Source organism: Halostagnicola bangensis, assembly GCF_054653435.1.
In genome coordinates, this window is the sequence record NZ_BAAIGG010000004.1 from 288,358 (window position 1) to 403,700 (window position 115,343).

The 115,343-nt window shown below is 59.3% G+C and carries 89 protein-coding genes and 3 pseudogenes; 46 read left to right on the forward strand and 46 right to left on the reverse strand.

Annotation, left to right across the window (positions count from 1 at the left end):
* Window positions 1-96: 96 nt before the first annotated feature.
* The 3 genes from ACYQ14_RS21110 to ACYQ14_RS21120 all read right to left on the reverse strand — a co-directional run bounded on the left by ACYQ14_RS21110 (window position 97) and on the right by ACYQ14_RS21120 (window position 3,034).
* Window positions 97-1,152 carry a sensor histidine kinase gene (locus tag ACYQ14_RS21110; RefSeq protein WP_459891190.1) on the reverse strand — a complete coding sequence of 352 codons (1,056 nt, stop codon included), beginning with the start codon at window positions 1,150-1,152 and terminating at the stop codon, window positions 97-99.
* 77 nt (window positions 1,153-1,229) lie between these two features.
* Window positions 1,230-1,796: a response regulator gene (locus ACYQ14_RS21115; protein WP_459891192.1), complete on the reverse strand. Its 567-nt coding sequence runs from the start codon at window positions 1,794-1,796 to the stop codon at window positions 1,230-1,232.
* A 122-nt stretch (window positions 1,797-1,918) separates the two neighbouring features.
* Window positions 1,919-3,034 carry a DUF7504 family protein gene (locus ACYQ14_RS21120; RefSeq protein WP_459891194.1) on the reverse strand — a complete coding sequence of 372 codons (1,116 nt, stop codon included), beginning with the start codon at window positions 3,032-3,034 and terminating at the stop codon, window positions 1,919-1,921.
* A gap of 475 nt (window positions 3,035-3,509) precedes the next feature.
* Here ACYQ14_RS21120 and ACYQ14_RS21125 point away from each other — a divergent pair, with 475 nt between their 5' ends.
* From ACYQ14_RS21125 to ACYQ14_RS21150, 6 genes and pseudogenes are all read left to right on the forward strand, one after another.
* The gene (locus ACYQ14_RS21125; RefSeq protein ID WP_459891196.1) at window positions 3,510-4,640 is read left to right on the forward strand and encodes a DUF5305 domain-containing protein; all 1,131 of its coding nucleotides are present in this window, start codon (window positions 3,510-3,512) and stop codon (window positions 4,638-4,640) included.
* 48 nt (window positions 4,641-4,688) lie between these two features.
* Window positions 4,689-6,266, forward strand: coding sequence for a signal peptidase I (locus tag ACYQ14_RS21130; protein ID WP_459891198.1), 1,578 nt, complete (start codon window positions 4,689-4,691; stop codon window positions 6,264-6,266).
* Between the two features lie 2 nt (window positions 6,267-6,268).
* On the forward strand, window positions 6,269-6,835 hold the full coding sequence (locus ACYQ14_RS21135) for a winged helix-turn-helix domain-containing protein (protein ID WP_459891200.1): 567 nt from the start codon (window positions 6,269-6,271) through the stop codon (window positions 6,833-6,835).
* A gap of 778 nt (window positions 6,836-7,613) precedes the next feature.
* A pseudogene (locus ACYQ14_RS21140) lies at window positions 7,614-7,718 on the forward strand (DsrE/DsrF/DrsH-like family protein); the annotation flags it as partial.
* A gap of 135 nt (window positions 7,719-7,853) precedes the next feature.
* Window positions 7,854-8,414: a class I SAM-dependent methyltransferase gene (locus tag ACYQ14_RS21145; RefSeq protein WP_459891202.1), complete on the forward strand. Its 561-nt coding sequence runs from the start codon at window positions 7,854-7,856 to the stop codon at window positions 8,412-8,414.
* 193 nt (window positions 8,415-8,607) lie between these two features.
* Window positions 8,608-8,889: a DUF7967 family protein gene (locus ACYQ14_RS21150; RefSeq protein WP_459891204.1), complete on the forward strand. Its 282-nt coding sequence runs from the start codon at window positions 8,608-8,610 to the stop codon at window positions 8,887-8,889.
* A gap of 31 nt (window positions 8,890-8,920) precedes the next feature.
* Here the strand turns inward: ACYQ14_RS21150 and ACYQ14_RS21155 are convergent, their stop codons facing one another.
* The 3 genes from ACYQ14_RS21155 to ACYQ14_RS21165 form a co-directional block, all read right to left on the reverse strand.
* On the reverse strand, window positions 8,921-9,325 hold the full coding sequence (locus tag ACYQ14_RS21155) for a helix-turn-helix domain-containing protein (RefSeq protein WP_459891206.1): 405 nt from the start codon (window positions 9,323-9,325) through the stop codon (window positions 8,921-8,923).
* Window positions 9,326-9,648: 323 nt separating this feature from the next.
* Window positions 9,649-10,077, reverse strand: coding sequence for a TRAM domain-containing protein (locus ACYQ14_RS21160; protein ID WP_459891208.1), 429 nt, complete (start codon window positions 10,075-10,077; stop codon window positions 9,649-9,651).
* Between the two features lie 176 nt (window positions 10,078-10,253).
* Window positions 10,254-10,499, reverse strand: a complete 246-nt coding sequence (locus ACYQ14_RS21165) for a PRC-barrel domain-containing protein (RefSeq protein ID WP_283837849.1) — start codon at window positions 10,497-10,499, stop codon at window positions 10,254-10,256.
* Between the two features lie 333 nt (window positions 10,500-10,832).
* On the opposite strand from ACYQ14_RS21165, the gene ACYQ14_RS21170 reads away from it, so the two are divergent.
* Both ACYQ14_RS21170 and ACYQ14_RS21175 read left to right on the forward strand, forming a co-directional pair.
* Complete coding sequence (locus ACYQ14_RS21170) at window positions 10,833-12,914, forward strand: cation:proton antiporter domain-containing protein (protein WP_459891211.1); 2,082 nt, start codon at window positions 10,833-10,835, stop codon at window positions 12,912-12,914.
* 1,162 nt (window positions 12,915-14,076) lie between these two features.
* Entirely contained in the window at window positions 14,077-15,381 is a 1,305-nt protein-coding gene (locus ACYQ14_RS21175; RefSeq protein WP_459891213.1) for a class-III pyridoxal-phosphate-dependent aminotransferase, read from the forward strand.
* Window positions 15,382-16,009: 628 nt separating this feature from the next.
* Here ACYQ14_RS21175 and ACYQ14_RS21180 read toward each other — a convergent pair.
* Window positions 16,010-17,392 (reverse strand): FAD-binding oxidoreductase, encoded by a 1,383-nt coding sequence (locus ACYQ14_RS21180; RefSeq protein ID WP_459891215.1) that lies wholly within the window; start codon window positions 17,390-17,392, stop codon window positions 16,010-16,012.
* A 262-nt stretch (window positions 17,393-17,654) separates the two neighbouring features.
* Here ACYQ14_RS21180 and ACYQ14_RS21185 point away from each other — a divergent pair, with 262 nt between their 5' ends.
* Window positions 17,655-19,064 carry a GntP family permease gene (locus tag ACYQ14_RS21185; RefSeq protein ID WP_459891217.1) on the forward strand — a complete coding sequence of 470 codons (1,410 nt, stop codon included), beginning with the start codon at window positions 17,655-17,657 and terminating at the stop codon, window positions 19,062-19,064.
* 204 nt (window positions 19,065-19,268) lie between these two features.
* On the opposite strand, the gene ACYQ14_RS21190 is transcribed toward ACYQ14_RS21185, so the two are convergent.
* Both ACYQ14_RS21190 and ACYQ14_RS21195 read right to left on the reverse strand, forming a co-directional pair.
* A complete protein-coding gene (locus tag ACYQ14_RS21190) occupies window positions 19,269-21,521 on the reverse strand; it encodes an LUD domain-containing protein (protein WP_459891219.1) in 2,253 nt (750 codons plus the stop codon).
* Window position 21,522: 1 nt separating this feature from the next.
* Window positions 21,523-22,032 carry an LUD domain-containing protein gene (locus ACYQ14_RS21195; RefSeq protein ID WP_459891221.1) on the reverse strand — a complete coding sequence of 170 codons (510 nt, stop codon included), beginning with the start codon at window positions 22,030-22,032 and terminating at the stop codon, window positions 21,523-21,525.
* A gap of 171 nt (window positions 22,033-22,203) precedes the next feature.
* On the opposite strand from ACYQ14_RS21195, the gene ACYQ14_RS21200 reads away from it, so the two are divergent.
* The 3 genes from ACYQ14_RS21200 to lpdA all read left to right on the forward strand — a co-directional run bounded on the left by ACYQ14_RS21200 (window position 22,204) and on the right by lpdA (window position 26,807).
* Window positions 22,204-22,962: an IclR family transcriptional regulator gene (locus tag ACYQ14_RS21200; RefSeq protein WP_459891223.1), complete on the forward strand. Its 759-nt coding sequence runs from the start codon at window positions 22,204-22,206 to the stop codon at window positions 22,960-22,962.
* An 867-nt stretch (window positions 22,963-23,829) separates the two neighbouring features.
* The gene (locus ACYQ14_RS21205; RefSeq protein ID WP_459891225.1) at window positions 23,830-25,383 is read left to right on the forward strand and encodes a dihydrolipoamide acetyltransferase family protein; all 1,554 of its coding nucleotides are present in this window, start codon (window positions 23,830-23,832) and stop codon (window positions 25,381-25,383) included.
* A complete protein-coding gene (lpdA, locus tag ACYQ14_RS21210) occupies window positions 25,383-26,807 on the forward strand; it encodes a dihydrolipoyl dehydrogenase (protein WP_459883764.1) in 1,425 nt (474 codons plus the stop codon). Before ACYQ14_RS21205 ends, lpdA begins: the two co-directional genes overlap by 1 nt.
* A gap of 52 nt (window positions 26,808-26,859) precedes the next feature.
* Here the strand turns inward: lpdA and ACYQ14_RS21215 are convergent, their stop codons facing one another.
* Together ACYQ14_RS21215 and ACYQ14_RS21220 are read right to left on the reverse strand one after the other, a co-directional pair.
* Window positions 26,860-27,828, reverse strand: a complete 969-nt coding sequence (locus ACYQ14_RS21215) for an alpha-ketoacid dehydrogenase subunit beta (protein ID WP_459891227.1) — start codon at window positions 27,826-27,828, stop codon at window positions 26,860-26,862.
* 13 nt (window positions 27,829-27,841) lie between these two features.
* Window positions 27,842-28,999 carry a thiamine pyrophosphate-dependent dehydrogenase E1 component subunit alpha gene (locus tag ACYQ14_RS21220; RefSeq protein ID WP_459891229.1) on the reverse strand — a complete coding sequence of 386 codons (1,158 nt, stop codon included), beginning with the start codon at window positions 28,997-28,999 and terminating at the stop codon, window positions 27,842-27,844.
* A 344-nt stretch (window positions 29,000-29,343) separates the two neighbouring features.
* Here ACYQ14_RS21220 and ACYQ14_RS21225 point away from each other — a divergent pair, with 344 nt between their 5' ends.
* From ACYQ14_RS21225 to ACYQ14_RS21250, 6 genes are all read left to right on the forward strand, one after another.
* Window positions 29,344-30,336 (forward strand): Bug family tripartite tricarboxylate transporter substrate binding protein, encoded by a 993-nt coding sequence (locus tag ACYQ14_RS21225; protein WP_459891231.1) that lies wholly within the window; start codon window positions 29,344-29,346, stop codon window positions 30,334-30,336.
* A 50-nt stretch (window positions 30,337-30,386) separates the two neighbouring features.
* Complete coding sequence (locus ACYQ14_RS21230) at window positions 30,387-30,968, forward strand: hypothetical protein (RefSeq protein WP_459891233.1); 582 nt, start codon at window positions 30,387-30,389, stop codon at window positions 30,966-30,968.
* A gap of 3 nt (window positions 30,969-30,971) precedes the next feature.
* On the forward strand, window positions 30,972-32,468 hold the full coding sequence (locus tag ACYQ14_RS21235; protein ID WP_459891235.1) for a tripartite tricarboxylate transporter permease: 1,497 nt from the start codon (window positions 30,972-30,974) through the stop codon (window positions 32,466-32,468).
* Window positions 32,469-32,610: 142 nt separating this feature from the next.
* A complete protein-coding gene (locus ACYQ14_RS21240) occupies window positions 32,611-33,702 on the forward strand; it encodes a mandelate racemase/muconate lactonizing enzyme family protein (RefSeq protein ID WP_459891237.1) in 1,092 nt (363 codons plus the stop codon).
* Window positions 33,703-33,805: 103 nt separating this feature from the next.
* On the forward strand, window positions 33,806-34,234 hold the full coding sequence (locus ACYQ14_RS21245; RefSeq protein WP_283839074.1) for a universal stress protein: 429 nt from the start codon (window positions 33,806-33,808) through the stop codon (window positions 34,232-34,234).
* Window positions 34,235-34,364: 130 nt separating this feature from the next.
* Window positions 34,365-35,687, forward strand: coding sequence for a methyl-accepting chemotaxis protein (locus tag ACYQ14_RS21250; protein ID WP_459891239.1), 1,323 nt, complete (start codon window positions 34,365-34,367; stop codon window positions 35,685-35,687).
* 457 nt (window positions 35,688-36,144) lie between these two features.
* Here ACYQ14_RS21250 and ACYQ14_RS21255 read toward each other — a convergent pair whose 3' ends face one another.
* Window positions 36,145-37,305 (reverse strand): acyl-CoA dehydrogenase family protein, encoded by a 1,161-nt coding sequence (locus tag ACYQ14_RS21255; protein ID WP_459891241.1) that lies wholly within the window; start codon window positions 37,303-37,305, stop codon window positions 36,145-36,147.
* 129 nt (window positions 37,306-37,434) lie between these two features.
* A complete protein-coding gene (locus ACYQ14_RS21260) occupies window positions 37,435-38,886 on the reverse strand; it encodes an aldehyde dehydrogenase family protein (RefSeq protein ID WP_459891243.1) in 1,452 nt (483 codons plus the stop codon).
* A 170-nt stretch (window positions 38,887-39,056) separates the two neighbouring features.
* Between ACYQ14_RS21260 and ACYQ14_RS21265 the strand changes: the two genes are divergently transcribed.
* The 4 genes from ACYQ14_RS21265 to ACYQ14_RS21280 all read left to right on the forward strand — a co-directional run bounded on the left by ACYQ14_RS21265 (window position 39,057) and on the right by ACYQ14_RS21280 (window position 43,418).
* Complete coding sequence (locus ACYQ14_RS21265) at window positions 39,057-40,235, forward strand: thiolase domain-containing protein (protein WP_459891245.1); 1,179 nt, start codon at window positions 39,057-39,059, stop codon at window positions 40,233-40,235.
* Window positions 40,232-41,638, forward strand: coding sequence for a zinc ribbon domain-containing protein (locus ACYQ14_RS21270; protein ID WP_459891247.1), 1,407 nt, complete (start codon window positions 40,232-40,234; stop codon window positions 41,636-41,638). The genes ACYQ14_RS21265 and ACYQ14_RS21270 overlap by 4 nt, the downstream gene beginning before the upstream one ends.
* 90 nt (window positions 41,639-41,728) lie before the next feature.
* Window positions 41,729-42,619, forward strand: a complete 891-nt coding sequence (locus ACYQ14_RS21275) for a 3-hydroxyacyl-CoA dehydrogenase family protein (RefSeq protein WP_459891249.1) — start codon at window positions 41,729-41,731, stop codon at window positions 42,617-42,619.
* Window positions 42,612-43,418 (forward strand): enoyl-CoA hydratase/isomerase family protein, encoded by an 807-nt coding sequence (locus ACYQ14_RS21280; protein WP_459891251.1) that lies wholly within the window; start codon window positions 42,612-42,614, stop codon window positions 43,416-43,418. The genes ACYQ14_RS21275 and ACYQ14_RS21280 overlap by 8 nt, the downstream gene beginning before the upstream one ends.
* A 49-nt stretch (window positions 43,419-43,467) precedes the next feature.
* Here the strand turns inward: ACYQ14_RS21280 and ACYQ14_RS21285 are convergent, their stop codons facing one another.
* Window positions 43,468-44,475, reverse strand: a complete 1,008-nt coding sequence (locus tag ACYQ14_RS21285) for an ABC transporter substrate-binding protein (protein ID WP_459891253.1) — start codon at window positions 44,473-44,475, stop codon at window positions 43,468-43,470.
* 358 nt (window positions 44,476-44,833) lie between these two features.
* Here ACYQ14_RS21285 and ACYQ14_RS21290 point away from each other — a divergent pair, with 358 nt between their 5' ends.
* Entirely contained in the window at window positions 44,834-46,426 is a 1,593-nt protein-coding gene (locus ACYQ14_RS21290) for a long-chain-fatty-acid--CoA ligase (RefSeq protein WP_459891255.1), read from the forward strand.
* Window positions 46,427-46,615: 189 nt separating this feature from the next.
* On the opposite strand, the gene fdhF is transcribed toward ACYQ14_RS21290, so the two are convergent.
* The 10 genes from fdhF to ACYQ14_RS21340 all read right to left on the reverse strand — a co-directional run bounded on the left by fdhF (window position 46,616) and on the right by ACYQ14_RS21340 (window position 58,601).
* The gene (gene fdhF, locus ACYQ14_RS21295) at window positions 46,616-49,822 is read right to left on the reverse strand and encodes a formate dehydrogenase subunit alpha (RefSeq protein WP_459891257.1); all 3,207 of its coding nucleotides are present in this window, start codon (window positions 49,820-49,822) and stop codon (window positions 46,616-46,618) included.
* The gene (locus ACYQ14_RS21300) at window positions 49,819-51,375 is read right to left on the reverse strand and encodes an NADH-ubiquinone oxidoreductase-F iron-sulfur binding region domain-containing protein (protein WP_459891259.1); all 1,557 of its coding nucleotides are present in this window, start codon (window positions 51,373-51,375) and stop codon (window positions 49,819-49,821) included. Before ACYQ14_RS21300 ends, fdhF begins: the two co-directional genes overlap by 4 nt.
* A 96-nt stretch (window positions 51,376-51,471) precedes the next feature.
* Window positions 51,472-52,248, reverse strand: a complete 777-nt coding sequence (locus ACYQ14_RS21305) for an enoyl-CoA hydratase/isomerase family protein (RefSeq protein WP_459891261.1) — start codon at window positions 52,246-52,248, stop codon at window positions 51,472-51,474.
* 115 nt (window positions 52,249-52,363) lie between these two features.
* A complete protein-coding gene (locus ACYQ14_RS21310) occupies window positions 52,364-52,837 on the reverse strand; it encodes a VOC family protein (RefSeq protein WP_459891263.1) in 474 nt (157 codons plus the stop codon).
* Window positions 52,838-52,891: 54 nt separating this feature from the next.
* The gene (locus ACYQ14_RS21315; protein WP_459891265.1) at window positions 52,892-53,701 is read right to left on the reverse strand and encodes an enoyl-CoA hydratase/isomerase family protein; all 810 of its coding nucleotides are present in this window, start codon (window positions 53,699-53,701) and stop codon (window positions 52,892-52,894) included.
* A gap of 25 nt (window positions 53,702-53,726) precedes the next feature.
* Complete coding sequence (locus tag ACYQ14_RS21320; protein WP_459891267.1) at window positions 53,727-54,485, reverse strand: ABC transporter ATP-binding protein; 759 nt, start codon at window positions 54,483-54,485, stop codon at window positions 53,727-53,729.
* Window positions 54,478-55,278: an ABC transporter ATP-binding protein gene (locus tag ACYQ14_RS21325; RefSeq protein WP_459891269.1), complete on the reverse strand. Its 801-nt coding sequence runs from the start codon at window positions 55,276-55,278 to the stop codon at window positions 54,478-54,480. Before ACYQ14_RS21325 ends, ACYQ14_RS21320 begins: the two co-directional genes overlap by 8 nt.
* A 2-nt stretch (window positions 55,279-55,280) precedes the next feature.
* On the reverse strand, window positions 55,281-56,360 hold the full coding sequence (locus ACYQ14_RS21330) for a branched-chain amino acid ABC transporter permease (RefSeq protein WP_459891271.1): 1,080 nt from the start codon (window positions 56,358-56,360) through the stop codon (window positions 55,281-55,283).
* Window positions 56,361-57,230 (reverse strand): branched-chain amino acid ABC transporter permease, encoded by an 870-nt coding sequence (locus tag ACYQ14_RS21335; protein ID WP_459891273.1) that lies wholly within the window; start codon window positions 57,228-57,230, stop codon window positions 56,361-56,363.
* Between the two features lie 117 nt (window positions 57,231-57,347).
* On the reverse strand, window positions 57,348-58,601 hold the full coding sequence (locus ACYQ14_RS21340) for an ABC transporter substrate-binding protein (protein WP_459891275.1): 1,254 nt from the start codon (window positions 58,599-58,601) through the stop codon (window positions 57,348-57,350).
* A gap of 136 nt (window positions 58,602-58,737) precedes the next feature.
* Here ACYQ14_RS21340 and ACYQ14_RS21345 point away from each other — a divergent pair, with 136 nt between their 5' ends.
* The 3 genes from ACYQ14_RS21345 to ACYQ14_RS21355 all read left to right on the forward strand — a co-directional run bounded on the left by ACYQ14_RS21345 (window position 58,738) and on the right by ACYQ14_RS21355 (window position 62,202).
* Window positions 58,738-59,631, forward strand: coding sequence for a CoA transferase subunit A (locus ACYQ14_RS21345; RefSeq protein ID WP_459891277.1), 894 nt, complete (start codon window positions 58,738-58,740; stop codon window positions 59,629-59,631).
* Complete coding sequence (locus ACYQ14_RS21350; RefSeq protein WP_459891278.1) at window positions 59,621-60,394, forward strand: CoA-transferase subunit beta; 774 nt, start codon at window positions 59,621-59,623, stop codon at window positions 60,392-60,394. The genes ACYQ14_RS21345 and ACYQ14_RS21350 overlap by 11 nt, the downstream gene beginning before the upstream one ends.
* A 173-nt stretch (window positions 60,395-60,567) precedes the next feature.
* Complete coding sequence (locus ACYQ14_RS21355; RefSeq protein ID WP_459891280.1) at window positions 60,568-62,202, forward strand: acetate--CoA ligase; 1,635 nt, start codon at window positions 60,568-60,570, stop codon at window positions 62,200-62,202.
* Window positions 62,203-62,866: 664 nt separating this feature from the next.
* Here the strand turns inward: ACYQ14_RS21355 and ACYQ14_RS21360 are convergent.
* Window positions 62,867-63,151, reverse strand: a complete 285-nt coding sequence (locus ACYQ14_RS21360; protein WP_459891283.1) for a 2Fe-2S iron-sulfur cluster-binding protein — start codon at window positions 63,149-63,151, stop codon at window positions 62,867-62,869.
* Between the two features lie 2 nt (window positions 63,152-63,153).
* Window positions 63,154-63,651 (reverse strand): GNAT family N-acetyltransferase, encoded by a 498-nt coding sequence (locus tag ACYQ14_RS21365; RefSeq protein ID WP_459891285.1) that lies wholly within the window; start codon window positions 63,649-63,651, stop codon window positions 63,154-63,156.
* Window positions 63,652-63,915: 264 nt separating this feature from the next.
* Here ACYQ14_RS21365 and ACYQ14_RS21370 point away from each other — a divergent pair, with 264 nt between their 5' ends.
* The 6 genes from ACYQ14_RS21370 (at window position 63,916) to ACYQ14_RS21395 (ending at window position 67,352) form a co-directional block, all read left to right on the forward strand.
* Window positions 63,916-64,836 (forward strand): 1,2-phenylacetyl-CoA epoxidase subunit PaaC, encoded by a 921-nt coding sequence (locus ACYQ14_RS21370; RefSeq protein WP_459891287.1) that lies wholly within the window; start codon window positions 63,916-63,918, stop codon window positions 64,834-64,836.
* Window positions 64,837-64,838: 2 nt separating this feature from the next.
* Window positions 64,839-65,234 (forward strand): metal-sulfur cluster assembly factor, encoded by a 396-nt coding sequence (locus ACYQ14_RS21375; RefSeq protein WP_459891289.1) that lies wholly within the window; start codon window positions 64,839-64,841, stop codon window positions 65,232-65,234.
* A gap of 2 nt (window positions 65,235-65,236) precedes the next feature.
* Window positions 65,237-65,446, forward strand: coding sequence for a phenylacetic acid degradation PaaB family protein (locus ACYQ14_RS21380; RefSeq protein WP_283837252.1), 210 nt, complete (start codon window positions 65,237-65,239; stop codon window positions 65,444-65,446).
* Entirely contained in the window at window positions 65,439-66,203 is a 765-nt protein-coding gene (locus ACYQ14_RS21385) for a Phenylacetic acid catabolic protein (RefSeq protein ID WP_459891292.1), read from the forward strand. Before ACYQ14_RS21380 ends, ACYQ14_RS21385 begins: the two co-directional genes overlap by 8 nt.
* Before the next feature lie 5 nt (window positions 66,204-66,208).
* Window positions 66,209-66,385 (forward strand): PaaD-like zinc ribbon domain-containing protein, encoded by a 177-nt coding sequence (locus tag ACYQ14_RS21390; RefSeq protein WP_283837249.1) that lies wholly within the window; start codon window positions 66,209-66,211, stop codon window positions 66,383-66,385.
* Window positions 66,386-66,509: 124 nt separating this feature from the next.
* Window positions 66,510-67,352 carry an enoyl-CoA hydratase/isomerase family protein gene (locus ACYQ14_RS21395; protein ID WP_283837247.1) on the forward strand — a complete coding sequence of 281 codons (843 nt, stop codon included), beginning with the start codon at window positions 66,510-66,512 and terminating at the stop codon, window positions 67,350-67,352.
* A 125-nt stretch (window positions 67,353-67,477) separates the two neighbouring features.
* Here ACYQ14_RS21395 and ACYQ14_RS21400 read toward each other — a convergent pair whose 3' ends face one another.
* The 11 genes from ACYQ14_RS21400 to ACYQ14_RS21450 form a co-directional block, all read right to left on the reverse strand.
* Window positions 67,478-68,431: an MBL fold metallo-hydrolase gene (locus ACYQ14_RS21400; protein ID WP_459891294.1), complete on the reverse strand. Its 954-nt coding sequence runs from the start codon at window positions 68,429-68,431 to the stop codon at window positions 67,478-67,480.
* A complete protein-coding gene (locus ACYQ14_RS21405; RefSeq protein ID WP_459891296.1) occupies window positions 68,428-69,849 on the reverse strand; it encodes a UbiD family decarboxylase in 1,422 nt (473 codons plus the stop codon). Before ACYQ14_RS21405 ends, ACYQ14_RS21400 begins: the two co-directional genes overlap by 4 nt.
* Window positions 69,846-71,366 (reverse strand): UbiD family decarboxylase, encoded by a 1,521-nt coding sequence (locus tag ACYQ14_RS21410; protein WP_459891298.1) that lies wholly within the window; start codon window positions 71,364-71,366, stop codon window positions 69,846-69,848. Before ACYQ14_RS21410 ends, ACYQ14_RS21405 begins: the two co-directional genes overlap by 4 nt.
* On the reverse strand, window positions 71,363-71,698 hold the full coding sequence (locus ACYQ14_RS21415; RefSeq protein ID WP_283837241.1) for a hypothetical protein: 336 nt from the start codon (window positions 71,696-71,698) through the stop codon (window positions 71,363-71,365). Before ACYQ14_RS21415 ends, ACYQ14_RS21410 begins: the two co-directional genes overlap by 4 nt.
* Before the next feature lie 288 nt (window positions 71,699-71,986).
* A complete protein-coding gene (locus ACYQ14_RS21420) occupies window positions 71,987-72,748 on the reverse strand; it encodes an enoyl-CoA hydratase/isomerase family protein (RefSeq protein ID WP_459891300.1) in 762 nt (253 codons plus the stop codon).
* A 1,143-nt stretch (window positions 72,749-73,891) separates the two neighbouring features.
* Window positions 73,892-77,077: a glycoside hydrolase family 2 TIM barrel-domain containing protein gene (locus ACYQ14_RS21425; protein WP_459891302.1), complete on the reverse strand. Its 3,186-nt coding sequence runs from the start codon at window positions 77,075-77,077 to the stop codon at window positions 73,892-73,894.
* Window positions 77,078-77,194: 117 nt separating this feature from the next.
* Window positions 77,195-80,173: a glycoside hydrolase family 2 protein gene (locus ACYQ14_RS21430; RefSeq protein WP_459891305.1), complete on the reverse strand. Its 2,979-nt coding sequence runs from the start codon at window positions 80,171-80,173 to the stop codon at window positions 77,195-77,197.
* 165 nt (window positions 80,174-80,338) lie between these two features.
* Entirely contained in the window at window positions 80,339-81,469 is a 1,131-nt protein-coding gene (locus ACYQ14_RS21435; RefSeq protein WP_459891307.1) for an ABC transporter ATP-binding protein, read from the reverse strand.
* Between the two features lie 11 nt (window positions 81,470-81,480).
* Window positions 81,481-82,317 (reverse strand): carbohydrate ABC transporter permease, encoded by an 837-nt coding sequence (locus ACYQ14_RS21440; RefSeq protein ID WP_283837227.1) that lies wholly within the window; start codon window positions 82,315-82,317, stop codon window positions 81,481-81,483.
* A complete protein-coding gene (locus ACYQ14_RS21445) occupies window positions 82,317-82,943 on the reverse strand; it encodes a carbohydrate ABC transporter permease (RefSeq protein ID WP_459891310.1) in 627 nt (208 codons plus the stop codon). The genes ACYQ14_RS21440 and ACYQ14_RS21445 overlap by 1 nt, the downstream gene beginning before the upstream one ends.
* A 680-nt stretch (window positions 82,944-83,623) precedes the next feature.
* Entirely contained in the window at window positions 83,624-84,856 is a 1,233-nt protein-coding gene (locus tag ACYQ14_RS21450) for an extracellular solute-binding protein (protein ID WP_459891312.1), read from the reverse strand.
* A 373-nt stretch (window positions 84,857-85,229) separates the two neighbouring features.
* Between ACYQ14_RS21450 and ACYQ14_RS21455 the strand changes: the two are divergent.
* Both ACYQ14_RS21455 and ACYQ14_RS21460 read left to right on the forward strand, forming a co-directional pair.
* Window positions 85,230-85,930 (forward strand): annotated as a pseudogene (locus tag ACYQ14_RS21455) (enolase C-terminal domain-like protein).
* A 211-nt stretch (window positions 85,931-86,141) separates the two neighbouring features.
* A complete protein-coding gene (locus ACYQ14_RS21460) occupies window positions 86,142-86,912 on the forward strand; it encodes an IclR family transcriptional regulator (protein ID WP_459891314.1) in 771 nt (256 codons plus the stop codon).
* A 380-nt stretch (window positions 86,913-87,292) separates the two neighbouring features.
* Here ACYQ14_RS21460 and ACYQ14_RS21465 read toward each other — a convergent pair.
* Window positions 87,293-87,940 (reverse strand): annotated as a pseudogene (locus ACYQ14_RS21465) (IS6 family transposase).
* Window positions 87,941-88,069: 129 nt separating this feature from the next.
* The gene (locus ACYQ14_RS21470) at window positions 88,070-88,885 is read right to left on the reverse strand and encodes a BtpA/SgcQ family protein (protein WP_459891316.1); all 816 of its coding nucleotides are present in this window, start codon (window positions 88,883-88,885) and stop codon (window positions 88,070-88,072) included.
* Window positions 88,886-88,982: 97 nt separating this feature from the next.
* On the opposite strand from ACYQ14_RS21470, the gene ACYQ14_RS21475 reads away from it, so the two are divergent.
* Window positions 88,983-90,092, forward strand: coding sequence for an NADH:flavin oxidoreductase/NADH oxidase (locus tag ACYQ14_RS21475; RefSeq protein WP_459891318.1), 1,110 nt, complete (start codon window positions 88,983-88,985; stop codon window positions 90,090-90,092).
* A gap of 800 nt (window positions 90,093-90,892) precedes the next feature.
* On the opposite strand, the gene ACYQ14_RS21480 is transcribed toward ACYQ14_RS21475, so the two are convergent.
* From ACYQ14_RS21480 to dgoD, 3 genes are all read right to left on the reverse strand, one after another.
* Window positions 90,893-91,357 carry a universal stress protein gene (locus tag ACYQ14_RS21480; RefSeq protein WP_459891320.1) on the reverse strand — a complete coding sequence of 155 codons (465 nt, stop codon included), beginning with the start codon at window positions 91,355-91,357 and terminating at the stop codon, window positions 90,893-90,895.
* A 126-nt stretch (window positions 91,358-91,483) separates the two neighbouring features.
* On the reverse strand, window positions 91,484-91,849 hold the full coding sequence (locus ACYQ14_RS21485; protein ID WP_459891322.1) for a hypothetical protein: 366 nt from the start codon (window positions 91,847-91,849) through the stop codon (window positions 91,484-91,486).
* A 154-nt stretch (window positions 91,850-92,003) separates the two neighbouring features.
* On the reverse strand, window positions 92,004-93,155 hold the full coding sequence (gene dgoD / locus ACYQ14_RS21490; protein WP_459891323.1) for a galactonate dehydratase: 1,152 nt from the start codon (window positions 93,153-93,155) through the stop codon (window positions 92,004-92,006).
* 256 nt (window positions 93,156-93,411) lie between these two features.
* On the opposite strand from dgoD, the gene ACYQ14_RS21495 reads away from it, so the two are divergent.
* Window positions 93,412-94,455 (forward strand): mannonate dehydratase, encoded by a 1,044-nt coding sequence (locus ACYQ14_RS21495; protein ID WP_459891325.1) that lies wholly within the window; start codon window positions 93,412-93,414, stop codon window positions 94,453-94,455.
* A 171-nt stretch (window positions 94,456-94,626) separates the two neighbouring features.
* Here ACYQ14_RS21495 and ACYQ14_RS21500 read toward each other — a convergent pair whose 3' ends face one another.
* Window positions 94,627-96,885, reverse strand: coding sequence for an RICIN domain-containing protein (locus ACYQ14_RS21500; protein WP_459891327.1), 2,259 nt, complete (start codon window positions 96,883-96,885; stop codon window positions 94,627-94,629).
* A gap of 729 nt (window positions 96,886-97,614) precedes the next feature.
* Here ACYQ14_RS21500 and ACYQ14_RS21505 point away from each other — a divergent pair.
* The 5 genes from ACYQ14_RS21505 to ACYQ14_RS21525 all read left to right on the forward strand — a co-directional run bounded on the left by ACYQ14_RS21505 (window position 97,615) and on the right by ACYQ14_RS21525 (window position 105,196).
* The gene (locus ACYQ14_RS21505) at window positions 97,615-100,545 is read left to right on the forward strand and encodes a glycosyl hydrolase 115 family protein (protein WP_459891329.1); all 2,931 of its coding nucleotides are present in this window, start codon (window positions 97,615-97,617) and stop codon (window positions 100,543-100,545) included.
* 73 nt (window positions 100,546-100,618) lie between these two features.
* Complete coding sequence (locus ACYQ14_RS21510) at window positions 100,619-101,479, forward strand: aldo/keto reductase (protein ID WP_459891331.1); 861 nt, start codon at window positions 100,619-100,621, stop codon at window positions 101,477-101,479.
* A 53-nt stretch (window positions 101,480-101,532) separates the two neighbouring features.
* Window positions 101,533-102,552: an NAD-dependent epimerase/dehydratase family protein gene (locus tag ACYQ14_RS21515; protein WP_459891333.1), complete on the forward strand. Its 1,020-nt coding sequence runs from the start codon at window positions 101,533-101,535 to the stop codon at window positions 102,550-102,552.
* Window positions 102,553-102,640: 88 nt separating this feature from the next.
* Window positions 102,641-103,780 carry a mandelate racemase/muconate lactonizing enzyme family protein gene (locus tag ACYQ14_RS21520; RefSeq protein ID WP_459891335.1) on the forward strand — a complete coding sequence of 380 codons (1,140 nt, stop codon included), beginning with the start codon at window positions 102,641-102,643 and terminating at the stop codon, window positions 103,778-103,780.
* A 219-nt stretch (window positions 103,781-103,999) separates the two neighbouring features.
* Window positions 104,000-105,196, forward strand: a complete 1,197-nt coding sequence (locus ACYQ14_RS21525) for an oligogalacturonate lyase family protein (protein WP_459891337.1) — start codon at window positions 104,000-104,002, stop codon at window positions 105,194-105,196.
* Window positions 105,197-105,208: 12 nt separating this feature from the next.
* On the opposite strand, the gene ACYQ14_RS21530 is transcribed toward ACYQ14_RS21525, so the two are convergent.
* Window positions 105,209-105,412, reverse strand: coding sequence for a hypothetical protein (locus ACYQ14_RS21530; RefSeq protein WP_459891339.1), 204 nt, complete (start codon window positions 105,410-105,412; stop codon window positions 105,209-105,211).
* Window positions 105,413-105,554: 142 nt separating this feature from the next.
* Here ACYQ14_RS21530 and ACYQ14_RS21535 point away from each other — a divergent pair, with 142 nt between their 5' ends.
* The 5 genes from ACYQ14_RS21535 to ACYQ14_RS21555 all read left to right on the forward strand — a co-directional run bounded on the left by ACYQ14_RS21535 (window position 105,555) and on the right by ACYQ14_RS21555 (window position 112,490).
* Window positions 105,555-107,411 (forward strand): ABC transporter substrate-binding protein, encoded by a 1,857-nt coding sequence (locus ACYQ14_RS21535; RefSeq protein WP_459891342.1) that lies wholly within the window; start codon window positions 105,555-105,557, stop codon window positions 107,409-107,411.
* 69 nt (window positions 107,412-107,480) lie between these two features.
* On the forward strand, window positions 107,481-108,476 hold the full coding sequence (locus tag ACYQ14_RS21540) for an ABC transporter permease (RefSeq protein WP_459891344.1): 996 nt from the start codon (window positions 107,481-107,483) through the stop codon (window positions 108,474-108,476).
* On the forward strand, window positions 108,463-109,581 hold the full coding sequence (locus ACYQ14_RS21545) for an ABC transporter permease (RefSeq protein ID WP_459891346.1): 1,119 nt from the start codon (window positions 108,463-108,465) through the stop codon (window positions 109,579-109,581). The genes ACYQ14_RS21540 and ACYQ14_RS21545 overlap by 14 nt, the downstream gene beginning before the upstream one ends.
* Window positions 109,582-109,663: 82 nt before the next feature.
* Window positions 109,664-111,871, forward strand: coding sequence for an ABC transporter ATP-binding protein (locus ACYQ14_RS21550; RefSeq protein WP_459891348.1), 2,208 nt, complete (start codon window positions 109,664-109,666; stop codon window positions 111,869-111,871).
* Between the two features lie 184 nt (window positions 111,872-112,055).
* Entirely contained in the window at window positions 112,056-112,490 is a 435-nt protein-coding gene (locus tag ACYQ14_RS21555) for a peptidase associated/transthyretin-like domain-containing protein (RefSeq protein WP_459891350.1), read from the forward strand.
* A 125-nt stretch (window positions 112,491-112,615) separates the two neighbouring features.
* Here ACYQ14_RS21555 and ACYQ14_RS21560 read toward each other — a convergent pair whose 3' ends face one another.
* Both ACYQ14_RS21560 and ACYQ14_RS21565 read right to left on the reverse strand, forming a co-directional pair.
* Window positions 112,616-114,055 carry a family 4 glycosyl hydrolase gene (locus ACYQ14_RS21560; RefSeq protein ID WP_459891352.1) on the reverse strand — a complete coding sequence of 480 codons (1,440 nt, stop codon included), beginning with the start codon at window positions 114,053-114,055 and terminating at the stop codon, window positions 112,616-112,618.
* A gap of 119 nt (window positions 114,056-114,174) precedes the next feature.
* On the reverse strand, window positions 114,175-115,209 hold the full coding sequence (locus ACYQ14_RS21565; RefSeq protein ID WP_459891469.1) for a zinc-dependent alcohol dehydrogenase: 1,035 nt from the start codon (window positions 115,207-115,209) through the stop codon (window positions 114,175-114,177).
* Window positions 115,210-115,343 lie beyond the last annotated feature (134 nt).

The following is a 115,343-nucleotide window of genomic DNA, read 5'->3' on the forward strand; positions in this document are numbered from 1 at the left end:
AACCCTGTATTATTGCCATCCTCGCGGTCAACGGTGATCTTCCGAATAGGCATCCTCCCATTGGCCCGTCCACGCTCAGCACGGGTGACCATCCGCTCAGGTCCGAAACTCGAATCGAACGCCGCCGGCCGAACTGTCGGTGATGGTTATCTCCCACTCGTGAGCGGTCGCGACGCCTTCAACGATCGAGAGGCCAAGGCCCGTTCCATCTGAACTGGTCGTATACCCGTGTTCGAACACGCTCTGGTGTCTCTGTTCGGGAATACCGTCGCCGTCGTCTTCAACATAGAACCCGTCCGCATCGTCTAACATCCCGATCGTTACCGTAATGTCGGCTCCGCCGTGCTTGACGGCATTGGTGAAAAGGTTCTCGAGAAGCGAGTTCAATCGGTTTCTATCCGCTCTGGTCGACCCGAGCCCGTCCGCGAACGAAAGCTCAGCAGAATCGGTATCGACCCACTGCCACGACTCGGTTGCCACCTGCTCCAGGGATAAACTCTCTTTCTCACCCACGGTGGCTCCCTGCTGGGCGAGCTTGAGCGTATTCTGTATCAGCCGTTCCATTCGATCGAGCGATTCGGCGATTTCGCTTATCTCCTCGCGCCGGAGATTTTCTTCGAGGATATTCGTATACCCTTTCGCAACGTTGAGAGGGCTCTGGAGGTCGTGAGAAAGGACCCTCGCAAAGTTCTCGAGCTGTTCGTTTTGCCGTTCTAATTGCAGTTCTTGTTGCTTGTTTTCGGAGATATCTCGAAACACGCCGGTAAAGAGCAATTTCCCCTCAAACTCGTGTTCTTTGAGGCTGATCGCCACTGGCACTTCGTGGCCTGCTTTGTGCAACGCCGGTAACTCGACGCCGTTCCAGTCTATGCTCTTGTCCCCGCATTCGATGTACGCCTCGAGTCTCCGTTTATGGACGTCTCGAAGTCGCTCCGGGATAATTTCCAGTTTCGAACTCCCTACCAACTCTTCCGGTCTGTACCCGAGAATGTCTTCGATCGCGGCGTTTGCAAAGACGATTTCACTCTCTCTGTCTATTGTCAATAAACCTTCAGATGTGTTTGCTACCAGCGTTTGACAAAAAAGCCCTTCTCTCGCGGACAGCTGAGGATCGATCGCATACCGCTTAGACTGTCTCTCCTCAGAAGTCATCGACTCATAAGTTGGATTAAATCATTATGAACGCTTTGGTCGAGTATTCGTTATTCCCGTGACGATTTCCGAAAACATCAAAAATTAGTCTTTTCATCCAGGTCCGCAAAGTCGAGATCGTCGGCGATCGTTTCGATGGTCGTATCGGCTCGGTGTTTTGCCTGAGTATACTGATCGAGGAGTTCGGTGTACTCTTCGCTTGAAGCGAGTTCGGTCTCCGTCTTTGCGGCCTCGAGTGCGGCCTTTTTCGACGCGAGCTGAAAGTACTCCTGGACGGCTTCCTCGTACGTCGGGAGCGAAACGAGATCGCTGACGAGCGAAAGAAGAGCGCCGCGTTCGATCGGCTTGACGAGGTAGTCGTCAAACTCCATCTCGACGATGTCGAAGTCAGGGTCGACAGCGGTGACCATCGCGATGGGGAAATCGAATCCACGACCGCGGATCGCTTCGAGGACCTCGTCCCCGGACAGACCGGGCATACGCCGATCGAGGATGGCCATGTCGACGTGTTCGTCGACGAGTTCTAATGCGTCCTCTCCGTCGTATGCGACGCGGACATCGTACTCGGGTTCTAACCACGTTGCGAACAGATCACCTAACATACGTTCATCTTCGACGATGAGAACTGTGGGTGACGTCTCCATTATTGGTTGTCTCTATTCAAGCGATCCTATAAATAGTACCGGCAAATCGTCCCCCGTCGAGGCCGTTCAGGTGTGTCCGTATGTCGTCTACTTGTTCTGTTCGCGCGGTATGCCTCGAGCGGCTATCGCGTCTCACTTTCGACCCTCGTACGCTCTGTAGCCACTGCGAGTATATTATCAAAAATCGGTTTGAGCGAGTTAACGTCCTGGGGTTCTTCTGCGGTGTGATCGATATGGAAGTACGATGTAACGGATGCCGACTGTAACTTTGCAAGCAGTATATGGAGAAACTGGAACACCTGCTTGGTACTCTTGTACTGCAGTAATATATTCAACGTGTCGAAACAGAGAATCGTATCCTCTGGGTGTGAGTCCCACTCTTCGACGATTCCCGTTGTAACGATTCCGAGGCGAGTGAGGTCGGTCGGGCTGTTGATTTGAACGATTTCAATCTCGTTTTCGAGGCGACTCGGCGCGGACTGGTTGTAACCGACCGAAATAAGCGTTGTCCGGTTGGCCCGCTGAGCGATTTCTGCAAGGGCGTTTTCGTCTATTCGCCTGTATCTAACGAGCGCTACGTTGATCTCTCCCGAACGCTCGTTTTCGAGTACGTCGACGGCGGATGCGCGCTTTCGTTTGACGTCCGATTTACACTGGATGAGTGTACTGGTCGCGCGTGCAGGATCGTAACTTATCGGGTTCTGACCGCTTTCGGACGTGTTCTGTCCGCCAGCGGCTCCTCGCTGGCTGGTAGTCTCCTGTCGCGATTCGGTTTCTATGCGTTCCGTCTCGTCCGTTTTACCGGGCTCGACGATATCGATGCTCGTCGACTTCGTTTCTCCTTCCTTTGCAACCCGCGTTGGGGTAACCGACGCCGACTGTCGGATGCGTCGGAGGAGTACTCCGTTCTCTGCAGTTGACTTCGAGATATAGTCGTCAGCCCCCGCCTTGATTGCGTCGTTAATTGTTTTGTCCGCTTCATCCTCCGTGAACAAGAAAAAGGGTGCCATAGAATCCCGTTTTTTGACTTCTTCTAAAAACTCGAGGTTACGATCTTCGGCGGTAGATAAGTCACTCAGGATACAGTCGATATCGTTCGTCGCGATCACCCCAACCCCTTCCGATACGCTCGCTGCGGTAGTTACAGCGAGTTCGCCATGATCTGCGAGGAAATCGGCCCACGTTCGTAACGATTCCGGCTCATCGTTCACGTAGAGCACCCGAGTCTGATTTGGCATTGCAGATTCCTATCACCGAGTTTGTATTGAATCGCCTTTAACCTACATATCTCCGTACGACGCGTCTCGTCCGATGATTTCGGGGATAACGGATCGTATTTTATACTCTTCGACGCTGTGTACGCTCGCTATTCCGCTGCCGGACGGCGGTTTAAAACCGGATAACGCTTTGCAGACAATCAACGTGTGGGTTACTAGCAACCCCAAGTAGCGTTCGCCCAGTAGAATTAAGATAACTCCGCCGGATTGTCACTACACGTTTTGCATGAACGGAACCTCTCAAATCACTGTTTCAATATGATCGTCTCGTTCCCTTTCTGCTCTGATCGGAACACGACCCACCGTGCCGTTGTATCCCGTGGGAACCGCATACGACTAGCTGTCGATTTGGAGAATTATAAATAAGTCGAGCTATGAGTACTGTTCAAGCTGAAGCACGTTCACAATTCGAGGGCGTTTTCCGGAGGCCATTACAATGAATAGAGAGGACTGGTCTATTCGGGTTCGGGCATTTTTGAGCGAACGGTTCGTTCTCGTTCTCGTCTTCTTACTCGTTCTTACTGCACTCTTTGGAGTCTGGACCTATCAAGTGAACGCCGTACCGGAGTTCGAGCAGGAGGATCGGGTTGTCGAACAGTGGGGAGAGTCGACGGCGTACAATCACAGCGTGCTCGTGACCGACGATACCGCCGTCTGGTCTTCGGGAGAGCGATTGAGTAACCGGCCGATCTACTACACGGCCGTCTCTACGGAACTGAACGGGGCGTACTCGTACGAGTATACGGCGACAGACGGGGATGTCACGGTAACGTCAGAAACGTATCTCCTCGTTCGAGGCGTCGATGACGGTGGTGGCGAAACCGTCTTCTGGGAGTTCTCTGAACCGCTCGAGGAATCGACGACTGAATCGCTCGATCCCGGCGACGAGCACACGATCGAGTTTGCCGTCGATATCGAGGATGTCCAGGAAGACGTCCTCGAGGTCGAAGAAGATCTGGGAGCGAGCGAGGGCGCTGTCGATATTCGCGTCGTCTCCGCGACCGAAGTCGAGGGAGAGATCGAAGGCGAGCAGGTGAGGACGACCTACGATAGTGAAATGCCCGTCGAGATCAGTTCGTCGACGTTCAGCGTCGGAGATATCGATACCGTCGACGAACAGGAACAAACAACCGAACAAACGGAGATACCCGTCGAGGCCTCAGCTCTCGAGTCACTCGGTTCGATCATCGCGTTCGGAACGGCGCTCGCTTTGAGTATCGCGTTGGTCGTCGGACGCAACGCGAACTACATCGAGATCACCGAGGAAGAAAAGCAACGCCTGCAGTTCGAACGGAATCGAGAGCGCTTCGACGAGTGGATAACGACCGGCACGTTCCCCTCCGAACGGGAGTACGAATCGACGATTCTCGTCGACGATCTCACGGGACTGATCGACGTCGCAATCGACACGAACAAGCGAGTTATCGAGGATCAACAACTCGGCGTGAGTACGGTGCTCGACGAAGAGTATAGCTATATTTTCGTCCATCCAGGCTCGCCAGCTCGAGATTGGCTACTCAGTTACGCCGATGAAACGATCGACGAATTCGAGGGCCATGACTTCTGAGTTACACCCGTTTGGCTCGCGAATCCGTGCGCCCGGTATCTTAGGAACATGAGTTCTCCGATTCAGTGGGGTAAATACGCGCTCGTCTTCGTCCTCGTCCTTTTTATCGGACTGACACTCGTCGGCCAACTCATCGGCCAACCGATGCTCGTGTTCGTCGAAACGGGGAGCATGGAGCCGACTCTCGATCCCGGAGATGGATACGTCGCGGTTCCAGCGATGTTCGCTGGCGAGGTATCGGAGGGTGATGTCATCCTTTTCGAGGCCGAAGAACTCGGCGACGGCGGGGAGTTGACGACGCACCGAGTGGATAGGGTCACGGATGAGGGGTATATCACGAAGGGGGACGCGAACCCGTTTACCGATCAGGAAGACGAGGAGCCACCGGTACAGGAGGGACAGATCCAAGCTGTTGGGCTCACCGCGAGCGGGGATCTCGTCGTCGTCCCCGGGCTGGGATCCGTCGTCGAAACGACCTCCGGCGTAATGGATACCACGCAGGATCGGCTGTTCTCGTCCCTTGGGCTCGAGCCCCCGGGGACGACCGGCTTTGCAGTCGGTGTTCTGGCTCTCAGCGGGCTGTTGTTCCTCGTTAGTTCGGCCACCGAGATGCTCGGTCGAGGGAGTTCAGATGGTCGTTCACGCGGGAGTTCGGCCCGAACGGGGGGTATCATAATCCTCGTGTTAATGTTGATCATACTGATCCCGATCAATCTCTCCATGTTGCTCCCTTCCGGTGTTTATCAGTACGAGATCGTCAGTTCGAGCGGTCCTGATGACGACGAACAGACGATCGAAGCAGGGACTTCAGCGGAAGTCTCGTATCCGATAACTAACGGCGGACAGATTCCGGTGTTCGTGATCGTCGAACCGGCAAGCGAGGGCGCTCACGTCGATCAAAACGAGTATTACGTGCCGAGGCAATCCGTAGAGAACGCATCTGTGACGATGGATGCTCCCGAGGAGACCGGGATGCACTACCGGTTCGTCGAAGAGACCAGATATCTGGTTTTCCTTCCTCCTTCGTTGATCGGAGCGTTGCACGCGATTCATCCGGTCGTCGCACTGTTCGCGATTAACGCGCCGATCGCCCTCGTGCTGGCGCTTATCGGAATCAGTACGCTGGGGACAGGGCGAATGCGTCTCAGATCTCGTTCACGGAATCTCACTCTTAGCCAGGAAATCCACCGGAAACTATCGTTTCCCTCGCTCTTTACTCGTCGGCCCGATAGACCCGCTCCGCCACCGCTGTGGAAATCCGGAACGTCGACGTCGGCTCACACTCCCGAAGACGATGTCGAAACCGACGCTGCTGGGACCACACCAACGCCGGAACGAACGAACGAATTCGATGAGGCATCACTTTCTCGATACGGGTGGATCGAAGGCGTGGTCCAGACGCCGCCGAACGAAATCGGACTCGACGGCACCGAGTGGACACCGTCCCTTCTCCGAACGTTTCTCGAGACGGCCTATGACGAACAGTACACGCGAACCGAATGCAGAAGGTTGATGGGGGAGTTACACACAGCAACACCACGAACGTACCAAATCGATACGGATTCGACGGGGAGGCGAGGTACCCAGTCTGGATCGACCGATGGGTGGGGTGCGGACGAGCCGTAACTATGATTCGAGCGAGTCACGACGAGACGGTGGAAACTGCCGGACACGAACAGCAAAACGAGCTTTTCGATGCGCTCGGGAGCCACCGAAGTCGATACGCGCTGTACGCGTGTCTCCAGACCGACGGCGAACTCACCCTCTCGGTGATCGCGGATCAGGTCGCCGCGTGGGAGTACGATAAACCGATCGCTGAGGTTACGTCGACCGAACACAAGCGGGTGTATACGTCACTCCAACAGCACCACCTCTCGAAACTCGAGCGATCAGGACTGATCACTATCGACGACAAGTCGATTGATTGTACCGAGAAAGCGCAACAGCTCGACCTGTACATCGAACTGGTCCCGGAATCCGACGTTCCCTGGAGCCTCTATTATCTGGGATTGAGTACGATCGGAGGGTTCATCCTCGGGTTGAAGGCGATCGGGTTTCTCCCCGATCCGATTTCACCGCAGGTGCTTACCGGGATACTATTGCTCGCGTTTTTTTGCTCGTCGCTCGTCCACTACCGGCACTCGAACCGCGTCACCTTTGGCCCCTCGGATCGACCGCTCGAAATCGCGGACTGATACGGACTGCCCTCAGGCATTCCAGTGCAACCGCGACCGTCCTGGGGATGTGCCCGTACATTGTCACAGCGGACCGTACGAAGTGACCGCAGTCGCTTCGCTCGTCTCTCCCCGTAGCTCTTGACTTATCGTTGGGAGTACAGAAATCGCCACGCTTCCAGACGGTACCGTGTAGACGAAGCATCTGTATCACCGATAGGAATATCACACACCTATTCATGTAACGGATAGCAAATGGAACGTAATTGTGGCGATGCCAATCAAGTCACTTGACGCCCTCCACACGACTGAAGTCGTGGGCTTTCTCCTGTACTTCGTGTAAACCAGTTAATCGGGAACGGTACAGAACCACCCTCGAGGGCTTCGGAGAGACGCGACCAGCTGTTCATCCCACCCTCGAGTCGAGGTGTGTTACTTGCTCCTGCGTCGACGCGCTCGTTCAGTTCGTCCGGCGTTGTCGACTTGACCTCGACGGCTGGTGTCGGGAAGTCCGTTTGTCCGTGTCCTTCCGCGCTCAGTGTCGGTCACTTCCACTTCTAATTTGTATGGTATGTTGGGAGTCATACAATATAGCCGTTCCTGCAAACCAAACAACTCTCTAAAAGCCTATAGGACCTTTGAGAAACAAAGTATGGCTCGGCATGCTGTTGTAGTCCTCCATATAGTGTCTAATAACCGATATGCTTTTATATATGGTCTTTATATTGTACGATATTTCCAATATAATACTGCAATATCGACCACGAGTTCGGAACACCAGATCACCGAGACGCCCGAGGTAAAACGACAGGCCTGTCGGACGACGATTGAGCTGATGGACTACGACGAAAACGACTTTCACGACGGCGCTACGACCGGTCTCGGTGCGGCGACCGCGTTATAGCATATGGCCGAATTCGATATCCAACCCCCGCCTGACTGACGCCCCGTGGGAAACTCCCGTCGGCGCAGAAACTACGACTTCGATTGGGGATCGGTAAGGTGGTTCTTTTTACTGCGGAGGTACGATTATTCTCGGATGGGGTATCACACGTTCGATCCATCGCGTGCGGATAAATTGGAACGGGCCGGTCACCGGTTTCGGTTCTGTTCGGCGGAAGAACTCCGCTGGGCGCTCGAGGTAACGGCCGACGACACCGTCGCTGACCTCGGGAGCGGAACCGGATTCTATACGGACGAGGTCGCTCCGTTCGTCGAGGCGGTGTACGCGGTTGACGTGCAACCGGAAATGCACGAGTACTATCGAGAGAAGGGGGTTCCCGAGGATGTCGCTCTCGTCACGTCGGGAATCGAAAGCATGCCGTTCGACGACGGCGGTCTCGACGCCGCGTTTTCGACGATGACCTACCACGAATTCGCGAGCACGGATGCACTGTTGGAAATTCGTCGCGTGCTCCGATCCGGTGGCCGACTCGTCATCGTCGATTGGGAGGCGTCCGGTCTCGGCGACAGTGGACCGCCGCTCGAAGAGCGGTACACGGCCAACGAGATAGCGAGTCAACTTCGCACCGATGGATTCGACGTCGAACACGTTGCCGTTCGGTCGGAAACCGTCCTCCTGCGGGCGACTGTTCCATAGCGTCTCCGTAAACGCCAGGTGTCGGAAAAGTGTGGTGTTCCGAAACGTCCCCCAAACGGGTCGTTCTCTCGGTTTCGAACCGTGCGGCGGACAACTTCGCCGATAACGTCGAGTATGGGCATCTCGGTCACTCTCAGTGACTATTGTGCACTTCTGGAGCAACATTATGTGGCTCACGCCCGTAGCGATGTGCATGAACGACGAAACGGACGGCGTCCGTGTTTGGTTAGTCGAACGAACGTACTCGGACGACGAACAAAATCTGATAATTCTGGTCTATGCGACGGTGAACGGAGACCGATACTTCCGGAAAGAACGCGCGCTCACGAGTTCAACGGATACACGAACGACGACAGCGGCGGTGACGGTCGAACCGACGAACCTCGGATCCGTCGATGATCCGGAATTACGGGAACAGTACGCCACGGAAGCGACTCGGATGGCCGACGAACACGATCCGTCCGACGCCATCTAGGCGGGTCATCCGGAACGTATCGTCGCTTCGTTTAGACTTCTGCCGTCGATGGCTCGCCGTCGACGTGTTCGTACTTGTCCTCGAACTCCTGGATGAGCTGACCCATTTTCGCGTACCAGTCGTTCAACATTCGTTGCATGTTGTTTGCTATCTGGGTCGGATCGGTCGGGTAGTAGACGTGATAGTAGCCACCCTGATCGTAGTTGATCTGTTCTTTCTGGATGAAGCCACTCTGGAGCAGCCGCTGAATCGATCGGTACGCAGTCGAACGCTCTCGGTCGACTTGCTCGGCGACTTCGTCGATCGTGAGGCGCTCGTCGTTTTCGACCAGGGCGCGGTAGCACTCTTTGTCGAGTTGTTTGAGGCCGTGAATGCACTCGAGCAGTCCCTCACACTGCATATCTTGCTGCAGTTGTTCTGCCATTGAGGATGCCATCTTTCTGGTTCCGAAAAGGAGATCGATCGGTATAAGGATTTTGTGTGTATTGTACAAACCTACTGATCCGGTCTTGAAGGCTGACAGTGGTGACGAAACCGACGCCATCAATTGTCGCCGTCGGGTGTTGAGTGGGTATCTGATTCACTCGTTGCACCGGCTTGACCTCTCCGACCGATCGATTCGCAGCCGAGAATTGACGAAGAGCTATCATCGCTATTTTAGGCATAAACGAAACCGCCCAGAAAGTACCACCACCTGACCGCTCTCTCAAATTATGTTTATAGTAGTTTTCGTCGGAGTCTCGAGTTCGTTCTTTTCCGTTATTCGTAGTAATCTTTTCGCTCGAGAACCTCTCCGAAGGCGACGGTCTCCGTTACGTCGGCGATTTCGATGGTGACCCGTTCACCCTTCTCCGCGTCGGGGACGATAACGACGTACCCGCGTTCTATCCGCGCAATGCCGTCGCCTTGCTCGCCGATATCTTCGATATCGACTGTTCTATTTTCACCCTCTTCGACCGGCGGTTCGGGACCGCCACGATCCGATTTCCGCGACGTGTTCGTTTCGGGCTCCGGGTCGGATCGGGTTTCGCTGGCTGATTCCGAAGCGAGCAGCGCGACGCGATACACTCCACCCTCTTCGAGGTCACCAACCGCGACTTCGTTCTCCGGAATTTCGATACGGTAGGACCCTCGTTGCTCCGTCACCTCTGCACTGAATACACACAGTAATTCGTCTGGTATTTCCATGAATATCGTTCCTTGCCAAAGAGACGTGTAGACAACCCCTTCAGTCCTCCGGTGCCGTTTCCTCTGTCTCCCCTCGAGTATCTTCTTCCTACCAACTGGCCGTCGTGTGAATAGGGCGCCTCTTCGAGTCTCATCCGCCGATTGATAGCCCGTTGTGTACGGTCGGTTGCGGTTCGTTAGCGACGGATCACGATCTGGTCGTTGAGGGTGGAAATTTGATTGATTGGAATTCGAAGTCGACCGTTCTCATCGGTTTCGAAGTCAACCGATTGCGTCGAGAGCCCCTCGTTCGGGTCGATGACGAGGTCGCCCAGTTTGGCCGACTCGAGTCCCATAGTAATGTTATAGAGCGTTCCAAAGTCGGTTCCGTCGATCCCAACGATAGATTTATCTATGAGATTTTTGGCAAGTATCTCGTCCATGTTACTTCATTTTCTCTTAGAGTATATTAAATGTAATGGAAACTCTAACTGTCATATCAAAAATGCTGATGGTTTTTTCTTGTGTTGGCTCGATAGGACACCACTGGTTTGGGCTGGTAGCTGCTCGAGCAAAGCCCTCCTCTGGGGTAGATCGGTACTCGATATTCGCTCCCACCCCAAAATGCGCCCAACGGACTCGTTACCACCCGTTGTCGGTGTCCCCTACCGACGGGCGAGAGAAACTCTCGTCTTGCACACTGATTGTACAGTTTGACCGACCATTCCTTAGTCTCCTCATACTTTCAGACGCCGCCGGGAGTAGTTGCTGTGGTGATGGTGAAAACGGTGGTTTCGCCGCTGGCAGTGGGTCCAACACTAGCACCACCGTTCGACGACCCTGTCTTGATTTTCGGGCTTTCGATGGTAATCTTTCTGACCGCCCCGCTCGTTCTCAAACGCTACCGACTGCCGGGAATCATCGGAATTATCCTGACCGGTGCGGCGATCGGTCCGAACGGGCTCTACGTCCTCGAGCGCGATGCCACCATCGAACTGCTCGGCGAAGTCGGACTGCTCTACCTGATGTTCATCGCCGGACTCGAGATAAACTTCGCCCAGTTCGTCAGGTACAAGGATCGCAGTATCGTCTTCGGCCTGTTATCTTTTCTTATTCCGCAGGCGATCGGAACCGTCGTCGGCATTTACGTCCTGGATTTGACCGTCCTCTCGGCATCGCTGTTCGCGGCCATCTTTTCCTCACACACGTTGCTCGCTTATCCGATTATCAGCCGATTAGGAATCGCGAAAAACGAGGCGGTTACGGCGACGATCGGCGGTACTATCCTGACGGATACGCTCGCGTTGCTCGTCCTCGCCGTCGTGGTTGCATCCGCTGACGGTGCCCTCGACGCCGCGTTCTGGCTCCAACTGGTGATTGGGTTATCCGTGTTCTTTGTGGGCGTCTGGATCGCTGTGCCCCGTCTCGCACGATGGTTCTTTCGAATTCATACCGAGGAGAGCTACTTCGAGTTCCTGTTCGTGATGGCGGTCCTGTTCGGCTCTGCGTTCCTCGCGGAGCTCGTCGGCGTCGAACACATCATCGGTGCGTTCCTCGCGGGTCTAGCACTCAATCGATTGATCCCCGAAACTGGTCCGCTAATGAACCGGATCGAGTTCACCGGGAACGCGCTGTTTATTCCCTTTTTCCTCCTTTCGGTCGGGATGCTCGTCGACGCACGCGTCGTTTTCGAGGGTGTGGACACGCTACTCATCGCAGGGTCGTTGCTCGTGATGGTCGTCCTGACGAAATACGCCGCGGCGTGGGTGACCGGACGAGTGTACGGCTACGATCGGAACGAGGTCCTCGGGATGTTCGGGCTCTCGGTCGGACAGGCGGCCGCCGCCCTCGCGATCGTTCAGATCGGCTTCGACGCGGGTATCCCTGGTTTCGATCAGAATATGATCAACGCGGTCGTGTTGATGATACTCGTGGTGAGTTTGCTCAGCCCCGCCGTCGTCGAACAATCGGGAGCGGCGCTCGTCCGTGGGAGCGATCGACAAGAGTACGACCCGAGTGACACGCCACAACGCATTCTCGTCCCGGTAACGGAGACATCGAGACACACGGAGTCGCTTCTCGATTTGGCGTTTGCGATCCGCGACGAGCGCTCAGGGCAACCGATCCACATTCTCTCGGTCGTCCGGCCGGATCAGTATGTACCGACGACGGGGAAAGTCGCGGAGTCCGAGGCCCTCCTCGAGGAAGTAACGGAGTACGCCTCGAGCGCGGCGGTTCCGACCGAGGACCACACGCGGGTCAATCACAACATCGCTTCCGGTATCGCTCGGTCCGCGCTCGAGAACCGGATAACGACGTTCGTTATCGGGTGGGACGGTGCTCGTTCGCGGACACAGCGGGTGTTCGGTCGGATCATCGATCAGGTGCTGAGTCGGACCAATCAGTTGACGCTCGTCGGGCACGTTCCGAACCCCCTCAACACGACCCAGCGAATTGTTCTCGTATTGCCGTCGGGTATCGAACACAACGATGGATTCGCACGTGCCCTCCACACCGTGGGACTCATCGCCGCGGATACGGGAGCGCCGATTCGCGGACTCGTCGTGAACGGCGAGGTCGAACCGTTTGAACGGTTATTCGAGCAGGCGAATTCCGAAGCGTCCGGCGACTTCCGTCCGGTGGACGGGTGGGGCGAATTGCGCGCTACGCTCCGAGACGAAACACGAACTGATGACCTCGTCGTCTGTCTGAGTTCCCGGCGTAACGATATCGGCTGGCACCCCGAACTGCAGACGCTTCCGAAGCAGATTTCGACGATTACGGACGGGAATTTCGTCGTCGTCTACCCGGGGCGCAAGGAACGAACGGACGAACGGCAGTTCCTTCGGTTCTCTTGAGCCGATGTGAATGCCATCGAGGACTGTTCTTCGAACCTGGATTTACTTGAGCACCGGTTCGAGTAAACTCCGTTCGATATCGGAAGTTCACCTCTCACAGTCAGCACCGACGCCGGGTATGGAACTCTCGAGGACCCCATCCCGTTCTGAATGGTAGGGGATGATATCTATTGAGAGGTCACTGTTAAATCGAGAGAAACCGCCAGAGGGAGGCGGGTATCTTCGCGACCAAATCTTAGTAGAGGCTCTGAATGATTGCTCACCTATCCAGAAACAGGCGCACGAGCGAAAATCTATTATAGATGCGATATGAGCTACAAGGCAGTCGCTAGTCACACTTAACCTAACCCGGTACTACCTTGCGATTCTTGCTGGATTTGACAGTGCCGAACGGGAGGGCGTACTCGAGCGCTGAACAGAGGCGGAACCTCTCTCAGGCGGTGCAACTATACTGTCGTTGGTCGGTGATCAATCCGGGTAGGATTCTCAGAATCTATTAAAAGTAATAACTCGTCTATTGGTATGGTTCTCTCGAATATATAGATGTGAGAATATAATATCTCAATTGAAATGTAATACGATTCTCGTGGTCACCATTTATTCTCGACACTCCGTAACAAACTCTGTATAGTTGACCGTGATTAAGTACCGTTAATCCACTTATTGTGCTCCTCAAACGGTGATTCGGCTGTTCGAAGACGCTGGTCCATTGAAATAGCGATCGATAGGGCGATCGGTAGACTTCCGTCTTCCGTTGCGGGCGGGTATGCGTCGCTTACATGGACGAGGATTTCGGCATTTACCCGCTTTATACGGCCTAGATCGTACGAGCCCGACAACTCATAGCGGATGTACACCTTGGACGATGCATTCAGCTCTCTTCACATTACAAATGTATTAGATACCGATCATAATCTTTCAGAATCAGACCATATATAGATATATCTCAGAAAAAGCTTCTAATAGAAATCATCGGTATGTATCTAGACCATCCGTTTGTAGCCCGTTGTGAAAGCACACGATATTACACGAGTATGTGTGTAAAATATTTGCATCGAGCGCGGACGATCGTTTTGAGTTCCGACGGTATTCATCGGCTACATCACGACGCGAGTGCCGACCCCGCACAACCTTTATCAATCGATCGAAACGATATGTTACCATGCAACGTCAAACGGCCACACCAACTGTTAGCCGGTTTCCGGGCCCGAAAACGCAGGAGTGGGTCGATTTTCACCGGAACTCGGCCGCGACGAGTACATACGTCTACGAATTCGTCTGGGACATCACCGCGGACGCTGCCGGGCCGTTCTGTACCGACCCCGACGGGAACGTATTACTCGACTTCACGAGCCACGTCGGGGCCGCTCCCCTCGGCTACAACAATCCGAAACTGATGGACGACATTCGGGAGTTCGACCTCGTCGATCCGCTGAAGATAGCCGGACAGGACTTCTACGTGAGTACCGGCGGAACGCCCGCGGACACCGACCTCCCCGGGCCGTCTCATCTCATGGACACGCTAACGAACATCTGCGATCAGTACGGTCTCGATACCGTTTTCCTCTCGAATTCCGGCGCGGAAGCGGTCGAGAACGCGATCAAAATCTGTTACGACAACTGTCCCGCGCCCAAGTACGGACTCACGTTCGACGGTGCGTTTCACGGACGCACTCTCGGCGCGCTCTCTCTCAACCGATCGAAATCGGTACACCGGAGGAAGTTCCCCGAACTGAGCGGCATCCACGACGTTCCGCGCTCGATCGAGGGCCTCGAGCGACTCGAGCAGAAACTCGACCCCGATGTCGGTCACATTCCCTCGGATCAGGTCGCCTTTCTCATCCTCGAGCCGATACAGGGCGAGGGCGGATATCGGATACCCACCCCCGAGTTCCTGAGCCGCGTGAACGAGATCTGCTCGAAACACGAGATCCCGATCATCGCCGACGAGATCCAGTCGGGGATCGGTCGAACCGGTTCGATGTGGGCGTCCGATCAGTACGACCTCGAACCGGACGTCATCACCAGTGCGAAGGCCCTCCGTGTCGGGGCGACGATCTCGAGATCGGAGCTGTTCCCGGACGAGAAGGCTCGCCTCTCCTCGACGTGGGGTGCGGGAGATATTCTCGCTTCGATTCAGGGAGCGCTGACGATCGCCGCTATTCAGGAACATGATCTCTTAGCGCATGCACGACGGGCAGGCGAACGACTGCTCGCTCGACTCGAGGATCTCCAGGATCGGTACCCCGAGGTCGTCGATTCCCGCGGACTCGGTCTCATGATGGCCCTCGAGTTCGACACGACGGACCGTCGGGAAGCCGTAATCGAATCCGCGGTCGAACGCGGCTTGTTGACGCTCGGGTGCGGTCACAAGACGCTTCGCTTGTTGCCGCCGCTCGATGTCCGTGATCGTGAACTCGACATCGCGATCTCGCTTCTCGAGGACGCGATCGAGGACGCCGCGTAGGACCCGATTTCACGCCGCCGTTTCGGCGACAGTTACCGACTGAGTGGCGTTACCACCGCGCTGTTCGCGAATCGTCGCTCCCCGACCGCGAGATGAATCGATCAGGCCTCTGGGATCCGGACGACCGGTCTCGAAGTTGATCACGAGTCGACGAACACACCAACTTGAGGGAGAGGCCGCTCGCGGACGCCGCCGTCGCTCGAGAGGGGTTGGACTCTCCGGTCTGTCATCCCCCTGACCGTGTGGGGAGTCCGTTCGGCCTTCTCAGAAGATATCGCTCGTCGAGATAGCATGTCGTTTTCGGTGAACGTATACTCCGATTTCACTCTCGAGAACGGATGAAAATGGCATTCGATGATGCCCGTCGTCGGCGATAGCCGAGTCGATCACGATCGATCGTTACAGCTCCGAGATACGCGCGAAATTCCCGCTGAGTGGCTAATTCAACCCGAACTGAGGAGAGATTCTCCGGGATGTATTCGGAAACCGTATACGGGTCGCCATCGACTCGGCCCGCTACCGCTCGAGCAACGCCCCTTCGCTATCGAATGGCCGACCGGCACCTTCGCCTATCGCCGGGTTCGACAGCGTTCGTAGCCTCGGACGCTCTCGGCGCTCAGATAGCGCGTTATTTCGGGGGAAAGATTTTCCCCGGATTCAAGATTCCGTTGGGATCGAATGCCGCTTTCACTTGCCGCATAGTGTCGACCGTTCCGTCGTTGTACTCTACCGGAAGATACCGCTGCTTTCCGAGACCAACCCCGTGTTCGCCCGTTGCCGTCCCGCCGAGTTCGATGGCGTGACGGACGATACGCTCGTCGACGCGCTCCCCGAGGGCTCGGTGTTCCTCGTCCTCGACGCGTACCATGACCGTGTAGTGGATGTTCCCATCACCCGCGTGACCGAAACAGGGAATCTCGAGATCGTGTTCCGTTTCAATGGTCGAAATATACGCCATTAAATCCGCGTACTTGCTGATCGGAACCGTAACGTCGCCCGATGTGAGCATCTCTAACTTCGGATCGTACTCTTTGAGTGCGGACGCCATCTCCTCTCGGATCTCCCATAGTTCGTTCATCTCGGGCCCAGTCGCTCCGATATCGACATCCGTGATGTCGTACTCCTCGAGGATCGCGCGGCAGAAATCGACTTCCGCCTCGATGTCGTGATTCGCATGAAACTCGACGAACGCCATCGGGGCATGTGGAAATTCAGCGCCGAGGTATCGACACGCCATCCCGGCGCTGCGTTCGTCGATGAGTTCTATCTTTGCGACATCCACGCCCGAACGAACAATGTCGGAAATCGCCGCGGAGGCTTCCGTCCGATTCTCGAAGCGTACTCGGCCGCCCCAGATCTGCTCGGGAATGCCGGCGAGCTCGAGCGTCGCCTCGGTGACCACGGCGAGGGTGCCTTCGCTGCCGACGAGGAGATCCATCAGGTTGTACCCGCTCGAGGTTTTCGATGCCCTGCTTCCTGTTTCGATCACCGTTCCGTCGGGACGCACGGCCTCGAGGCGCAGGACCCAATCGTGTACCTCGCCGTATTTGACCGTCTGCATCCCGCTCGCGTCGTTGGCGATCATCCCGCCGATGGTCGAAATTTTCCCGGAGGAGGGAAGCGGGGGGAAGAACAACCCGTCTCGCTCGACCGCCTCGTTGATAGCCGACCCGAAGACCCCGGGTTGAACGTCGATCTGAAAGTCGTCCGCTCTGACGTCGACGATTTCGTCCATCTTCGTCATATTGAGGCTGATGCCGCCAGCGACCGGGACGGCGTGCCCTTCCAAACTCGTCCCGGCGGCATAGGGTGTGACGCTAATCCCCCGTTGGTTTGCTCCTTGCAATACTGCGGCGACTTCCGCCGTCGTTTCGGGCCACACTACGGCATCCGGCATCGTTCCTTCTTCGTCGGGGGTTCCCCAGTCGGTTTTGTGTTCTTCTCGACGGCGCGGATCGGTCGAGAACTGCTCAGCATCGAGTGGGGTGTCGGTGAGGAAATCGATATCCATGTGGTAAGATACCACTACATATGACTACTTATATGGTTCGGCGGAGACCGGATGCGACCGACCTTCGCCGAGAAAAACGCTAGCTGACCGCGTTCGAAAAAGTCCGGAAGGTACAACTGTAAACAGCGATCCTGCGCGAGTTGTATTCGCCCTTCTGATCAAAAATTGAACCGGTATATGGCGGGGAACCTTGAATATAACAAGTTCATGTGGGTTAACCCACAAAAAATTATAAATATTTCACTTGGCTTGTACCTGTTGCATGCTATCATCATTCATAGCAGGAGAGCCGACGCCGTTACTCGCAGAAACGCTACTAAATCCGGTCGTCATTCTGGCTATCGGCATCTTGATAGTCGTCGTGTTGCTCATGCGATTGGAACTGCCCGCATTCGTCGCGTTGATCGTCGCCGCGTTCGTCGTCGGCATTCTGTCGCCCGACATCGCCGTTCCGTCGGTCGGGCCCGAGGTCGCCGGTTCGTTCGGCGAGATCCTCACTGCGATCGGCATCCCGATCCTGATGGCGGCGTTGATCGGCAAGTGTCTCATCGAAAGTGGGGCGGCCGACCGGATCGTTCGGGCATTCCATTCGACGTTCGGGGAAGGCCGTGAGGGCGTCACACTGCTTGGAAGTAGTTACCTCCTGTCGATACCAGTGTTCTTCGACACCGTGTTCTACTTGCTCGCTCCGATCGCCCGCTCTATGCGGGCACGCACCGGCGAAAAGATGGCGCTGTACACCGCCGCGATAATCGGCGGCGCGTTCGCCGCTCACGCCCTCGTCCCGCCGACTCCCGGTCCGCTCGCGGTTTCGGGCGAACTCGGATTGGACCTCGGTCTCGTCATCGGGATGGGGCTCCTGATCGGCATTCCGTCGTCGATCGTCGGCGGTCTCGTCTACGGGCGCTGGATCGACGATCGGATGGATATCCCACTCCGTGAAGCGTTGGGCACGACGGCCGAGGATCTCAAGGAAACGACGCAAAAACCGATCGAGAAACTTCCGGGGACCTTCGAGGCTTTGCTCCCGATCCTGCTCGCGATTGTGCTCATCGCGTCGAACACTATCAGCACCACGTTTCTCCCCGAAGGCACCCAGATCGTCACTGCGACCGAATTCCTGGGAGACGCTAACATCGCGCTGACGATCGCCGCGATCGCCGCGATCTGGACGTTCTACCGGTTCGAGGCGGAGACGAGCGACGATTTCAGCGACGGCCTCACGAGCGCCATCAAGGACGGTGGTAACATTATCGCGATAACGGCAGCCGGCGGAGCGTTCGGTGCGATGCTCGGCGCTGCCGGAGTCGGCGACTTTTTCGTGTCGTTCATGGAAGGGATCGGCGTCGGACCGCTCATCACGGCCTGGCTCATCGCCGCCGTCCTGATCGTTTCTACGGGCTCGCTCACCGTGGCGATGATAACGAGTGCGACGATGATGGCACCGCTTATGGGGCAACTCGAGGTTCATCCGGTCTACCTGATGCTGACGATCGGAACGGGCTCGATGTTCTTCGCGTGGCACAACAGCAGTCCGTTCTGGATCATCAACGAAATCGGCGGGCTGAAACACGACGAAACGCTGCGGACCTTCTCGTTCGTCGGGTTCATCATGTCGATCGTCGGATTGGCGATGACGCTCGTGATCGCGACAATTTTCCCGATGGCCTGATAGGGTCGTTCGTACCTCTTTTCAGCCAGTCTGAGCAGAGGACGAGGTTCGGGGGACGAATCCGGCGACGGAGTATCTACGCCGGGAGAGAACTACGAACGACCCTATGAACTGCCGGAAGCCGTTTTCGTTAGTACCTATCCGAACAAACGAACGACGTAGCGGGCGATGTTTCCCGTCTCGCCGTCCCGCGAAACAGTGCCCTCAGCGTCCCGGATCGAGCACCTGAATCGGGTGGCGACTCGGTCGCTCGAGCAGCGAATCTAACTGATCGAGACAGGAGGTGCCGCTGGCGACGACGGTCCGGTCTTCGGTTTCCGGCTCGGTAAACTGCTCCCGAAGCACGTCGCCGACGGCCATACTCAGGTCGTAGTACTCCGATTTGTACCCGAAGCTTCCCGCCATTCCACAACACTCCACGTCGGACGTCACGACATCGTAGCCGGCGCGCTTGAGGACGGCAACGGTGTGGCCCTCGAGGCCGAGCGTCCGCTGCTGGCAGTGGCTATGGTAGGCGATTTCCGTGCCGATGTCGCCGCGGGCCGCGATCCGATCGTCGGGTCCACAGAGCGCGCTCGTCTCCGCGCCGTTCTCGAGGAGTCCGAAGACGTACTCGAGGAGTTCGTAGCTGTTCTCGGCCAGTGGTTCGTGAGCGTCTCCCGGAAGGAGTCGCTCGTACTCCCCCTGGAACATCGCGAGATCGCTCGGTTCGATGACGACTATGTCCCTTCCGTCCCCGATGTCGGGTGCGAGCGCGGCGTGAACGCCCCGTGCGTGAGACGACGCGGTGTCTATCATCCCCTGGGACAGCGGTGCACGCCCGCTCGAGGGGACGTCGGGAACGGTGACGTCGACGTCGAGCGCTTCCAGGACGCGAACGGCGGCCTTCCCGCGTTCGACCTGAACGTGGTTCGTGTACACGTCCGGATACAGCACCGCTTCGCGAACGGGATTGGACGGTTCGACGGTGTCTCGAGCCTCGAACCACGCCCTGAACGTCTCTCGCTGGAATCGGGGGAGTTCCCGCTCGTGTTCGACACCCGCGACCCGATCGAGCGCCGACCGCAACACGGACACGTCGGCGATCATGTTCGACAGCGGCGCGGTCCGGCTCCCCCACTTCGCGAGCGTTTCGAAGTTTCCGAACAGGCGCTTGCTCCGGTCGATACCCGTCGGCTCGTCGTCCGGGGTCAACCCGTCGACGAGGTGATCGAACGCCGATGTATCGGCCCCGTGGTTGATGCGGTCGCGGACGACCGTGTTGATCCACGGAATGTCGATGTTTACCGGACAGGCGTCGACACACCTCGAACACCCGGTACAGAGGTCGTTGAACTCGGCGGCGCTCTCCTCGCCGTGGACGCCGGTCTCCCAGCCGGTCGCGATCCCGCCCGAGTACGTCTCTCCCCCGAACGCGTGACCGCCCACCTGCTGGAAGTTCGCACACGAGTTCGCACACGCGCCGCATCGAATACAGTACAGCGTCTCGCGTAGCGCTTCGTCTTCGCGCATCGCCATTCGTCCGTTGTCCACTAGCACCAGGTGGAATGATCGGTCCGAGTTACCGGCGTCGAACGCTGGCTCGTCGGGTTCGGAAAAGTCGGCGACGGGCGAATCGACCGGCGGTCTAAACAACGATACGTACGCCGTGATATCCTGTCCCGCTCCGGCCGGTCCGATGAGGTTCAGGAACGGCGGCAGGTCCGCTATCGTCGGGATCAGTTTTTCGACGCCCGCGACTGCGACGTGGGTGTCGGGCGTGACGATACACTTGCGTGCGTTTCCTTCGTTCGTGATCAACGCGAGGGTTCCCGTATCGGCCGCGATAAAGTTCGCACCGGAGACGCCGATATCGGCCGTCGTGATGCGCTCGAGCAGGTATTCTCGAGCGAAGCTCGTTAGCTCCTCGGGCGTCTGTAGCGGTTCGTCGAGGTCGAAGTGTGCGTTGAACAGGGCGGCGATCTCCTCTCGAGACTTGTGTATCGCCGGTGACGCGATGTGGCTCGGCTCTTCCTCGGCGATCTGCAGGACGAATTCAGCGAGATCGGTCTCCCAGACGTCGAGGTCCGCCGCCTCGAGTGCGTCGTTGAGTTCGATCTCTTCGGTGGTCATCGACTTCGCCTTGACGACGCGTTCTGCCCCCTTCGATTCGGCGATTTCGGTCACGTGGCGGCGAGCGTCGGCCGCGTCCTCGGCGAGGTAGACGCTTCCACCGTTTTCGGTGACGGTGTCGCGAACTTGCTCGATTAGCTCGGGCAGCCGATCGATTGCGTCTTTCTGAATTCGACGCGCCTCGGCCCGGTACTCCTCGAGATCGTCCATCTCATCGTAACGGCGATATCGACCTTCGTTAAACGGCGTGACGGTTTCGTGGACGGTTTCGCCTTCCGTTTCGAGGAGGTGTCGGATCTTCGCCGTCTTCTCTCGACGGGTGAGTTGGTTTGGTTGGTCCGTCATATTATCTGTCGGTGAGGATGATTACGTCGACTTTCTCGGGTCCGTGTGCACCGTATACCGGAGCGCCCATGTCTGCGGTTGCGCTCGGTCCAGTCGTGATGACTGCGCTTGTGAGGCCGTCGTCGATGGCTTCCTCGAGTTCCGAAATGGCGTTTGCGAGGGTGGGAACGATATCGCTCGCGGCGAGTACGATGACGTGTTTGTCGGGGTAGAGACTCGTGTGCTCGGCTCCGTCGAACCTCGAGGTGACGACGATGCTGCCGTACTCGGCGATGGCCGGTCCGCCGGCAGTGACGCCCGTCGACGCCGCGAGTAGCTCCTCGCCGGTCGGGTTGAGCGTTATCGGATAGTCCGCGAGCGAGATATCATCGAACGGCAGCGCCACGCCGATCGTGGGCGGGTCGAGACACGCCTCGAGTGTTTCGTCGAAATCGTCGGTAGCGGTACGTCTGATCCGCACCGGAAGGTCTGCCAGGGATTGTTCGAACGCGTCTACCGGCGTCGTAGTCATACAGATGGAATCTCAACGAATCTAATTAAGCGTTTCGACGGTCGGAATCGGTCAACGGGATGAATCAACGCATGCGTTCGCGAACTCTTTGTCCGAAACTAACTACGCGTACAGAAACTGTGTTTTCGAGAGGGGAAAAGATGTAATAGCTAGCAGAACGACCAACGGACGATGGAAGGACAATCGAAGAAGATTCACGCAGTCGAACGATCCCTCGAGATCATCGAGATAGTCGCTGATGCCGAACCAGCGGGGGTATCGGAAATCGCTCGGGAGATGCCGGTTTCGAAGAGCACCGTATACACGCATCTCAACACGCTCGTGGAAAACGGCTACGTAACCAAAGACGGGGATACCTACCGGCTCAGTTGTAAATTTTTAACTCTCGGCTCGTCCGTACAGGAGCGGTTCGAACTCTATCAGATGGCCAAACAGCACATCGACGAACTGGCGAGCAAAACCGGCGAACCGACGAATCTCGTCGTCGAAATGGACGGAAAGGGTATCTGTCTCTACGCGACCAACCCCAGAAACTCGGCCGACGTGTTCATGTCTAGCGGCGAGCGAAATTACATGCACGCAACTGGGACGGGGAAGGCGATCCTCGCTCACATGCCGGATTCCGAAGTCGAAGCAATCGTCGATCAGCACGGCCTTCCGGAACTCACTGAACATACGATAACCTCTCGCGCAGAACTGTTCGAGGAACTCGAGCACATAGCGGAACGGGGATTGGCGTTCGACCGTCAGGAGACGATCCACGGACTGTACTGTATCTCGGCTCCCGTCATCGTCGACGACGATGTCATCGGCGCAATAAGCGTTTCCGGGCCCGTCAATCGGTTCACGAACGAAGAGCGGCGGGCAGAATTGAGCGAAGCGGTCGAAGAGATAGCGAACGTCATCGAACTTCGGTTCGTTTTTTCGTAGTCGGAACGGTTTCGGGTACTTCGTGAAGCGATTTCCCGACTCCCGCTCTCCCGACCGGCTTTCGGTAACGAAACTCCGTCGCAAATCGTTTTCCATAGCCGAAATACTATTCGATCGGATAGAATATTGATTCGCAAGTGGTGTTCGCTCCCACCTGCTCGTTATCTTTGACTGCTAATTCGACCGATGCACCACGACGGTTTTCAGGACGGTACCACTCAGGAGAGTACCGCGCGCCGAACGGTATACTCAGCCGTAGCACCGGCTTCTTCCTCCGCTTTTCAGATCTGTATGGACGTTCTCGTGAGAACGGATCTCTCGAGGCTTCGCGAACTCAGGTCGGTTTTCCTCTCCGAAACCCACAGTTTCCTCTCTCAAACGCTCTCCCTCCAGTAGTACTTACCGCTGTCTCGACTCCCGCTCGCTATCCTCCTTCTATTACGGATATATGATTGTAATACCTCCCACTACTGTGTCCCTCACAGTCCGAATTCGGCCCGCACTGGTAGCGAGGAGTCGCTCCGGAAAATCCTATAGATCTGATAACATCTTTCCGATATTGGAATACTAGTAACCGCCTGTTCTCTTCTGTCTACTAGCTGGTCCCCACAGGTTGTTTTAGAGTTCGTATCGTTCGCGGTATCGGTTCGGCGGGGGTACGAGCGGGTTCACAGGGTCGCCATCAGCGTCGTCTCCGATCGATCGAAGGTGAGCCGGTCGACCTCGACGTCGATTGCGCTCGCTCGCGAAAGTGTTCAGAGACCCGGTGACGGAACGCGAACGCGAATTGTCGGCATTTCACCGAACGCGGCTGTCGGCGTCTTACCGAAGAGCGTATAGTTCTGTACACGAGAGGTATCACCCTGTATGGTGAGAACGGAGTTTGAACTTCCTGATGTCGGCGAAGGAGTGGCTGAAGGAGAACTTGTTACGTGGCTCGTCGATACCGACGAGCACGTCGAGGAGGACCAACCGATTGCGGAGGTCGAAACCGACAAAGCGTTGGTGGAAATCCCATCAGCGTACGATGGCGTCATCGTCGAACGACGCGCCGAGGAAGGTGAGACGGTCCCGGTCGGTGATGTGCTCGTGGTGTTCGACGTGGACGGGGAGTCCGCCGACGACGCTGACGCGGGGGGCGCGACCGACGGGTCGGACTCGGCCGAAGCAGTACCGGATCCATCCGGGCCACCGGAGTCCGTCGAATCGGGGGTCGGAGACGGACCCAGTCTGCCCGATGGACGCGTGTTCGCCCCGCCGAGCGTCCGGAACGTTGCGCGCGAACTCGGCGTTTCACTCGAGGCAGTCGAACGCGCCGGATCCGGCGATCGAATTACGGAACGGGACGTGCGTGAAACGGCCCGCCGAGACGCCGGAGACGTTTCCGGCGGATCGGATTCATCCTCGGTTGCGGTTGAGCAGGGGGCGGATGCTTCCACCGTTGCGGGCATCGAGCGCGACGAAAGCGAACAGGCTGACGGGCAGTCCGCGTCCGCTTCCCTCGAGGCCGCCGGTCGAGATCGAACGCTGGCGATGCCGGCGACCCGTCAACTCGCCCTCGAGGAGGGCGTTTCTCTCGACGACGTTCCGGCGAGCGAACGCCGGGACGGCGAACCGTTCGTCACGCCCGAGGACGTTCGAGCGTTTTCGCGCGGTGACGGGCCAGCCGCGACGCCGTCGTCCGCTCCCGAGACGCCTTCTCGGGCGGGCACCGACGACGAGCGTCCAGGCGATCGGATTCCCTACAGCGGGGTAAGAAAAACCATCGGCGAGCAGATGGCGACCTCGAAGTATACTGCACCCCACGTGAGCCACCACGACGAAGTCGATGTCTCGGAACTTGTCGCGGCCCGAAGCCGCCTCAAATCGGAGGCCAAAGCGCGCGAGACGAAACTCACGTACATGCCGTTCGCGGTCAAAGCAGTCGTTGCGGCGCTGAAGGAGGTGCCGGCGATCAACGCCGAACTCGACGAGGAGACCGAAGAGATCCTCCTCCACGACGAGTACAACATCGGGATCGCGGTGGCCAGCGATGCCGGGCTCATGGTGCCGGTCATCGACGATGCGGATCAGAAAAGCCTGCTCGAGTTAGCTCGAGAGATCAACGACAAGGCCGAACGGGCTCGAGATCGGTCGATCGGACTCGAGGAGATGCAGGGCGGAACGTTCACGATCACGAACGTGGGTGCGATCGGCGGCGAATACGCCTCGCCGATCATCAACTACCCCGAGGCGGGCATTCTCGCGTTGGGGGCGATGAAAGAGCGGCCATGGGCCGAGGACGGCGAGCTGGTGGTTCGCGAGACGATGCCGATTTCGATGTCGGTCGATCACCGGATCGTCGACGGTGCGGAGGCGGCACAGTTTACGAACGAGGTCAAGCGATACCTGAACAATCCTGAACTGCTACTACTAGACTAATGGTGATGGGAGATGTGCGGACGGCGACGGATGTATTGGTAATCGGCGGCGGACCCGGCGGCTACGTGGCGGCGATTCGGGCCGCCCAACACGGGCTCGACGCGACGCTGGTCGAAAAGGACGCCTACGGCGGGACCTGCCTAAATTACGGCTGTATCCCCTCGAAAGCGATGATCACTGCGACGGACGTCGCACATGACGCGGCGAACGCCGAAGAGATGGGCATCCACGCCGACCCGTCGATCGATATGCGAGCGCTCGTCGAGTGGAAGGACGGCGTGGTCGACCAACTCACCGGCGGCGTCGAAAAACTCTGTAAGGCAAACGGCGTCTCGCTGATCGAGGGCACCGCGACGTTCATCGACGAGGACGCCGTTCGGGTCGCCCACGGCGGCGAAGGCCAGGGGAGCGAGTCGATCGAGTTCGAACACGCCATCGTCGCCACCGGAAGCCGCGCGATGTCGATTCCCGGCTTCGACTTCGCCGACGACCCTGTCTGGTCCTCGCGCGAAGCGCTCGAGGCTGATGAGGTCCCGGACGAACTCGTGGTGGTCGGCGCTGGCTACATCGGGATGGAGCTCTCGACGGTCTTTGCGAAAGCCGGTGCGGACGTGACTGTCGTGGAAATGCTCGAGGATGCCCTGCCAACCTACGAGGACGACATCGCACGCGTCGTCAGGGAGCGAGCTGAAGCCCTCGGCATCGACTTCGAGTTCGGTCTGGGCGCGAGCGAGTGGCGCGAGACCGACGAGGGAATCGAAGTCGTCGCCGAGGACGAAGACGGCGAGCAGTCGGTGTTTGAGGCCGACCGCGTGCTCGTCGCAGTCGGTCGCGAACCCGTCACCGACGAACTCGAGGTGGACGAAATCGGTCTCGAGACCGACGAGCGCGGCTTCCTCGAGACTGACGAGTATACACGAACGGACCTCGAGCACGTCTTGGCAGTCGGAGACGTCGCCGGCGAGCCGATGCTGGCGCACAAGGCCAGCGCCGAAGGGTTGGTGGCGGCCGGGGTCGCGGCGGGCGAACCGGCGGCGCTCGACCAGCAGGCGATTCCGGCGGCGGTCTTTACGGACCCCGAAATCGGGACGGTCGGGATGACCGAAGCCGAAGCCGAAGAGGCCGGGTTCGAGCCCGTTGTCGGAACAATGCCGATGCGGGCCAGCGGCCGAGCGCTCTCGATGGACGAGTCGGACGGCTTCGTCCGGATCGTCGCCGACGAAGATACTGGGTTCGTGCTCGGCGCACAGGTCGTCGCGCCCGAAGCCTCCGAACTCGTCGCCGAACTCGGCCTCGCGATCGAAATGGGCGCGAAACTCGAGGATATCGCCGGCACGGTTCACACGCACCCGACGCTCTCGGAGGCGGTGATGGAGGCGGCCGAAAACGCGCAGGGAAAAGCGATTCACACGCTGAATCGGTAGGAAAATTCGGTGTCGAGCCGTTCAACAGATCGTTTCGAACTCGAGGAACGACTCAGCGATCGACGGTCTCTTTGATCGCCTCTTCGATTTTCGGCGGATGCGGAATGTAGTAGTCTTCCATCGAGAGGAGCGGAACGGGAACGTCGAAGCCGGTGACCCGGTTGACCGGCTTCTCGAGGTACATGAGCGCCTCGTCGTTGATGGTGGCGACGACTTCGCCGCCGAAGCCGCCGGTTTTGGCCGCCTCGTGGACAACGACGCACCGGCCCGTCTTCTCGACCGATTCGACGACGGTCTCCTTGTCGAAGGGGGAGATCGTTCGCAGGTCGATCACTTCGGCGTCGACCCCCTCGAGGTTGTCGACGGCCTCCATCGTGTTGTGCATCATCGAGCCCCATGAGATGACGGTGAGATCCTGGCCCTCCCGTCTGATCGCCGCCTCGCCGAGCGGTTCGGTGTAGGAGCCTTCAGGAACCTCGTCGCGGATCGAGCGGTAGACGTGTTTGGGTTCCATGAACAGCACCGGATCGGGATCGCGGATGGCGCTGATGAGCATCCCCTTCGCGTCGTGGGGTGTCGACGGAATCGCCAGCTTCAGGCCGGGTATGTGCCCGTAGGCTCCCTCGAGACTCTCTCCATGGTGTTCTAACGCCCGGACGCCGGCACCGTAGGGGGTTCGGACGACCATCGGTGCGGTGAGTTCGCCTCGCGTCCGCCAGCGAATGCGGCTGGCGTTGGTGACGAGCTGATCGAACGCCGGCGGGAGGAAGCCCGAGAACTGGATCTCTGCAATCGGTTTGTAGCCGTGTGTTGCGAGTCCGACGGCGGCCCCGGCGATGGCGATCTCCGAGAGCGGAGTGTCGAGGACGCGCTCTTCTCCGAACTCCTCGAGCAGGCCCTCGGTGGCTCGAAAGACGCCACCGGACTCGGCGACGTCCTGTCCAAAGACGACCGTCTTGTCGTCGCTGGTCATCTCCTCGTGCAATGCGTCGTTGACGGCTTCGATAATTGTCGCGTTCATTGTGTCCCCTCTGTTATCCCTTCGGTCGGTGTTCGATGTGGTCGTACATATCCGGTCGTTCCTGGAGGAGCTCCCGGAACTCCTCGAGTTGGCGCTCGAGTTCCGGGGGTTTCTCCTCGTAGAGGTAATCGAAAATGGCCTCGATGCCCCGATCTTCGAACGCGTCCGCGGCGTCGACCGCTTCGGAGAACTCCGCTTCGACTTCCTGCTCGATCGCATCCTCGTCGATCGCGTCCCAGCGCCCGGTCTCCTCGAGGAACGACCGATAGCGCTCGAGCGGATCCTGTTCCGCCCACTCTTCGACTTCCGATTCGGATCGGTACCGGGTCGGATCGTCGCTCGTCGTGTGGGCCCCCCGTCGGTACGTCACGGCTTCGACTAACACCGGGTTCCCCTCGAGTGCGCGCTCTCGCGCCTTCGAGACCGCGTTGTAGACGGCGAGGACGTCGTTGCCGTCGACCCGAATGCCGTCCATTCCGTAGGCCAGTGCCTTCTGGGCGACCGTCTCGGCGTTCGTCTGCCCGTCGAACGACCGCGAAATCGCGTACTGGTTGTTCTGACAGAAGAACACGGCGGGCACGTCGAGCACGCCGGCGAAGTTGATCCCTTCGTGGAACGCGCCGGTCGAGGTCGCGCCGTCACCGAGGTTTGCGAACGCTACCCTGTCTTCGCCCTCGAGTTTCATTCCCCAGGCTTTGCCGGTGACGACCGGAATGTGCGACCCGATCGAGATCGCGAGGCCGAAAATGTTCGCGCCGTCCATGCGCGAGGCGTCCTCGATGCCGCGCCAGTACAGGAGCAGGTCCCGCATCGAGAGCCCGTGCATCAACAGCGCGCCGGTCTCCCGGCCGTACGGAAAGATCCAGTCGTCGGGCGAGAGGGCGAATCCGCCGCCGATAATGCTCGCCTCTTGGCCGCGGCCCGACGGGTACGTGCCGAGTAGACCGCGGCGCTGGAGTTTCGTGGCTCGAGTGTCGAAAACGCGCTGGAGCAGCATCCAACGATACAGATCGAGGAACGCTTCGTCGTCCACGTCGGGAATCCGGTCGGCGTCGTAGGATCCGTCGGGACGGACGACCTGATAGGTGTCCATCTCCAGTTTTGCTTGCGAGAGCGGATCGATGCCGACGTCGACCGACTCGGTGGAAACTGGTCGTTGACTGTCGTTCATCTCACAATGTAGATGTCGTCATCTGCGATATAAATCTTTGTAACCGTCGCTTCGCGCCGCCGTGAGTCGGGACATCTTCGAGGGCGATTTTCAGTAGCCGCCGTCGCCGGGATCGATGCGGGAACGCGAGTCCGTCAGGTCGTGACTCGAAGTTCACACGCTCTGGGACTAAGGGAGACCGAATCAGAGGGGTATGCAATTGTGAACGTTCCCATTCTCGACACGGTGGTGGGCTATAACTGGGTGGTGTGCGTTCCGAACGAACCGCGTAGTTAGGTTATACCACTGACACCAGTTAACACGTCCCGAAAGGTTTAAGACCTATTCCCCGCACATTACAGACCATGCAGGATAGACGTGCATTCATACAGCGCACCGTAGCTGGGGGAGTAGGGGCTGCATCACTCGCGTTCGCAGGATGTCTGGGAGACGACGAGGGAGACGGGGATTTCCCCTCCCAACAGTTTCACGGCGTCATTCCGTGGGGACAGGGCGGTGGAACCGACATTTTCACGAGAGAGATCTGGCAGGAGATCGCGGGCCAAAACGACGTCTCGATCGGGTTCGAAAACGTCACGGGTGCGGCTGGCGTTCGGGGGATAACCGAACTGTACGGCTCTGAACCGGACGGATACACGATCTCGCCGATGAACTCACCATCCGTCGTCCCGCTTCTCACCCAGGATCCGGGATTCACGATCGACGAATTCAGACATATCGGCGCGTACACGCAGACCGTCTGGGTGCTCGTGACGGATCCCGATCTCGACTTAGAAGAGTTCGACGAGGTGGTCGAGGCGTACGAAAACGGAGACATCGAATCGATCTCGGGTCAGTCGCCGGGCGAACCGAACCACGTCCTCGCGGAATCGTTAAAGTCCGAACTGGACGTGCCGTGGGAAAATTACGTCGCCTACGACGGGAGCGGCCCGGTGATACAGGCCGTCGCATCAGGCGAGGTTTCGGCGGGTATCGTCACCGAGACGGCGGCGGCCGACGCGGAGGATCAGATCGATATCATCGCGGCGCTGTCGAGCGAGGGAAGTCCCGTCTTCCCGGACCTTCCAGTCTACACCGATTACGGGTACGAGCCGGAAATCGACTTCATGGGCCAGTTCCTTCGATCGTTCATGGCGCCGCCGGACACGCCGGACGACCGAATCGACATTCTGAACGAGAACCTTCAGGAGGCCCTCGAGAGCGATGAACTGCAATCGTGGGCCGACGAGACTGGGAATCACCTCGAGTATCTAGGCGGCGAAGCGGAAGTCCTCGAAGTCCTAGAGGAGAACCAGGAGCGCATCCCGGAAATCATTGATTTAGACGACCTGGAATAGAGCGCCTACGTAGCATGATTCATTCACTCTATACGTCAATGAAAGGTCGAGTGACCTCAGAGCAGTTGATGCTGGTCGCGATGCTCGGGGTTTCGAGCTACATGCTCATCGAATCGTTTTCTTTCTCCTACGAAGCCGGGATCTTTCCACGGTTCGCGGCGGTCGTGGCGGTTTGTGGCTGTGTTCTCTTGCTCGTCAGGGCGTACCTCCCGGAGCCGATACGTCAGGTGGTCACCGAATCGGCGGGGATGTTCGACCAGTACGACGAAGAGTTTCAGGGATCGGAAGACGATACAAAATCGAGTGAAGGCGAGGTTACCGAGGACGAGGATACCGGTGCAATTGAGGGTACGGATCGCGGGACGGTCGAAGATGGCGACTCGGATGCGGTCGAGAATGCCGACATAGATTCGTCGAAGCAGGCCATTCTCGTGGGTCTGCTCGCTGGCTACGGGCTCGTCGGATACGTGATCGGTCTCGTCTGGGCCACGCCCCTGTTTATCCTCGCCTTCGCGAAAGCATTCGGCCTTCCGCGGCTTATGACCCTGGTGATCGTCGTAATTGGGCTTGTTGCCGCGTTCGCGTTCAACTCGATACTTCCCGTAAACATGACTGACGGAGTGATATTCTAACCGATGGTTCAAGAATCGCTCTTCGGCGCGATGGAAATCCTCGTCACCTGGCCGACCGCGGGCTGGTTGCTGGTAGGCCTCTTGGCGGGGATCATTATCGGAACGATCCCCGGTCTCGGACCGAACCTCGGTCTGGCGGTCGTCCTCCCGTTGACGATGCGTCTCAACGGTCCCGATGCGATCATCCTGCTGATCAGTATCTACAGCGGAGCGATGTACGGCGGGAGTATCGCGGCAATCTTGATCAACACTCCCGGAACCGCCGCGGCGGCGGCCACGACGTTGGACGGGTATCCGATGACTCGACAGGGTCGTGCCATGGACGCGCTTTCGATCTCGGCGACGGCGTCGGCAGTTGGCGGTGCGTTCGCCATCGTCACGCTGATTCTGTTGACGCCGTTCTTGACGACGATCGTGCTCATGTTCGGGTCCCCGGAATACTTCCTCATCGCGCTGTTCGGGATCGCATTGATCACCATCGTCGCGCAGGGGTCGATGGTCAAAGGCCTGACTGCGGGCGCGTTCGGACTTCTCCTTTCGACGATCGGCTTCCCAGTTGCCGCCGGGCAACCGAGGTACACCTTCGATACGTTCATCCTCTATGACGGCTTGGATTTCGTCGCCGTGTTAATCGGGATCTTCGCGGTGGGTGAGATGATCAAACTGGCCGGGGAGAAAGGGAGCCTAGCGAACAAGGACCTCAGTTTGAGCGGAAACGTCCTCTCCGGCGTTCGGAAGGTCGTAACCGCGCCGGTAACCACCATTAAATCCGGGTATATCGGGATGTTCATCGGTGCAATTCCTGGCTCCGGAGCGTCGATATCGAACTTCATCTCCTACGCGGAGGCGGTCCGAAGCGGGGGTGGCGACAAGGAGTATGGAGACGGCAATTACCGCGGTGTGATCGCGTCGGAAGCGTCGAACAACGGAACCGTCGCGGGTTCGCTTATCCCTACCTTTTCGTTCGGGATTCCCGGAAGCGGTGCTACTGCCATCCTTCTCGGCGGCCTGATGATGCACGGTCTGCGTCCCGGACCGGAACTGTTCACGGACAACGTCGATATCACGTACAGCATCTTTCTGGCCTTGCTCGCCGGAAACGTCGTTATCCTGTTGTTTGGACTCCTCATCATCACTCGAGCGGTGTACATCACGACGATCGATACCGATTACATCATTCCGGTCGTCATTGCCGTCGCTTCCCTCGGTGCGTTCGGGCTTCGAGGGAGCTGGCTGGACGTTTTCACGGTGCTCGTCTTCGGCATATTCGGCTTCTTCATGATGAAGCACAACTACTCGATAATCGCGTTCGTTCTCGGGATTGTTCTGGGACCGATCGCTGAAGAAAACCTCGTCCGTTCGTTACAACTGTCCGAGGGCTCGCTCTGGATATTCGTCAACGAGCCGATCCCGCTGGTGCTTACGTTGCTGACCGTTGCGGTGATCGCGTCCCCGATTCTCACCGTTGTTCGATCGGCAGTTAGCGGCGGTGATCGATAGCTGTCACTCCGTTGGCGGAGCGATCTATCGGCGATCCTCCGCCCCGCGCTATCTGCTCGAACTACGCCAGATCGCCGGCTGAGACCAGTAAACATAAGTCGATGGACACTGTCGATTCAATTACTATTGGGTGTGAATACCGATGAAAATTACAGACGTTCAAGCGACGACGCACACCGTACCGGCCGACGTCCCTGGCATGGACGAACCCGACGAAATGACGCTCGCGTTCGTCTCCGTCGAAACCGACGAGGGGATCACCGGCTACGGTGAAACCGGGTATCTTCACCCCCCGGCGAGCGTCTCGTTCATTAACGACCACATTGAACCGTTGCTGACGGGACGGAATCCGCTGAACAACGAACGGATCTGGAACGACCTGTACACCGAACTCAACCCCCGAGCACAGACCGGTGTCTGGAGTACGGCCGTGAGCGCCGTCGACATTGCCCTGTGGGATATCAAAGGAAAGCAGTACGGCGAACCCGTGTGGCGACTGCTCGGTGGCGCCGACGATACGGTTCCGGTGTACTACACGATCGGACAGGCGATTCGAGACGAACAGCGACTCGCCGGGGTCGCAGAACAACTCGTTTCGGACGGCGCAGAACGGATCAAAGTTGTCGTCGGAAAGGGCGAGTGGGCGACCCCGAGGGTTGACGAGGGACGAGTAACCGCCGTTCGAGAAGCCGTCGGCGAAGACGTCGAGTTGGCGATCGACGCGAACTACCTGTACTCGCTCAACGAAGCGCTCGAGTTGTGCAACCGCCTCGAGTCGACATCGATCAGCTGGTTCGAGGAGCCGGTGTACGGAAACGACGCGTCCCTGCTCGCCGATCTCCGTTCGCGGACGCGCGTTCCGATCGCCGCGGGTCAGAACGAGGGGCATCGCTTCCGTCATCGGGACCTTCTCGAAGGCGGCGCGGTCGACATCAGCCTTCCGAACGTCTGTTTCACCGGCGGGTACACGGAAGCGGCGAAGGTTGCGGGAATGGCCGCGGCGTTCAACGTCGATGTCTATCACGGCGGCGGATGGCCGTTCCAGAATATGCACCTCCAGGCCGGGCTAGCCAACGGCAAAATGGTCGAGTTCCACGATATCGTCTGGGAGATCGGGAAAATGATTTACGACGCGCCGCCCGAACCGACCGGCGATTCCATCACGCTCTCGGACGAACCGGGACTCGGTCTCGAACCCGACCTCGACACGCTCGAGACGTATCGGGACGATTAACAGACATCGACGCTTCAGTGAGGTCCCTCTCGCGGCCCATTCGATAGTTCGTTTTCCCCGCGTTCTGGGAAAGAGTGAATAGCCGCGAGTACAACTGATCGATATGGTAATCGTTGCTGCGGTCGACCGATCCGCAAGAGCCCCGGAAGTCGTCGAACAGGCTGAACGTCTGGCGGTGGCGTTCGACGACGAGATTCACGTCGTTCACGTCCTGTCCGAGTCGGAATTCGTGAGTTTGGAACGAACGAGCGTCAACAACACCGGCAACGCACTCGACATGGATCGAGTGCGCGAAGTCGCGGCGACTGTCGCGGACGAGGCGGCGTCGAGTATCGATTCGCCAACCGAAACTGTCGGAATAGTTGGGGATCCATCGGATCGTATCCTCGAATACGCAGATGACCAAAACGCTCGTTATATCGTTGTAGCAAGTCGAAAGCGATCTCCCGCCGGAAAGGTTTTGTTCGGAAGTGTTGCCCAATCGGTACTCCTGAACGCCGGGTGTCCCGTCGTCGTTTCGGCCGGCCAGTAGCCCGTCTCGGCGGCAATCTGGGTTCTTTTATCACTTAACGAGCGAACGAAATCTGCTGATCGACCGGCGTACAGAACAGGTTTGCTTTCGGCCAGAAGCTTTTCAACCGTGGGAACTTATACCAAAATATATGTCAGAAAGCGAATTATTGTTCTCTTCGGGTGATTCCGAGGACCATGAGACTGACCTCGAGCGGCTCCGCGCCGAACGCGACTTCTGGCGGAATCTCTTTGACCAGTTGGTCGATGAGTTCCCAGAGTCAGTCGTGGTCGTCAACGACGAAGGGACGATCACGCACTGGAACGACGCTATCGTCGAATTGATCGGCGCGACTCGAGCGGAGGCGGTCGGTAACCAGGCGATCGATATCGTCGGCACGGAGGGTGTCGACGAAACGTTGGCGGAGAAAATCGCTCGAACGGGAGAACCGGTTCGAGAGGACCGAATCCGATCGGGGGAAACCGACGGTGAGAACTGGCACGTTCGAGCGGCGGGCGTTCCGCTATTGACGCCGGACGGCGAATCTATCGGCGCGTTCGAGTACGTCAGTAGCGTCACGGAACTGGTCGAGCAACGCGAGGAATTAGAACGGATTCAGGAGTCGATCGGCGAGACCGTCGAGGGGGCTGTCGAAGAGTTACTCGCCGCCGCCGAAACGAACGCCGAGACGACCGAGGAGGTCGACGAACTGGCGGGCCAGCAGGTCGAGAATCTGGTCGAGGTTCGCAATGAGATGGAGTCGCTATCGGCGACCGTCGAAGAGATTTCCGCGAGCGCCGAAGAGGTCAGCAGCCAGAGCGAGGTCGCCGCCGAACTGGCCGACGAATCAAAGGACGCGACTGCGGAGATCGTTTCGATGATCGACGACGTTCGACAGGCGACGGACACTCTCTCGGAGAGCAGTCACGAACTCGAGAAGCGTATCGTCGAGATCGACAAAGTCGTGGACGTGATCGACGGGATCGCGGACGAGACGAACCTTCTCGCCGTCAACGCGAACATTCAGGCCGCACAGGTGGATACCGGAGCCGAAGGGTTCGCCGTCGTCGCCGACGAGGTCAAAGAACTCGCGGATCAGTCGAAGGAGGAAGTCGGAACGATCGAGGAGATCGTCGATGACGTTCGGGAAAACACGACGATGACGATCGAAAGCGTCGAAGCGACGATCGACCGCGTGGAGGATGCGATCGAACGGGCCGGAGCGGTCGACGACAAGCAATCCGAAATCAAATCCGCCGTAGAGGAGGCGACGACCGGCATCGAACAGATCGCCGGTACGACCGACGATCAGGCCGCGACCGCCGAGGAAGTCGCCACGATGCTCAGCACGTCCGTCGAACAGATCGAAGACATGGCGACCGAAATCGAGACGCTCGCGGAAACGAACGTGAAGCAGACAAACAAGGTGCACGAAGTTCGAGACGAGGTTCGGGCGCTCGAGGGGGACCTCTAGTGGCTTGGGTCGCCACTAGCGTCCACGAGCGAACGGTTGTTGCCGAACAATCACCCGTCAGGAGATCGCCACTCTTTCTGATGCGTCGATAGTTCGGCGATTCACGCCTTGTTGTTTTCTCATCTCTTCTAACCGGAAAGCGAGAGATAGTATCGACCAGAAGTGTATACAGCTATCGTATACCACGATTTGCACAACGCGAATACCATTCAGAATTACAGGAGTATTCATGTAAACTAATTTGTTCGTTCCCGCGAATAACGCCCGGATCTTTCGCTTCTCGATAACTCGCTCGAACGAGTGGAGGATCCTCGCGGCTCGCAGTATATTTGTATACGGAGAACGTATACGAGATAGCGCCTCGTGACTGATCGTTCGCTCTCGAGAGACGAGAGTGACACTCACCGGTTTCGATTTGTTTCGAAAAGTAGTCGCAACTGATCAGTTCCGAAATCGCCTACAGACCGAGCGCATCGCTGGCGACCGTCGTTTTTTGGATTTCCGTCGTTCCCCCGATGATACTCAGGATTTTGGCGTCCCGATAGTAGCGCTCGAGGGGGAGATCCGTCCGGTACCCCTTCCCGCCGTGGACCTGTATCGCGTTTCGGGTGACGAACTCGGCCGTTTCGCTCGCGACGTACTTGGCTTTGCTCGACTGGCGCGTGCTGGCGTCGTCGTTGGCGATGGCGGCCGCGGAGTCGTACACGAGGTGGCGCGCGCCGTCGAGACGTGCGTCCATGTCCGCGATCAGCACCTGCACCGCCTGATACTCGCCGACGGCCTGACCGCCCTGCTCGCGGTCGCCTGCGTACTCGAGCGCCTCCTCGAACGCGGCGGTGGCGATGCCGGTTCCGATCGCGCCCAGCCCCGTTCGGGCCATGTCGATCGTTCCCATCGCGATTCGAAAGCCCTGGCCGACTTCGCCCAGCAGCGCCGAATCGTCGATCGGAACGTCCTGCAGACTCGAGTTGCCCGTGACGTGCCCGCGCATTCCCATGAACTTCGACCGATCGAAGGTGAATCCGTCCCGCTCGTCGACGCCGGGGGCCAGGAAGACGCTCACGCCGTGGCTCCCTTCGGGCGTCGGTTGCTTTCGGGCGACGACGAGGTGGACATCCGCGACGCCAGCGTTCGTTCCGAACGATTTCTCGCCGGTGAGGTGGTACCCCTCTCCGTCCTCGCGTTCTGGGGCAATCGTCGACAGTTCGGTCGGGGAACTCCCGGCGTCGGGTTCGGTCAGCAACATCGCCCCCACGGATTCGCCGCGAATCATGGGCTCGAGATACGTTTCCTTCTGCGTTTCCGTCCCGAAGTTCGCGATGGGAAGCGCGGCGAAGGTGTGGCCGTGTATCGTCTCGGCGACCGCGCCGCTGACCTGTGCGATCTGTTCGATGGCGAGGCAGTACGACAGGAAATCCGACCCCTCGCCGCCGTCGGCTTCGGGAACTAAAATCCCCAGCAGTCCTCGGTCGCCCGCCTCCTCGACGACCGCTCGAGGGAACTCGTCCGTCCGTTCGATGCGCTCTGCTTCGGGGTTCACGACCTCGGTTGCGAACGACGCCGCTCGATCCCGGAACTCACGGTGCTCCTCGGAGAGGGCGTTCTCGATGAGAGTCATACACTGACATACGCGGGCCACACCACCATAAAAGTCCCGAGATAGCCAATGACGGGTTCGTCTCGACGGCATCGTCGTCTCCGCCCCGTCGTCGAGGTGGACGTGGGCCAGTCGTTCGTTCGAACGGCGTTACTCGAGGCTGACGTTGACGTTTTTCGTCTGGGTGTACTCGTGGATCGCTTCCGTTCCCTGTTCGCGGCCGTTTCCGCTCTGTTTGAAGCCACCGAAGGGCGTCTGGGGCTGGGTAACCGGGTACTCGTTGATGCTGACCATCCCGTAGTCGAGATACTCCGCGACGCCGTGTGCAGTGTTGAGATCGGACGTCCAGATTCCCGCCATGAGGCCGTACGGCGAGTCGTTCGCGATTTCGATCGCCTCTTCTTGGTCGGCGAACTCGATAACCGAGAGGACCGGCCCGAAGATCTCTTCTCGAACGACTGTCATGTCGTTGGTCACGTCCGTCAACACGGTCGGTTCGACGAAGTGACCGGCGTCTTTGTCCTCGGGGACGCCACCGCCGGTCGCGACGGTAGCGCCTTCTGCCTTCCCTGTCTCGATGTAGTCGAGAACCTCCTGCTGTTGGCTCTCGCTCACCGTCGGCCCCATCCGGCCACCGTCGTCGATACCGCTTCCGAGCGGCGTTCCCTCGGCGCGCTCGACGACCTGTTCGACGACCTCCTCGTGGACCGATTCGTGGACAAGCAAGCGCGACCCCGCCCAGCACATCTGTCCGGCGTTCATGAATATCCCGTAGTGACAGCCCGCGGCGGCCGCCTCGAGGTCGGCGTCAGGAAAGACGATGTTCGGTCCCTTCCCGCCGAGTTCGAGGGTCACGCCGGTGACGTTTTGGGAGGCGCGCTCCATGACGCCCTTTCCGACGCCGGTGCTCCCCGTGAACGCGATGTGGTCGACGTCGGGGTGTTCGGCGAGCCTGTTTCCGGCGGTGCTCCCGCGCCCGGGAACGACGTTCAACACGCCGTCAGGGAGTCCGGCCTCTTCGGCGGCGACGGCGAAGTAAAGCGCCGAAAGCGGCGTCGTGCTCGAGGGTTTGAGCACTGCGGTGTTCCCGCAGGCGAGTGCGGGTGCGAGACTCCGTCCCGCGAGCTGGAAGGGGTAGTTCCACGGGATGACGTGTCCCGTTACGCCCACAGGCTCCCGGACGGTGTAGTTCAGCCTGTTACCGGGAACGGGAACTTCATCGCCCTGGATCTTGTCGGTCCAGCCGGCGTAGTATCGGAACGTGTCGATCACCATGTCGATGTCGAGCGTGGCCTCGAAGGGCGTCTTGCCGTTATCTCGAGACTCCACGCGGACGATTTCCTCTTTCCGATCTTCGATCGCGTCCGCCATCGCGCGCAGGCGCTCACCGCGTTCTCGGGGATCGAGCGATCGCCATTCGCCGTCGCGGTCGACGGCTTCCGAGGCCGCCGAAACGGCGCTGTCGACGTCTTCTTCCGCCGCTTTCGCGACGTCCGCGTAGGTTTGCTCGGTTGCCGGATCTTCGGTCGTGAACGTCTCGTTGCTTTCGGCGGCGACCCATTCGCCGTCGATATACAGGTCTGTCGGACCGGTGTAACTCATACACCGTAGGGTAGCGTGCGGATTGGTAAATAACGTGTGGTCCCATCGTGATAGGGTCGGTTGTCAGTTATTTCCGGCCAGTCGCTACCCCGCTCTGGCGACAAACCGGTACACAGGGACAACCGACCCTATGAGTCATCTATAAGGATACAGAGCAGAGATTACAATCCATGCGAGATGCATACGTACTCGGCGCCGGACAGTCGTCGTTCGGCTCGTTTCCCGACGAAACGTATCTGTCGCTGTTCGACGACGCGTTCGATGCGGCGATGGACAGCGTCGACACGGCGATAGATCCAGAAATCATCGACGAGGCGTTCCTCGGAACCCTCGGCGTCGGCGGCCGACAGATCGGTCTTTCGGGCCCGGCGGTGACCGAACACGTCGGTCTCCACGGCGTCCCCACGACTCGAGTCGAAAACGCCTGCGCGGCGAGCGGTTACGCGTTTCGACAGGCCGTGACCGCCGTTCGCTCGGGGCTCGTCGACGTCGCGTTAGCCGGCGGCTACGAAGTGATGACGGACGCGAGTTCCGATCACACCCGCTGGTGGCTCGGCGTCAGCGGCGAGACCGAGTGGGAGCGAACGAGCGGGACGACTTTCGCCGGCGTCTACGCTCAGATGGCCAGCGCTCACATGAACGAGTACGACACCACTGTTGAGGATCTGAGTCGCGTCGCGGTGAAGAATCACGCCAATGGCGCGCAGAATCCCAAGGCTCACCTCGGCTTCGAGTGCTCGCTCGAGGACGCCGTCTCCGCTCCATCGGTCGCCGACCCGCTCAACCTCTATCACTGCTGTCCGACGACAGACGGAGCCAGCGCCGTCCTCGTCGCGAGCGAAGACGTCGCGAGAGAACACAGCGACACGCCGATCCGCGTCGCGGGTTGTGGCGCCTCGAGCGGTCGCGTCGGGCTGTTCCAGCGCGGTTCGTTGACATCGGTTCCGGCGAGCACCCGCGCGGGGGAGGACGCCTACGAAGCCGCGGGGATCGGTCCGTCGGATCTCGATTTCGCCGAGGTCCACGACTGCTTTGCCATCGCCGAACTGCTGGCCTACGAGGATCTGGGCTTTTGTGACCGGGGCGAAGCCGGACGGCTCCTCCGGGAGGGCGTCACCGACCCCGACGGCGAGTTGCCCACGAACACCAGCGGCGGGCTGAAGTCGAAGGGCCACCCGATCGGCGCGACCGGAACCGGCCAGATCGTCGAGGCGTTCGACCAACTGCGCGGCGAGGCTTACGTGCAGGTCGAGGACCCGAAATACGGCCTCACCCACAACGTCGGCGGGAGCGGGGGCGGCGTGACCGTCCACATCTTCGAAAAGGAGGAAACGGGGGGATCGGCATGAGCGGAATCGTCGCCGCCGGGGTCTACGTGCCCCAATTTCGACTCTCGAGCGACGAACTCGACGACGCGTGGGGAACGAGCCACGCATCGGGTGTCGATCAGAAAGCGGTCCCCGCGGCCGACGAGGATACGCTGACGATGGCCGTCGAAGCGGCCGAACGAGCGCTCGAGGATGCCGCCGTCGAACGGTCGGCGATCGACGTCGTCTCGGCCGCCACGACGACGCCTCCACTCGAGGAGGGCGACTTCGTCGCGCGGTTGGTTCGCGCGCTCGGCCTGCCGGCCGACGTCGCGAGCGCGACCGCGACCCAGCACACCGCAGCGGGGGCCGAGGCGCTCTCGAGGGGTCTCGACGCCGACGGAACCGCGCTCGTGGTGACGGCCGACTGTCCCGAAGGAGAGCCTGCCGACGCCGACCACCCTTTCGGCGCGGGAGCGGCGGCGTTCCTGCTCGGCGACGATCCGGCCGTTGCGGTCGAAGACATCGGCTGGTACAGTAACGAGACGCCGGGCGTTCGATTCCGTGAGCGTGGCGACCGAAACGTCGACGCGCTCGGGATCACGACTTACGAGCGCGATGCGGTTCGCGAGGCCGTGACCGAAGCGATTTCCTCGCTCGAGATCGATCCGGGAGCGGCGACTGCCGCGGCGATTCACCAGCGTGACGGCGCGTTTCCGTACCGCATGGCCGGTGATTTGCCGATTTCCAACGAGGCCGTAGCGGCGGGGACGGTCGTCGACCGAATCGGCGACGCGGGAGCGGCGACCGTTCCGATCGGCCTGCTTTCGGCACTTTCGGGATCCGACGACGACCTCTCGATCGCCGCGTTCTTCGGCGGCGGTACCGCGGCTGCGGTAGCTTGCAGGGGAACCCTCTCCGTTCCGGGACTCGAGGACATCGACGCCGTCGAACCGATCTCGTACGCGGCGTACCTCCGCGAGCGCGGGTACGTCGTCGACGGGGAGGTTTCGGGCGGCGGCGCGAACGTTAGCTTGCCGAACTGGCAGGGCTCGCTCGCACAGCGGTACAGACTCGTCGCGGGATCCTGTCCCGATTGTGGCGGCGCGACGTTCCCGCCGGAGGGGGCCTGCCAGGAGTGTCACGCTCGAGTCGACTTCGAGGAGTTCGAAGCGCCGCGAACTGGCACTCTCCAGGCGGTGACTGTGATCGGGCAGGGCGGTGCGCCACCCGAGTTCGCGGAACTGCAACAACGAGACGGCGCGTACGCGGCCGCGATTGTCTCGTTAGAGTCCGACGAGGGGACGATAACGCTTCCGGCGCAGGTGACGGACGTCGATCCGGAGTCAGTGTCGGTCGGCGATACCGTCGAGGCGACGATCCGACGAATCTACACGCAGGAGGGCGTGCCGCGCTACGGCGTCAAGTTCTCCCCGACGGAGTAATCGGATAACCAGCCCGTATTCTCCCGGCCGATTCCGATTATTGGCCGTTCGATAGGAACATTTTTTATCGATACTCGAGATGATCCCCGTATGCAAATCACAGTCCTCGGAGCCGGGAGTATGGGCCACGGAATCGCACAGGTGTCGGCGATGGCGGGACACGACGTCGTTCTCCGGGATATCAACTCGGAGTTCGTCGAGGACGGACTCGAGGGAATTCACGACAATCTTCAGGGCGGGGTCGACCGGGACAAAGTCACCGAAACCGAGATGGCAGACACCCTAGCGCGCATCGAGGGGACGACTGACCTCAAGGCGGCCGTCGAAGATGCCGATCTGGTCGTCGAGGCGGTCCCCGAGGATATGGACCTGAAACAGGAGGTATTCGCGGACGTCGAGGCCGCCGCAGGCGAGGAGACGGTCATCGCGTCGAACACCTCCTCGCTGTCGGTGACCGAGATGGCCAGCGCGCTCGAGCGCCCGGAACGAGCCGTCGGACTGCATTTTTTTAACCCGCCCCACATCATGGATCTCGTCGAGATCGTCGTCGCCGAACAGACCGACGATCAGACGGAATCGTTCGCCGTCGACTACGTCCGCGACCTCGAGAAAGAAGACGTCGTCGTTCGGGATACCGCTGGCTTTGCCTCCTCGAGACTCGGCGTCGCAACGGGCCTCGAGGCGATCCGGATGGTCGAGGAGGGCGTCGCCAGCCCGGCGGACATCGACGAGGCCATGAAGATCGGCTACGGCTACCCGATGGGCCCGCTCGAGTTGACCGATCACGTCGGCCTCGACGTTCGACTGCACATCGCCGAACACCTCCGTGAAGAACTCGGCGAGCGGTTCAAGCCGCCACAGACGTTGCGTCGGAAGGTCCGTGCAGGGAATTTAGGGAAGAAGTCCGGCGAGGGGTTCTACGTCTGGGAGGACGGCGAACGCGTCGGCACGAGCGGCGATCGGGGTGGGGACGATGAGTAAGCTCGTGGACGACTACGACCTGCTTTCGGTCGAGGTCGGCAACCGCGCGGATCGCGTCGCGACGGTCGCGATCGAGCGACCGGACGCCCGAAACGCGCTCAACGGTCAGGTCCGGACGGAGCTCAAAGACGCCGTCGCCGCGGCCGACGCCGACGACGACGTGCGCGTACTCGTTCTTACGGGCGGCGACGGCTCCGGCGCGTTCGTCGCCGGTGCGGACGTCACGGAGTTTCGGGATCGCGGCGTCGTCGAGCAGCGCGAGGCCAGCCAACGCCCGCGCGTCTACGAGACGGTCGATGACGCATCGATTCCCGTACTCGCCCGAATCAACGGCCACGCGCTCGGCGGCGGTTGCGAACTCGCACAGGCCTGTGACGTTCGGATCGCCGCCGCCGGATCGAAACTCGGCCAACCCGAGATCAACCTCGGCATTATTCCCGGCGGCGGCGGGACCCAGCGCCTCACCCGCCTCGTCGGCGAAGGGCAGGCGATGCGGTTGATCCTCTCCGGGGAGTTGATCGACGCCGAGGAGGCCCGTGAAATCGGTCTCGTCGACGAGGTCCTCGAGGCGGACGAACTCGACGAGCGGGTCTACGAGCTGGCCGAGAAGATGGCGACCAAGAGTCCGATCGCCCTCGAGTTCGCCAAGAACGCGGTGAAGGCGAGTTCCCGGACGGGCCTCGAGGAGGGGCTGGATTACGAAGCGGAGCTGTTCGTGCAATTGTTCGCCACCGACGACAAAGACGAGGGGATCGACGCGTTCCTCGAGGGGCGCGAGCCGTCGTTTACCGGGGAGTGACGAAGCGGAGGATAGGATCGAATCTCTCTCGAGCGAGTCTCTCCCGACGTTAGGGGAGGTATTCGTTCGTCGCGTGGTCTTCGACGTCGAACGAGTCGTCCGTGATTCCCGACTCTTCGAGTTCGTCCATCGCGAACTGAAGGGCGTCGAAGTCGACCTCGTACACCCCACGGTAGTAATCGTGCTCGGTCAGATAGAAGGCGTCTATCTGTTCTTCGGGGACTTCGAAGTGATCGGCCGCCAGCGAGACGACCTCGTCCCGATTCTCCTCAACGTAGTCGATGATGTCGACGTAGTCTTCGGCCCACGTCCGGATCGCGTCCTCGTGGTCCTCGAGCGCGCGGTTGGCGGCGGCGATGTAGGCGAATGGATACTCCTGGTCGAACACCTCGTGGCTCGTGTAGACCGCGTTGAACTCGTCGCGAACGCCCGCGGCGAAAAGCGGCGGGAGCACGATGGCGTCGACGATGCCGTCTTCGGCGGCCGCCGGGAGTGCGCCGAACTCCTGTTCGACGTACTCGACGTCCTCCTCGGGATCCAATCCGAGATCCATCAGCTTCCTGGTATAGGTGGCGTGGATCCCGGTATTGATCGCGTTGATCCCCAGGTTCGCACCCTCCATATCTTCGGGTTCCGTGAGATCCGAACCGGGCGGCGAGTAGACGGTAAACCCGTAGTAATCGTCGTGAGCGTCCCAAAAATCGGTCGCGATTTTGGTAATTCCCTGCGGAACCGCATCTTCCATGATCGCGTTCGCGTAGCTTTCGGTCGTCACCTGCGCGATATCACACTCCCCCGCGGCCATCGCGTTCAGCGAATCGATCGTACTTGAGTCGTTCGAGACGGTGAGTTCGTACTCCTCGCCGACGTTCTCGAGTTCCTCCTGAATCTCCGGAATGCCGAGCAACGATGCGAAGTTTTCGATCGGGACCGTAAAGTGATACGATAGCGTCGGTATTCCATCGTCCCCACCGAGACAACCCGCAATCCCCGTTAGCCCAGCTGCCGTTACAGCTGTCCCCGATTTGAGGAACCTTCTCCTGTTAACAGGTACCATACAACATAAATTGGGTCGCCTGTATATAAATAATTTCGTCAACGCGATACCACGAACCCCGTCGATGGAACGGATTTTCGTCGTGGCGCATCGTCGACTCCGTTATTCTTCCGGCTGTAAGTCGTTCAAGATTCTCGCCGCCCCGGGGTGCGAGAATCTTCACATAGTTACAGCCGGCAGTATTAGGAACGCCCGAAAACTCTCGCACTCACTCGAGTTCCGATCGGTTCTGACTCAGTGAGACCGCAAGATTAAATTATGTTGTTTGTGTACAATTGACTAGGTTATATGCTACGGTGGATCATTCAGATGACCCGCATCGACGCCAGCTCTCGAAGCACCAACCAGTAACACACTCATGAAACGGCCATTACTCACGACGGACTATCTGGATCGGGCGGTGGATCTGTTCGGCGACGATATCGGCGTAATCGCCGACGACGGGACCGAATTTACGTACGGCGAACTCGGTGAACGAGTCGATCGCCTGTCGAATGCACTGCAGGCCCGCGGCGTCGAGAAGGGCGACCGCGTCGCGGCCCTCTCGCCGAACTCTCACTACTTCATCGAGACGCTGTACGCGACGATGCAGATCGGCGCGCTGTTCGTCCCGTTGAATTTCAGGCTCCAGCCCGAGGAGTACGACTATCTGGTCGACGATTGCGATCCGACCGTCCTCATCGCCGACTACGAGTACGCGAACAAACTCGAGCACCTCAAAGGCGAGTGCGGTCTCGAGTCGTGGATCGCCTGCGACGCCGACGCCGTCGAGGGCGAGTGGGAGGACTACGAAACGGTGCTCGAGGAGTCCTCGCCCGACTCACTCGAGGACGTCGACATCTCCGAAGACGACGACGCGACGATCCTATACACCTCGGGGACGACGGGCGATCCGAAGGGCGTCGTCCACACCCATCGCATTCAGCACTACCACGCGATGATCCACGCCCACCACGTCGAGTTCGAGGACGACGACACCATCCTCTGGACCTCGCCGATGTTTCACATCAACGGCTGGGGGCACATCTACGGACTCACGGGTATCGGCGGCACGCACGTTATTCTCCGCGATTTCGATCCCGGAGCGGTATTCGAGCGAATCCACGAGCACGACGTTTCCTTCCTCGGCGGCGCGCCGACGGTGCTGAACATGTTACTCGAGTACCACGAGGAGGCCGACGTTCCGACGAGCGGCGAGAAGCCGGTTCGCGTCGAGACCGCCGCCAGTCCCCCGCCGAAGCAGACGATCCGGCGGACCGAGGACGAACTCGGCTGGCGGATCATCCACGCCTACGGCGCGACCGAGACCGGCCCGCTCATCACGACCAGCAACTCCCGACGTCGGATCGCGGACGGCGACAAGTACGACATTATCAACAAACCCGGCTTTGCGACGTTGAACACCAAGATACGGGTCGTCGACGAGGACGGCGAGGACGTCCCGACCGACGACGAGACGAAAGGCGAGGTCGTCGCTCGAGGCAACCAGGTCCTCGATCGGTACTGGAACAAACCGGAGGCGACCGAACGGGCGTTCAACGACCGCGTCGACGACTGGTTCCACACCGGCGACATCGCGACCATCGACGAGAACAAGATGATCACGATCGTCGACCGCAAGAAAGACATCATCATCTCCGGCGGCGAGAACATCTCCTCGATCGAAGTTCAGGACACGATCTACGAGCACCCGGACGTACAGGTGGCCGCGGTTATCGCTGTCCCCCACGAGAAGTGGGGCGAGACGCCAAAAGCGCTCGTCGTCGCCCGCGACGGCTCGGACCTCACCGAGGACGAACTCATCGAGTTCACTCGAGACCACCTCGCCCACTACAAGTGCCCGACGCGGGTCGAATTCCGAGATTCGCTTCCACAGACGTCGACCGGGAAGATTCAGAAGTTCGAACTCCGGGAGGAACACTGGAGCGACGCAGAAGAGAACGTCAACTAGCGGTATCGGCCGCTTTCGGCGATAACGGCAGTTCTCCAGCGCCTCGAGTGCGTCGTCATCGAACTCGTACTGATTTTTGCTACCGGCGAACTCAGCCTCCGATATAATTCGTCTGAAGGGACTCCTCCGAACTCGGTTCTCCGAAAGAATCACCCGGCATGGACCCGTTCGGGCGAAGTTGCGCCGAGTTCAGTTCTCCGGACGCGGTGGTGTCTCGGCTCGAGCGACTCGGACGCTCGAGACCTTGTACTCGGGAATGCCGCTGGTCGGGTCGAACGACTCCTGAGTCAGTTCGTTGACGGCCCCCTTCGCGAAGTGCATCGGCATGAAGACGACGCCGCGGTCCGGTCGATCAGTCACCTGCGCATTGACAACGGTCGATCCGCGCCGCGATTCGACGGTGACAGTATCCCCGTCGCCGATCTCGAGTTGGTCGGCGGTGTCGGGATGAATTTCGACGAAGCTCTCGGCGACGTGAGACATGATCCCCTCGACGCGGCGAGTGAGCGTGCCGGTGTGGAAGTGATAGAGCACCCGGCCGGTCGTCATCGTCAGCGGAAACTCCTCGTCGGGGAGCTCGTTCGGCTCGCCCAGATCGGCGGGGACGAACCGCGCTTTGCCGTCCGCGAAGTTGAATCCGTCCTCGTAGAGGTACGGTGTCCCCGGATCGTCCGCGTCCCGGCACGGCCACTGGAGGCCGCCCTCGTTCTCGAGACGGTCGTGAGTGATCCCGCCGTAGATCGGCGTGAGGTCGGCTATCTCGTCCATCACCTCGGCGGGCGACTGGTAGGACCAGTCGTAGTCGAAGCGGTTCGCGAGCTCCTGGAGGATTCGCCAGTCTTGCCGAGCCGAACCCGGCGTGTCGACGGCTTTCCCGACCAGTTGCACGCGCCGCTCGGTGTTCGTGAACGTGCCGTCTTTCTCCGCGAACGACGCCGCAGGGAGTACGACGTCGGCGTGCTCGGCGGTCTCCGTGAGGAAGAGATCCTGCACGACGAGGAAATCAAGCGCCTCGAGGGCCTGCTCGGCGTGGCCGATGTCGGGCTCTGAAAGCGCCGGGTTCTCGCCCATGACGTACATGGCCTTGACGTTGCCTTCGTGGGCCTCCGTGAACGTCTCCGGCACCGTCAGCCCGACCTCCTCGGGCGGGCGTTCGCCCCAGACCTCCTCGAAGGCCTCGAGCGCGTCGGGATCGTCGACGGGCTGGTAGCCCGGTAGCGTGTTCGGAAGCGTTCCCATGTCGCCGCCTCCGCCCTGGACGTTGTTGTGGCCGCGGAACGGTGAGAGACCGGCGTTAGGCTTTCCGAGCTGACCGGTGACCAGCGCGAGGTTCGCCAGTGCGAGGACGTTCTGCGTACCGTGGGAGTGCTGGGTCATGCCCATCGCCCAGCCGAAGACGCAGGTCTCGGCGTCGGCGATGGTCTCGGCCGCGTTTTTCAATTCCTCCGGCGGGACGCCACAGAGCCGTTCGACCTCCTCGGGGGTGAACGGCTCGAGCTTTTCCTGTAGTTCGTCGAAGTGCTTCGTGTGTTCCTCGATGAACGCCTCGTCGTGGAGGTCGTTCCAGACGATGTAGCGCGTGAGCCCGTTGATCCAGGCGACATCGTGTCCCGGCTCGACTCGAGTGTACTGGTCGGCGTGTTCGGCGATGTCGATCTTCCGCGGGTCGAAGACGACGAGATCCGCGCCGTCCCGGACGTTCTGTTTGATTCGGGTCGCCAGCACGGGATGGCTTCCGGTCGTGTTCGAGCCGGTGATCAGGTAACAGTCGGTGTTTGCCACGTCCTCGATGCGGTTGGTCATCGCGCCGTAGCCGACGGTCTGTTTGAGCGCCGCGACGGTCGAGGAGTGACAGAGCCGCGCGCAGTTGTCGATGTTTTTCGTCCCGAGCACCTGCCGGGCGAACTTCTGCATCAGGTAGTTCTCCTCGTTGGTGCACTTCGAGGACGCAAAACAGGAGACGGCGTCCGGACCGGTGTCTTCGACAATACTCGAGAGTTCCTCGACGACCCGCTTGAGTGCCTCCTCCCAACTCGCTTCCCGAAGCTGACCGTTCTCGCGGATTAGCGGCGTCTCGAGGCGGCCCTCGCTGTTGACGAAGTCGTAGCCGAACTTTCCTTTGACGCAGGTCGAGAAGCCGTCGTTCGCGGGTGCGTGATCCGCGTCGGTTGGCCGAACCCCGAGCACCTCCTCGTCCTTTCCGTAGACGTCGAACCGACAGCCGACGCTACAGTAGCCACAGGTCGTCTCGGTCACGTCGATGCCGTCGAGGCGGTGCTTCGAGACGAACTCCGCGATGTCGAACATCTGGCCCTCGGAGAGGACGCTCGAGGCCATCCCTTCCGCGGCGTGTTCGGCCTCGAGGAAAGCGCGTTTGCCCGCCTTCCGAAGGGCCGAACGGGCCTGTTGTTTCCCGCGTTGCATCACGCCGGCGACGCCCGAGAGCGAGTCTTCCGGCTCGGGGTCGACAGCCGCTGTGGCCTTCTCGTCGGTGCGGGCGGCTTTCTCGCCCTCGTCGTCCGCGTCGTACTCGATCGCTTTCCCGATCGAGTTCTTCTGTGTGAACCCGGGGATCGGCAGGGTTGCGCTGTCGACGAGCCCCTTCTCCGTGAGCGAGCCGGTCGGACAGACGGTCGCGCAGTGTCCACAGGAGACACACGAGGAGCCGGCCATCGCCTCGCTCTCGTTCTGGAAGCCGATTCGGGTATCCTCACCGGTTCCTTCGATTCGCAGGACTCCTTCGACCTGCACGTCGTTGCAGGCTTCGACGCAGCGGTTACAGAGGATGCACTTGTTGCGGTCGATCTGGATGAACGGCGACGTGTCGTCGAGCGGTTCGTAGGCGTCCCGGTCGTCGAAGACGCCGTAGCGCGGATGTTCGACCTCCTGTTCGATGGCCGTGTCCTGCAGTTCACAGCGGCCGTTCTTTCCACAGGTCGTACAGCGGAGGTTGTGATTCGAGAGGACGAGGTCGAGGTTGACGTCCCGAACCTCCGACGCGTCGGGGTCGTCGGTTCGGATGCTCATCCCTTCTTCTGCGGGGTGACTGCACGAGGAGACGAGTCCGTGTTCGTCGGTCTCCACGACGCAGGTCTGGCACGTGTTGCGGGGCCCGATTTCGTCGCTCCGGTCGTAGTGACAGAGCGCCGGAACGGATGAGTCGTCGCCGGCGGCCTCGAGTGCGTCGAGCACCGTTGCATCGCCGCTGACGGTGACCGATCGGCCGTCGACGGTGAGTGTCGTCGGACCGTCGCCGGCCGGCACGTCCGGATCGTTCGCCGTCCCCGTCTGGAAGTCTTCGGTTAGCGGCGTGCTCGGCTGGGGATCCTCCACGGAGGGAACGCCGGGAAGCGGTGTCTGATCGGTCCCCATCTGCGGGTCGTCGTTCGAACTCATGCCTCGCTCACCTCGCATTCGCCGGCGGGACACCGGCCGTCCGTGTGTGCGGCGAACTCCGATTCGAACCGATTGAGCGCGGTCGTCACGGGACGGGCGGCGTCCCGTCCGAACCCGCAGACGCTCGAGCGTCCCATCACTCGAGCGAGTTCGCGGGCATCTGCAACGATATCCTGATCGTCGTAGGCGGCTCTGAGAAGTTCGGTCAGCTGGACGGAGCCTTCGCGACACGGAACGCATCGCCCGCAGTTTTGCTCGCGAGCGAACGCGGCTCGTCGTCCGGCGAGCGCCACTGCACACCGATCGTCACCGAACAGTTCGACCGCGCCGTTCGTTCCCACTCCAGCGGACTCGAGGCCGCTCGCGTTCGCCGGCACGTCGAGTGACTCCGTGAGCCCGCCGAACGTTCCGCCGACGCATGCGACTTTCATCCGCTTTTCGGTCTCGACGGCCTCAAGAACCGTCTCGAGTGTTGCACTCGTCGGAAGCTCGACGATTCCGCGGGCTTCGACGGCACCGCTCACGTCGAACAGTCGCGTCCCCGGATCTGCGTCGACGCCGACGACCGATTCGTCCGAGGCTAACTGCCGGATCTGGGCGAACGTCCGCGGCGTGTGGATAATCGTCGGCCGACCGTGGAGTCCGTACTCGGCCGGCCCCGGCGGTCGGCGTCGCGCCTCGAGGCGGTCGTTTCCTTCCAGCGACTCGAGTGCCATCGTCGGCTCGCCAGCTTTGTACTCGTCGGGGCCGACGACGACTTCGACACTCACGTCGTGGCCGTCGAACGCGGCGACTGATTCGGCCGCAACGGTCGTCGTTCGCTGGACGCCATCGTCCGATTCGTTGACGTAGACGACGACGTTCGGTGCGCCGACTTGTTTCGCGACCGCAACAGCGGGGTCGAGCACGCTGAACGGATCCGAACGTAACAGCAACGAGTCGACGGTTACCCGGTGATCGGCTTCGTTGGCGTTGACGACGACGACCGGCTCGCCGTCGGCGGCGATCGCGGTCTGCCAGCGGTCGCCGACGGGTTCGTCGCTGGCGTCGTCCCCCCGACCGCGCCCTCGAAGCCCCGCGTCGACGACGAGTTCGAGCAATGATTCGTCGGTCGATCCGGCCGTCTCGCTGGGCATGCTCGAGAGCACCGTCCCGCGAGCCAGGTAGTCGTCCTCGCTCGTCGGGTCGACCCAGCCGCAGGCCTCGAGGACGCGTCGCTTGCCGGTTGCGAGCAGTGAATCGCCGCCCACCGGGAGGATCGGTGTTTCTGGGTCGTGTTCGACGACCCACTTTACGTCGTTGCGGGGTAACTTCCCATCCGCGAGCGCGCCGGTAACAGTTCTCGCGTCGCTGGGTTCACACCGCGGGACGAACGCGGTTTCCCCCTCGAGCGTCGCCAGCAGTAGCGGTTCGATCGCGGTCGAGCCGGTCGATCCGACGTCGACGACCGGAACGTCACCCGTCGCGTCCGAGGCGGCAGTTCGTATCGACGATGAATCCGTTGTTCCTGCCACGCGGACGACCGGCGACGGCCCGTTTGTGTTCCCGTCCATTGATCGGATCCAGAGTCGCCCATGCTGTAAGTGTTGTCTTCGACGGAGAACGCGCCGATCAATCGGTGCGGTCGATCCGGCGATCCACGCTGGTGGTTATTCCCCGGTGAACTCCGGATCGCGCTTTTCCCGGAACGCTCGAATCCCCTCCCGATGATCCTCCGTCTCGAGGAGGGTGCTCTGTGCGAGCGACTCGAGCACGCCGGCGGTCTGCGTGTCCGTCTCGCGAGCGGCGTTGACGACGCGCTTGGCCAGGCCGACGGCCTGGGGCGGGCGTTCACACAGCGAGTCGGCGTACTCGAGTGCCGCGGTCTCCGGATCCGACTCGACCCGCTCGACGAGTCCGATTTCTCGCGCCCGCTCGCCGTCGACGAGTTCGCCGCTAAAAATCATGTCCTTGGCCGTTCCGGGACCCACGAGGTGGACGAACCGGGAACAGCCGCCCAGGCCGGGGATCAGTCCGATGTTGTGCTCTGGGAATCCGAGCGTGGCATCGGGGGAGGCGATTCTCACGTCACACGCCAGCGCGAGTTCGAGCCCGCCGCCGACGCACGTTCCGTCTAGCGCCGCGAGCACGGGCTTTTCGATCTCCTCGAGGGCGTCGAACGCCCCGCCGAGGATCCGCGAGTTCGACCGAAACTCAGCGGTTGTCCACGATTGGGCCTCTTCGAAGAGGCCGACGTCGGCTCCGACCGAAAACACGTCGCCGCAACCGGTGAACACGCCGACCCGAACGCGGTCCTCGCGGAGCACGTCAACCGCTTCGGCCAGTTCGTGGCGCATCTGTTGGTCGATCGCGTTCACCGGATCGTTGTCGAGCCGAACGGTTGCGATTCCATCCTCGACGGATACCTCGAGCGTTTCGAATGCCATACCCGTTCGCTTGGGCCCCAGCCGTTTTGATTCTATTGCCTCGCATCGGTCGACCGGCGCGCTCGGTCGGTGAGATCGCTCGCACCGATCGTCCCACCGGTTCCCCGCTGGCCGGTCAGTCGCTACCGACGCGAGCGCCGCCGATACAGGGGTTTCCGTCCTCGTTCCGCGTCTCGACGTACGTTTCGTGGTACTCCATAAGTTGAAACAGCGTTCCGGTCGGGTTTCCCGGCGAGACGAACGCTTCCGTCCAGTCGTCCCGTTCCGTGTAGTCGACGATTCGAACCGCTTCGTCCTCGAGCACCTCGATGATCCCGTCGATATCGGCCACTTCGAGGGTTACGTGGTGTAATCCCGGTCCGTTCTCCTCGAGGTAGTTCGTCAGAAACGTGTCCTTGGCGATCGGCGCGATGAGTTCGATCCGCGAGGCGTCGCCGAGTTCGTAGTAGGCCCACCTGAACTCGTCGTCGACCGGCTCTTCGAGTATCTTCTCGCAACCGAGCGCCTCGAGAAACGGCTCGCCGGTCTCGACCGAATCGACGGCGATTCCGACGTGATCGACCCGAATTGGAATGTCGTGTGTTGCCATTACGCGTTCGAGTAGGTGATCCGAACACAAAGAGATTCGTGTCGACGAAACCCGTTACTCCCACTCAGGCTGGCGATTCTCGAGGAACGCCGACAATCCTTCATCGAAGACGTCCGAATCGCTCATCCGTTTGATGGCGGCTCGTTCCTCCTCTAGGTGCTGGTCGAGGTGGCCCTCGAAGACGGTGTCGACGAGCTCTTTCGTCCGAGCGTAGGTCTCCGTCGGTCCGTTTGCGTACTCGATCGCTCGTTCGGTAACCCTGTCGACGAACGTCGATTCCGGGCCGTCGAAACACTCGTTTGCCAGCCCGAGATCGACGGCTTCGCTCGCCGTGATCGGTTCGGGATCGAAAAACAGCTCGCGGGCCTTGTACGGGCCGACCGTTTTCACGAGGAAGAATGGGGCCGCGTTATCGGGGGTAAGACCCACTCGAGCGTAGCCCGTGTTGAGAACGGCGTCCTCGTGCATGTAGACGAGATCCGACGCGAGGACGAATCCGAGTCCGCCGCCCGCGGCGACGCCGGTGACGCCCGCGATAACCGGCGCCGGAAAGCTCCGAACGGATCGGATGAACCGGTTCGACGCGCCGGCGATCGTGTCTATTTTCGCCGAACGCATCTCCTGTGGTGTCTGTTCGATCTCGTCGAGGTCCGCTCCGGCCGAGAACACCGGCTCGCCGTAGAGGACGATGGCGTCGACCTCCCCGGAGAGCGACTCGACGGCGGTTGCCAACGCTTCGACGCTCGAGGGGTGGAACACGTTCAACGACGTTTCGTTCGCTTCGAGAACGAGTCGCGCGACGGACTCGTCTTCGATGTGTTCGATGCGAACTGATTCGTGGACGCGTTCGGTCTCTGTAATCACGGTCGTTCACTCCTGTAGAAATCCATTATTTAACACCGAGGTACGACTCCATCGCCTCGCGATCCGTCGCCAACTCGTCGGCGGGTGACTCGTGGACGATTTCGCCCGTCTCGAGAACGTAGGCGTAATCCGCAAGGCCGAGGGCCATCTCTGCGTTCTGTTCGACGAGCAGGATCGTTACGCCGTCCTCGTTGAGTTCTCGAATGATATCCTCGACGTCGTCGACGATCTGCGGTGCCAGCCCTTCGGACGGTTCGTCGAGCAATAGGAGGTCAGTTTCGGGACCAAGCAGTGCGCGGGCGATGGCTAGCATCTGCTGTTCGCCGCCGCTCATCGTCCCGGCGTCCTGTCCCCTTCGCTCGTCGAGTCGGGGGAATCGTCGATAGATCTCTTCGAACTGATCGGCCTGTTCATTGTCGCCGCTGTGGGCCGCGAGTCGGAGGTTTTCCTCGACGGTCAGTCCGCTGAAGACGCGTCGTTCTTCGGGAACCCACGAGATCCCCTCCTTTCGGATTTTGTGGGGCTCTCGGGCCTGTATCTGCTCGCCCCCTTTGACGATTCGCCCGTTCGTAACGGGGGTCAGCCCCATGATGCTCCGGAGCGTCGTCGTCTTCCCGGCTCCGTTTCGGCCGACCAGGGCGACGACATCGCCCCGGTCGACTGTGAGCGACAGATCGAACAGGATGTGGCTCTCTCCGTAGTGGGTGTCGATCGAGTCGACAGACAGCAGGGGCTCGCCCCCGTCGGTCCGGCGTCGTCCTCGATCGCGCCCGGATTCAGTCACGGTCACCACCTCCGAGGTACGCTTCCTGCACGCGGTCGTCTTGCTGTATCTCCTCCGGCGTTCCGCGAGCGAGCAAGGAGCCCTTGTTCATCACGGCGATGCGATCCGAAATATCCATCACGATATCCATATCGTGCTCGATGAGGACGAGCGTGACGTCCTCTGCAATTTCCGTGATCAACTCGACTGTCTCTCGGGTCTCTTCAGGACTCATCCCCGCGGTGGGTTCGTCCATCAACAACAGGTCTGGATCGGCCGCAAGCGAAATCGCGATTTCGAGGTGCCGACGCTGGCCGTAGGAAAGGTTCGCGGCCCGTCGCTGGGCGACGTCTCCTAGATGGACCCGCTCGAGCACCCGCCTCGCTTCATCGATCGGTTCTTGGACCGACCCGTGGTGTCGAACGAAATCGGTCGGCCGAAAGCCGGTCTGGCGCGCCTGGGTGGCGAGCCGGACGTTCTCGAGGGCCGTTAGTTCGCTGAAGAAGTTCGTGATCTGGTACGACCGAACGATGCCGTCCGCGACGATTTTGTGCGGCTTTTTCCCGCCGATATCGACGCCGCGGAATTTGACGGAACCGCTCGTGGGCTCGTGTTTTCCGGTAAAGAGGTTGAACAGCGTCGTCTTTCCGGCTCCGTTGGGCCCGATGATCGAGTTGATCGTCCCGGACTCGATTTCGAGCGACACGTCGTCCACCGCGGTCAGTGCTCCGAACTTCTTCGTGAGTCCGTCCGTCTCGAGGACGATGTCGCCTTCGAACTCCGTCGGGTTCGGCTCTGTTGTCGTGGTAGTCATAGTTATCCTCTCACCGCTTCGAGATAGTTTCGAACCGCCTGCTTTGCGTTTTCGACCGCGCTACCCGGATCGTTCCGGAGCGAAATCAGGATGCCAGCCAGCCCCCGCGGCGCGAAGATCACGACGCCGACGAAGATCGCGCCGAGGATGATCTCCCAGCTCGCAAAGCCGGCGAGTTGCTCCTCGAGCAGAACGACCAGTCCGGCACCGAGCATCGGCCCCCAGAGCGTTCCCATGCCGCCGAGCAGTAGCATGACGATGAGTTCGCCGCTTATCATCCAGTGGAGTAACCCGGGGTGGGCGACGCTCTGGAACGGAACGTACAGGCCGCCGGCGAGCCCGGCGAAACCGCCGCTGATCGCGAAGCCGACCACTTTGTACCGCTGTACGTCGTAGCCGATAAATTCGATTCGTTCTTCGTTCTCGCGGATTCCTTGCAAGACCCGTCCGAACTGGGAGTTCGCGAGACGGATGATTATCGCGAGCGAGAGTGCGACAAGCCCGAGCGTCAGGTAGAAGTACATAAGCGTCGACGTGAAGTCGATCCCGAACAGCTCGTACATCCCGATGCCGTAGAGACCGTTGTCGCCCCCGGTGACCGAGCCTCGGTCGAGGATAGTCGCCGGGAGGTCGGTGAACGCGACCACGTAGAACATCTGTGCGAACGCGAGGGTGAGCATCGCGAAGTAAATTCCTCGCGCTCGAACGCTCAACCAGCCGATCAACGCTGCGATGACGACGCCGGCGACGACGGCTATCGGTAACACGACGAGCGCGTGGGGGGTTACTTCGGTGATCACGATCGCGGCTGCGTAGCCGCCGGCACCGAACATCGCGGCGTGCCCGAACGAGAGGAGCCCCGCGTAGCCGAAGACGAAGTCCAGGCTCAACGCGAGCAGCGCGAAGATCATCATCCGAACCATGAGGTTCAACCAGAAGGGATGGATCATCTGGACGATCGGTGCTGCGATTGCGAGCACCGCGATGGAAACGAGCAGCGCGAACCGCCCCTGACTCGAGAGGAGCTGATTGCCCGTCCTCGAGTGCGTGCTTCGGTCGAAGAATTCGGTAACTGCTTTCATCTATGCTGCCTCCGTTGTGCCGAAGAGTCCGCTCGGTTTGATCATCAGTACGACGGCCATTAACAGGAACAGGAACAGTTCGGTCAGCGTGGGCGCGATCAGTGCGCCGTAGGCGCTGACGAGTCCGATCAGTAACGCGCTGTAGACCGCGCCGCGGAAACTTCCCAGTCCGCCGATGACGACGATGATGAACGCTTCGATGATGACGTTGAATCCCATTCCCGGGTGAACGGATTGCGTTCCGCTCAAGAGCACCCCGGCGACGCCGGCGAGGATGGCTCCAAACACGAATACGCCGGTGAACACCTTCGAGACATCGATGCCGAGCGCGTTCACCATCTCGGTGTCGTGTGCGCTTGCGCGCATCAGTATCCCCAGATTCGACCGTTCGATGCCGATCCAGACGAGTCCGATCAGGACGGTACTGAAGACGAAGACGAACAGCCAGTACAACGGGTAGTTAACCGGTCCGATCGGGACCGATCCCGAGAGGATCTCGGGGACCGAAATCCGTCTCGATTGGCCGCCCCATATCTGGAGGATCGCCCCCTGTATCATGATCGCAATACCGAAGGTCAACAGGATGTGATAGAGCGGGTTTCGTCCGTACAACGGGCGAAGCGATAAAATTTCGATAGCCGCGCCGATAACGCCGACGATGAGGGGCGCGAGCAACAGCGCCAGCCAGAAGCTCCCGAGCTGTCCGGCGATAACCGTCCCGAGGTAGGCCCCGAGCATGAACAACGCTCCGTGGGCGAAGTTGATCACGTCGAGCATCCCGAAGATGAGGGTTAGCCCCGCCGCGATGAGCGCGAGCGTCATCCCTAACTGGAGCCCGAGCAACGTCGCACGTATGATCGCTTCAACCATTCGTCGGTATCACTCCGTACGTCGCGATTCCACAGTGCTGGTGACGCGTCCGTCGAACGATGTCACCGCTTTCGCCTGCCCGCTCGAGACAAATTAGTAGTTTAGAAATCATGTCCGTTAGAGACTGCAACCCCAGTCCGGTCCTTCGACCTGTTCGATCGTATCGATCACTTCGTTCTCGACCTCGAAATCCTCGTCGTCGCTCTCGACGACTTCCCGGATGTGCATGTCCTGGATGGCCTCGTGTGTCTCCGGGTTGAACTGGAAGTGGCCGCGCGGACTGTCGAGTTCCAGTCCGGCGAGGGCGTCGGCCATTTCGTCCGGATCGGTGCCGCCGGTTTCTTCGACTGCGGCGCTGAAGGCCTGTGCCGAGTCGTATCCCTGGCAGGCGTAGACGTTCGCCGATTCGTGGTCATACATCTCGCTGTAGTTATCGACGAACTCCCGGTTGCGCTCCGTGTCCTGTGTCGTCGTGTAGTGAAGCAGTGAGTACATCCCCTCGGCGGCGTTGCCCTGGGCCGGAAGCGTGTCCTCCGAGAGCAAGAATCCGCTTCCGGTCTGGGTCATCTCTTCGTTCAGTCCGAAGTCGTTGAAGTCGCTGACGTAGTTGACCGCGTCGTCGCCGGCGAAGAACGAGTAGACGGCGTCGGCTCCGGAATCTTCGATGTCGCCGAGGTACGTCGAGTAATTGTCCGTCCCGAGCGGGATGCCGACCTCCTCGACGATTTCTCCGCCCGCCTCTTCGAACGCTTCGCCGAAGAATTCCTTGGAGTTCTGCCCGAAGGCGTAGTCCGCGTAGGCGAGACACACGTTATCGGCGACGTTATCGTACACCCACTCGGCGAGCGGGGCGCTCGTTTGCCAGTCGTTGAAGGATGTCCGGAAGTGGTAGTTGAGACATCCTTCCTCCGTAACGCGGTAGTCTCCTGCGTTCGCGTTGAGCCAGATCGCACTCGATTCGGCTTCGACGATTCCCATCATCGCGATCGCGACGGCACTCGAGACGGGGCCGACGATCGCATCCGCGCTCTCCTCGACCAGTAGCTCTCGGGTGACGTCCACGCCGCGGTCGGTATCCGCTTCGGTATCGAGCTGGACGGTGTTTACCTCCTCGCCGTTGATTTCTCCGCCCTGTTGCTCGAGGAACATCTCGAATCCGTTGACGATGCTTTCCCCGAGGAACGCGTACGTTCCGGTGAACGGGAGCGCGTAACCGACTGTGAGCCCGTCGTCACCTCCTCCCATACAGCCTGCAAACGTCGCGGTGATACCGGCCGCGGTGGTCCCTGCCAGGTACTTTCGACGAGAGAGCATCGATGAGGCCCCCCCGTTCCCCTGGTTCGTACTACCGTCCCCCTGATTGCTAGTCATATCCGTGTCTCTACGAGACATATGAGTTGTGTGCACACCACACGTATATATAACTTTTGTTAATGTATGTAGGTGAATCACCGATACGATCGCTATCGCGTGGATTTAAATATCTCCGCTTGGTATGCGCTACTACATGACAGGAGATGTTGAGACGCTCGAGCAGGCCGTTTCGCGAATCGATTCGGGTAGCTCGATCGCGGCCGGGCTCGCACTCGAGCATTCGATCCCCTTTGCGGCAGGACACGAACTGCTCCGGCAGGGAACCGACGACCTCACGATGATCGGACCAATCAGCGACTTGCTGTTCGATCAGCTGATCGGCGGCGGCGCGGTTTCCCGCGTTCGGGCCGCCTGGGCTGGAAACGTCAGCGCCGGGACGGGGTATCGATTCAGGGAAGCCGTCGAGAACGGAACGGTCGACGTCGAGGACCACTCGAACTTTAGCATCGCGCTCGCCCTGAAAGCCGGGGCGATGGGGGTCCCCTACCTCCCAACCAAGTCGTTGATCGGAAGCGACATTTTCGAACGAAGCGACCTGTTCCTCGAGGAATCCGATCCCTTCGGCGGCGATCAACTCGCGCTCGTCCCGGCGATCGAACCCGACTGGACGATCGTTCACGCACAGCGCGCGAGTCCCGCGGGGGATGCCCACCTCTGGGGGAACATGGGAATTACCGACCCCGCGGTGGGCGCCGCCGAAAACGTTCTCGTCACCGCCGAGGAAATCGTCGATCCGGACGTCATCAAGAGCGACCCGAGCAGGGTCGGAATCACTCGAGACAAGGTGACGGCCGTCGCAGAGTGTCCCTTCGGGGCACATCCGTCGCCAGTCGCGGGGTACTACAACCGGGACAACGAGTACTATCTGGAGTACAGCACCCAGACGAAAACGCAGTCGGCCTATGACGAGTGGGCAGACGAGTGGGTGTACGGTGTTTCCGACCGCGAGGAGTACGAGTCTCTCGTCGAACGAGAGCTCGGGATAACCGAGCCGACCATCGCCGCGGAGGTGCAGTATGGCCAGTAAGACGTACACGGACCGTGAGTTGATGGTCACCGCGGCCGCGAGCGAGATCGAGGACGGCGATACAGCCTTCGTCGGAATGCGGTTACCCCTTATCGCGTTTCAGGTCGCGGTGAGTACGCACGCCCCGAATTCGATGGCGGTCTACGAAAGCGGCGTCGTCCGGGACTCCCCCGCCGACGGGTTTATTCACACGATGTGCGATCTTCCGAATCTGAACCGGGCGGTGTCGACGACGGGAATGATCGACATCATGTCCCGTCTCCAGCGCGGTGACGTCGACGTCGGCTTCCTGGGCGGTGCCGAAATCGACCGGTACGGCAACCTGAACACGACCTGGGTCAAGGGCGGTGACCAGGAGATTCGGCTCCCCGGAAGCGGCGGTGCCTGTGATATCGCTTGTCTGGCTGATCGGACGGTGTTGCTCATGCCCCACGAGCCTCGCCGGTTCGTCGAGGAGGTAAACTACGTTACGAGCCCCGGTCACTCGAGCGACGGGAGCGGTCGGGATACCCATCCGCAAGCTGGCGGTGGGCCGAGCGCACTCGTGACCTCGAAGGCAACGTTCGGGTTCGACGACGACGGCGAACTCTACCTCCGAAGCCTCCATCCAGGCGTCAGCGAGTCGGAAGTCGTCGCCGACTTCCCGTGGGAGATGAACACGGCCGAAGATATCGGCGAGGGGCCAGTGACGACGACGGCGGACCCGACGGCGGAGGAACTCGAGTTGATTCGGACGTTCGATCCCGACGGGTTCTGGACCTGATCGGCGGCCGAACGATCCTGAACCGAGAGCCGAGGGCTTCCCTCACGCTGTCGCCGAAACGGGTACTTCGTGATCGATCGTTCAACGTTTCTTCACACTCGTAACTTCCATCCTATTTCTCGAGAGAAGAACCGTTAGGTATATCATTTTAAGCTATGATGAACTAATCGTACATGCAGCCCAATGTCTCAACTGAGTCTCTACCAGACGAGGAGAACGCGCCGGATTACATCTACCCGGTCCCGGAGGCCCATTACCCCCAGCAGCTGAACGTCGTCGACGAGCTACTCGATCGGCACGTTCGAGAGGCCCGCGGTGATAACATCGCGGTTCGCTTCGAGGATCGAACGATCACTTACGAGGAGTTACAGTCACGGGTGAACCGATTGGGGAACGCCCTCCGTGATTCGGGCGTCGAAGCCGGCGACCGAGTCGTCGTTCGATTCCCGAACCGACCGGAGGCGGTCGTCTCGTGTCTGGCAATCCAAAAGATCGGAGCCGTCGCACTGCCGTCGATGAAACTCCTTCGAGCCAAGGAACTCGAGTACATCATCAACAACGCCGAGGCGACGACGGTCATCGTGTACGACGACCTCCTCGAGGAGGTCGAAAACGCGCTTCCCGAACTCGAAACCGTCGAGAACGTCGTCGTCGCCGAGCGAAACGGCGTCGAGCACGGCTATCACAGTTACGACGGCCTCCTCGAGGACGGAGACGAGGAACTCGAGCCCTACGAAACCGCCCGCGAGGACCTCGCGTTGATGCTCTATACGAGCGGGACGACGGGTCGACCGAAAGGGGCGGTTCACACCCACCGGCAGGTGCTGGCATCCGCGGATACCTACGCGAGATACTGCCTGGAACCGACGGAAGAAGACGTCTTCGGCGGCAACCCGCCGCTCCCGTTCGCGTACGGATACGGCGACCTCGTGACGTTCCCGCTCCGGTTCGGTGCGAGCACGAGCCTGGTCGAGGACGCCTCACCCGGCGACCTCCTCGAGGCCGTCGAAAATCACGGCGTTTCGGTCCTCTGTTCGATTCCGACGGGATTCAATCAGATGCTCTCCCAACATCCTGACGGACCGGAGGAATACGACATTTCTTCGCTCAGGGTCGGCCTCAGCGCGGGTGAACCGCTAACCCCGACGACTTTCGAGAGCTTCGAAGACGAGTACGGGATTCCGCTGCTGGACGGCATCGGGACCACGGAGATGCTTCACATTTTCATCAGCCATCGCCACGACGATGAGATCGACCCCAGCGCGACCGGATTCCCGGTGCCGGGCTATGAGTGCAAGATTATCGACCCCGACACGGGCGAGGAACTCTCTCGAGGCGAGGCCGGACTGCTCGCCGTCCGCGGCCCGACCGGTATCGAATACTGGAACCGTCCGGAGAAACAACTCGAGGCGGTCGAAGACGGCTGGTCGGTGCCGGGAGATATCTTCGTCCAGCGCGAGGACGGCCGACTGGAGTACAAATCGCGCAGCGATGATCTCATCATCTCGAGCGGGTACAACATCCCCGGCCCCGAGGTCGAAGCTGTCGTTCAAGAGCACGAGTCAGTCTCGGAGGTCGCCGTAACCGCGAGTCCTGACGAAGAACGCGGCGAGATCGTGAAAGCGTTCGTCGTCCTGACCGAGGACGCGACGGGAAGCGACGACCTCGTCGACGAAATTCAGAATCACGTCAAGAACACTCTCGCGCCGTACAAGTACCCTCGAGCGGTCGAGTTCATGCAAACGCTCCCGCGAACGGAAACGGGAAAGATTCGCCGAACCGAACTGCGTGATCGTGAACGGCAGTAACACCGCCGACATCGAGACGGCGTGTTCCATGATACCGTTTCGCTAGCATTTGTACCCACCTCGGATCCGGCTGCTGTACGGGACAGTCGAACCGTGTCCTTCGATCGGGTAATCGATTTTTCGTTCGTTCAACGGTGTGACGACGTTTCGGCGCGTATCCGGACGTTCTCTCTCTCTTCTCGAGCCGTATCGGTCGTTGTAAGTTCCGGTCACGCGTAGCGAACCGCGGGTTTTGCCCCGAGATACCGGGTTTTGGAGGGAATACGGAGGGTGTAAACATATGGTGTATACGGAATCCGTATTTACACTCTTCAGAGCCTCTGGCGACCGTTCTATACCAATAGGTTGTTTATCACGTTAAATGTTCACTAACCACATGTTCTGACGAGAATGAGATTACACCAATACGGATGTAAACCAGCCCGTTGCAATGCTCGAGTCACGCAACGGTACCGTCTCCGTTTCGTTCGATAGTGGCGCGAGGATCGATCTCTCCGTAGACGTGCAATGTATACGTAAACCGTATACAATCTATTGGGGATCGTATACTGCAGCCATACCGTGACGGACTGGCTGTCGTCTACACCCTGTGGCGAGCGGTTCCGTTCACCAGCGTTGGCACTATCGTTCAAAAACTGTCGAAAACGAACCTGGCGACCGTCTATCAGGGGCTCTCGTCGGTCCGAATGCGGAGGTCGGACCTCGGCTTCGCGATGCAGGTCAGCGCGTACCCTTCCTCTTTCTCGCTCTCGGAGAGGAACATTCCCTCGGTCTGTTCGACCTTGCCGTCCTCGACGACCATGCCACAACAGACCCCGCAGACGCCCATTCGACACTGGTAGGGCGGTGCGAGTCCCGCTTCCTCGGCCGCCTCGAGTACCGGCTTGTTCGCCGGCACTTCGATCGTCCGCCCTTCGTCGACAAACTCGACTGTGTAACTCTCGACCATAGTCAGTGGTCCTGATCGATCGATTTTTCGAAGACGTGTTCGACGGGGTCGAAGTCCTCGGATCCGTAGAATCCCTGCGATTGGTCGTCGCCCTCGATGGTGTCGACGCGGTAGAAGTCGACGTCCTTCGAGGACTGGGAGAACCACTCGTGAACTTCGGCCAGCAGTGCGGTGCCGACGCCGTTCCCTCGGTGTCCTTCCGAGACGAAGTGACCGTTGATGTATCCGTGATTTTGGAGCCGAAAGATCGGATGATTCCCCATGATGCGCGCCTCGAGCACGCCGACGAGGTCTCCCGACGCTTCGTGTTCGGCGACGATCACCGTTCCGTACTTCGACTCGAGCAACTGGCTCTCGAAGTACTGGAGCCACCGATCGTTTGCGCTCTCTTTGTGTTGATACCGCTCATCGTACTTCGAGAGGTGCTCGGTAAACCCGTGCCAGAGTTCCAGTAATTCCTCGCCGTCATCGGCACTCGCTTGGCGTATTTCGTACGACATGTATTACTGTCTGAGTTGGACTACCAAAAAAGGCACTGCTAGAAAAATCGCACGCGCTGACATATGGGGCGGTCCGAGTCGGTTCGCTACTGCACCGGAGTAGTTACGGCTTCGAGGTCGACGTGGGTGTGGAACGTTCGTGGCGGTCATACGGGCGCGCTAACAGGGCAATCCCGTCGGTAATTCGGCCGGAAAATACACTAAGCGTATACAGAAAACAATTATAACCCTGGGGTGTCAACAGATAGTTGGACGAAACGAGCTATGCCCACGGAAAAGCAATTCAAGGACGAACTCCAGAACGGAAAGATGATCGAATCGACCGACGAAATGACCGACGGGTACAAAGAGGCCCTCAAACAGATCCTGTTGGTTTCGGGTGATACGGAGCTGATGAGTGCGCCAGCGTACTACGATCAGTCGCTCAACGCACCGTCGCTCGACGCACGCGCGTCGTGTATCAGCGTTATTCAGGACGAACTCGGTCACGGCCACATCGCCTATCGCCTGCTCGAGGACCTCGGCGAGGACCGAGAGGAACTCATCTACGAACGCGAACCCCACGAGTTCCGTAACACGTACGGGTTCGACCAGCACATCGACAACTTCGCCGAACTCGTCACGGCACACGGGATATTCGATCGCGCCGGTATCGTGCTCCTCAGCGATATCCACGAGAACACCTCCTACGCGCCGTGGAAGCGCGCCCTCACGAAGGTGAGCAAGGAAGAACAGTTCCACCTCCGTCACGGCGAAACCTGGATGCGTCGGCTCGCGAACAACAGCGAGAAGACCAAACAACACCTCCAGGAAGCGATCGACTGGATGTTCCCGATGGGCGTCGAGTGGTTCGGCATGCCCGACGACAAGAAAAAACACGACGACCAGCTCGAGTACCGCATCAAAGGCAAGTCCAACGACGAACTCCGTCAGGACTGGCTCTCGCGGACGCTCCCGCTCATGGACGAATTGGATCTCGATGTTCCCGCCCACTACAGCGAGGACCGTGACGAATACGTCCTCGAGTACGATCTTCCGGTCGCGTTCGACGCCGCTAACAAAGAGTGGCGCTTCGACGAACCGATTTCGTGGTCCGCCGTCATGGACCGGTGGCGCTCGCGCGGTCCCGCCAACGAAAAGTACGTGAACATGGTTCAGTCCGGAAAAGTCGAGCTCGAGGGGTAACGATGTCGAGTGCACGCGCGAACGCAGCGGAGTCGGTAGGGGGCGGCCAGATCAGCGAGTTCGTCGAGCGCCGCCGCGCCGACGCGACGCCGTTCGAACGGGAACTCTGGGACATGATCGACGAAATCCCTGACCCGCACATTCCCGTCAGCCTCGTGGAAATGGGCATGATCTACGACGTCGAGGCGATCGACGGTCGGGTCACGGTCGAGATGACCTACCCCTGTATGGGCTGTCCCGCCTACGACATGATCCAGAACGATATCAGCAGTTGCCTGTCTCTGACCGACGGCGTCGACGACGTCGATGTCGAGGTCGTCTGGGACCCCGTCTGGTCGAAGGACATGCTCTCCGAACCGGTTCGTGAAAAGATGCGCAAGTCGGGAATCAGCCTCTAACTATGAAGTACGAAGTATTCGCACGAATCAATCAAGGCGACGATACCACGCACATCGGTAACGTCACTGCACAGAGCGACAGACTAGCAAAGATGTACGCCTACAACACGTTCGACGAGGAAGACTGGAACTACCTGACCGTGGTTCGCGAAGAAAACCTCCTGGAAGTGACCGGCACGCAGCCCAAACGCGAGGTGGCCGCCGGTGAGTGAGTGGCCCGAACCGGCAGTCGACTACGTGCAGGCGATCTCCGATACGAAACTCGTCCTTGGACACCGGTACGCGGAGTGGAGCCTCTCCGGTCCCTCGCTCGAGGACGATATCGGCGGTGCGAGCGCGGCCCAGGAAGAGATTGGCCACGTCCGCCAGTTGGCCCGGGAACTCGAAAGTCAGGGACGAGACCTCGACTGGTTGAACGGCCAACGGGAACCCGAGGCGTTCTCGAACGCCGCATGCCTCGACAGCATCGAGGGTACCTGGACGGAGTACGTCGCGTCTATCGCACCCGCAGACCGCGCCGCGTGGTACCTGCTCGATGCGATCGATCGGGATGACCTCGATGGACTGATCACCAAGATGGGCGAGGACGAGTACTTCCACCTCGAGTACCACGACGCCCGTCTCGAGACGCTCGCGGAAGACGATCCTGAGACCGTCCAGAATACGCTCGAGACGACGTTACCGCAGGCGCTCGCGTTGATCGGTCCGGAAGCCTACGACGAGGACGCCGATCCGGTCTTCGAAACCGGATTTACGGACCGCCCGATCGCCGAGATCCGGGCGGCGTACATCGAACACTACCGAAGCCTCTTCGACGGTACCGACGTTTCGCTCGAGAACGTCGACTGGGACCAACCCGCCCTCGAGGACTGGGACGAAACCAGACGACGGACCGGCTCCGGTTCGATTAGTCAAACCGACGTCGAGCAGCTTCGCGGCGAGAAAAACAAGATGTTTACGATGAACTAACCACGATGAACGATCAGCTTTCAGATTCACCCGTGTTATGCCCGTTCTGTGGCGCTGCCGACACGGAACAGGAGTCCGCCTTCGGAAGCGAGATTTCGAAGACGCAGTACTACTGCAACGGCTGTAACACGATGTTCGAACGGATCAAGTACGACGGGGAGAATCCGGAAACCGGCCGATAACGCTCTCGAGCCGGCTGGAATTCGTCTCCGCGCCCATAGCGAGAGCTATCGAAACCACTCAATTCTATGAAACTTTGGACAAGAAAGAAAGTTACTTATATGTGGACGACAATTGGTATCTTGTATGCAACTCCGACCGTTCAGTGAGCTGGATCTGGAGTATTTCACCACAGAGGTAACCGACCACGTCGGTGTCCTCCGGCTGGATCGACCGCCGGCGAACGCACACGACATCAACGTCTTGTTGGAACTACAGCGGGCCGTGGAATCGGTTCGATTCGACGAGGACGTCCGCGCGGTCCTCTTCGGGAGTTCGAACGACAAGTTCTTCTCGACCGGATTCGACATCAAGGTCCTCCAGGAGAAGTCGGGCCGGCAAGTCGGCTACGCGAGCCAGACGAGCAAAGAGATCATCATGAAGATGCGGACGACCGACACCATCTTCATCGCGATGGTCAACGGCCACTGCATGGGCGGCGGGCTCGAGCTCGCACTCGCCTGTGACTTCCGATACGTCGGGAACGACGAGAGCTACAACATCGGCATGCCGGAAATCCACCTCGGACTGATCGCCGGCGAGGCCGGAACGCAGTTGCTCCCGCGGTATATCGACCGCTCCGAGGCGCTCGAGATGATGATCACCGGCGAGACGCTCACGCCGGAAGAAGCGACGGAGAAGGGAATCTTCGACGAGATCCACCCGCCCGAAGAGATCGAAGACGCGGCCTTCGAGTTCGCCGAACTGATCGCCTCGAAGTCGAGCGTTGCAGTCGGAAACAACAAGCTCGCCGTCAACGAGGGCCTCGAGATGCCGCTTTCGGATGCGTTGGCCCACGAACGGGAACTCCAGAACCGTCTGCTCGGTTCCGATGTCGCCAAAGAAGGCGTCGACGCCTTCCTCGACGACCGCGAACCGGATTTCCTGGGCGTCGAACTCGGGGACAAAGATCCGGGCGCCGACGAGTAGACTCGCCCCCCGATACTACCGAACTCTTCTTTGGATCGTCGGTCTCCCAGTCACAACGCTCGATTACGGCTCGAGAAACTGGCGTCTCCGCGGGCTATGGCAACGAAAACTGGCGTCTCCACACGCTACAACAGCGTCGTGACGTCCGGATAGTCGTCGGCAGCCGGACGGAATCGGACCGGTTCGTCCGCTGTGGACGTGACGATTCCCAGTTCGGCTAACCGCTCGAGGTGGGCGGCCGCTTCACCGGCACCGAACTTCGCGTGGATTCCGCGCATTTCGCCGAACAGTTCGCGGCCGACCTCCCACGGCGTACTTGCCGTCCGCTCGGCCGCCTCGAGCGCCCGGAATGACGCCTCGGCCCGCTCTCGATGATGCCGCCGAACGTCGTCGATGGCCGCCTGAATTTCGATTTCCGTTCCGTGACCTGGCTCCCCGCGTTCGAAACGGGATTCGAGCCGAGCCAGGGCTTGCAGGTACGATTCGAGCGGATCGGAGAGCCGCGTGTCGCTCCCGCCGACGTTCGGCGTGTACGTCGGTAACAACACGTCGCCCAGATAGAGCCGTCCGTTCGCCCGGAACGATGCGTGACCTTTCGTGTGGCCCGGCGTGTGGACGAACTCGACGCCTGCGACGACGTCACCGTCGGCGTGTGACTCGACCGGGAACGTCTCGGGCATCGGGGAGGACGTATCCCGCTCGAGAACCCGCCTTCGAATCGAGTCGGGAACGCCCCAGTACTCCAGCGTTCGGCCGTCGCGCTCGAGTCGCCGTTTTCGCGCGTCGGCGTAGTCGCCGATCAGCGGGCTATCGTTGCGATGAACGTGTACCGTCGCGTCCGCTCGCTCGGCCAATCGACAGCTGAGTCCCGCGTGATCGATGTGCCAGTGAGTGACGAAAACGTGTTCGATGTCGGCGACCTCGAGGCCGGCCTCGCCGATTCCGGATCGAAGTGCCGACCACGCGTCGTCGGTCGGCGGCCCGGGGTCAATTACGACACCGCGTTCCGGAAGCACGTATGCGCTGTTTACTCCTTCGGGTGATCCTTCGCCGACCGGGATTCGAACGTGTTCACTCATGAGTCATCGGGAATCGCCGTCTCGTCTCGGTCGCCGAGCAGTTCGTCGAGACCCAGTTCGTCCCACCGTTCGCTCAGCGCGTCGAGAATGTTCTCCGAGAACGTCGTCTCGAAGTTCACTCGAGGAGCGATGTACTCCTCGTCCCACCGCGGGTCCCACGTCGCGTTGACGTAGAGCCGGGAGCCGGTTTCGCCGCCGCGACGGTACCGCGTCGCGGTCGCCGCGGGCGCGTTCGGCTCGCTAAATATCCAGTCGTTGGCGGGGTGAGCTTTCACCCACATATCGTTGACCGCTCGAGCGAGATTCGTCGGGTCGGCCTGTTCGTCTAGCACGACGACCTTGTCGAAGAGGTTCGAAAAGGAAAACAGCGTATTCGCCAGTTGCCACTCGAATCCGGCGTACAGAATTTCACTCGAGACGATACAGAGCCCGAGTCGCGCCTCGACCGGGAGCTGTATCCACTTGACCGGAGAGACGCCCCAGTAGTTGTTGACCCGTCTGAACAGCTGTGCGGCTTCGACGAGGCTCATGAGGTGCATGTCGTCGGTCAGCGGCGCACCGAGTGGCGCGAACGCGACCACGGGTTCCTCGCGCGTGGCGATGGTCTCGGCCCGTAGCTCGACGGTCGCAGTTTCACACGCCAGCTCCCAGGCCGCCTCCGGCCCGTCAGAGTCGGTGTTGACGACGGTGAGACGTCCATCGATCCGAACCTCCGCGTCCGCTGGAACGGTACGCGAGTCGACGGTCGCCATCGAGACGTCAGCCAGACCCGCCGCGAATTTTGGAACGTCGGGCGTGGTCCGATCCTGCGTCCAGCCCTGGAGTGCACCAATCAGTGAACACGCGGAGGTGCCGAGCACCACGCTCGCTTCCGTCTCGGGCTCACACCAGTCGGTGAACGCTTTCGGCACGGAGAGGCGGATCTTCCTGCTGTGTAGGGCCTCTCCTCGGATCGGCACCCAGGTAGTCGTTCCCCGCCGCTCGACGATGAGCAGGCCGAGCGAGACGAGCGGGTACCGTTCGTCGCCGATCGTTGCCAGCCCGAGCGTGTGGAGATCACAGTCCGCTTGAACGTTCGTCGCTGCCGGTGGTGTCATCGACTCTCCGATCGGGGCTGTTTCGCGTCTGGATAGCCGCTCGAGTAACTCCACGTACGAACAGTCCGGCCCGAGTCCGAGCGCCTGGGCGATTCGTTGGCCCGACTGGTGTGATCGGCTTGCGAACTGACTGGGGCCGCCGTAGACGCCGCCCGCGAGCCGTACCGTTCCGGGCGTGGTCTCGAACAGCGTCGCGGGTCCGTCGTGACGGGCCGCCTCTCGCGCGACGCTCGGAGCCGTCTCGTCCCAGTGGACGCGTTCCGTGATCGACACGAGATCCTCCGTTTCCTCGAGTCGGTCGAGTTGCGTTCGAAGCGTCATTCGTGGCCTCCTTCGTCCTGACCGCCGAACGGGAGGGTTTCTAACTCGACGCCTGCGCGCTCGAGGATCTTCTGTGCTCGATACTCGGGTTCGACGTCACCCGCCGACCCCAACTCGGTCACATCCACCTCCGCGTCAGTCTCAGTCCCTTCGCGCGTGGCGTCGATGTACGCTTTCGCCGATTTCGCTTTGGACGTCCCCGTTTGTACGTCCCCCTTCTCGTTTGGCGTCTGATAAATGTTCAACGGAACCTTCGGCATCGTTTCGACCCCGAACTGGTGGAAGTCGCTGTCCGGGTCGGCGTGGAGAGAAAGCGCCTCGAGTACCGCCCGCTGATCGAGCGGGTTGACGTCGCCGTCGACGAAGACGAAGAAATCCACGTGGAGCATTCCCCAGGTCGTGAATATAAAATTCGCCAGCTCGTGGAGGTAGCCGCCGTTCGTCGTGTCGGTCGAGATGACGTAGACGGTTCTCGGCGTCGATTTCCAGGGGACGCAGCTTTCGACGTCGAATCCCGCCGCTCGAAGCCCCAGCGTCGCGTCGGGGCCGACGCAGCCGACTTCCATCGAACTCGTCGAGTTCTCAGAGTAGCCGACACCCGTCCCCTCGACGCAAAACGGAATGATCGGGTTCTCTTGATAAGTTATCGACGTGACCCGGAGGAGAGGCATAGACCGCCTGGGGCCGTGCATGTATCCGAAATAGTCGCCGAACGGTCCCTCGTCTCGGCGTTCGTTAGGGACGATTTCGCCCTCGATGACGAGTTCCGCTGTTGCGGGAACCATGAGGTCGTTCGTCTCGCAGGGAACGAGTTCGACCGGGTCCTGTTTGAGTCCGCCCGCGAACTCGGCTTCGCTTCGTCCCGTCGGGATCCACATGACCGACGTGTACTGCACCGCCGGCTCGACACCGACCGCAATCGCGACGGGCATCGGTTCGTTTCTTCGCTCGTATTTGTAGTAGTAGAGATTGGGCGTTTGCTCTCCGGCCAGCAGTAACACGCTCGCGTTTTCCCCGTCGTGGATCATCGAGCGGTGGGTCGACCAATCGACCCACGACGAGTCTGGATCGGGTGCGATCAGCGTGTGCAAGTTCGAGTACCTGCCGCCGTCGCCGCCGTGGATGTACGGCCAGGGAAAATCCAATAGGTTGACGTCGTCCCCGTCTACGATGGTTTCTTTACACGGGGCTTCGTCGGCCGAAACCGTCACGGGATCGCGCGGATTTTTCAGGCGATTGATGACGATTTCGTAGTACTCTCGAGCGGAGAGGTCGGGCGGGAGTCCCAGTCCGAGTGCGATTCGATCCCAGGGTTTGTCCTGCGTTCCGCGGAACGGGTCGCCTACCAACCGTGCTGAGTCGACATTGTCGAACAACGGGATCTTGCTGTCCTCTTTGTTCAACAGCATCGTCACCGCACTGGCTTCTAAGTTCCAGGATGTCGGCTCGGAGATTCGATGGAGATCCCCGTTCGATTCTATGGTTTGTAAGTACTTTCGGAGACTATTGATGGTCATTCGTGCTCGTGGAGTTCTTCGGCGAGATCCGAACGCTCTGACTGGACCTTGAGGTCGATATATTCGCGGACGAGAGCCGGGTAGTTCTCCGAAAGATGCTGTAACATGATGGATCGGCTCGCTTCGGAGACGGATTGAAACTCCCCCTTCTCGGCCAGGTACTGTAATAACGTTTTCACTTCTTTCGATCGGGTGTTAATAACGGTCGACTGGCCCTCGATCTCCTCCATCGTCGCCTCGAGAAGTTCGACGTCGATGTTGTCCGCCTCGTCTGTCTCGATGATATCGATATACCACTCTTCTTCGGTGTTCTCGTGTGGTCCCTTAACCACGGTCAGTATGTCAGGATCCGTAAGGTTATCCGGATTCGTATCTATTCTGGCTCGTACGCTGGAAATCTCCTTCGTTTGTGCATCACTTATCTGCAATCTGGTTTCTTCCCCCGCAGGATCCTCCGGTAAATTGTTTTCCGATGTGATGTAGTTCCCTGCCATGCTTGCTACCAGATATTGGTAAGTCCTCCAAATAAAAACCCTACTTATTTTATCAAACAGATCTGGTTTTTGATATCCTCCGTGGAAGCGAAGGGTCGGGGTCGTTTCGTGGCCGAACAACACCCCTCAATAATCCGGTTCTTCGTTCGCTAAAAACGCTCGAACCCCCTCCTCGTGTTCGGGAGAGCCGTAGGCGAGTGACTGCGTGTGGATTTCGTGGGTCAGTGCGTCTCGCCAGTGTCGACTCATGTTCTCGTGGATCGCCCGCTTGGTGAGCCCGATGGTGCCCGTCGGCCGTTTCTCGAGGGTCTCCAGGAGCCCTTCGACGGCTTCGTCGAGTTCGTCGGCCGGGACGCATTCGTTTACGAGGCCCAGGTCAGTCGCTTCGGTCGCAGAGATGAATTCGCCGGTGAGAGCCAGCTGTTTTGCGGCCCGGAGGCCGACCAGTTGCGGGAGCAGGAAGGTTCCACCCGTATCGGGAACGAGCCCGACGCGCACGAACGCGCAACTGAAGGACGCAGATTCCGCAGCGTAGGCAAAATCGCTGATTGCAGTGAGCGATAATCCGGCACCGACGGCGTCGCCGTTGATTTTGGCGACGATCGGCACTTCCGAAGAGAGCGCCGCTTCGACCACCCGACCGAGCGTTCGACTCACCCGGTCGACGGATTCTTTCGGCGTCTCGTCGCGCTCGGCCATCGCCTCGAGATCGCCGCCGGCGCTGAACGCGTCACCCTCGCCGGTGAGGACGACCGCATCGTGTTCGTCGACGGTGACCCCTTCGATAGCCTCCGCCAACTCTTCGGCGACGGTAGCCGTAACGGCGTTGAGCGATTCGGGTCGGTCGAACGTAATCGTCCGTCTCCCCCCGTTGTCTTCGATGTCCATACCGTATCCACACCATTGTCCATGTTAAAAATTCCTAGACTGGTGTCTACTGTTCGTGGAAGTAGCCGTTTATTATCCAAAGATAGGTCTTGTATTATGGTTTGTGAATGTTATATGGTTTTGATTATTCTGTATCTACTGTACATCTATGTTAGTAGGTCCGCTTATTCGTCATTTTTTCAAAACGTTACGATTCTCTGCATGTGGTTGTTCAATAGCGCCAGGGAGGGAATGGCCAAGAACACCTCTAATAGTGTTATAGTTGTCTCTTTCTCTCTGATCGATATATCTTCGGTTGCAGTTCTACATATGTTTCCAAGAACGCATTTTGGCCTTGAAGGCAGATATTTCGGTCCTAGATAACCGGAAAATCACTGCACGTATCATAAATTAGTTATACAATTTTATTTGGTAACTGAGGGTCAAACAGTCGCATATCGCGGTCTCGTACCATAGCCGCGTTCCGTCTTGGATTAGACCCCATCGTATTCAAAGTTCGCGTCTTGCCTACGATTGTACACCGCCTCGAGGTGGGAACCGGCATATTCGGGACCGCGACTATTGTGGTTCTCGAGAACAAGAGTGATGAAATATAGGTCGGAACCAAGCCTAATGTATTAACTTCTGATGATAACGTCGATGATGTAGGCAGATTTGAATCTCTTGTGACCGCACCTGCCGATTAACAATTATGTTGGAATTGTAAATATCATAAAATACCATTTTGGAGAAACCATCTATTTTCATGGGGATAGACGTGGAAAGACCGTTTTGGATGCTATATATCGGAAATATTCTAGGTTATCCGTTCATGAGAGGAGAAACAATCGATTATCGCCCTTTTTCAGACTTCACTGCTATACTCAACTAACATTCTCACACTATTCTATAATATGGCGATAAATAGGCATCCTCATTTGATCCATGAGTACTAGATGAGAAAAAACAAATCTATTTGAAAGGCACTATTTCTAATATCATACAATATTAGTTCACAAACTAAAAAATCATACAATATCTTCTCAGTTGTCTGTGGTGGTGACATTCCTGACTAATAGTCGACAATACCGAAACGAGTTGTCGCCCTGCGATTCGATTACTCGCCGTTTCAACCGAGTTGTAATCAACTCCCTCTCGTACGTGTTACTTGAGTTGGTCGTGTCCAACCGTTTCCGGTAACCATTCGTCCGGGGTGTACGGCCGCAAAACGAATGTGAACGAGAGTTCCCTCGGTGTCACCCGATACTCCTCGTTCGGTTTCACCGGTGTTCCGCCGACACCCGAAACGTGCGCATCAATGGATACTGTCGTTTCTTCGCTCGGTACGAGTTCGTCACGGTATGTGGCCGAATCGAGATTTTTGTACTGGTCGAAACGAACGTTCAACGGCTGTTCACCGGAGACGAGAATGCCTGCCTCGTCACTCATCATGGTCGCCCACCGAACGTCGGTTTTGTTTCCGTTGTCCTGTGGAACCCGGTAGGGGACGTACTGATCTTTGATTCTCCCCGCGTATCGCCCGATTTTGGCTCCGGTTTTTCTATCGGGATACGTTTCGCCCGGGCCGCGTCCGTACCATTCGACTGCCGCCATCGCGGGCGGCAAGTCGAGATCGACGCCCATGCGTGGAAGCCACGACGAGAGCTGGTCCCGGAGGTGTTCGGTCGGTTCGGCGTCTACCGCGACGGCAACCTCGCCGGTCGCGTAGATGTCGTATCTGTAGGAAACATCGAATAAGCGAGTTCCTCGTTCGTCTCTGAGCGCCGTTTGCGCTTCGAGCAGGGCGTGCCTTGGCGAGGACTGCTCGAGGGTTACCGTCCGAACATCGTGGGAAACGGCATCCAATCCGAGCTTAGTCCATTCCGTTTCGTTGTCGTATCCCCACTCGGTTGCGGTTCGGACGTGCCCTTCGTTCGGAATCGGTGCCCGATACGCATCGAACACCGGGCCGTTCCGTGCGACGGCTTCCCCTGCGACGGACAGGTCCCGAAACCGGCCTCGACGTCGATCGAAGCTGTACTCGAACCGGTCTCCGGCAAAGACGAGTTCCGCGCCGCGTTCGGTGATCTCGAGCGACTCGTCGGGTTCGCCCTCGACAGCGGTCGCCCTTTCTACGGGAGGGGAAATCGGCACCTCGAACTGTTCAAACGCTATTTCGTGGCCGCGATCGGCCCACTCCGTGTCGGACTCCAAACGAAGACTAACCGTCACCAGACACTCCTGACCCGGGTGGAGGGACGGCTCTTCGAACGGGAGTATGACTCCTCGGGTGCGTCCTGCGGGGATATCTACGTCCACGATTCCCTCCTGATCGACTACTCCATTGATACTGAGTTCCCACCGGAGTTCGTACTCACACAGATTCGTGAAATCGAAGGTGTTCGTTATCGTTACGACACCGTCGCGTGGTGTTATCGGCTCTACCGACATCGGTCGCTGGATCCACTTGACCTGCTCGAGCGACGGCTTGGCCGAGAGGTCCGAGAAAACGACGCCGTCAAGGAGGAAGCTGTCGTCGTCGAACCACACGCCGTCACTCCGCGTGTTTCCGTCCGCCACGGTATCTGCCCGAAGCGTTTGATTGGTCCACTCCCAGATGAATCCGCCTTGCACCCCGTCGATCGTATTGACGAGGCCCCAGTAAGCGTCCTGCAAACCGAGGCTGTTACAGAACGCGTGGGCGTACTCTCCCATGATCAGCGGGCGGTCGTCGACAGAACTGAACTGCGCGAGCGTATCCGGAATCGGATATCGCGGCCCGGAAATGTCGGTAAACGGCGCCGTCCCGGTCATCGAGTCGTGGAACTCCTCGTAAGGCGCTTCGCCGTCGCCCTGATGGAAGACGAATCGCGTCTCGTCCACGTCGCGGGCGTGTTCGGCCATCGCCTCGTGTGCCGGCCCGGTTCCCGCCTCGTTGCTGGTGCTCCAGGCGACGATACTGGTGACGTTTTTGTGATGGGCGATCATCCGCTCGAATCGCTCGAGAAACGCGTCGTGAAATTCGGGGTGGTCGTTGACGAAGTTCAGATCGAAGTGGGTTTCGACGTTCGCTTCGTCGAAGACGTACAGCCCGAGTTCGTCGGCGATGGCGTAGACCGAGAGATCGTGCGGATAGTGAGCGGTCCTGATCGCGTTGATGTTGTTGCGCTTCATCGCTCTGAGATCCTCGAGTGCCCGATCGAACGGTACGGTTCGTCCGCCCCGCGGATCATGGTCGTGTCGGTTCATCCCGCGGATCGTCACCGGGTTCCCGTTAACCGTGAGGACTCCGTCGTCGATCTCGTATTCGCGGAAGCCGACGAATTGGGTGAGCGCCTCCGTTGTCTCGCCGGTCGCCGTTCGGAGCGCGATCGCCAGGGTATACAGTGTCGGGTTCTCTGCGGACCACTTCTCCGGGTCAGAAATATCCGCTTTTAGCCCCACGGTGTTCCCGTCTTGGCCCTCAACGAGCGCTTCCATCGTCGTGACGAGTGACCCGCCCGGAGCGTACAGTTCGCCGACGAGCGTTAGTTCATCTCCGGCGGTCCGAGGCCCACGGATATCGGCGTCGACGGAGAGCGTGGCGTCGACGAGTGCCTCGTCGAAGTCGGTGCGGACGGTGTAATCTCGAACGTGTCTCTCCGGTTTCGAATACACGAATACACTCCGGAAGATACCGCTGAATCGGATCATATCCTGAGTCTCCAGATAGCTCCCATCGGAGAACCGAAACACCTGAACCAGTAATTCGTGATCCGAACCCGGCTGGAGGTGATCGGTCACGTCGAACTCGGAGGGAGTCATCGATCCCTGATCGTACCCGACGTACTCGCCGTCGATCCAGACGAAAAAGGCGGATTTGACGCCCTCGAACTGGAGGTACGATCGCCGGTTTCCCTCCCAGGTATCGGGAACGGTCACCGTTCGTCGATACGTGCCGACCGGATTGAATTCGTCCGGGACGTCGGGCGCATCTGGAAGCGTCTCGACTTCGGGTAGTCGCTCCCACGTCAACGCGTGATTCCGATAAATGGGTCTGTCGTACCCGTGCAGTTGCCAGACCGACGGAACTGGAATCGTGTCCCAGTCGCCGTCCACCGGGAGCTCCTCGGGGAGGGCTGCCGGCGTTTCTGCCCAACAGAACTCCCACTCCCCGTCGAGCCGTTCGAAGTAGTTCGAGCGCTCCCACCGGGACTCGAGTTCGGTTAGCGGTTCGTTTGCGTCGACGGCGCGCGTTATCGTTTCGTAGCTGATCGTTGGACAGTGGACCGGTTCGACGTTCTCGCCGAGCTGAGCCGGGTTTTCGATGTACTCGGAGAGCGAGCTTCGTTCTACTGGGCGTCGAGCCATAGGAACACCACGAATCGATCGATCATAAACGGTCGGGTGAAAAACAATCTATCTGGCACGTTCTCGGTGAGATCCGCCGCTCGTCGAGGGACTGCCGGCGTCTTTCGACCTCCCAACTCAGTCCATCGCAGGAGGATCACCGGCGCGAGATCCGGTTACCTGGAACCGGACACTCCCCGCTAGCTGCGTACCCGACTCGAGTTCCGGCTCTTGATCCAGAACTGGATACCGGTCCATCCAGTCAGCGCTGGAACCCGAAAGTGATCGATCGAGAACGAGCACGTCGACGGCGTCGTCGCGAACCTGACACCGAACGTGTTGGTCGCCTTCGGAGAGAATCGTTACTCCGTCCTCGTCGTTGCTCCTGAGGTCTGCGGCGAGCACGTTCCGTTTCGTGCTCCGGAAGTCGTTGGACCCACGGATTGTCGCGTCGTCTTTCCACGGCTGATCGGGGTCGAGTCGCTTCGTGTCGTCGTCCGGCCGATCGCCGGTCGGAAACGCGCTCGCGGTCCCCGACAGTCGACCGATGTGATCCGCAGGGTAGGTACTCCAGTGTCCATCCCGCGTCCACGAAAGCGTGGTGTGGTCGTCCGTAACCGGCAGTGAGAGGCCGACTTCTCGCAGCGAAAGCGACTCCTCGAGCGTGAAATCGTACTCGATTTCGATACCCCCCGAGAGGGTGTGGATCACGAACTCACCAGTTGCCGTCTCGTAGCTCACTTCCGTGACGATCGTCTCGCCGTCGTCTCCGATCCGAACGTCGTCGACCGTTCGTTCCTCGAGCCGGTGGTCGATGGCCTCGTCGTACGCTCTCCCGGCGTCCGACTGAATCGGCGTTGCGGCGAGCTCGAGGGCTCCGGAGACGACCGAGTCGTTACCCCCTGATCCGACAGCAAGCTCTCCCGACCGACAGTCCACCGACAGCGCGTGGGTCGGCGTCTCCGCGCAAACGGCTCCGTTCGCTTCGAAGACGGATCCGGCACCATCAGGAGGACCGCCCCCTGTCTCGTTCGTCCGTTCCGATTCCGGCTCCTCTCGGTGAAGCGCGAACGACGTTATCGTGAATCCGTCCGGATGACAGGCGCGAACGGTAACTTCGTCCGCGTTCTCCGCGGGGATGACGATCTCTCCGCGTTCTCCGGGTTCGATGTCCGCGTCCACGATACCCTCGCCCTCGGCGTGTTCCCACTCGAGGCGACGATCGGAGAGATTGACGAATTCGTAGCAGTTCTCGATCGTAAGCTGAACCGATTCGTCGTCGACCCATTCCGTTGTCGCGAGTTTGACCGGAGAATACGTCTTCTTCACGTGCCAGTATTCGGGCCGCGGCCGCCGGTGTCGGTCGACGATGCCCCAGAGGTAATCGCCCCATTGCTCGAGGTGATCGCCGCCCGCCCAGATCGCCGCACCCATACACGCCTTGAGCGATCGACACTGCTCCCAGATCTCGTCGAACAGGCGACCCCACTCGTCCCGAAGGCCGGGATCGGTGACGAGCTCCTGGTCGTTGTAACAGTAAAGATGGGCGTACTCTCCGAACATGATCGGATCGTTGTGGTCCTCGAACTGGTCGACCGTCGAATCAACTCGTTTGGCCGGATAGTGGTGGCTGTCGATGTCCACGTGCTCTTCCCACGGTTGCCCCTCGTCGTAGATGTCGTAGTGGAAAATAGTCGGACGGGTCGGATCGAGTTCGCGGATGAGAGTCGCGGCGTCCTCGAACGCCTGGTACCACTCGGATTCGTTCGCGATGGACCACAGACAGACCGAGGTTCGGCTTCGGTCGCGCTCAACCATCTCCGCCGTTTGTTGGAGAACCAGATCGTACTCGGGATCGGGGCGGCCCCGTCCGACGAACATGTGCGGCGCTTCGACCTCGACGACGATTCCAAGTTCGTCACAGGCCTCGAGAAACGCTTCGGAGGTCGGGTGGTGGGCCGTCCGAACGAAGTTGATGTTTGCTTCTAGCAGTCGTTCGGCGTCACGGCGGGTCAGTTCTTCCGGGACCGCGTGGCCGTGCTCGGGGATGTGAATCTCTTCCCAGTTAATTCCCCGGAGCGTAAGTGCCGTTCCGTTGAGTCGGAGTTCGTTTCCGACGACGGTCAGCTGGCGAATGCCAACCCGTTTCTCGAGGTTTGTTTGCTGGTCACTGGCGGCGAGTGTACATTCGATATCGTACAACCGGGGTTGCTCCGGGTTCCACGTGACAGGATCCGAGACGGGTATTTCGAGCACCGCCGTCCTCGATTCGCCGCTCTCGAGCGGCTCGAGTTCACGTTCGGTGGAGCCGGCACGTTCTCCGTCCGGGTTCGTCAATTCGATGTCGACGACGGCGTTTTCGACGGCCTCATCCCCGTCGTTCGAAACCGTCGTTTCTGCGTACACCGTCGCCGTTCCGTCGTCGCGGAGCTCGGTGTCTACGTGGAACTGGGAGACGAAGGCCGAAGGGACGCTATAGAGCGTTACGTCTCGCGTAATTCCGCCGGTGACGTTTTGCCAACTGATCTCGTCGGCGGCCGAATCGTGAGAGACCGCGACGGTAACGGTATTGTCCGAGTCGGTCGAAACTTCGTCGGTGATGTCGATTTCGAAGGGGGTGTATCCCCCCGTGTGTTCACCGACCTTCGTTTCGTTAATCCACACTGTCGCCTGACTGTAGACGGCCCCGAACCGGAGTTTGAGTCGATCACCGTCCCACGACGACGGTATCGTGAACGTTCTCCGATACCAGCCGCTGGCGTCGTCGGGCGGGTACCATTCGCTCTCGTCCTCGAGGATTTCGTCCCATCTCCACTGTCCCGGAACGTCCTCTGATCCCCAGTCGTCCGTCTCCGGGATGTCCGTGCCCGCGCGTTCAGTAAACTCCCACTCTCCGTTCAGCGATTGCCGACGCTCCGTCTCCGCTGGTTGAGGAGTGAGCGAAACCGACGGAACGGTATCTCCATTGAAGCTGGAGAGAACCTCGTCCGCTTCGACGGGGGTTCGGTCGCGAGCGCCCACGCTGGGTGCGACGATGGCACTCAATGCAACACCTGATACCGACGAAAGCATCATTCGCCGGCTAACGGCTTCGCTTGGTATGTCTCTGTCTGACATGGCTCATCGAATAATGGCGGGCGATACGTATAGCTATTTCCGTAAGTCAACTGAACGATACAATCACCGCGAGAGAGCGTTTCCGACCGATTTACCGTCGCTATCGTTACGCGGGTGCCTTCGTCCCAAAACCGATTCCGAGTTTGGGTGCCGTCTCCGCAACCGTTAGACGTTCCCAGTTTGGACGTACTGTTGATAGTCGACGTTCGTCTCGCTCGTCTTCGTTTTGAGGGCCGACGAGGTCTGCGGATCGAAGAGGTAGAGATCCTCCTCCTCGAATCCGAACGTGATCCCGATATCTTCCGCCGGGTTGAGCCTGCTTTCGATACGCGCCGTTAGATCGATGTCGCCCATCTCCGCGTAGAGGAAGTTTTCGTTCCCCATCTGCTCGACGACGGTGACGTCACAGGGCATGCTTCCGTCCGAAACGGGCGTCAGGTCTTCCGGCCGGACGCCAACGCGGACGCGGTCCCTGCCCTCGAGCGGTGTTGCGTCCTCGAGCGTGTAGGTGAATCCGCCGGGTCCGGTGAGCGTGTTTCCGTCGATGGCCGCCGTAAAGAGGTTGATGCTCGGACTGCCGATGAATCCCGCGACGAACTCGTTGGTCGGCGATCGATACACTTCCTCGGCCGTGCCGACCTGTTGTAGCTGCCCGTGATTGAGAACGGCTATTCTGTCGCCCATTGCCATCGCTTCGGTCTGGTCGTGAGTTACGTACGCGGTGGTCACCGAGAGTTCCTTTTGTAACTCCTGAAGCTCCGTCCGCATCGTCGAGCGGAGCTTCGCGTCCAGATTTGAGAGCGGTTCGTCCATCAAGAACACCTCGGGATCGCGGATGATCGCCCGACCAAGCGCGACGCGCTGTTGTTGCCCGCCGGAGAGCTCCTTCGGTTTTTTGTTCAACAACGGTTCGATCCCAAGTAACTCCGCGACCTCCGTCACTCGAGCGGCGATTTCTTCGGAGGATTGCTTCGTCGATAGCTTCAGCGGGAAGCCGATGTTCCGTTCGACGGTCATGTGCGGGTACAAAGCGTAATTTTGGAACACCATCGCGACGTTTCGTTCCCGCGCACGTTCGTCCGTTACGTCGGTTCCGTCGAATTCGATGGTGCCCTCCGTAACGTCCTCGAGGCCGCCGATACACCGTAGCGTCGTCGTTTTCCCACAGCCGGACGGCCCCACAAAGACGAGAAACTCCCCGTCTTCGACTGTGAGGTCGACGTCGTCGACTGCCACGATCTGTTCGCCGTCGTCACCGAATTCCTTTCGTAAATTCGTAATGTCGATTGTAGCCATTGTTGATCACCTTATTGTTTGACGGACCCTGCGAGGATCCCTTTGATGAAGTACTTCTGGAGCGTCAGGAACACCACGAAGATCGGAATAATCGCGAGCGATGTCGCGACCATTATCTGGTCGTAGTACACTCGTTGTGCCCCGACGAGATCCGCCAACGCGAGCGGAATCGTGTACATCTCCGGTTCCTGGAGAATAACCAGCGGGTAGAGAAACGCCTGCCACTGGAACAAGAACAGAATAATCGCAAGCGCCGCCAACGACGGGATCATCGTCGGCAACGCGATCTTGTAGTACAGCTGGAACTCCGTTGCGCCGTCCATTCGAGCCGACTCGAGGAGCGAATCGGGTATCGCTCGCATGTTCTGGCGCATCAGAAATATCCCGAGGGGATTCGCCGCCCACGGAAGGATCACCGCGAGGAACGAGTTCGTCCACCCGAACTGGACCATTAGGAGGAACAGCGGAATAATCAGCAACTGAATCGGGAGGATAAGCGTCGCCAAGATAAAGTAGAACAACGGCTCTTTGAACCGGAACTCGTACTTCGCGAAGGCGAAGCCCGCCATCGAACAGAGCAGCAAGGAGAGGATAGTATAGGAAATCGCGATAATGAGGCTGTTCCCGATACTCCTGATGAAGTTCGTGTTCTCCTGTAGCGCCGCGAGGTTTTCGAAGTAGTACGTCCCGGGGATGACCCGCGGCGGCCACGAGAAGAACTCGGATTGAGGGATCGTCGCGGTGACCACCATCCAGTAGATCGGAATCGTCACGAGAGCGGTGACGATGAGCAAGAAGATGTAGCTCCCGAATTTCCAGAGCGCTTTGTTCCTGGTATCCTCGCGCATCAGTCTTCACCCCCTCCGTATTTTATTTGGAGTATTGATAGGATGCTAACCATGGTAACCAGAATCACCGAGGCCGCGCTCGCGTATCCGAGGTTGAACTGCAAGAACGCCTGTTCGTAGATGTACTGTACGACGGTAATCGTTGCGTTGCCCGGGCCGCCGCCGGTAATGACGTACGGCTCGGCGAATATCTGGAAGGTTCCGATCGTCGAGGTGACCACGACGAACAACAGGACTGGACGGAGTTGGGGCAGGGTCACGTACCGAAACTTCTGCCAACGACTCGCACCGTCGATTTCGGCCGCTTCGTACAACTGCTGTGGAACCGTCTGTAACCCGGCTAGTATGATGATCATGTTGTATCCAAGCCACCGCCAGGTGACTGCAATCACGAGCGTGATTCGCGCCCAGAACCCGTCCGTCAACCACGGAATCGCCGTCGTGCCGACGGACTCTAACATGTAGTTGATAAGCCCGATGTCGTCGTTGAACAGCAAGAGGAAGATGGTCGAGTACGCGACGAGGCCAGTCGCGACCGGAAGCGCAATTAGGGTCCGAAATAGCCCCTTTGCGCGAATGAATTTGGCATCCAACACGAGCGCGGTGGCCATACCGAGGATGACCATCAGCGGCACCTGTACAAAGAAAATAAACGCTGTATTGTACATCGACCGGTGGAAGAGCGAATCTCTGAGTAGCAATCGCTCGTAGTTCGATAGACCGGCGAATTCCAGGTTTGCTATCCGCGGAATCGCAATTTCGACTGCTCCCAGTTGTATCTCAAAGAGGTTTCCATCGGCTACGCCGAGATATGTGAAAAAGGACAAATAAAGTGTGTACACCGTCGGAAACAGCAGGAATATCCCGAAGAGGATGAAAAACGGCGAAATATACAGGTAAGGGAGCCCTGGAAGCGTCGGTAGCCATTCGGCAATAGTCTGACGCTTGTACCGAAGCTGATCGGACGCTCGTTTATACGAGTGTGACGACTGAACCTTCGAAATAATAGCTCCAAGGGTCATACCAGAACGACCGTGTTATCTGTCTCTATTGAAATCTCGGTTTGCCCATATTCAGTTCGATGCCTCTCAGCGTTCACATCGTTCATCTGTCTCTCCGCCCGAGTGCTCGAACGGGATACCGATCGAATGTCGTGGCGGAAGTAGTCGTTTTTCGAGCGGACCGAAACCGTCGAATTCGGCGGCTTCGATCCTTCTGGCGTATTGACATGAGTTTGTCTTGTATCCATAGCTACTACTGGTTCCGGGTCGTGTTCGCGTGATTCTGTCCGTCGGTTGTGCTCATATTATGCCAGATCACGGTCAGTGCGGTCTGCGACCGTTTCTGCGGCGTTTTCCATCGCCTCTTCCGGTGATTGTTCGTCGCCGAGCATATCATTGAGTTCCGTCTCGAGTGCGTTCATGACTTCAGGCGTATCTGGCGTATATCGATACGGTTCGATCTCTTCGGCAACCTCCGCGAAGAGTTCCCAGACCGCCTGTCCGTCGTAGAACTCCTGTTCTTCCTCGTAAATCGATGAGTCGTAAGCAGTAGCTAACGACGGAAACAACCCGTACTCCTCTAGCATCGTGTTTTGTACTTCGGGGGTCGTCATGCTCCAGAGGCAGAACTCCCAGACCTCCTCGACGACCTCCTCGTCTTGTATCTGCGATGGGATAACCAGATTGGAGCCGCCCCGATTCGATGCACGGGAACCGCCTTCTTCGAACGCGGGCAACTTGTAGACTCCCCAATTCCCCTCGGTGTCGGGAAGCTCCGCGCGAAGCGTTCCGTCCATCCAGGCTGCCGATATCATCGACAAAATATTGCCTTCAGCGAAGGCGGTAAACCAACCGCCGGACCACATCTCTACGCGCGTTGTAATGCCCGCATCGTCCAAGTCTTTGATCAGTTCTGCGGCACGAACGCTTTCCCCACTGGCGATGTTTACGTCGCCGTCTTCGGTGAACGGCTGTCCACCGAGTTGTCGGAACAGCGTTCGCCAAAGCTGTGGTATCTCTTCGGTCGGAAGATCGAGCATCGCGATATCGTCTGGAAGGGATGCTCCCGCTTCGATAAAGTCGTCCCACGTTTCGATATCATCGGGATCGATTCCCGCCTCGCTGTACCGTTCTCGGTTATAGAATACACCGGTCGGCCCCAGGTCCCACGGAAGCGCGTAATCGTTACCGTCGATGTTGACCGTATCCCACTTTCCGTCAATGATATCGTCCCGTATCTCCGCCTCATCGATTCGGTCGGTGAGGTCGGTTAGCCCGCCGAGGTCGGCGAACGATGCGACTTCGTAGTTTTGAACTGGTGAAAATTCTGGTGCTCCTTCGCCGCTCGTGATCGCGGTCTGGAACCGCTGTTCCCACGCGTCATCCCCGAGTTCGTCGACCGAGATGTCGGTCCCGTTCTCTTCGTTGTATTGCACCGCAGCGTCCTGGAGAGATTGCGCCGCGACGTTCCATCCCCATCCGGTCAGGTCGGTATCGTCGTCACCGCCTGTGCTTACACAGCCTGCCAGTCCAGACACACCGGCGATTCCAAGTGCCTGAAGCAGTCTACGACGGCGAACACTATGAGTGGTTCTGCGTGTCATTGTCATCCAAACTCATGTTAGAGAAGGTATTAAATGAAAGTTTCGGTAAATCCCATATATCATTTTATCGTAACACCCGATGTTCCCATTACGCATCTAACAACGTCCGGATCGGATATCGCGATACAGTGGGCGGAGATAACGGCTGTAGTGGCGATATGGGTGCGGTCGTTTTTGTCCGTAATGCGGACAGTCTGTTGTCGTCGGCTGTGTCGAAATACCACCGCAGCTACTAAATCGACCCTCGACTTTCGTGAACGAACCGTGTTTGCCGAAAGTGACACAAACGGTAACTTGAGATAAGCCAATGACCGAGAGTATCGATTACGATCTGTACGAAGTCCCGCCAAGATGGCTTTTCCTCCGTATCGAGACAAACAGCGGTATCGTCGGCTGGAGTGAACCGATCGTGGAAGGTCGCGCGAAAACCGTCTGCGCCGCTGTCGAAGAACTACTGGATAATTGTCTTCTGGGAGAAGATCCGTTTCGAATCGAGGACCACTGGAAGCAAATGTATCGTGGCGGGTTCTACCGAGGTGGATATCGACGTGGATTTCCACGGCCGCGCGTCTAAAACATGGCCAAACGACTCGCGAAAGCGCTCGAGCCACACGAGTCGCTGTTTATCGAAGAGCCAGTTTTGCCGGAGAACAACGAAGCCCTGCCGGAGATCGCCGCGATGGCTGAAGCACACGATATCTCCGTCGGGCCCCACTGTCCGCTCGGACCGATTGCGCTCGCTTCCTGCATACACTCGATACGTGTTCGCCCAACGCGTTCATTCAGGAACAGCGCCGCAACATACACTATAACGAATCTAGCGACGTGTTAGATTACCTCGTAAACCCGGACGTGTTCCAGTACGACGACGGCTACGTCGACGTATCGGAGGGGCCGGGGCTGGGAATCGAGATCAACGAACAGTACGTCAAACAACAGGCCCAACGAGTGGTGGACTGGCACAATCCCGTCTGGTGTAATGATGACGGGAGCGTTGCTGAGTGGTAACGATGTTGCCATCTCGAGGTACCGAACAACGGTTGAGCGTTGTCAATCGATCGTGATCGCTGTTCACTATAGTGATACGCTGTCCGAGCTTGAGCGGGATATCTACTGACTCGGATCCGTGTCTGTGTCGATAAAGGGTGTTTACGGTATCCATGGCTGTCTCTGTTTCTCGATGATAAACAATTATTATGGTTCGGCGTGGACGTCTCCTATGGAAACGACCCAAGATCAGTTACCTATTCGGGCTGTCGGAACGTGCTTTCGACTTATCGAAGCACTCGAAAATCGTCGAGAAGCAGGCGTAACGGAACTCGCCCGGGAACTCGACATTTCGAAAGGGACCGTTCACAAGCACCTGTCAACGCTTCAGTCGTTAGGCTACGTTGAACGGGATAACGGAGCGTATCGCCTCGGATTCCGGTTCCTCGGGATTGGAGAGCGGGTACGAAGTCACAATCAATTCTGTCTTGCGGCACGACCTGCGATCGACAACCTGGCTGAAACCACGAGTGCGACGGTGAGTTTAATGATTCACCAACACAATCTCGGTGTCTATGCGTATCGATCCGGTGTGACTTACGATACGGGTGGCTTTCTTCCGCCAGTCGGTGGTTCTGTCTATCTCCATGCCACAGCAGGCGGCAAAGCGATTCTTTCTCAGTTCTCCACGGAACGAATAGACGAAGTAATCGAGCAGCGGGGTCTCACCGAGTGTACGGAAAAAACCATCACGACGAAGGATGAACTTACTGAAGAACTCCAGTCTGTTCGCGACCGCGGGCTTGCGTTCGAACGCGGTGAGCACGTTCCTTCGATTCAGTGTGTTGGGGCACCGATTACGACGCCTTCGGGGAGTGTTGCTTCGATCACAGCAGCAGGAAATATCGACAAAATGAGTGGGAAGAAACTCGAGGAAGACATCGCTGGACTCGTAATCAGCGCGAGTAATGCTGTGGAGGTCTCACTCCTTCAGGAGGTGTGATTCTGGAACGACGTTTCGAAATAGGAAACGCAATCAATTATGGAAATGGTGATGGTGTCCCAACCCGTCCCCTCGGTGTTGTTAGAATACCGATCTCCCGTTCCCATTGGCAGTGTAATGTCGCTTTCAAATCGCAAATACCCCTCTTCAACTGCTTAACCCACCAAACTATGGAAACACCGTCATCGTGAGTTGTTGATGCAACATTTACTTTTACACCTGTATGTGTGTATTTCACGTCTTTCTCATTTGTTCCGATCAGAGTTTCCCATGAGGAAACGGGGGTTGTATAATAGAGCGATCCAACCCGCCTGAGACTGTGAAGTTTGTAGAATCGAGCATGTCGGGCACTGTCTAGTTTACACCTCCGTTGGTACCTGTTAGTTGAGTGATTGGTGCTGTCGTTGGGTGTTGTAGTACTGTATAAACTGTTCAAGCCAGCTTCTAACGCTTGCTTGACTGCTCACCCATGAGTTGTGGAAGCGATCGACTCGCGTCTTCAGCGTGTGGAACCACTTTTCGATGAGATTTTGTTCGACGTAGTCGAGCTGACCGTTCAACCCTAAACGAAAGAGGGCAGTCAGATAGCCGTAGCCATCGACGAGAAACACGGTGTCGGCGAGATCGTGTTTCTCGGTGAGTCGGTACAAGAATGCAGCAGCTGAATCGGTACCTTTCCGTCCGAAGACTGCGACATCGAGAATGAGTCATGAGTCTAGGTTGATTGCAGCGTACTCCCAATACCAGTTGCTGTTGATCCTGACAGCAGCCTCATCAACCGCGACCCTCGAGGGCGAAGCCCTCGGCGGGTCTGGCACGCTGTCAGCTAGCCGATGTACCCACTGATAGATCGCTTGATGAGACCGTTCAACGCCGATCAAGCGAAGAACCGCTTGTGTCTCTCGAAGCTAACATCCGGTTGCGTGGAGGCGGACGGCGAACACCCCCGCGGGCGTTGCCGTCCGCTCACGCTCCCAACATTCATCAAATTCCGCTGCGTAAGACTCACTGAGCAGGTCTGCGAGCATTGGTCCAAATTAACTCCACGACCTGCTCGTTCCTCAAACTGGCCTAACTAGACACTGCCAGTAAGAGTGAGAACCCGAGTAGCTGATACGAGAGAAAAAATCCGGTCGACCACGCGTGGTTAAACCGCCCTACTGCGGATCTCGCCCTGTTTCAACGATCGTTTCGACCTGCTCTCTCGAGACCCGGTTCGTCGTTACTTTCCCCTCTTTGAGTGCGGTTCCGACGATAACGCCGCTCGAGCCCTCCTCAAAACAGTCGCTGATCGTCTCGGCCGTCACGCCGCTTCCGACGAAGACCGGCACGGGGTCCTCGAGTTCCCCGAGCGTGTCCGAAACGCGTTCGATATCCTCGAGTTGTGTTTCGACTCCGGTTCCAGCCCCTGAGACGATGACACCGTCTGCTAACCCGCGTTCGGTCGCTTCGAGTGCGACCTGTTCGATCGACGTTTCGCCGACGGGCGTCGCGTGTTTAACGTGGACATCTGCGAGAATTCCGACGTCGGCGTCGATCTGCTCCCGCAGCCGGATCGTCTCATGAGCCTTCCCTTCGAGGACCCCCTGGTCGGTTGCTGCCGCGCCGATGTGGACGTTGACGCGAACGAACGAGGCACCCGTCGCGGCCGCGATAGAGACCGCCGCTTCGGCGTCGTTTCTCAGAACGTTGACGCCGACGGGAACGTCCACGGCGTCTGTCACTGCGTTCGTATGGGCAGTCATCTCCGCGACCACGTGCGTCGGAACGGTTTCCGGATAAAACGGCGCGTCACCGAAATTCTCGAGGATAATTCCGTCGATGCCGCCCGCCTCGAGCGTCCGCGCATCGTCGAGTGCTCGAGAACGAATTGCATCGCGATCACCGTCGAACCCAGGCGATCCGGGTAGTGCCGGGAGATGAACCATCCCAATGATCGGTCGGTCACCGTCGAATTGCTCGAGGAGTTTCATGATCGGTCTGGTCGGCCCTGTACCAAAGATGCACGAACAGCGGCAAAGGGCTCGCACTTCGGGATCGTTTTTACTCGACAGCTAGTAAACAACGACGATGTCTCATCTGTTTACTTCGCTATCGTTGGACGACTACGAAATTCCGAACCGTCTCGCCGTCTCTCCGATGTGTCAATACTCCTGTGACCCAGATGGGCTTTCGACGGAGTGGCATCGCGTTCACCTCGGCAGTCGTGCCGTCGGTGGCGCCGGAATCGTGATGACCGAAGCGACGGCCGTCGAGCCGCGAGGTCGAATTACTCCTCACGATCTGGGTATCTGGAGCGACGAACACGCCGACGCGTTGGCACCGACGATCGAATTTATCCGAAAACAGGGCTCGGTCCCCGCTATTCAACTCGCCCACGCCGGCCACAAGGCGAGTAAGAGCCGACCGTGGGAGGGAAACGACCCGATTCAGCCCGAAGAGGGCGGTTGGGAGGTTCTCTCTCCGTCACCCGAAGCGTACCCGGATTTCGGCGACAAGCCGCCTGCGATGCGAAAAGCGGATCTGGATGACGTCAACGCCGTGATCGAAGCCTATCGCGATGCCGCGACTCGATCGCTCGAGGCGGGCTTCGAAATCGCGGAGGTACACGCCGCTCACGGCTATCTGCTCCACGAGTTCCTTTCGCCGGTGACGAACCGACGCGAGGACGAGTACGGCGGCAGTTTCGAGAACAGGACGAGGCTCCTGCGTGAAGTAACACGGGCGGTCTGTGACGTCTGGCCGGACGAAAAACCGGTGTTCGTTCGTATTTCCGGTACGGACTGGCTCGCCGATCGCAACTCGTGGGATATCGATGATTCGGTCCGACTTGCGGGCGACCTCGAGAATATTGGCGTCGATCTCCTAGACGTAAGTTCCGGCGGCATTCATCCCGATCAGGAGGTCCCCGGCGGGCCGAACTTTCAGGTCCCACTTGCCGAACAGATCCGATCGGCAGGGACAACTGAAATCGCTGTCGGCGCAGTCGGCGGGATCACCGAACCGAAGCAGGCCGATGCCGCGATTCGAAACGGACGAGCGGATCTCGCCCTCGTCGGCCGAGAATTCCTTCGAGACCCCTACTTCGGGACGCACGCGGCAGACGAGTTAGGGATCGAAGACGCCGAAACGAAGTGGCCGGTACAGTATCGTCGTGCTGTCTCCCGTTCGAGTGAGTAGGTGCTGATTCGGGGGTTCTTGCTTGCAGACGGTTACGAATGATTCCGTGACCGTTCCTGCTTCTCGGTCGTGTCGCATGTGATTGGTACGGAAAAGCTCCAAGAAAACAGAATTGGACGTGAGCGACGTATTGGTATTTCCTTCCCACACTCTGCTTACCAGGCGGACGCGTCTTTTGGTAGGCACTGGGAGATGGCTCAACAGATGCCGTCTCTAATACATTTCTATTAGAAAAAATCACTCGATATGCTATCAAATAAGTCGTTCTGGTCGGGTGATCATGAGGAGGTCTTTGTCCGGTGCCAACGGGGAGGCGATAGCATAATCACGCCGAGAGTGCACTGGTGTGTTCACTGATTCTGTGATTGGCTATATAATTGAATAAATCGACTATATTTGTATGAAATGATTGATAAACTTCTGAACACTGGGTCTGTATCGCGTATAATTATATTATATTCGGAATATACTGGCGAAATTTACTGTGGCTGATGTCCGAACTCCGTCTACAAGTAACTGAAATCTCCCGTCCATCGATCGGAACAAATGATTTGATCTCGTGTCTACCGCTACTATACGCCTTCGTTCGATGAACTGCCGAGTTGTCGTTCCGGTACAACTAGAGGCGTTTCCGCTGGACCAGCCCCATTTGAACGAGAAATTAGTTCTATCGAAATCTGATTCTTATCTTAGTGTTGTTCAACTAACTCGGTGGACTAATTGGCACTCGGCGAGTACTGAGCGGGAGTCGGGTTGCGAGAAATACGGCGACGGATTACAGCGTTTCGAGGGTCGCTGTATTATGTCGTCGCGGTCGTTACGAGCCCGTCGAAGTTGAGGATGATCCGCTGGGCGATATCGCCGAAAATCGCTTTCCCGGTGGGGGAACGGCTTCGTCCGACCACGAAGATGTGATCGCACTCAAGGCGCTCGGCTGCGTCGAGAACCTCGTCAGAAATGTCGTCATCCTCCGTCACGACTCCTTCGACCTCGTAGTCGATATCGGCGTCTCCCTCGTCGAACGACTCGTCGGCGAGTTCTCGAGCGAACCGAGTCGTCATATCGAGGGCGGTCGACTCGTCGTAGGTCGTGTGCTCGACGTTGCCGATCGTTTCGAGGGCGTCGATTCCTTCCTCGTACTGTTCGGGTGTCATCCAGGAGAACAACACGAGTTCGGCGTCGGTACCCGCGATGAACTGTCCGGCCTCCCGGAGCAGCCGCTTGTGTGCTTCCGTGTCGTTGATAACGACTAATCCACGATCCATATCCAAACCCATAGACTCCCCGATTAATAAGTTTAGTTGCTGTTTCGGACTCGATAGTTGTTCCTGGCGTCTAGAGGTTGGGGACGTTGTTGGGGCTCGCGTTCCATTTCGACATCTATCGGCGTCTCAGCTCTCGAGGTTGCCTTTCGCGTCCCAGATCTCGGTGACGAGGTCGACGAAAACCTCGGTCCGAATCGGGTAGCCGTGCTCGCCCGTTTCCTCGAGTGAACAGTCCTCAAGCGTGGCGACGAACTCGGGTGTGTAGGCCCAATCCGTCAATTCCGTTCGCACGTCGAGTGTCAGCGTATCATCGTCATCAGTCTCGAGCCAGGAAACCGCTCCCTGTCGAGCGGTGTACTCGATCGTGTAGGTTTCACCACCGATCAAATCGACCACGGCCGCCATTGGCCCGATCTCGAGCGAATCGTTTTCGCCTTCGAGAGCGAGCGTTCCGTCGACGACTCGCGCACCGTATCGTTGTTCGTCGGTCATTGTATCGCGTACAGATGGGCGGCTGTCGGATATATCTATCCTGCCCGAGCTGGGGCTCCCGTTGACGCTCAGTTTTAGAGAGGTACACTCGGCACTCGAAGACGTCCGGTTTCGCGAGGCGACTCAGGATGGTCGCTGTCTGTGACCCGGGATGTTACCACTCTGCGACGCTTCCGTCCTCGTGTTTCCAGACCGGGTTGTGCCAATTGACATCCTGTTGTGACCGCTCGCGGACTGCGGCTTCGTCTACGTCGATGCCAAGCCCGGGATCGTCGGGGAGGCTCACGTACCCATCGTCGTACTCGAAGATATCCGGTTTCGCGAGGTAATCGAGCACATCGCTGGTTTTGTTGTAATGGATGTCGAGGCTCTGTTCCTGAATGAGCGTGTTCGGGGTACAGGCGTCGACCTGGATACACGATGCGAGGGCGATGGGACCGAGCGGACAGTGGGGTGCAATGGCGACATCGTATGTCTCCGCCATCCCTGCGATTTTCTTTACTTCGGTAATCCCCCCTGCGTGAGAGAGATCGGGCTGAATGAGATCGACCGCACCGCTCTCGAGGAGGGGTTTGAAGTCCCAGCGAGAGAACATCCGTTCCCCTGTCGCGATCGGAATCGTCGTGTGCTGGGCGATTTCCGGAAGCGCGTCGTTGTGCTCGGGCAGTACCGGCTCTTCGATGAACATCGGTTCGTACGGCTCGAGTGCCTTCGCGAGTCGCTTCGCCATCGGTTTGCTGACCCGTCCGTGGAAATCGACGCCGATATCCACGTCGTCTCCGACAGCGTCCCGTACTTCGGCGAGTCGGTCGCGCGCCGCCGCGACGGTGTCGGGCGAATCGATTCGTCGGAGCTCTGCCGTCGCGTTCATCTTTAACGCCGTAAATCCAGCATCAACTTTCTTTGCGGCCGCTTCGCCGACTTCCTCCGGTCGGTCGCCGCCGATCCACTGATAGACGCGAATCCGGTCTCGAGCGTGCCCGCCCAGCAGTTCGAACACCGGCGCGTCGTATCGTTTGCCCTTGATGTCCCACAGCGCCTGATCGATACCCGCAATCGCGCTCATCAGGATCGGGCCGCCGCGATAAAACCCGCCGCGGTACATTCGCTGCCAGTGGTCTTCGATTCTCGCCGGATCTTCGCCGAGGAGGTAGTTGTCCAACAGTTCTTCGACGGCGCTTCGGACGGTCTTCGCTCGCCCTTCGACGACCGGCTCTCCCCACCCGACGGTGCCGTCGCTCGTCGTCAGTTTGAGAAACAGCCACCGAGGCGGAACCTCGAATAGTTCGTAATCAGTTATTTGCATGGGCTACCGGTCGAGTAGTGGCCCCGCTATATTCACCTTTTGGAATGTGTCATAGACAGACTCGCAAACTTCGACGGGCGTCTCCATTCGGCCTGATGTCTGATGAAATCCGTCGATAGCGCTGAATTGCCAGCGGATCAGCCGTAAAATTCGGAGGCCGTTTAGGAGGTGGGTTACCGGCGCGTTTCTCTCTGCTGTCGGTGATGCTAGTTATTATATACGATGCTTACGACGGAAACCGTACGATCATACCACTATGACTACTGAGACGACCATCCGAGTCGGCGTTCGAACGCGCTCATTGACGGACGAGCGGCTTCAGTACATCCGCCAGTTGGGTGCGACGGACGTCTTTATCGATCACGCCGACGTCGAGGAAGAGCCCGACGAATTCAACGACCGCGACGCGGGTGCGACCCTCGAGGTCGGCCGTAATGCGATTCCGTCGGTAAGAGAACTCGAGGCGGCGAAAGCCCGCGTCGAAGCATCGGATCTCACGCTGATCGGGATCCAGTCGTTACCCTACTCGTTGTACGGCGACATTATGTTCGACCGGGATGGGAAAACCGAGGCGCTCGAGCAAATCACGATGCTGGTCCGGAACCTCGGCGAGGCGGACATTCCGATTCTGGGTTATCAGTGGAATCCGCGCGGCGTCGTTCCGATGCGGACCGGAACGGCCGAACTTCGCGGCGGCGCACGCGGCACGGCATTCGATTACGACGCGCTCGAGGATCCTGACGAACTCGCGCCGGGTCTCGATCGGGTCTACACCGAGGACGAGTTCTGGGACAACTACGAATCGTTTCTCGAGGAAGTACTCCCCGTCGCCGAATCCGCCGGCGTCGAGTTGGCGCTCCATCCGGTTGATCCGCCGGGTCTCGAGTCGATGTGTGGTATCCCGCGTCTCTGCCGGAACGTGGAGAATTTCGAACGCGCGATGGATTCGGTCCCGAGCGATATCCACAGTCTCAAACTTTGTCTCGGCTGTTTCTCGCAGTTAGGTGAAGACGTGACCGACGTGGTTCGCACCTTCGGCGAGCGCGACCAGATCGGGTTCGTTCACTTTCGCGATGTCGTCGGGACCGTGCCGAACTTCCACGAGACGTTCGTCGATGCAGGCAATTTCGACCCGGCAGAGGTCATCAAAACGCTCGATGAGATCGGATACGACGGCGTCGTTATCCCCGATCACGTCCCCGAAATGGCGGGTGATACCGACTGGCGTCACCGGGGCCGTGGCTACACCGTTGGCTACCTTCGCGGTGTCATCGACGCAGTCCAATCCGGTCCGTCGTAGTCGGGCGCTCGAGTGGATCTGTCTCGGTTGAAACACGTTGCCCTGATTCAAACACGTTGTCTTGATTCGAACACGTTGCCTCGGTTCGAACACTTCCTGAAACGTTCCGCCGTTGATTGCCGTCGACCGCTGTGGTGCGGTCGAACAGGAGCGTCTAGTTCGTCGCGGATCTTACAGTCCGTCGAACTCGAACTGCTGGTGTGCAACGCCGGTGTGGCCCCACAGGAGCACGTCCGTTCCCGGCTCCTCGTTGCCGCCTTCGACGTCTAACCCTACGTCTTCACCGGCCGGGTGCATGGAATAGCGGAACTCGCCGGTGGGAGTGAAGATCGGATCGATGTCCCAGCGCTGGTGATCCCCACCGCTGTCCTCGGCGACTTGCACGTTCGATCCGTTTTCGATTTCGCCATCTTCGACCTCGAGGACCTCACCGGTCGCCTCGAGCTCGAGGCGATAGTGATCGCCGTCCTCCTCGAGGATCCAGCGCTGGTCGTCACCGTGGTCCCAGTCATCCATCTCGAGGGTGCCGTCACTCACAGTCAACGGCATCCCGGTGTGTCCAGCGTTGATTCGATAGGTGCCGGGCTCGATCGGATCGACTTCGGGGTCGCCGTCTCCCGCCTGGGTCTTGTCGACGATATAGGAGAGTTCGACCGCCTCGCCGGGGTCGGTTTGCCACTCGAAGACGAGGTCCCAGCCGTCGCCGGCCCACTCGAAGTAGTGCGTCCAGGCGGTCGGTTCGGACGGAACGGACTCGAGTTCGGCTCGGACGTCGAACGCGGCGTTGGGGCGACCGTGGATATCTGTGACCCGTGCGGCTTCGTCGGCGCCTGACGAGAGCGTGACCGTCCCCGATGCGATTCCACCGCCGAGATTATCCCTGACGATCGTGTTCAGCGCTTCGACCTCGATGTCCGCTTTCGTTCCCGCGTTGCGAACGTCGTTGTTGACGATGCGGCCGTTCTGTCCGAAAAAGCGAATTCCGTGTGTCTGGGTCGGATCGTCCGGTGCACCGTCACCATCGGGAAGGGTAATTTCGTCTCGTTCCGCCTCGGGGAGGTCGTCGACGACGTGGAGATTCGAGACGGAGAATCCGTCCGCAGTCGAGGTGACGGCTTCGTTGACGACGTTCTTGACGAGGCCGCCCTGAATCGTGATGTTCTCGACGTCGTCGACGACGATTCCGTTGAACCGGGCGCCGATGATATTGACTTCGCCGACCGTGATCTCGTTCGACTCGGTCGTGAGGTGCATTCCGCGCGGGGCGTCGCGACTGACGACCTGTCCGACGGAGACGTTTTCACAGCCGTTGGCACAGCGAAACGTCGCGTACCAGGTCGGCGACTCGGGATTCTCGCCGACGACGCTGTTTACCACCGCATTCTCGGTTTCGTTCAGGATGACAGCGGAGCCTCCCATGTCGACGCCGATTACCTGGTCGACGACGACGCGCTCGGCGTCGTACGTTTCGACGGCGTGGTGTCGACCGCCCTCGACGTAGACCGAACTGATGAACACGTCCGAAGCGGGGTCCTCTCGAGCGCGGGCGTCGATCCTGACGGCCTCGAAGAAGTCGCCGACCCACCCCGGATCGTTCAGGATTTCCGCTCGACTGGCGTCCGGATCGAACGATGTCGGCGGCCAATCGGGTTCGTCGACCTCCCAGTAGTTTACGAATCCGTCGGTGTCGTCGAACCGGATGTCGATGTCGCCGAGTTTGATCGAGTTGCTATCCTGTAGCCATACCGCAAATCGCGGATTCCCGGTAATCGTTAGTCTCGGGATTTCGATTTCCTCCTCGTCGAACGCTCGAATCGGAATCACGAGCGGCTGATCGCCGTCGTCTTCGACTCTTATGGTTCCCGCGACGTCGAGGATCGTATAGCTCGGCAGAACGATCTGGGTCAGTTCGTCGACGGGCCCGATCGTTCCGGACGCGGTAACAAGCACTCGTTCTTTTACCGTCCGATCCTCGCTCAGACTGTCGACGGCGGTCTGAATCGCTTTGACGTACTCCTCGCCACTGTAGACGGTTGTTTCGTCGGTATCTACCTGATAGCAGCCCTCGTCGTTCTCCCAGACGATCACGTCGGGCTCTCGAGCTGGGGTGTGGTGGTGGTTCGTCTGCAGCCTGTCAAGGTTGTATAGCCCGTTGTCGGAAGCATCAACGTCTCCGTCCCAGTTGTACCAGGGTTGATTTCCGGTCTCTGGGGCGGTCGATGGGTCCCGGGTAGCGGTTGTACTCCCAGTGAGTGCGGCGCCGAGCCCTGTCGCTCCGAGCACGGCCAGCGCTCCCCGTCGTCCCATCGAAAGTGATCTATCGTCGAGACCGCTCCTGTCCGTATTTGCGGTTCGATCTGGTTGTTCGGCACCGTTTGCAACCATTCGATTGTCTCTCTTTGCAACCTGATTATTGCTGTCTTCTGTCATGGGTAGTGTTGTCGCGTTTGCGACGATCGGATTATTACTCGACCATAATAAAAAATTTTGTATTTATACGAGTCCGTATTGGTTGTCTGTCACGACTACTGTCGTCGCCGCTACGTTTCGTATCTTTAACTGCCTACAAGGTGTGTGGTCACGTGATGACTCGAGTTGCGGCTTCGACTCGCGTTCGCCACGAACGGCGCTCCATTTTGCCTGTCCTCTGATATTCGTGCGTTCCCTTGACTTTTCGGACCCAGCCCCCTTCACAGAGGAAATTCTTTGTAACAGAACGTCGTTACTCAATAGAGCCGTAGTCGTTCGTTTCTCTGTGGGTCGTTGAATGTTCGATTTGTCGAGTTATACGGTATCACACCTCGTTCGGCTAGAGCGGATATTATCGATAACGTGATTATTGAGTCCTTAGAATCGGTTTCACCGAAAAATCACGGATGAATGACCGATCGACTGGCAGTTTATTTACAATCATATTGTTGTAATATCTTCGCCAAAAATCTGTCGGCAATCCACTCCAATCCGGTTGTACCGGACAATATGTCTTCGAGCGGTCCAATCAGTAACGCGCTATTTCGACGACTACTCCGGATCGGTACCGATGCTCCTGAGGAATATGGCGAGCGCCGTCTCGAGCTCCGGAACGAATCCGATCCGGGCCCGTCTCGAGAGGGTCCATATCCCAATAGACTATTAGCTTAGCGAAGAACACCGTTCTCAATGGATACGAACCGAATCTCGATCCTCGAGGAGCGCAGAGCAGACGCGATGTCGCTGGTCGCAGAGTCCGTGGCACCGATTCGATACGTCGCCGCCGAACCGGTCGTCGAAATTGCGTCGCGCGACCTTCGAGACGACATCGAGCGCGTTACGGGGCACCGACCGAACTGTCGTCGCGGGTTCGACGACCTCGGGGAACGTGCGATTCTCGTCGGGACGTACGGAGTTCACGATGGATTCGACCGACACGTCGACCGGATCGTAGCCGACCACGGACTCGAGGAGGAGACCGAGAGCTTCCTTCTCGGGGTCGTCGGGGACGGGGCCCGCGAAGAACCGCAAGGCGTGGATGAAGCGCTGGTGATCGCAGGAAGCGATTCGCGCGGGACGGCCTACGGAATCTACGAACTGTCGAAGCGAATCGGCGTCTCGCCGTGGTACTGGTGGGGAGACGTTCCGACTGACGAGTGCGAGCAACTTTATGCGACGAGGGGAATCGAGCAGGCGGGACCTCCATCGGTCAGCTACCGTGGCATCTTCATCAACGACGAGGATTTCGGGATTCGCGAGTGGGCCCAACAAACGTACGATCCGGAGACGCCCGACGGAATCGGTCCGAAGACCTACGAGCGGGTGTTCGAACTCCTCTTGCGGCTCAAGGCGAACACGATATGGCCGGCGATGCACGACGGCACGAAAGCCTTCTACCGGTGTGACGGGAACCGCGACGCCGCCGACCGGTACGGAATCATCGTCGGCACGTCCCACTGCGAGCCGATGCACCGAAACAACGTCGACGAGTGGGAGACGGACAGCCAGGGCGAGTGGAACTACGAGACTAACGCCGAGGCGGTCCGAGAGTACTGGGCCGAACGCGTCGAAGAAGTCGCCGGCCGAGAAAACATCTTCACGATTGGTATGCGCGGGATCCACGACTCCGGTATGCCCGGCGGGGACACCCTCGAGAAGCGCGTCGACCTGCTCCAGCGGGTTATCGACGACCAGCGCGAGTTGCTCGAGGAGACTCTCGAACCCAATGTCGCGGACGTTCCACAGGCGTTTTGCCCGTACAAGGAGACGCTCGAACTCTACCGTAACGGCCTCGAGATCCCAGATGACGTCTGTGTGGTCTGGCCCGACGACAACTTCGGCTACCTTCGACGGCTCCCGACGGAAGCAAAGCGGGGGCAAAGCGGCGGTCACGGCGTCTACTACCACCTCTCCTACTGGGGGCGTCCTCACGACCACCAGTGGCTCTGTTCGATCCCGCCGGCGCTGATCCGCGAGGAGATGCGACGGGCGTACCACCACGGAGCCGAGACGCTGTGGATCGCGAACGTCGGGGATCTCAAGCCGGCGGAGAAAGAAACCGAGTACTTCCTCGAGTTGGCCTGGGATATCGACGGCGTCGGAGAACGGTCGGCACGGGAGTGGCTGAGGGAGTGGGCCGCCCGCGAGTTCGGGGAGAGCCACGCGGCGGAAATCGCCGACGTGCTCTGTGAGTACTATCGACTCGCGCTCGCCCGCAAACCCGAACACGTCGGCTGGAACGGCGTCTATCCGAACACAGAGAAAAACGAACCCGAGTTCAGCGCGATCCACCACGGCGACGAGGCTCGTCGACGGCTCGAGGCCTACGAACGGATCGACGAAACGGCGACGGAGCTATACGAAACGCTCCCCGAGCATTTCCGAACGGCGTTTTTCCACCTCGTCGGCTATCCGGTCCGGTGTGCGCGGGCGATGAACGAGGCGGCTCTCGAGGCGATGCGGAGTCGCCTCTACGCAGGACAGGGAAGAACGAGCGCGACGAACTACGCGCGGCGATCGCGAGCGGCACTCGAGCGCGTCGCGGCCGAGACCGAGCGGTACAACGCCTCTTCGGACGGGAAGTGGCGAGGAATGATGTCCGCGAGTCCGCGCGATCTCCCGGTGTTCGACCAGCCGGCGACTGCGGGCGTGACCGAAGAACAGGGGCCGACGCTCGAGGTCGCCGTTGAGGGCTCGTCCGGGGTCGCCGGAAGGGGTCCGCGCCGACGGCGGCTCCCGGCGTTCGTCCAGGGCGTCGACCGCTGTCGGTTCGTCGACTGTTACAATCGGGGAACGGGAACTATCGAGTGGACGGCGACAGCTGAGGAGTGGATCGACCTCGAGCACTCGTCGGGAGCGTTCGACGGCGATCGACGGGTCCGCGTGGCTATCGACTGGGAAGCAGCCCCCGATTCGAAGACGACGGGCCGAATTCGGATCGAGGGTGCCGGACGCGAACTCGAGGTCGAAGTACCGATCAGGCCGCGAACGTCGTCGTCGCCGGATTCTCGAGCCGAATCTGTGTCCTCCTCTGAACCGGATCAGCGACCGGTCTTCGTCGAATCGAACGGTCGGGTCGCTATCGAGGCGGATCACCCGACGGAACTCGTGCAAGGTGCGACGCGCTGGAAGCCGGTCGACGGGCTGAGCCGAACGACCGGGACTGCGATGGCCAGTCGTCCGATCGACGGGCCGCGAATCGGTGCCGGTGCTGGCATCGTCGATGCGACTGACGTTCGCGAGCGAGCGGCTCGACTCGAGTACGTGTTCGAGGCGAGTGCGGGCGACGTTCGCGTCGAGGTACAGTTGTTGCCGACCCACGCGCCGTCGGACTCGACGCCCCACCGGTACGCGGTCGCGATCAACGACGCCGACCCGACGATAGTCGACTTCGACGCGAACGGGGGTGAACACGACCCGGAGTGGCAGCGAAACGTCCTCAGATCCTGCGTCCGTTCGACGACCGATCACGAACTGAGCGGGTCCGATAGGCACGTGCTGTCGCTGTATGCGGTCGATCCCGACGTCGTCGTCGATCGAGTGACCGTCTACACCGAAGACGATGTCCGTCGATCGTCTCTCGGTCCGCTCGAGACGCGCGACCGTCGACTGGACCGGTAGCTCGTCTGGTCGCGCTCCCGTCGATCTTTCTACCACCCAAAGAATCATGTCGGATCCTCACACACCGTTATCCATGCCACCCGAAGAACTACCGAGGATCGGGCTCGGGACGTACTCCGAGAACGATCGCGATCAGTGGACCGAGCGCGTCGAAACTGCACTTCAGGTCGGGTATCGACACGTCGACACGGCACAGGGCTACGAGAACGAGGCGTACCTCGGGGAGGGAATCGCCGAATCGGCCGTCGACCGGGACGAGATCTTCCTTGCGACGAAGGTCGATACGGGCAACCTCGCGTACGACGACGTCCTTGAGTCCGTCGAGGCGAGTCTCGATCGTCTCGAGACGGACTACGTCGACTTGCTCTACGTTCATTGGCCCCACGAGACCTACGAACCCGAAGAGACGCTGTCGGCGTTCGACGAATTGCGCGATCGGGGAGCGATCCGCCACGTCGGCGTCTCGAACTTCGAGCCGGACCAGCTCGATCGAGCGCGCGATGTCCTCGATGCGCCGATCGTCGCTCACCAGGTCGAATGTCACCCGTTCTGCCAGCAAACGGAACTGCGCCGCTACGCTCGCGAACACGATCACTGGCTGGTGGCGTACTGTCCCCTCGCGAAGGGAGAAGTGTTCGCCACATCGGGCGACCGCGACATCGCGGATCCATTCGCGACGCCCGTCGAGTTCGACGTCTCCGCGCTGAGCGAAATCGCGGACAAACACGAAACGACGCCCGCGCAGGTGTCGCTGGCATGGTTGCTCTCGAAGGACAACGTCGCAGCGATTCCGAAAGCCAGTAGCGAACCCCACATGCGTGAGAATCTGCAGGCGACAGATCTCGAGCTAGACGCCGCCGATCTCGAGCGGATCGACGCGTTCGAACGGGAACACAGGCTCATCGATCCCGATTTCGGTGCCTGGAACCGTTGATCTCGATCCGCTCGCACCCGAATTATCATCCGTTTTAGCGCTGAACCGCCAGTATGGACGTACTTGTCATCGGCGGCACGGGACTCATCAGCACCGGAATCGTCCGACAGTTGGTCGCGGCGGGTCACGGCGTGACCGCGTACCATCGCGGGGAAACGACCACTGCACTTCCCGATTCGGTCGAACACGTCTACGGCGACCGGACCGATTACGACACGTTCGAAACGCGGATGGCCGATATCGAGGTTGATTGCGTAATCGATATGGTGTGTTTCCGTCCCGCTGACGCCCGAAGCGCGATCCGAGCGTTCGAGGGACGGATCGAACAGTTCGTCCTCTGTAGCACGGAGTCGGTTCATCGTCGACCGTTTCGATCGATGCCGGTCACCGAGGACGCGCCTCGACGACCACCGACTACCGAATACGGCGCGGACAAGGCCTGTTGCGAGGACCTGTTGGTAGAGGCGCACGAAGACGGCGCCTTCGAGGCGACGATACTTCGCCCGTGGCAGACCTACGGCGAAGGTGGTTCTCTCTTGCACACGTTCGGGGACGGCACCTATTACATCGATCGCATTCGCCGCGGAAAACCCATCGTCGTCCACGGTGACGGAAGCGGCGTCTGGGGCCCCTGCCATCGCGACGACGTCGCTCGAGCGTTCGTCAACGCCGTGGGGAACGAGCGAGCGTTCGGCGAAGCCTACCTCGTCACGAGCGACGACAACATGTCCTGGCGACGGTACCACCGGCGGGTTGCGGACGCGCTCGATGCCCCCGACCCGGAACTGGTGACGATTCCGACCGAGGTGTTGCGGGCGGTTGCGCCGGACCGGACAGACCATCTCGAGGATTTCCTGCAGTATAGCGCGGTTTTCGACAATTCGAAGGCTCGGCGGGATCTCGACTTCGAGTACACGATCGACTGGGAGACGGGCGTCAGGCGTACGGTCGATTGGTTGGAGGAGCGCAATCGAATTCGGGACAGCGACGAGGTCGAATTCGACGATCGACTCATCGCACGCTGGCGGGACGCCCGGGACGACTTCGTCGCCTCCTTCGAGAAGGGTGGCTAAAGGAGTGTTCGGTCCCGGTAGGCGACTACTCGTCCGTCTCGAGCCAAAAAACACAAGCTATATCGGACGCGGAATCGCGTCAGTATGCATGGAAATAACTCACATTGAACCGATCTCGCTCGGACACTCGCTGCCCGACGGTCGGGGCCTCGGCGACGCTCGCGGATTCGGACACACGCGAAAGACGACCCTGCTCCGGCTGGAGACCGACACCGGCGTCGTGGGGTGGGGCGAAGCGTTCGTGCCCGGTCGGATCGTCGAGGCGACGCTCGAAGAACTGTTCGTCGACGATGTCCTCGGGATGGACCCATTCGCCGTGGAGTCGCTGGCGATCGACTCCTACACCGACCCGTACCACTTCGGCGGGGACGTGTTCGTCCAGAGCGTCGTCAGCGCGATCGACGTCGCCTGCTGGGACATCATCGGGAAGACGGTCGAACGCCCGATTCATCAGCTTCTCGGCGGCCGGAGTCGCGACTCGCTTGTTCCCTACGCGTCGACGATGTATTTCACGGAGGAGGATCGTTCGCTCGAGGCACCCATCGAGGAGGCCGTCGAGGAGGGGTTCGAGGCGGTAAAGATCAAGATCGGAGCCGGTCCGAAAGACGACGCCGAACGGGTCCGTGTGGCTCGCGAGATTCTCGGCGAGGATGGTCGGGTGATGGTCGACATGAACGGGAACTATCGACCTCGGCAGGCGATCGAATCGGCAAATGCGATCGCCGACTACGACGTCGCATGGATCGAAGAGCCCGTCCCGCCGGAGAACACGAGCGGCTATCGGGAGGTGAAACGAGCGGTCGACATCCCGATAGCGGCCGGCGAAGCCCACTACGGCCGGTTCGCGTTCAAAGAACTCATCAACGACCGAACGGTCGATGTCGTCCAGCCGAATCTCGGCCGCTGTGGCGGGCTCTCGGAGGCGCGGTTGATCGCCGATATGGCGACGACCGAAAACGTCGCCGTTAGGCCCCACGTCTGGAACGGAGCCGTCGGGTTAGCCGCCGCGGTGCAGTTCGCCGCGAGCGTCCCCGACTATCCCCACACCCGAAACGTGCCGGAGCCGATGATGGTCGAATTCGATCGGAGCGAGAACCCGCTTCGGGACGACCTCCTCGAGACGCCGTTTGACCCGTCGGGAGGCACTCTCGACGTACCGCAGGAGCCGGGGCTCGGAATCGCGGTCGACGAGGACGCGCTCGAGCGGTACCGGCTAGACGAGTCGTGAGCCCCGAACAAACGGTTAGTCGATAGCAGTCGTTCGGTCTCCGAGGCGATAGCCGGCGTTCCGGCTCCGTGGTCTCGAGTCGTTCCAGGTAATCTGGACGGCAAAAATTGGAATTGTCGAGGACTGGTCGGGGACGAGACGGGGCCCCCAATCGACAGGGTTCGACGTGTGCACACCAGAGGCGAATCTTTTTACCCGCCCTCTGTCATCGAACATCCAATGGAGACGATCCTTCAGCAGGGCCCGAAAGCTGGCCGACACTGGCCGGCCGAAGCCGAGACGTACGAAGATCCAATCACTGGGACGACCGTTCGACGGTTCACGAACTATCCGAACACCACGAACCGCCACCTCTACTTCACCGAGCCGGCGTTCTATGACGATGGCCGCCGGCTGCTGTTTCGCTCGGATCGTGACGGGTCTCGAGACCTCTATTCGGTCGATCTCGAGTCCGGTTTACTCACGCAGTTGACCGATCTCCCGCAGGAGATCGACGGAACGACGCGGTTCCCCGATCGAAATACCGCGCTGTTTTGGTGTGGCCGACGGCTGGTTTCGCTCGACCTCGAGACGCTCGAGATCGCCACTCATTACGAGCGGCCCGAGGGTTACTACGGCGGACACCTCGGCGGGACGGCCGACGGGACCCGCGCCGTCGTCGCGCTGTCCGAGGCGCTCGACCTCGACGACGAACGAGATCCCGAAAACAGGGAGGTCTGGATGAACGCGCGGATGGAAGCGGGACCGCGTTCGAAGGTGATTTCGGTGCCGATCGAGGACGGATCGGCCGAGCCCAGCGTTCACGTCGATACCGAGCGCTGGCTGACTCACGTCAACACGTCGCCGACGAAACCGGAACTGATCACCTACTGCGAGGAAGGGCCATGGGAGGAGGCAGACAGGATCTGGGGGTTGAATCTCGAGACCGACGAGACCTGGCAGGTTCGGCCGACGGATGCGGACGAGGCTGTCGGCCATGAGCACTGGCTCGCCGACGGCGAACACGTCGGCTACCACGGCTGGCGCGGTTCCCGCGACGATCCCGACGCGTTCTTCGGACAGGTTCGATACGACGGCACCGATCGGCGCGAGTGGCCCGCGCCGGACATCTACACTCACTTTCACAGCATCACCCGCGATCTGATCGTCGGGGACGGCACTCACCGCGGGATTCCACACCTCCTCCTCTGGCGGTGGGACGCCGACGCCGATGGCTACGACGGTCCGTGGGCGCTCGCGACTCACGACTGGACGGGCGATGACGATGTCCACCCGCACGGTCGCCTGAGCCCCGACGGCTCGAGGATCGCGTTCGATAGTTCGCGTGGGGGAAACGAAAGCGATGTCTACGTCGTCGATGTCCCCGACGACCTCGAGGATCTGCCGAGGCTCGAGGATTTCGAGGTCGTGTCCTGACTGCGAAGTCGCTCAAATTCGGTCGAAGAGATCCAACTCGAAGTACGTCAGGACGGCGACGAGGAGCAACATGAGTAGACACAGCACGAACGTCATCGTCGCAGCGACGTACGAACCGGTACCGGGCTCGAGGTAAGGATACGAGAAGGCGAGCATGACTAAAAAGAAGACGTTGATTCCGAACACCACTTTGAGCACGGATCGAGTGCGATTCATTGAGTAGACTATCCGAATCGACAGAGAAATAAGTTTGTTTCCAGCAACGTCTTTCTCGGCTGGAGATTCCTCGGTGCTGAAAAACGTCATCGGAACAAGTTGATAGGAAAATATATATGGGTCTATCATGAATGTGTGCTCGATGCCAACTGATAGCAATGGGTTGAGCAGTCCAATTAGCAGACGAACTGCCCTCAAAACGGGGATCGCAGGTGGGGTTGTCGCACTCGCGGGTTGTGCGACGAACGGCGACGGTCCGGTCGGTGATCCGGTCGAAGAGCGCGTCGAACAGGAGTTTCGGGTCGCGAACCATCGCGGGGCCTACGAATTCGAGACGGCTCACTGGAGTCCGTACGATCCGAACAATTCGATGTCGGATTTCGATCCGCCGGGATTGTTGTACGATCCGTACGTCGTCTACCTTCACAGCGCAGATGAAACGCGAGGGGTGATCGCCGAGGACTGGCAGATGGACGGCGACGTTCTCGAGATGGAACTTCGCGACGACTACGAGTGGCACAACGGAGACCCCGTCGTCGCTCAGGATTACGCGACTCAGTGGAACCTCCACCTCGAACTCGGACGCATCTTATCCGATGACGAGGATCCGAACGCCTTCGTCGACGAGGCCGAAGCGGTCGACGATCACATGATTCGGTTCCACCTCCACGACGAGTTCGGCGAGCAGTTCATCATGGCGAACGCCCTCGGCAACGACCTCAACATCGTCAAAGCCGACCTGGGCGACGACCGGACGTACGCAGAGTGGCTCGAGGAACTACAAAACACCGACGGGGACGAGCAAGAACAGGTGGCGAACGATCTCCTCGAGTGGAATCAGGAGGAAGCGATCGGAAACGGCGTCTTCGAACTCGACGATATTGGCGATAACACCATGCACGCCACGCTGTATGAAGGGCATCCAAACGCGGAGAACGTCCTGTTCACCGATTACGTCTGGGAACAGTACGAGGACCAGCACATCGCCTTCCAGGAGGGGCAGGTGGATGGTATCACCGTGACGCTCCCTGCTCCCGCCGACATCGAACAACAGTTGGGTGACTATCACAAAATCAACGGGGATTACCTGCACTACCACTCCGTCCTGTTCAATTTCGGGGATTACGATATTCCCGCCTCGGCGGCGGATGATGGTGCGTACGATCCCTACACCGACGATCGGAACTTCCGGAAAGCCATCGCGTACGCCGTCGACCGCAGTTCGGTCGCACAAACCGCGCCGGGGGATTCGTACGAACCAATCGACCTCCCGCCGTGCTGGCTCACCGAGGAGGCCGCCAACGATGGGATCGTCGACCTCGACGGCTACGATCATTACGAAACCGATCTCGATGCGGCACACGACCATATGGAGGCCGCCGGCTACGAGTACGACGAGGGAGACGAACTCTGGTACGATGAGGACGGTGAGACCGTCGAAATCATCCTCATGGCGAACACCGGGTCGGGGATTCAGCGGAACGGATTGAACGCCATCAATTACGAACTCGAGGAGTTCGGGCTCGATCCCGAACTCAACATCGTCGACGAGGCAACCTACGGGAATCGACGCCTGAACGGCGAGTACGACATCCTGTTGGACGACGGTGGCGGCTTCTCGGTTCGAGGGATCATGTGGATCGATGCCGTCTGGAACTGGTATTCGGAACTGATGCACGTCGACTGGTACAACGACTCGTTCGAGGTTCCGATGCCCGTCGGCGATCCGAGCGGTTCGGACGGAACCGAAGACATCGTCCTCGGCGACGAACTCGGCGAGTGGCACCGGACGGGTGACGACGACGTTCACCTTCAGCGGTTGACCTGGATGTACAACCAGGTGTTACCGCAGTTCGAAGTTGTCGCCGGACTCGACCACGGTGGCATTCGAGCGGACTACTGGCACGTGGAGGGTCCGGACTCGATCATCGACAACCGCGTCGCGGAGTACAACCTGTTGAAGTTAGAAGACGCGGATCTTATTCCGTACGAGCAATAGATCGACGGTACCGAGCCGCCGGATAGACATTTTTAAATCCGATGATACAGAATACCACTCATATCCACAATGGACTGGAGAATTAGGCGATTAGGGCAGTCTGTCTTCACGGTTTGGGCCGTGATGACGCTGACGTTCGTCCTCACGCGTTTTATGCCCGGGAATCCGATCGACTACTTTCTGGTCGAAGTCGGGCCGGACCTGGACGATCCCGCGCAAGCGTACGAAATGGCTGAACTGTACATGAACATCAACCCGGAAGATCCCCTCTACATCGAGTACTACGATTATATGACGGCGTTCATGCAGGGTGACCTCGGTCGGTCGATGAGCATGAACATGCCGGTCGAGGAGGTGTTGGCTATCGCCATCCCGTGGACGCTATTCGTCATGAGCTGGGCGGTCTTCCTCGGATTTACCGCCGGAATCGCGATCGGTGCGGTTATGGCCTACTGGGAAGGCGGCAAGTTCGATACGGCGCTTACGGGCTATGCGACGATCATCACCTCGATCCCGTTTTACGTCCTCGCACTGGTGCTGTTGACGATCTTTGCCTATCGTCTTAACTGGTTCCCGACCGGCGGAAGGCAACCGGAGGGCGTCCAACCTGGGTTCAACTTCCTCTATCTCACGGGGATCGTCCACCACGCGATGCTCCCTGTCTTCTCGATGTTCGTTACCTCCGGGATGGCCGCACTAACCATGCGTGGAAACAGCATCCGCGTCCTCGGTTCCGATTATCTACGGGTCGCGCGGCTACGGGGCCTTTCGGACCCGACCATTGCGATCCACTACGTCGCTCGGAACGCCATCCTTCCGATGTACACGGGTCTCATGATTGCGATCGGGAGCATGTTCGGCGGTGCCGTCGTGCTCGAGGAAATCTTCGTCTACCGGGGCATGGGCTGGTACCTGATCGAGGCGGTTCGGGCTCGGGATTACCCGTTGATGATGGGGGCCTTTACCGTCATCACGATCGCGGTCGTGATCGCGTTACTGATCGCGGATCTCACGTACGGAAAGATCGATCCGCGCGCAGGGGGTGAGAACCGTGAAGCGTTCTGAGGACACCGATGGATCCGACGAACGCACGCCGAACGGGTTGGATAGCGGCGGTGATTCGGAGACGAAACTCGACAGCGTCGAAGACATTCTCCGAAGCGATGGCGGAACCGTGGATTCGCCGTTCGAGCGGACGGCGACGGTGGAGGAAACGAGACGGGATCGAATCGACCGAAAGCTGAAGGATTACCTGTGGACGCCGTGGTCGATCATGCGAAACGATTGGCGCGCGATCGTCGGCGTTTCGATCCTCGTGGTGTACTTATTGATAGGAACCGTCGGCGTGTACTTGATCGAACCGACACATCCGACCCACGGTGAGTCGCTCGTCGGGCCGTTTGAAGATTGGAGCCACCCGCTCGGAACCGACCAGTCCGGCCAGGATATCCTGTCGATGACTGTCTACTCGACGGTCCCCATCCTGCAGATGATGGGTGCGGGTGCGCTGTTTACCATCGTTCTCGGGACGGGTTTCGGTCTCGTTTCGGGATACAAGGGCGGAATGGTGGACACGGTCCTGAGCTCTATTACAGACGTGTTCATCAATATCCCGGGTCTCCCGCTGGTGATCGTACTGTCGGTCCTGCTCGAGCCCGAGCATCCGGCGCTCGTCGGGATCCTGCTAGCTGCGGCCGCGTGGGCGGGGCTCGCGCGGGCGATTCGATCGCAGGTACTTACCCTCCGAGGCGAGGCGTTCGTCGAAGCCTCGAGAGCGATGGATGTCCCGACGGTGTCTCTCCTTCGCAAGGAGATCCTGCCACATCTCATGCCCTACATCGTGGTGAACCTCGTCAACGCGGCCAGACGAATCATCTTCGCCGCGGTCGCGTTGTACTTCCTCGGCATCCTCCCGTACTCGGACGCAAACTGGGGCGTGATGCTCGAGAGCGCGTACCGGGCCGGTGCCGTGTATCGCCCGGACGCGATTCACTGGCTCGTCGTCCCGATGATCGCCATCTCGGGAATCTCGATCGGGCTCGTACTGCTCGGTCAGTCCCTCGACCGAGTGTTCAACCCTCGAGCGAGAGCGCGACACGAGCGAAGCGACGACGGCAAGGGATCGGAGCCGGAGTCGGAACCGAACACAACTAACGTTACGCAGATGTGAGCTACGTTATGAACGAGCAATATCACGACACTGACCACGATCGAACCGACGATCAACCGGCCGTTCGAGACGAGGTGTACAGATGACGATATCAGAATCAGATGCGAGTCTGGTCGACTCGACCGGAACCGACACCATCGTGGAACTTCGGGACACGTCCGTCAGCTTTGGCATGGATCGGGGCGAGTCGCGCGTCCTCAACGAGGTCAACATCGATATCGAACGCAACGAGATTCTCGGCGTGATCGGCGAGAGTGGGTCGGGGAAATCGATGTTCGCCTCGGCCTTGCTCGATGCGGTTCCCGCACCCGGTAGGACGACCGGTGACGTCATTTATCACCCTGAAGGCGGCGATCCGGTAGACGTTACTGCGCTCTCGAAGTCGGAACTCAAACAGTTCCGCTGGGAGGAGATTTCGATGGTCTTCCAGGGCGCGATGAGCTCGTTCAATCCCGTTCGATCCGTTCGAACCCACTTCGTCGAAACGCTGAGCGCACACGACTACGACGTCGATGCCGGCATCGAACGGGCTAAAGCGCTCCTCGAGGATCTGTATCTCGAGCCCGAGCGGATGCTCGAGTCGTACCCCCACGAACTCAGCGGCGGGATGAAACAGCGCGTGTTGATCGCGTTGAGCCTCGTCCTCGAGCCCGAAATGCTCGTGATGGACGAACCCACGGCCGCGCTCGATCTGTTGATGCAACAATCGATCATCTCGTTGCTCAACGAGATCCAGGAAAAACACGATCTCACGATCGTGTTTATCACGCACGACCTGCCGCTGGTGGCGGATCTCTCCGATCGGCTGGCCGTCCTGTACGCCTTCGAGTTTGCCGAAATTGGGCCTGCCGACGAGATCTTAGAGCGCCCGGCTCATCCCTACACGCGGGCCTTGCTCAACGCCACGCCGAACCTGTCGGCCCCGCTTGAGCAGATGCGGCCGATAGAAGGGGAGAGTCCGGATCCGGTCAATATTCCGCCCGGCTGTTCGTATCATCCCCGCTGTCCGCTGGCTGACGAGGAGTGTCGGTCGATCGATCCCGGTGCGTACGACGCCGGAGACTCCCGGAATCATGACGTCTACTGCCATCACTGGGAGCAGTCGATCGACGACCTCGAGGGGGCGTTTACGGAGTCGAATTCCGATGATTCGCCCGCGACGCGGAACGCTTCTCGCTCGGATGATGCGGAGCCGCTCGTGTCGCTCGAGGACGTCGAGGTTCAGTTCGGATCTGAGAACGACGGCTGGCTCGATTTCGGCGAGTCCGACGTAGTAACAGCCGTTGACGGGATTTCGTTCGACATTTACGAGAACGATGTGGTCGTTCTGGTGGGCGAAAGCGGCTGTGGGAAAACCACGCTCGGAAAGACCGCGGTCGGCCTCCAGCGACCGACGGACGGGACCATCGAGTACAAAGACCGAGACATCTGGAAGGGAAGCTCCGGCAGTAGCACGCTCGAGGATAAAGAAATTCGTCGGGCGCTCCAGATCGTTCACCAGGACCCCGGCAGTTCGCTGAACTCGCATCAGCGGGTTCGATCGATTCTCTCGACCCCGCTCAACCGATGGCATCCCGACCTCGATGGCAACGACAGACGTGAGCGGATCCTGGCAATGTTAGAGTACGTCGGGATCAGTCCGCCCGAGGATTACATCGAACGGTACCCACACCAGCTCTCGGGCGGCGAAAAACAGCGGGTCGCGCTCATCAGGGCGATGTTGGTCAATCCAGATCTCATCCTCGCCGACGAGGCGGTGTCTGCCCTAGACGTATCCCTCCGAGTGAGTATCATGGATCTGATGATCGAACTGCAGGACGCGTTCGACACGTCGTTCCTGTCGGTCTCGCACGACCTCTCGAACGCCCGGTATCTCGCGGAGAAAACTGGCGGCCGAATCGGGGTCATGTACCTCGGGGAACTCGTCGAGATCGGATCGGCCGAACAGATCATTCAGAATCCCCAGCATCCGTACACACAGGCGTTGCGCTGGGCGACGCCCGAACTCGAGCAGGACGACGACCCCGACGAGAACCCGATCCGAACGATCGACGTCCCCGACCAGAAGAACATGCCATCGGGCTGTCGGTATCACACCCGCTGTCCCGACGCCAGAGAAACCTGTCGAACCCAGAAACCGGAACTGGTTGATCTCAGTAACGAGGATGGAGTACAACGGACCGCTTGCTTCCGCGTCGACGACGATCACGAGTACTGGGATAGCGAACCGATTACGGACGATACACTCGACGGGGACGAGGACGACGATCGCGTGAACGTCTCCGAGTAGTCGACAGTGATTCGGTGGGGTCCATCGCTTTGCCGAATTGTGCCTCATCCCGTCGCCATCACGAACCGACGATCGGACTGCGGAGCGGTTTCGTTCGTCCGTTCTCCTTCCGTCACAGTATCCTCTCCGCCCCAGTCTGGTCGATAGTATTATTTCGCTCTATTTGCTCTGTACAACTGCGAATATGGGACAACGAGACTATCTCACGCGACGACAGGTGAGTTCGCTTATCGGCACAGGACTCGCAATCGGCGTCGCCGGTTGTACGGATGACGACGGAGACGATTCGGCGGATGGGAACGAAACGGATCCCGGTTTGAACGACGATTCCGACGGGGGCGAGGATGTCGAGGAAGGAAGCCTCGTCGTGTTTCTCGAGGACGAAGACGGCGAATCGGTGTCTGAGGGGGTTGCCGTCGAGATCGACGCCCAAAACGAAAATCACCGGTACATCGTCGACGAAGGGATCGAGGACGGCGTCGCCGAACCCGAATTCATCGAGGCCGGTTCGTACACGGTCGTCGCCGAAGGTGAGGCGTACGAATCCGCGGAGGCGGACGTGACACTCGAGGAGGGTGAGGCTGAAGAGATTACCCTCGAACTCGAAGCGTCATCCTGAGAACTGAGCCGATCGCATCGTGCTGTACTGGTCTGTAACGGGTGCCGGCGGTGGTATCCTGCTTTTGCGTTCGTTCGATAATCGCCCTCGAGTGCGAGCCAACTGCGGGACAGATTACGGCTGGGTTAGCGCGACTCGAGAACGGCCGCGGTCTCGAGGTCGTAGTCCTCGAAGTACTCGCGCTCGCGGTCGATCAACTCGGCGAACAGTTCCTGGGCCGCTTCTCGAGAAAGCGTGACGAGCGGTTCGTTCAGAAACGCCTCGAACGCGAGGTCGAGATCGCCGGCGAAGCCGGCTTCGACGAGCGTTTCCTGATTGTGGATCGCGGTCGTGACCATGTTCCGAACCGCTCGAGGGAGCGTTCCGGCGGTAATCGGTTTGATGCCGCCGCCGGTGACGAGGACGTTCGTCTCGACGATCGCCCCGTCGGGAAGATCCGGCGTCTGGCCGACGTTCGGATAGTTGAGGTTGGTTTTCATGGAGTCCAATCCCAGCAGGGCGCGGATGATGTCGACGGCTTCCTCGCCGGACTGCTTGAACTCGAACTCGTCGGCGTCGGAGAGATATCGCTCCATCTTCGCCGGCCCCTCCTCGCTTTCGCCCACGCGGGCTGAACTCGGCGTTAGCCGAATCCCCCACCGGTGGATTTCCTCGGGGTCGTCGATCGAGAGGTACCACGGAACGAACTCCACGAGGTGGCGGTCGCCCGCGGCACCGAGGAGCCCGAATTTGTCGTAGAGATCGAACGCGACCTGGTGGTGATTGATCCAGTAATCTGCCCCCTCGAAATCGCCGGGCTCGAATCCGGGGAGGGGCTTTCGCTCCTCGAGTTCCGCATCGAGGTACTGGTAGATGTCGTGTCCGTACCAGGAGGCCTCGTCGATCCACGTGAAGTGGTTGACGCCCTTGACGTTCACGTCGATTTCGCTCCCGGAGACGTTCTCGGCTTCGTCGACGTATTTCTCGGCGATTTCGGCTAGCATCTCCTGGACGTGGAACACCTCGTGACAGAGGCCGATGGCGTTGATCTCGGGGTACTCTTCATAGAGCGCCCGCGTGCAAACGGTCATCGGATTCGTGTAGTTGAGCACCCATGCGTCGGGACACTGCTTGCGTACCGTGGCGGCGATTTCGCGATATTGTGGAATCGCGCGAAGGGCTCGAACCGCGCCGCCGGGACCGCAGGTGTCGGCGACGGTCTGATAGCAGCCGTACTCCTGTGGGACGTCGATATCGTGAACGAAGGTCTCCTCTGGGGGATCCTGAATCGAACAGATAACGAAGTCGGCTCCCTCGAGGGCGTTCTCGAGGCTCTCGTGTGCCTCGAACGTCCAGTCGCTGACGACGTCCTCGCGAGTCGCCAGTTCGTTGCCGAGTTTCGCGTTTTGTTCGGCCGGTTCGTAATTGACGTCGTACAGGGCAACATTCCCCGAGACGTCCGAACACTGGAGCAGGTCGTTGATGAGGGTGTGTGCCCATCCTCGACTACCGCCGCCGATGTAGCCGATCGTAACGTCTGAGACGCTCTCCGGGAACGATGTGCCCGTGGCACTGAGCTGGTGCATACTACCGTGAGGGGTTGAGACACCCAAAAGTGTTCCCGTTCAGAGAGGCGTTCGTCGTCTCCCTTTCACGGTTGATAATAGCGATCTTGGTATCGAAGTAGGTGTCCATACCAACCCGCTCAGAGATCCGAAAAGGAAAAGACTGGTTTGCAGGTTTCGGAGGCGAGGAAGGCGTCGAAGGCGGCGGCGGGTTCGTCGACGCTGAACGACCGGTCGATGATCCGTTCGGCATCTATCTCGCCGCTCGAGAGCAATCGGATGGCCTGTTCGAAGTTCCGCCAGGTCGAGCCGTAGGACGTGTTGAGATCAATCTCGCCGCGCACGACCGGCGTCATGAACAGTTCGCTCGGGGCACCGGGAAGGCCGACGACGACGACCTGTCCGCCCTTTCGGACGTGCTCGACCGCCATTTCGACGCCGCTTTGGTGACCCGTCGTATCGAAAACGACATCGAATCCGATGCCGTCGGTTTTCTCGTCCACGAGTTCCGAGAGATCGCTTCGTTCGACGTTGACGGTGTCCATGCCGAGCTGTTCGGCCAGCGGGAGTCGATACGCCGTGTCCTTGCCCAGCCCCGAGACGAGGACGTTCGCGCCCATCGAATCGGCGACGGTCGCAACCAGTATCCCGATCGGGCCGGGTCCTTCGACGAGGACCGTATCGCCCGGTGTCACGTTCGACCGGTCGAACACGGCTCGCGTGGCGATGCTGAGCGGTTCGGTAACGCTCGCCTGACCGAGCGCCATGTCGTCGGGTATCCTGTGTAGGTCTCGAGGATTTACCGTCGTGTATTCGGCGTACGCACCGTCGTTGTGCATCCCCGTAATCTCGAAGTTCTGGCAAACGTTCGGCTGTCCGTTCTTGCACTGAAAGCACGACCCACAGTCGTGGATCGGCTCCTCGACGACCGAATCTCCCACCGAAAATTCGGTTACGTTGTCGCCGATATCGACGACCTCCCCTGAGTACTCGTGACCCATAATTCGCGGGAGCGGAATCCATTTGTAGCCTTCTTCGTACGTATACGCGTGGGCATCGCTGCCGCATAGGCCGGCCGAATGGACGCGGACGAGTACTTCGCCGTCGTCGGGAACAGCTTTCTCGCGCTCTCGAATTTCGATAGATCTGGGTCCGGTATGGACTATAGCCTTCATCATGAAGCTCCCTCGCTCTGTCATCGAGCTACTGATAGTTGTGTGAGTTGCCCACATATAACTTTAGGTGAGGGAACCGCTTGGAGACAATTCTCGAAAGCCTGTTCTGTCGAACCTTCATGATCTATAAGCAC

Excerpts from the sequence above, each read along its gene's own strand:
- ACYQ14_RS21110 (WP_459891190.1), bottom strand. The coding sequence starts at position 1,152 with ATGACTTCTGAGGAGAGACAGTCTAAGCGGTATGCGATCGATCCTCAG.
- ACYQ14_RS21115 (WP_459891192.1), bottom strand. The coding sequence starts at position 1,796 with ATGGAGACGTCACCCACAGTTCTCATCGTCGAAGATGAACGTATGTTA.
- ACYQ14_RS21120 (WP_459891194.1), bottom strand. The coding sequence starts at position 3,034 with ATGCCAAATCAGACTCGGGTGCTCTACGTGAACGATGAGCCGGAATCG.
- ACYQ14_RS21125 (WP_459891196.1), top strand. The coding sequence starts at position 3,510 with ATGAATAGAGAGGACTGGTCTATTCGGGTTCGGGCATTTTTGAGCGAA.
- ACYQ14_RS21130 (WP_459891198.1), top strand. The coding sequence starts at position 4,689 with ATGAGTTCTCCGATTCAGTGGGGTAAATACGCGCTCGTCTTCGTCCTC.
- ACYQ14_RS21135 (WP_459891200.1), top strand. The coding sequence starts at position 6,269 with ATGATTCGAGCGAGTCACGACGAGACGGTGGAAACTGCCGGACACGAA.
- ACYQ14_RS21145 (WP_459891202.1), top strand. The coding sequence starts at position 7,854 with ATGGGGTATCACACGTTCGATCCATCGCGTGCGGATAAATTGGAACGG.
- ACYQ14_RS21150 (WP_459891204.1), top strand. The coding sequence starts at position 8,608 with ATGAACGACGAAACGGACGGCGTCCGTGTTTGGTTAGTCGAACGAACG.
- ACYQ14_RS21155 (WP_459891206.1), bottom strand. The coding sequence starts at position 9,325 with ATGGCATCCTCAATGGCAGAACAACTGCAGCAAGATATGCAGTGTGAG.
- ACYQ14_RS21160 (WP_459891208.1), bottom strand. The coding sequence starts at position 10,077 with ATGGAAATACCAGACGAATTACTGTGTGTATTCAGTGCAGAGGTGACG.
- ACYQ14_RS21165 (WP_283837849.1), bottom strand. The coding sequence starts at position 10,499 with ATGGACGAGATACTTGCCAAAAATCTCATAGATAAATCTATCGTTGGG.
- ACYQ14_RS21170 (WP_459891211.1), top strand. The coding sequence starts at position 10,833 with ATGGTGAAAACGGTGGTTTCGCCGCTGGCAGTGGGTCCAACACTAGCA.
- ACYQ14_RS21175 (WP_459891213.1), top strand. The coding sequence starts at position 14,077 with ATGCAACGTCAAACGGCCACACCAACTGTTAGCCGGTTTCCGGGCCCG.
- ACYQ14_RS21180 (WP_459891215.1), bottom strand. The coding sequence starts at position 17,392 with ATGGATATCGATTTCCTCACCGACACCCCACTCGATGCTGAGCAGTTC.
- ACYQ14_RS21185 (WP_459891217.1), top strand. The coding sequence starts at position 17,655 with ATGCTATCATCATTCATAGCAGGAGAGCCGACGCCGTTACTCGCAGAA.
- ACYQ14_RS21190 (WP_459891219.1), bottom strand. The coding sequence starts at position 21,521 with ATGACGGACCAACCAAACCAACTCACCCGTCGAGAGAAGACGGCGAAG.
- ACYQ14_RS21195 (WP_459891221.1), bottom strand. The coding sequence starts at position 22,032 with ATGACTACGACGCCGGTAGACGCGTTCGAACAATCCCTGGCAGACCTT.
- ACYQ14_RS21200 (WP_459891223.1), top strand. The coding sequence starts at position 22,204 with ATGGAAGGACAATCGAAGAAGATTCACGCAGTCGAACGATCCCTCGAG.
- ACYQ14_RS21205 (WP_459891225.1), top strand. The coding sequence starts at position 23,830 with ATGGTGAGAACGGAGTTTGAACTTCCTGATGTCGGCGAAGGAGTGGCT.
- lpdA (WP_459883764.1), top strand. The coding sequence starts at position 25,383 with ATGGTGATGGGAGATGTGCGGACGGCGACGGATGTATTGGTAATCGGC.
- ACYQ14_RS21215 (WP_459891227.1), bottom strand. The coding sequence starts at position 27,828 with ATGAACGCGACAATTATCGAAGCCGTCAACGACGCATTGCACGAGGAG.
- ACYQ14_RS21220 (WP_459891229.1), bottom strand. The coding sequence starts at position 28,999 with ATGAACGACAGTCAACGACCAGTTTCCACCGAGTCGGTCGACGTCGGC.
- ACYQ14_RS21225 (WP_459891231.1), top strand. The coding sequence starts at position 29,344 with ATGCAGGATAGACGTGCATTCATACAGCGCACCGTAGCTGGGGGAGTA.
- ACYQ14_RS21235 (WP_459891235.1), top strand. The coding sequence starts at position 30,972 with ATGGTTCAAGAATCGCTCTTCGGCGCGATGGAAATCCTCGTCACCTGG.
- ACYQ14_RS21240 (WP_459891237.1), top strand. The coding sequence starts at position 32,611 with ATGAAAATTACAGACGTTCAAGCGACGACGCACACCGTACCGGCCGAC.
- ACYQ14_RS21245 (WP_283839074.1), top strand. The coding sequence starts at position 33,806 with ATGGTAATCGTTGCTGCGGTCGACCGATCCGCAAGAGCCCCGGAAGTC.
- ACYQ14_RS21250 (WP_459891239.1), top strand. The coding sequence starts at position 34,365 with ATGTCAGAAAGCGAATTATTGTTCTCTTCGGGTGATTCCGAGGACCAT.
- ACYQ14_RS21255 (WP_459891241.1), bottom strand. The coding sequence starts at position 37,305 with ATGACTCTCATCGAGAACGCCCTCTCCGAGGAGCACCGTGAGTTCCGG.
- ACYQ14_RS21260 (WP_459891243.1), bottom strand. The coding sequence starts at position 38,886 with ATGAGTTACACCGGTCCGACAGACCTGTATATCGACGGCGAATGGGTC.
- ACYQ14_RS21265 (WP_459891245.1), top strand. The coding sequence starts at position 39,057 with ATGCGAGATGCATACGTACTCGGCGCCGGACAGTCGTCGTTCGGCTCG.
- ACYQ14_RS21270 (WP_459891247.1), top strand. The coding sequence starts at position 40,232 with ATGAGCGGAATCGTCGCCGCCGGGGTCTACGTGCCCCAATTTCGACTC.
- ACYQ14_RS21275 (WP_459891249.1), top strand. The coding sequence starts at position 41,729 with ATGCAAATCACAGTCCTCGGAGCCGGGAGTATGGGCCACGGAATCGCA.
- ACYQ14_RS21280 (WP_459891251.1), top strand. The coding sequence starts at position 42,612 with ATGAGTAAGCTCGTGGACGACTACGACCTGCTTTCGGTCGAGGTCGGC.
- ACYQ14_RS21285 (WP_459891253.1), bottom strand. The coding sequence starts at position 44,475 with ATGGTACCTGTTAACAGGAGAAGGTTCCTCAAATCGGGGACAGCTGTA.
- ACYQ14_RS21290 (WP_459891255.1), top strand. The coding sequence starts at position 44,834 with ATGAAACGGCCATTACTCACGACGGACTATCTGGATCGGGCGGTGGAT.
- fdhF (WP_459891257.1), bottom strand. The coding sequence starts at position 49,822 with ATGAGTTCGAACGACGACCCGCAGATGGGGACCGATCAGACACCGCTT.
- ACYQ14_RS21300 (WP_459891259.1), bottom strand. The coding sequence starts at position 51,375 with ATGGACGGGAACACAAACGGGCCGTCGCCGGTCGTCCGCGTGGCAGGA.
- ACYQ14_RS21305 (WP_459891261.1), bottom strand. The coding sequence starts at position 52,248 with ATGGCATTCGAAACGCTCGAGGTATCCGTCGAGGATGGAATCGCAACC.
- ACYQ14_RS21310 (WP_459891263.1), bottom strand. The coding sequence starts at position 52,837 with ATGGCAACACACGACATTCCAATTCGGGTCGATCACGTCGGAATCGCC.
- ACYQ14_RS21325 (WP_459891269.1), bottom strand. The coding sequence starts at position 55,278 with ATGACTACCACGACAACAGAGCCGAACCCGACGGAGTTCGAAGGCGAC.
- ACYQ14_RS21330 (WP_459891271.1), bottom strand. The coding sequence starts at position 56,360 with ATGAAAGCAGTTACCGAATTCTTCGACCGAAGCACGCACTCGAGGACG.
- ACYQ14_RS21335 (WP_459891273.1), bottom strand. The coding sequence starts at position 57,230 with ATGGTTGAAGCGATCATACGTGCGACGTTGCTCGGGCTCCAGTTAGGG.
- ACYQ14_RS21340 (WP_459891275.1), bottom strand. The coding sequence starts at position 58,601 with ATGACTAGCAATCAGGGGGACGGTAGTACGAACCAGGGGAACGGGGGG.
- ACYQ14_RS21345 (WP_459891277.1), top strand. The coding sequence starts at position 58,738 with ATGACAGGAGATGTTGAGACGCTCGAGCAGGCCGTTTCGCGAATCGAT.
- ACYQ14_RS21350 (WP_459891278.1), top strand. The coding sequence starts at position 59,621 with ATGGCCAGTAAGACGTACACGGACCGTGAGTTGATGGTCACCGCGGCC.
- ACYQ14_RS21355 (WP_459891280.1), top strand. The coding sequence starts at position 60,568 with ATGCAGCCCAATGTCTCAACTGAGTCTCTACCAGACGAGGAGAACGCG.
- ACYQ14_RS21360 (WP_459891283.1), bottom strand. The coding sequence starts at position 63,151 with ATGGTCGAGAGTTACACAGTCGAGTTTGTCGACGAAGGGCGGACGATC.
- ACYQ14_RS21365 (WP_459891285.1), bottom strand. The coding sequence starts at position 63,651 with ATGTCGTACGAAATACGCCAAGCGAGTGCCGATGACGGCGAGGAATTA.
- ACYQ14_RS21370 (WP_459891287.1), top strand. The coding sequence starts at position 63,916 with ATGCCCACGGAAAAGCAATTCAAGGACGAACTCCAGAACGGAAAGATG.
- ACYQ14_RS21375 (WP_459891289.1), top strand. The coding sequence starts at position 64,839 with ATGTCGAGTGCACGCGCGAACGCAGCGGAGTCGGTAGGGGGCGGCCAG.
- ACYQ14_RS21380 (WP_283837252.1), top strand. The coding sequence starts at position 65,237 with ATGAAGTACGAAGTATTCGCACGAATCAATCAAGGCGACGATACCACG.
- ACYQ14_RS21390 (WP_283837249.1), top strand. The coding sequence starts at position 66,209 with ATGAACGATCAGCTTTCAGATTCACCCGTGTTATGCCCGTTCTGTGGC.
- ACYQ14_RS21395 (WP_283837247.1), top strand. The coding sequence starts at position 66,510 with ATGCAACTCCGACCGTTCAGTGAGCTGGATCTGGAGTATTTCACCACA.
- ACYQ14_RS21400 (WP_459891294.1), bottom strand. The coding sequence starts at position 68,431 with ATGAGTGAACACGTTCGAATCCCGGTCGGCGAAGGATCACCCGAAGGA.
- ACYQ14_RS21405 (WP_459891296.1), bottom strand. The coding sequence starts at position 69,849 with ATGACGCTTCGAACGCAACTCGACCGACTCGAGGAAACGGAGGATCTC.
- ACYQ14_RS21410 (WP_459891298.1), bottom strand. The coding sequence starts at position 71,366 with ATGACCATCAATAGTCTCCGAAAGTACTTACAAACCATAGAATCGAAC.
- ACYQ14_RS21420 (WP_459891300.1), bottom strand. The coding sequence starts at position 72,748 with ATGGACATCGAAGACAACGGGGGGAGACGGACGATTACGTTCGACCGA.
- ACYQ14_RS21425 (WP_459891302.1), bottom strand. The coding sequence starts at position 77,077 with ATGGCTCGACGCCCAGTAGAACGAAGCTCGCTCTCCGAGTACATCGAA.
- ACYQ14_RS21430 (WP_459891305.1), bottom strand. The coding sequence starts at position 80,173 with ATGTCAGACAGAGACATACCAAGCGAAGCCGTTAGCCGGCGAATGATG.
- ACYQ14_RS21435 (WP_459891307.1), bottom strand. The coding sequence starts at position 81,469 with ATGGCTACAATCGACATTACGAATTTACGAAAGGAATTCGGTGACGAC.
- ACYQ14_RS21440 (WP_283837227.1), bottom strand. The coding sequence starts at position 82,317 with ATGCGCGAGGATACCAGGAACAAAGCGCTCTGGAAATTCGGGAGCTAC.
- ACYQ14_RS21445 (WP_459891310.1), bottom strand. The coding sequence starts at position 82,943 with ATGGTCATCCTCGGTATGGCCACCGCGCTCGTGTTGGATGCCAAATTC.
- ACYQ14_RS21460 (WP_459891314.1), top strand. The coding sequence starts at position 86,142 with ATGGAAACGACCCAAGATCAGTTACCTATTCGGGCTGTCGGAACGTGC.
- ACYQ14_RS21470 (WP_459891316.1), bottom strand. The coding sequence starts at position 88,885 with ATGAAACTCCTCGAGCAATTCGACGGTGACCGACCGATCATTGGGATG.
- ACYQ14_RS21475 (WP_459891318.1), top strand. The coding sequence starts at position 88,983 with ATGTCTCATCTGTTTACTTCGCTATCGTTGGACGACTACGAAATTCCG.
- ACYQ14_RS21480 (WP_459891320.1), bottom strand. The coding sequence starts at position 91,357 with ATGGATCGTGGATTAGTCGTTATCAACGACACGGAAGCACACAAGCGG.
- ACYQ14_RS21485 (WP_459891322.1), bottom strand. The coding sequence starts at position 91,849 with ATGACCGACGAACAACGATACGGTGCGCGAGTCGTCGACGGAACGCTC.
- dgoD (WP_459891323.1), bottom strand. The coding sequence starts at position 93,155 with ATGCAAATAACTGATTACGAACTATTCGAGGTTCCGCCTCGGTGGCTG.
- ACYQ14_RS21495 (WP_459891325.1), top strand. The coding sequence starts at position 93,412 with ATGACTACTGAGACGACCATCCGAGTCGGCGTTCGAACGCGCTCATTG.
- ACYQ14_RS21500 (WP_459891327.1), bottom strand. The coding sequence starts at position 96,885 with ATGACAGAAGACAGCAATAATCAGGTTGCAAAGAGAGACAATCGAATG.
- ACYQ14_RS21505 (WP_459891329.1), top strand. The coding sequence starts at position 97,615 with ATGGATACGAACCGAATCTCGATCCTCGAGGAGCGCAGAGCAGACGCG.
- ACYQ14_RS21510 (WP_459891331.1), top strand. The coding sequence starts at position 100,619 with ATGCCACCCGAAGAACTACCGAGGATCGGGCTCGGGACGTACTCCGAG.
- ACYQ14_RS21515 (WP_459891333.1), top strand. The coding sequence starts at position 101,533 with ATGGACGTACTTGTCATCGGCGGCACGGGACTCATCAGCACCGGAATC.
- ACYQ14_RS21520 (WP_459891335.1), top strand. The coding sequence starts at position 102,641 with ATGGAAATAACTCACATTGAACCGATCTCGCTCGGACACTCGCTGCCC.
- ACYQ14_RS21525 (WP_459891337.1), top strand. The coding sequence starts at position 104,000 with ATGGAGACGATCCTTCAGCAGGGCCCGAAAGCTGGCCGACACTGGCCG.
- ACYQ14_RS21530 (WP_459891339.1), bottom strand. The coding sequence starts at position 105,412 with ATGAATCGCACTCGATCCGTGCTCAAAGTGGTGTTCGGAATCAACGTC.
- ACYQ14_RS21535 (WP_459891342.1), top strand. The coding sequence starts at position 105,555 with ATGCCAACTGATAGCAATGGGTTGAGCAGTCCAATTAGCAGACGAACT.
- ACYQ14_RS21540 (WP_459891344.1), top strand. The coding sequence starts at position 107,481 with ATGGACTGGAGAATTAGGCGATTAGGGCAGTCTGTCTTCACGGTTTGG.
- ACYQ14_RS21550 (WP_459891348.1), top strand. The coding sequence starts at position 109,664 with ATGACGATATCAGAATCAGATGCGAGTCTGGTCGACTCGACCGGAACC.
- ACYQ14_RS21555 (WP_459891350.1), top strand. The coding sequence starts at position 112,056 with ATGGGACAACGAGACTATCTCACGCGACGACAGGTGAGTTCGCTTATC.
- ACYQ14_RS21560 (WP_459891352.1), bottom strand. The coding sequence starts at position 114,055 with ATGCACCAGCTCAGTGCCACGGGCACATCGTTCCCGGAGAGCGTCTCA.
- ACYQ14_RS21565 (WP_459891469.1), bottom strand. The coding sequence starts at position 115,209 with ATGAAGGCTATAGTCCATACCGGACCCAGATCTATCGAAATTCGAGAG.